Source organism: Pseudomonas sp. MF6755 (genome assembly GCF_016405635.1).
GTDB classification, from domain to species: Bacteria; Pseudomonadota; Gammaproteobacteria; order Pseudomonadales; family Pseudomonadaceae; genus Aquipseudomonas; species Aquipseudomonas haemolytica.
On record NZ_JAEKDA010000010.1, the window covers coordinates 1 to 111702 of the forward strand.

Annotated in this window: 118 protein-coding genes, 4 tRNA genes and 2 pseudogenes (1 of these 124 only partly in view); 84 read left to right on the forward strand and 40 right to left on the reverse strand. The window is 58.3% G+C overall.

The window, feature by feature from the left end:
• The first annotated feature begins 231 nt into the window (after positions 1-231).
• The 49 genes from birA (at position 232) to bfr (ending at position 35655) form a co-directional block, all read left to right on the forward strand.
• Positions 232-1191, forward strand: coding sequence for a bifunctional biotin--[acetyl-CoA-carboxylase] ligase/biotin operon repressor BirA (gene birA / locus JFT66_RS14505; RefSeq protein ID WP_198859518.1), 960 nt, complete (start codon positions 232-234; stop codon positions 1189-1191).
• A complete protein-coding gene (locus JFT66_RS14510; RefSeq protein WP_198859519.1) occupies positions 1181-1930 on the forward strand; it encodes a pantothenate kinase in 750 nt (249 codons plus the stop codon). Before birA ends, JFT66_RS14510 begins: the two co-directional genes overlap by 11 nt.
• A gap of 7 nt (positions 1931-1937) precedes the next feature.
• On the forward strand, positions 1938-2384 hold the full coding sequence (locus tag JFT66_RS14515) for a hypothetical protein (protein WP_198859520.1): 447 nt from the start codon (positions 1938-1940) through the stop codon (positions 2382-2384).
• A 141-nt stretch (positions 2385-2525) separates the two neighbouring features.
• Positions 2526-2610: transfer RNA gene (locus JFT66_RS14520), tRNA-Tyr, on the forward strand.
• A gap of 24 nt (positions 2611-2634) precedes the next feature.
• Positions 2635-2708: transfer RNA gene (locus tag JFT66_RS14525), tRNA-Gly, on the forward strand.
• A gap of 26 nt (positions 2709-2734) precedes the next feature.
• Positions 2735-2810, forward strand: a tRNA-Thr gene (locus JFT66_RS14530).
• A 163-nt stretch (positions 2811-2973) separates the two neighbouring features.
• Positions 2974-3049 (forward strand) — tRNA-Trp (locus JFT66_RS14535).
• A gap of 45 nt (positions 3050-3094) precedes the next feature.
• Entirely contained in the window at positions 3095-3463 is a 369-nt protein-coding gene (gene secE / locus JFT66_RS14540; protein WP_003194658.1) for a preprotein translocase subunit SecE, read from the forward strand.
• Positions 3464-3472: 9 nt separating this feature from the next.
• Positions 3473-4006: a transcription termination/antitermination protein NusG gene (nusG, locus tag JFT66_RS14545; RefSeq protein WP_003176436.1), complete on the forward strand. Its 534-nt coding sequence runs from the start codon at positions 3473-3475 to the stop codon at positions 4004-4006.
• 117 nt (positions 4007-4123) lie between these two features.
• Entirely contained in the window at positions 4124-4555 is a 432-nt protein-coding gene (gene rplK, locus JFT66_RS14550) for a 50S ribosomal protein L11 (protein ID WP_003176435.1), read from the forward strand.
• A complete protein-coding gene (gene rplA / locus JFT66_RS14555) occupies positions 4555-5250 on the forward strand; it encodes a 50S ribosomal protein L1 (protein ID WP_003232403.1) in 696 nt (231 codons plus the stop codon). The genes rplK and rplA overlap by 1 nt, the downstream gene beginning before the upstream one ends.
• 199 nt (positions 5251-5449) lie before the next feature.
• The gene (gene rplJ / locus JFT66_RS14560; protein WP_003176433.1) at positions 5450-5950 is read left to right on the forward strand and encodes a 50S ribosomal protein L10; all 501 of its coding nucleotides are present in this window, start codon (positions 5450-5452) and stop codon (positions 5948-5950) included.
• A gap of 78 nt (positions 5951-6028) precedes the next feature.
• Entirely contained in the window at positions 6029-6394 is a 366-nt protein-coding gene (gene rplL, locus JFT66_RS14565; protein WP_003210093.1) for a 50S ribosomal protein L7/L12, read from the forward strand.
• Positions 6395-6614: 220 nt separating this feature from the next.
• Positions 6615-10688 (forward strand): DNA-directed RNA polymerase subunit beta, encoded by a 4074-nt coding sequence (gene rpoB / locus JFT66_RS14570; RefSeq protein WP_034116051.1) that lies wholly within the window; start codon positions 6615-6617, stop codon positions 10686-10688.
• Between the two features lie 64 nt (positions 10689-10752).
• Positions 10753-14952 (forward strand): DNA-directed RNA polymerase subunit beta', encoded by a 4200-nt coding sequence (gene rpoC, locus JFT66_RS14575; RefSeq protein WP_034116050.1) that lies wholly within the window; start codon positions 10753-10755, stop codon positions 14950-14952.
• A 216-nt stretch (positions 14953-15168) separates the two neighbouring features.
• Complete coding sequence (rpsL, locus tag JFT66_RS14580; RefSeq protein ID WP_002555494.1) at positions 15169-15540, forward strand: 30S ribosomal protein S12; 372 nt, start codon at positions 15169-15171, stop codon at positions 15538-15540.
• A gap of 117 nt (positions 15541-15657) precedes the next feature.
• Entirely contained in the window at positions 15658-16128 is a 471-nt protein-coding gene (rpsG, locus tag JFT66_RS14585; RefSeq protein WP_002555493.1) for a 30S ribosomal protein S7, read from the forward strand.
• 30 nt (positions 16129-16158) lie between these two features.
• Complete coding sequence (fusA, locus tag JFT66_RS14590; protein ID WP_034116049.1) at positions 16159-18264, forward strand: elongation factor G; 2106 nt, start codon at positions 16159-16161, stop codon at positions 18262-18264.
• Between the two features lie 30 nt (positions 18265-18294).
• Positions 18295-19488, forward strand: a complete 1194-nt coding sequence (gene tuf, locus JFT66_RS14595) for an elongation factor Tu (RefSeq protein WP_003176426.1) — start codon at positions 18295-18297, stop codon at positions 19486-19488.
• Positions 19489-19646: 158 nt separating this feature from the next.
• Entirely contained in the window at positions 19647-19958 is a 312-nt protein-coding gene (gene rpsJ / locus JFT66_RS14600) for a 30S ribosomal protein S10 (protein WP_003186070.1), read from the forward strand.
• A gap of 81 nt (positions 19959-20039) precedes the next feature.
• The gene (gene rplC / locus JFT66_RS14605) at positions 20040-20675 is read left to right on the forward strand and encodes a 50S ribosomal protein L3 (protein WP_003194649.1); all 636 of its coding nucleotides are present in this window, start codon (positions 20040-20042) and stop codon (positions 20673-20675) included.
• 12 nt (positions 20676-20687) lie between these two features.
• Entirely contained in the window at positions 20688-21290 is a 603-nt protein-coding gene (gene rplD / locus JFT66_RS14610) for a 50S ribosomal protein L4 (protein WP_003176424.1), read from the forward strand.
• Positions 21287-21586, forward strand: coding sequence for a 50S ribosomal protein L23 (gene rplW, locus JFT66_RS14615; protein ID WP_002555488.1), 300 nt, complete (start codon positions 21287-21289; stop codon positions 21584-21586). The genes rplD and rplW overlap by 4 nt, the downstream gene beginning before the upstream one ends.
• A gap of 14 nt (positions 21587-21600) precedes the next feature.
• A complete protein-coding gene (rplB, locus tag JFT66_RS14620) occupies positions 21601-22425 on the forward strand; it encodes a 50S ribosomal protein L2 (protein WP_003210080.1) in 825 nt (274 codons plus the stop codon).
• A gap of 16 nt (positions 22426-22441) precedes the next feature.
• Entirely contained in the window at positions 22442-22717 is a 276-nt protein-coding gene (gene rpsS, locus JFT66_RS14625) for a 30S ribosomal protein S19 (RefSeq protein ID WP_003232420.1), read from the forward strand.
• 11 nt (positions 22718-22728) lie between these two features.
• Positions 22729-23061: a 50S ribosomal protein L22 gene (gene rplV / locus JFT66_RS14630; RefSeq protein WP_003103908.1), complete on the forward strand. Its 333-nt coding sequence runs from the start codon at positions 22729-22731 to the stop codon at positions 23059-23061.
• 13 nt (positions 23062-23074) lie between these two features.
• On the forward strand, positions 23075-23761 hold the full coding sequence (gene rpsC, locus JFT66_RS14635; protein ID WP_003176422.1) for a 30S ribosomal protein S3: 687 nt from the start codon (positions 23075-23077) through the stop codon (positions 23759-23761).
• A gap of 12 nt (positions 23762-23773) precedes the next feature.
• Complete coding sequence (gene rplP / locus JFT66_RS14640; protein WP_003232424.1) at positions 23774-24187, forward strand: 50S ribosomal protein L16; 414 nt, start codon at positions 23774-23776, stop codon at positions 24185-24187.
• Complete coding sequence (gene rpmC / locus JFT66_RS14645; protein ID WP_002555481.1) at positions 24187-24378, forward strand: 50S ribosomal protein L29; 192 nt, start codon at positions 24187-24189, stop codon at positions 24376-24378. The genes rplP and rpmC overlap by 1 nt, the downstream gene beginning before the upstream one ends.
• Before the next feature lie 2 nt (positions 24379-24380).
• The gene (rpsQ, locus tag JFT66_RS14650) at positions 24381-24647 is read left to right on the forward strand and encodes a 30S ribosomal protein S17 (RefSeq protein ID WP_003176419.1); all 267 of its coding nucleotides are present in this window, start codon (positions 24381-24383) and stop codon (positions 24645-24647) included.
• 23 nt (positions 24648-24670) lie between these two features.
• Positions 24671-25039, forward strand: a complete 369-nt coding sequence (gene rplN, locus JFT66_RS14655) for a 50S ribosomal protein L14 (protein ID WP_002555479.1) — start codon at positions 24671-24673, stop codon at positions 25037-25039.
• Between the two features lie 11 nt (positions 25040-25050).
• Positions 25051-25365 (forward strand): 50S ribosomal protein L24, encoded by a 315-nt coding sequence (gene rplX / locus JFT66_RS14660; protein WP_003176416.1) that lies wholly within the window; start codon positions 25051-25053, stop codon positions 25363-25365.
• A gap of 22 nt (positions 25366-25387) precedes the next feature.
• The gene (gene rplE / locus JFT66_RS14665) at positions 25388-25927 is read left to right on the forward strand and encodes a 50S ribosomal protein L5 (RefSeq protein ID WP_003194642.1); all 540 of its coding nucleotides are present in this window, start codon (positions 25388-25390) and stop codon (positions 25925-25927) included.
• 13 nt (positions 25928-25940) lie between these two features.
• Positions 25941-26246 (forward strand): 30S ribosomal protein S14, encoded by a 306-nt coding sequence (rpsN, locus tag JFT66_RS14670; protein ID WP_003176414.1) that lies wholly within the window; start codon positions 25941-25943, stop codon positions 26244-26246.
• 208 nt (positions 26247-26454) lie between these two features.
• The gene (gene rpsH, locus JFT66_RS14675) at positions 26455-26847 is read left to right on the forward strand and encodes a 30S ribosomal protein S8 (protein WP_003176413.1); all 393 of its coding nucleotides are present in this window, start codon (positions 26455-26457) and stop codon (positions 26845-26847) included.
• A gap of 12 nt (positions 26848-26859) precedes the next feature.
• Positions 26860-27393, forward strand: coding sequence for a 50S ribosomal protein L6 (gene rplF / locus JFT66_RS14680; protein WP_003176412.1), 534 nt, complete (start codon positions 26860-26862; stop codon positions 27391-27393).
• Between the two features lie 10 nt (positions 27394-27403).
• Positions 27404-27754, forward strand: coding sequence for a 50S ribosomal protein L18 (rplR, locus tag JFT66_RS14685; RefSeq protein ID WP_003186037.1), 351 nt, complete (start codon positions 27404-27406; stop codon positions 27752-27754).
• Positions 27755-27757: 3 nt separating this feature from the next.
• Positions 27758-28258 carry a 30S ribosomal protein S5 gene (rpsE, locus tag JFT66_RS14690; protein WP_003176409.1) on the forward strand — a complete coding sequence of 167 codons (501 nt, stop codon included), beginning with the start codon at positions 27758-27760 and terminating at the stop codon, positions 28256-28258.
• Positions 28259-28260: 2 nt separating this feature from the next.
• On the forward strand, positions 28261-28437 hold the full coding sequence (rpmD, locus tag JFT66_RS14695; protein ID WP_003176408.1) for a 50S ribosomal protein L30: 177 nt from the start codon (positions 28261-28263) through the stop codon (positions 28435-28437).
• Between the two features lie 3 nt (positions 28438-28440).
• Positions 28441-28878 (forward strand): 50S ribosomal protein L15, encoded by a 438-nt coding sequence (gene rplO, locus JFT66_RS14700; protein ID WP_003176407.1) that lies wholly within the window; start codon positions 28441-28443, stop codon positions 28876-28878.
• The gene (gene secY / locus JFT66_RS14705; RefSeq protein ID WP_003194637.1) at positions 28879-30207 is read left to right on the forward strand and encodes a preprotein translocase subunit SecY; all 1329 of its coding nucleotides are present in this window, start codon (positions 28879-28881) and stop codon (positions 30205-30207) included.
• 27 nt (positions 30208-30234) lie between these two features.
• On the forward strand, positions 30235-30351 hold the full coding sequence (rpmJ, locus tag JFT66_RS14710; protein ID WP_002555468.1) for a 50S ribosomal protein L36: 117 nt from the start codon (positions 30235-30237) through the stop codon (positions 30349-30351).
• A 129-nt stretch (positions 30352-30480) separates the two neighbouring features.
• Positions 30481-30837 (forward strand): 30S ribosomal protein S13, encoded by a 357-nt coding sequence (rpsM, locus tag JFT66_RS14715; RefSeq protein WP_003194635.1) that lies wholly within the window; start codon positions 30481-30483, stop codon positions 30835-30837.
• A gap of 30 nt (positions 30838-30867) precedes the next feature.
• Complete coding sequence (gene rpsK, locus JFT66_RS14720) at positions 30868-31257, forward strand: 30S ribosomal protein S11 (RefSeq protein ID WP_002555466.1); 390 nt, start codon at positions 30868-30870, stop codon at positions 31255-31257.
• An 18-nt stretch (positions 31258-31275) separates the two neighbouring features.
• On the forward strand, positions 31276-31896 hold the full coding sequence (gene rpsD / locus JFT66_RS14725) for a 30S ribosomal protein S4 (protein WP_003210056.1): 621 nt from the start codon (positions 31276-31278) through the stop codon (positions 31894-31896).
• A gap of 22 nt (positions 31897-31918) precedes the next feature.
• On the forward strand, positions 31919-32920 hold the full coding sequence (locus JFT66_RS14730; RefSeq protein ID WP_003176403.1) for a DNA-directed RNA polymerase subunit alpha: 1002 nt from the start codon (positions 31919-31921) through the stop codon (positions 32918-32920).
• Between the two features lie 41 nt (positions 32921-32961).
• A complete protein-coding gene (gene rplQ, locus JFT66_RS14735) occupies positions 32962-33348 on the forward strand; it encodes a 50S ribosomal protein L17 (RefSeq protein ID WP_003176402.1) in 387 nt (128 codons plus the stop codon).
• Positions 33349-33586: 238 nt separating this feature from the next.
• Positions 33587-35035 (forward strand): catalase, encoded by a 1449-nt coding sequence (locus JFT66_RS14740; RefSeq protein ID WP_034116048.1) that lies wholly within the window; start codon positions 33587-33589, stop codon positions 35033-35035.
• Between the two features lie 155 nt (positions 35036-35190).
• Entirely contained in the window at positions 35191-35655 is a 465-nt protein-coding gene (gene bfr, locus JFT66_RS14745) for a bacterioferritin (protein ID WP_003176400.1), read from the forward strand.
• A gap of 65 nt (positions 35656-35720) precedes the next feature.
• Here the strand turns inward: bfr and uvrA are convergent, their stop codons facing one another.
• Positions 35721-38555: an excinuclease ABC subunit UvrA gene (gene uvrA / locus JFT66_RS14750; RefSeq protein ID WP_034116047.1), complete on the reverse strand. Its 2835-nt coding sequence runs from the start codon at positions 38553-38555 to the stop codon at positions 35721-35723.
• A 178-nt stretch (positions 38556-38733) separates the two neighbouring features.
• Here uvrA and JFT66_RS14755 point away from each other — a divergent pair, with 178 nt between their 5' ends.
• The 3 genes from JFT66_RS14755 to tam all read left to right on the forward strand — a co-directional run bounded on the left by JFT66_RS14755 (position 38734) and on the right by tam (position 41609).
• A complete protein-coding gene (locus JFT66_RS14755; RefSeq protein ID WP_034116046.1) occupies positions 38734-40128 on the forward strand; it encodes an MFS transporter in 1395 nt (464 codons plus the stop codon).
• Between the two features lie 9 nt (positions 40129-40137).
• A complete protein-coding gene (locus JFT66_RS14760) occupies positions 40138-40665 on the forward strand; it encodes a single-stranded DNA-binding protein (protein WP_010467282.1) in 528 nt (175 codons plus the stop codon).
• Positions 40666-40847: 182 nt separating this feature from the next.
• Positions 40848-41609: a trans-aconitate 2-methyltransferase gene (gene tam, locus JFT66_RS14765; RefSeq protein WP_198859521.1), complete on the forward strand. Its 762-nt coding sequence runs from the start codon at positions 40848-40850 to the stop codon at positions 41607-41609.
• A gap of 21 nt (positions 41610-41630) precedes the next feature.
• Here tam and JFT66_RS14770 read toward each other — a convergent pair whose 3' ends face one another.
• Positions 41631-42194 carry a cysteine hydrolase family protein gene (locus JFT66_RS14770; protein ID WP_153872791.1) on the reverse strand — a complete coding sequence of 188 codons (564 nt, stop codon included), beginning with the start codon at positions 42192-42194 and terminating at the stop codon, positions 41631-41633.
• 96 nt (positions 42195-42290) lie between these two features.
• Between JFT66_RS14770 and JFT66_RS14775 the strand changes: the two genes are divergently transcribed.
• The 3 genes from JFT66_RS14775 to JFT66_RS14785 all read left to right on the forward strand — a co-directional run bounded on the left by JFT66_RS14775 (position 42291) and on the right by JFT66_RS14785 (position 45288).
• Positions 42291-43262 (forward strand): GlxA family transcriptional regulator, encoded by a 972-nt coding sequence (locus tag JFT66_RS14775; protein WP_198859522.1) that lies wholly within the window; start codon positions 42291-42293, stop codon positions 43260-43262.
• 171 nt (positions 43263-43433) lie between these two features.
• Entirely contained in the window at positions 43434-44543 is a 1110-nt protein-coding gene (locus tag JFT66_RS14780) for a DUF3182 family protein (protein ID WP_198859523.1), read from the forward strand.
• Positions 44533-45288 carry an alpha/beta hydrolase family protein gene (locus tag JFT66_RS14785; RefSeq protein ID WP_198859524.1) on the forward strand — a complete coding sequence of 252 codons (756 nt, stop codon included), beginning with the start codon at positions 44533-44535 and terminating at the stop codon, positions 45286-45288. The genes JFT66_RS14780 and JFT66_RS14785 overlap by 11 nt, the downstream gene beginning before the upstream one ends.
• A 4-nt stretch (positions 45289-45292) precedes the next feature.
• Here JFT66_RS14785 and JFT66_RS14790 read toward each other — a convergent pair whose 3' ends face one another.
• The 4 genes and pseudogenes from JFT66_RS14790 to JFT66_RS29780 form a co-directional block, all read right to left on the reverse strand.
• Entirely contained in the window at positions 45293-46249 is a 957-nt protein-coding gene (locus JFT66_RS14790; protein ID WP_198859525.1) for a lysylphosphatidylglycerol synthase domain-containing protein, read from the reverse strand.
• Positions 46239-47501 carry a cardiolipin synthase ClsB gene (gene clsB, locus JFT66_RS14795; RefSeq protein ID WP_153839503.1) on the reverse strand — a complete coding sequence of 421 codons (1263 nt, stop codon included), beginning with the start codon at positions 47499-47501 and terminating at the stop codon, positions 46239-46241. Before clsB ends, JFT66_RS14790 begins: the two co-directional genes overlap by 11 nt.
• The gene (locus JFT66_RS14800) at positions 47498-48274 is read right to left on the reverse strand and encodes an endonuclease/exonuclease/phosphatase family protein (protein WP_198859526.1); all 777 of its coding nucleotides are present in this window, start codon (positions 48272-48274) and stop codon (positions 47498-47500) included. Before JFT66_RS14800 ends, clsB begins: the two co-directional genes overlap by 4 nt.
• Positions 48275-48288: 14 nt before the next feature.
• Positions 48289-48378: pseudogene (locus JFT66_RS29780) on the reverse strand (hypothetical protein); the annotation flags it as partial.
• 211 nt (positions 48379-48589) lie between these two features.
• On the opposite strand from JFT66_RS29780, the gene JFT66_RS14805 reads away from it, so the two are divergent.
• Positions 48590-50680: a mechanosensitive ion channel family protein gene (locus tag JFT66_RS14805; RefSeq protein ID WP_198859527.1), complete on the forward strand. Its 2091-nt coding sequence runs from the start codon at positions 48590-48592 to the stop codon at positions 50678-50680.
• A 131-nt stretch (positions 50681-50811) separates the two neighbouring features.
• Here the strand turns inward: JFT66_RS14805 and JFT66_RS14810 are convergent, their stop codons facing one another.
• Positions 50812-55059: a DEAD/DEAH box helicase gene (locus JFT66_RS14810; RefSeq protein ID WP_198859528.1), complete on the reverse strand. Its 4248-nt coding sequence runs from the start codon at positions 55057-55059 to the stop codon at positions 50812-50814.
• 167 nt (positions 55060-55226) lie between these two features.
• Here JFT66_RS14810 and JFT66_RS14815 point away from each other — a divergent pair, with 167 nt between their 5' ends.
• The gene (locus tag JFT66_RS14815; protein ID WP_034116035.1) at positions 55227-56111 is read left to right on the forward strand and encodes a sugar nucleotide-binding protein; all 885 of its coding nucleotides are present in this window, start codon (positions 55227-55229) and stop codon (positions 56109-56111) included.
• Between the two features lie 135 nt (positions 56112-56246).
• Here JFT66_RS14815 and JFT66_RS14820 read toward each other — a convergent pair whose 3' ends face one another.
• The 5 genes from JFT66_RS14820 to JFT66_RS14840 all read right to left on the reverse strand — a co-directional run bounded on the left by JFT66_RS14820 (position 56247) and on the right by JFT66_RS14840 (position 60155).
• A complete protein-coding gene (locus JFT66_RS14820; RefSeq protein ID WP_034116034.1) occupies positions 56247-56945 on the reverse strand; it encodes an OmpW/AlkL family protein in 699 nt (232 codons plus the stop codon).
• Positions 56946-57038: 93 nt separating this feature from the next.
• On the reverse strand, positions 57039-57560 hold the full coding sequence (locus tag JFT66_RS14825; RefSeq protein WP_034116033.1) for a DUF3299 domain-containing protein: 522 nt from the start codon (positions 57558-57560) through the stop codon (positions 57039-57041).
• 11 nt (positions 57561-57571) lie between these two features.
• Positions 57572-58837 (reverse strand): ABC transporter permease, encoded by a 1266-nt coding sequence (locus JFT66_RS14830; protein WP_034116032.1) that lies wholly within the window; start codon positions 58835-58837, stop codon positions 57572-57574.
• Position 58838: 1 nt separating this feature from the next.
• The gene (locus JFT66_RS14835) at positions 58839-59549 is read right to left on the reverse strand and encodes an ABC transporter ATP-binding protein (RefSeq protein ID WP_198859529.1); all 711 of its coding nucleotides are present in this window, start codon (positions 59547-59549) and stop codon (positions 58839-58841) included.
• 6 nt (positions 59550-59555) lie between these two features.
• Positions 59556-60155, reverse strand: coding sequence for a DUF2796 domain-containing protein (locus JFT66_RS14840; RefSeq protein WP_153839497.1), 600 nt, complete (start codon positions 60153-60155; stop codon positions 59556-59558).
• A 129-nt stretch (positions 60156-60284) separates the two neighbouring features.
• Between JFT66_RS14840 and JFT66_RS14845 the strand changes: the two genes are divergently transcribed.
• Positions 60285-60626, forward strand: coding sequence for a hypothetical protein (locus tag JFT66_RS14845; RefSeq protein ID WP_034116029.1), 342 nt, complete (start codon positions 60285-60287; stop codon positions 60624-60626).
• On the opposite strand, the gene trxA is transcribed toward JFT66_RS14845, so the two are convergent.
• From trxA to JFT66_RS14860, 3 genes are read right to left on the reverse strand one after another with little or no spacing between them, the layout of a single operon-like run.
• Positions 60623-61495: a thioredoxin gene (gene trxA / locus JFT66_RS14850; RefSeq protein ID WP_153839496.1), complete on the reverse strand. Its 873-nt coding sequence runs from the start codon at positions 61493-61495 to the stop codon at positions 60623-60625. The two genes, JFT66_RS14845 and trxA, sit on opposite strands and share 4 nt — an antisense overlap.
• Before the next feature lie 33 nt (positions 61496-61528).
• Positions 61529-62191, reverse strand: coding sequence for a class I SAM-dependent methyltransferase (locus JFT66_RS14855; protein ID WP_034116027.1), 663 nt, complete (start codon positions 62189-62191; stop codon positions 61529-61531).
• A complete protein-coding gene (locus tag JFT66_RS14860) occupies positions 62188-62643 on the reverse strand; it encodes a YbaY family lipoprotein (RefSeq protein ID WP_034116026.1) in 456 nt (151 codons plus the stop codon). Before JFT66_RS14860 ends, JFT66_RS14855 begins: the two co-directional genes overlap by 4 nt.
• A 139-nt stretch (positions 62644-62782) precedes the next feature.
• Here JFT66_RS14860 and nrdR point away from each other — a divergent pair, with 139 nt between their 5' ends.
• The 11 genes from nrdR (at position 62783) to JFT66_RS14915 (ending at position 70967) form a co-directional block, all read left to right on the forward strand.
• Positions 62783-63247, forward strand: coding sequence for a transcriptional regulator NrdR (gene nrdR, locus JFT66_RS14865; RefSeq protein ID WP_034116025.1), 465 nt, complete (start codon positions 62783-62785; stop codon positions 63245-63247).
• Positions 63244-64380, forward strand: a complete 1137-nt coding sequence (gene ribD, locus JFT66_RS14870; protein ID WP_034116024.1) for a bifunctional diaminohydroxyphosphoribosylaminopyrimidine deaminase/5-amino-6-(5-phosphoribosylamino)uracil reductase RibD — start codon at positions 63244-63246, stop codon at positions 64378-64380. Before nrdR ends, ribD begins: the two co-directional genes overlap by 4 nt.
• A 48-nt stretch (positions 64381-64428) precedes the next feature.
• Positions 64429-65091 carry a riboflavin synthase gene (locus JFT66_RS14875; RefSeq protein WP_198859530.1) on the forward strand — a complete coding sequence of 221 codons (663 nt, stop codon included), beginning with the start codon at positions 64429-64431 and terminating at the stop codon, positions 65089-65091.
• A 15-nt stretch (positions 65092-65106) separates the two neighbouring features.
• On the forward strand, positions 65107-66198 hold the full coding sequence (gene ribBA, locus JFT66_RS14880; RefSeq protein ID WP_034116023.1) for a bifunctional 3,4-dihydroxy-2-butanone-4-phosphate synthase/GTP cyclohydrolase II: 1092 nt from the start codon (positions 65107-65109) through the stop codon (positions 66196-66198).
• A gap of 88 nt (positions 66199-66286) precedes the next feature.
• Positions 66287-66763: a 6,7-dimethyl-8-ribityllumazine synthase gene (ribH, locus tag JFT66_RS14885; protein ID WP_003176356.1), complete on the forward strand. Its 477-nt coding sequence runs from the start codon at positions 66287-66289 to the stop codon at positions 66761-66763.
• On the forward strand, positions 66760-67260 hold the full coding sequence (nusB, locus tag JFT66_RS14890) for a transcription antitermination factor NusB (protein WP_014720126.1): 501 nt from the start codon (positions 66760-66762) through the stop codon (positions 67258-67260). The genes ribH and nusB overlap by 4 nt, the downstream gene beginning before the upstream one ends.
• A gap of 18 nt (positions 67261-67278) precedes the next feature.
• Complete coding sequence (gene thiL / locus JFT66_RS14895; protein WP_198859531.1) at positions 67279-68244, forward strand: thiamine-phosphate kinase; 966 nt, start codon at positions 67279-67281, stop codon at positions 68242-68244.
• A gap of 55 nt (positions 68245-68299) precedes the next feature.
• Complete coding sequence (locus JFT66_RS14900; protein ID WP_153839492.1) at positions 68300-69025, forward strand: substrate-binding periplasmic protein; 726 nt, start codon at positions 68300-68302, stop codon at positions 69023-69025.
• A 129-nt stretch (positions 69026-69154) separates the two neighbouring features.
• Positions 69155-69772, forward strand: a complete 618-nt coding sequence (gene ribA, locus JFT66_RS14905) for a GTP cyclohydrolase II (protein ID WP_162524966.1) — start codon at positions 69155-69157, stop codon at positions 69770-69772.
• A complete protein-coding gene (locus JFT66_RS14910) occupies positions 69769-70188 on the forward strand; it encodes a nuclear fragile X mental retardation-interacting protein 1 (RefSeq protein ID WP_034116018.1) in 420 nt (139 codons plus the stop codon). The genes ribA and JFT66_RS14910 overlap by 4 nt, the downstream gene beginning before the upstream one ends.
• Positions 70185-70967, forward strand: a complete 783-nt coding sequence (locus JFT66_RS14915) for a cobalamin-binding protein (RefSeq protein ID WP_198859532.1) — start codon at positions 70185-70187, stop codon at positions 70965-70967. Before JFT66_RS14910 ends, JFT66_RS14915 begins: the two co-directional genes overlap by 4 nt.
• Here the strand turns inward: JFT66_RS14915 and JFT66_RS14920 are convergent.
• The 11 genes and pseudogenes from JFT66_RS14920 to JFT66_RS14970 all read right to left on the reverse strand — a co-directional run bounded on the left by JFT66_RS14920 (position 70964) and on the right by JFT66_RS14970 (position 83650).
• Positions 70964-72859, reverse strand: a complete 1896-nt coding sequence (locus JFT66_RS14920) for a TonB-dependent receptor domain-containing protein (RefSeq protein WP_198859533.1) — start codon at positions 72857-72859, stop codon at positions 70964-70966. The genes JFT66_RS14915 and JFT66_RS14920 overlap by 4 nt on opposite strands.
• A 157-nt stretch (positions 72860-73016) precedes the next feature.
• A complete protein-coding gene (gene dxs, locus JFT66_RS14925) occupies positions 73017-74915 on the reverse strand; it encodes a 1-deoxy-D-xylulose-5-phosphate synthase (protein ID WP_153872776.1) in 1899 nt (632 codons plus the stop codon).
• Positions 74916-75025: 110 nt separating this feature from the next.
• Positions 75026-75913, reverse strand: coding sequence for a (2E,6E)-farnesyl diphosphate synthase (gene ispA / locus JFT66_RS14930; RefSeq protein ID WP_198859534.1), 888 nt, complete (start codon positions 75911-75913; stop codon positions 75026-75028).
• Positions 75910-76152 (reverse strand): exodeoxyribonuclease VII small subunit, encoded by a 243-nt coding sequence (locus JFT66_RS14935; RefSeq protein WP_003176346.1) that lies wholly within the window; start codon positions 76150-76152, stop codon positions 75910-75912. Before JFT66_RS14935 ends, ispA begins: the two co-directional genes overlap by 4 nt.
• A gap of 75 nt (positions 76153-76227) precedes the next feature.
• On the reverse strand, positions 76228-77367 hold the full coding sequence (locus JFT66_RS14940; RefSeq protein ID WP_034116013.1) for a Fic family protein: 1140 nt from the start codon (positions 77365-77367) through the stop codon (positions 76228-76230).
• A gap of 195 nt (positions 77368-77562) precedes the next feature.
• On the reverse strand, positions 77563-77937 hold the full coding sequence (locus JFT66_RS14945) for a hypothetical protein (RefSeq protein WP_198859535.1): 375 nt from the start codon (positions 77935-77937) through the stop codon (positions 77563-77565).
• 9 nt (positions 77938-77946) lie between these two features.
• Positions 77947-78768: a hypothetical protein gene (locus JFT66_RS29785; RefSeq protein ID WP_233097104.1), complete on the reverse strand. Its 822-nt coding sequence runs from the start codon at positions 78766-78768 to the stop codon at positions 77947-77949.
• 138 nt (positions 78769-78906) lie between these two features.
• A complete protein-coding gene (locus JFT66_RS14955) occupies positions 78907-79542 on the reverse strand; it encodes a hypothetical protein (RefSeq protein ID WP_198859536.1) in 636 nt (211 codons plus the stop codon).
• A 90-nt stretch (positions 79543-79632) separates the two neighbouring features.
• Positions 79633-82551 (reverse strand): annotated as a pseudogene (locus JFT66_RS14960) (DUF6531 domain-containing protein); the annotation flags it as partial.
• 135 nt (positions 82552-82686) lie between these two features.
• Positions 82687-83067 carry a MerR family transcriptional regulator gene (locus JFT66_RS14965; RefSeq protein WP_080752917.1) on the reverse strand — a complete coding sequence of 127 codons (381 nt, stop codon included), beginning with the start codon at positions 83065-83067 and terminating at the stop codon, positions 82687-82689.
• A complete protein-coding gene (locus JFT66_RS14970; protein WP_198859537.1) occupies positions 83006-83650 on the reverse strand; it encodes an NAD(P)H-dependent oxidoreductase in 645 nt (214 codons plus the stop codon). The genes JFT66_RS14965 and JFT66_RS14970 overlap by 62 nt, the downstream gene beginning before the upstream one ends.
• A gap of 183 nt (positions 83651-83833) precedes the next feature.
• On the opposite strand from JFT66_RS14970, the gene JFT66_RS14975 reads away from it, so the two are divergent.
• Positions 83834-84865, forward strand: coding sequence for a PDDEXK nuclease domain-containing protein (locus tag JFT66_RS14975; RefSeq protein ID WP_034117702.1), 1032 nt, complete (start codon positions 83834-83836; stop codon positions 84863-84865).
• Between the two features lie 61 nt (positions 84866-84926).
• Here the strand turns inward: JFT66_RS14975 and ycaC are convergent, their stop codons facing one another.
• The gene (ycaC, locus tag JFT66_RS14980) at positions 84927-85559 is read right to left on the reverse strand and encodes an isochorismate family cysteine hydrolase YcaC (RefSeq protein ID WP_198859538.1); all 633 of its coding nucleotides are present in this window, start codon (positions 85557-85559) and stop codon (positions 84927-84929) included.
• 368 nt (positions 85560-85927) lie between these two features.
• Between ycaC and JFT66_RS14985 the strand changes: the two genes are divergently transcribed.
• The 9 genes from JFT66_RS14985 (at position 85928) to JFT66_RS15025 (ending at position 92528) form a co-directional block, all read left to right on the forward strand.
• Positions 85928-86509, forward strand: a complete 582-nt coding sequence (locus JFT66_RS14985; protein WP_153839485.1) for a YjfI family protein — start codon at positions 85928-85930, stop codon at positions 86507-86509.
• A gap of 17 nt (positions 86510-86526) precedes the next feature.
• Positions 86527-87225 carry a PspA/IM30 family protein gene (locus JFT66_RS14990; RefSeq protein WP_034117704.1) on the forward strand — a complete coding sequence of 233 codons (699 nt, stop codon included), beginning with the start codon at positions 86527-86529 and terminating at the stop codon, positions 87223-87225.
• Positions 87226-87280: 55 nt separating this feature from the next.
• Positions 87281-87841, forward strand: a complete 561-nt coding sequence (locus JFT66_RS14995; RefSeq protein WP_198859539.1) for a rhomboid family intramembrane serine protease — start codon at positions 87281-87283, stop codon at positions 87839-87841.
• A 72-nt stretch (positions 87842-87913) separates the two neighbouring features.
• Entirely contained in the window at positions 87914-88948 is a 1035-nt protein-coding gene (locus tag JFT66_RS15000) for an ion channel (RefSeq protein ID WP_034117706.1), read from the forward strand.
• Positions 88935-89609 (forward strand): DUF2491 family protein, encoded by a 675-nt coding sequence (locus JFT66_RS15005; protein WP_034117707.1) that lies wholly within the window; start codon positions 88935-88937, stop codon positions 89607-89609. Before JFT66_RS15000 ends, JFT66_RS15005 begins: the two co-directional genes overlap by 14 nt.
• Before the next feature lie 15 nt (positions 89610-89624).
• Positions 89625-90053, forward strand: coding sequence for a DUF350 domain-containing protein (locus JFT66_RS15010; RefSeq protein WP_034117708.1), 429 nt, complete (start codon positions 89625-89627; stop codon positions 90051-90053).
• Positions 90054-90071: 18 nt separating this feature from the next.
• Positions 90072-90785 (forward strand): DUF1190 domain-containing protein, encoded by a 714-nt coding sequence (locus JFT66_RS15015; protein ID WP_198859540.1) that lies wholly within the window; start codon positions 90072-90074, stop codon positions 90783-90785.
• Positions 90786-90796: 11 nt separating this feature from the next.
• Entirely contained in the window at positions 90797-91954 is a 1158-nt protein-coding gene (locus JFT66_RS15020) for a glutathionylspermidine synthase family protein (protein WP_198859541.1), read from the forward strand.
• Between the two features lie 337 nt (positions 91955-92291).
• The gene (locus tag JFT66_RS15025; RefSeq protein WP_153839483.1) at positions 92292-92528 is read left to right on the forward strand and encodes a DUF6124 family protein; all 237 of its coding nucleotides are present in this window, start codon (positions 92292-92294) and stop codon (positions 92526-92528) included.
• Positions 92529-92573: 45 nt separating this feature from the next.
• Here the strand turns inward: JFT66_RS15025 and JFT66_RS15030 are convergent, their stop codons facing one another.
• The 11 genes from JFT66_RS15030 to exaC all read right to left on the reverse strand — a co-directional run bounded on the left by JFT66_RS15030 (position 92574) and on the right by exaC (position 104589).
• Positions 92574-94448 (reverse strand): DNA/RNA helicase domain-containing protein, encoded by a 1875-nt coding sequence (locus JFT66_RS15030; protein ID WP_162524964.1) that lies wholly within the window; start codon positions 94446-94448, stop codon positions 92574-92576.
• A 24-nt stretch (positions 94449-94472) separates the two neighbouring features.
• Complete coding sequence (locus JFT66_RS15035) at positions 94473-94856, reverse strand: nucleotide pyrophosphohydrolase (RefSeq protein ID WP_162524963.1); 384 nt, start codon at positions 94854-94856, stop codon at positions 94473-94475.
• A gap of 387 nt (positions 94857-95243) precedes the next feature.
• Complete coding sequence (locus JFT66_RS15040; RefSeq protein WP_198859542.1) at positions 95244-96017, reverse strand: LexA family transcriptional regulator; 774 nt, start codon at positions 96015-96017, stop codon at positions 95244-95246.
• A gap of 214 nt (positions 96018-96231) precedes the next feature.
• Positions 96232-96759 carry an inorganic diphosphatase gene (gene ppa, locus JFT66_RS15045; protein ID WP_003176323.1) on the reverse strand — a complete coding sequence of 176 codons (528 nt, stop codon included), beginning with the start codon at positions 96757-96759 and terminating at the stop codon, positions 96232-96234.
• Positions 96760-96867: 108 nt separating this feature from the next.
• On the reverse strand, positions 96868-97683 hold the full coding sequence (locus JFT66_RS15050) for a zinc-dependent peptidase (RefSeq protein ID WP_153872561.1): 816 nt from the start codon (positions 97681-97683) through the stop codon (positions 96868-96870).
• Positions 97684-97689: 6 nt separating this feature from the next.
• Entirely contained in the window at positions 97690-98346 is a 657-nt protein-coding gene (locus tag JFT66_RS15055) for a DedA family protein (RefSeq protein WP_003194521.1), read from the reverse strand.
• A gap of 306 nt (positions 98347-98652) precedes the next feature.
• Positions 98653-99111: a GNAT family N-acetyltransferase gene (locus JFT66_RS15060; protein WP_034117713.1), complete on the reverse strand. Its 459-nt coding sequence runs from the start codon at positions 99109-99111 to the stop codon at positions 98653-98655.
• 89 nt (positions 99112-99200) lie between these two features.
• Entirely contained in the window at positions 99201-100037 is an 837-nt protein-coding gene (gene eutC / locus JFT66_RS15065; protein ID WP_153839468.1) for an ethanolamine ammonia-lyase subunit EutC, read from the reverse strand.
• Positions 100034-101428, reverse strand: a complete 1395-nt coding sequence (locus tag JFT66_RS15070) for an ethanolamine ammonia-lyase subunit EutB (RefSeq protein WP_034117715.1) — start codon at positions 101426-101428, stop codon at positions 100034-100036. The genes eutC and JFT66_RS15070 overlap by 4 nt, the downstream gene beginning before the upstream one ends.
• Before the next feature lie 64 nt (positions 101429-101492).
• On the reverse strand, positions 101493-102926 hold the full coding sequence (eat, locus tag JFT66_RS15075) for an ethanolamine permease (protein ID WP_034117716.1): 1434 nt from the start codon (positions 102924-102926) through the stop codon (positions 101493-101495).
• A 142-nt stretch (positions 102927-103068) separates the two neighbouring features.
• Positions 103069-104589 carry an acetaldehyde dehydrogenase ExaC gene (gene exaC, locus JFT66_RS15080; protein ID WP_198859543.1) on the reverse strand — a complete coding sequence of 507 codons (1521 nt, stop codon included), beginning with the start codon at positions 104587-104589 and terminating at the stop codon, positions 103069-103071.
• Between the two features lie 272 nt (positions 104590-104861).
• Here exaC and JFT66_RS15085 point away from each other — a divergent pair, with 272 nt between their 5' ends.
• From JFT66_RS15085 to JFT66_RS15105, 5 genes are all read left to right on the forward strand, one after another.
• Positions 104862-106775: a sigma-54-dependent Fis family transcriptional regulator gene (locus JFT66_RS15085; RefSeq protein ID WP_198859544.1), complete on the forward strand. Its 1914-nt coding sequence runs from the start codon at positions 104862-104864 to the stop codon at positions 106773-106775.
• A gap of 340 nt (positions 106776-107115) precedes the next feature.
• Complete coding sequence (locus JFT66_RS29790) at positions 107116-108210, forward strand: hypothetical protein (protein WP_233097105.1); 1095 nt, start codon at positions 107116-107118, stop codon at positions 108208-108210.
• A 246-nt stretch (positions 108211-108456) separates the two neighbouring features.
• Positions 108457-109806: a UDP-N-acetylmuramate:L-alanyl-gamma-D-glutamyl-meso-diaminopimelate ligase gene (mpl, locus tag JFT66_RS15095; protein ID WP_034117719.1), complete on the forward strand. Its 1350-nt coding sequence runs from the start codon at positions 108457-108459 to the stop codon at positions 109804-109806.
• Positions 109803-110432, forward strand: coding sequence for a flavin prenyltransferase UbiX (gene ubiX, locus JFT66_RS15100; RefSeq protein WP_198859545.1), 630 nt, complete (start codon positions 109803-109805; stop codon positions 110430-110432). The genes mpl and ubiX overlap by 4 nt, the downstream gene beginning before the upstream one ends.
• The gene (locus JFT66_RS15105; protein ID WP_034117721.1) at positions 110425-110709 is read left to right on the forward strand and encodes a YceK/YidQ family lipoprotein; all 285 of its coding nucleotides are present in this window, start codon (positions 110425-110427) and stop codon (positions 110707-110709) included. The genes ubiX and JFT66_RS15105 overlap by 8 nt, the downstream gene beginning before the upstream one ends.
• A 68-nt stretch (positions 110710-110777) precedes the next feature.
• Here the strand turns inward: JFT66_RS15105 and JFT66_RS15110 are convergent, their stop codons facing one another.
• Together JFT66_RS15110 and JFT66_RS15115 are read right to left on the reverse strand one after the other, a co-directional pair.
• Positions 110778-111419 carry an oxidoreductase gene (locus JFT66_RS15110; RefSeq protein ID WP_034117722.1) on the reverse strand — a complete coding sequence of 214 codons (642 nt, stop codon included), beginning with the start codon at positions 111417-111419 and terminating at the stop codon, positions 110778-110780.
• Positions 111420-111448: 29 nt separating this feature from the next.
• A protein-coding gene (locus tag JFT66_RS15115; protein WP_198859546.1) for a C13 family peptidase crosses the window boundary here: on the reverse strand, positions 111449-111702 show its 3' end. 1465 nt of this gene lie beyond the right edge of the window; the window shows 254 of its 1719 coding nt (coding positions 1466-1719); its start codon lies off the right edge, out of view; it ends in the stop codon at positions 111449-111451.

Sequence of the window (111702 nt, forward strand, 5' to 3'; positions counted from 1 at the left end):
GTAGTGAAACGATGCATCGCCGATGGTAGTGTGGGGTTTCCCCATGTGAGAGTAGGTCATCGTCAAGATTAAATTCCGAAACCCCAATTGCGAAAGCAGTTGGGGTTTTGTTTTGGGCGCTTGAAAATATTAAAAGGCATCGCTCATGCCCTGAGTGCTAACGAACGGCCTTTCTATGCAATGACTCTGCGCATGGCTATTATGCGTGCCTCATTGTGAGGCGATACCTGCATGCTGATGTTGTTGAAACTTCTGAAAGATGGTCGATTTCATTCTGGAGAGGCGCTTGGCGCCGCCCTCGGGGTCAGTCGCAGCGCTGTGTGGAAGCAGCTCCAGCATCTCGAGGCCGAGCTGAATCTGCCCATTCATAAGGTCCGGGGTCGTGGATATCAGTTGGCTACGCCGCTGGTGTTCTTGGATGCTGCGCAGATTTCTCTTGGGGCGGCTCCCTTAGCCTGGCCCGTTCAAATTTTCGACTCTATTGATTCCACCAATGCCGAAGCTTTACGCCTAGTCGCAGCGAACTGCGCGGCGCCCTTTGTAGTGGTGGCGGAGCAGCAAACAGCTGGCAGGGGCCGGCGGGGTCGCAAATGGATCAGCCCATTTGCGCAAAATGTTTATTACAGCCTCGTATTGCGTATTGAGGGTGGTCTGCGACAGTTGGAGGGCTTGAGTCTCGTCGTGGGGTTGGCAGTGATGCAGGTCTTGCGTGAGTTGGGTGTGCAGGGTGCTGCCTTGAAGTGGCCCAATGATGTCTTGGTTGGGCGCAAGAAAATTTCTGGCATCTTGCTTGAGTTGGTCGGGGATCCTGCAGATATCTGTCACGTTGTTCTTGGGATAGGTATCAACGTAAATATGCAGAAGGCTGATGAGGTCGATCAGCAATGGACCTCGATGCAGCTCGAGACTGGCTTTCCTGTTGACCGCAACCACTTAGTGGCGCGCCTGGGGTTGCAACTGCAAAGCTACCTGGATCGACATAAAATTGCTGGTTTTGCCGGGTTGCAAGAAGAGTGGGAGCTGCACCACTTGTGGCAGGGTAAGCCTGTGTCTCTCATTGCGGGCGCCAGCCAGATTGACGGGGTGGTGCTTGGTGTGGATCGTCAGGGCGCGTTGCGTTTGGATGTCGATGGTGTTGAGAAAATATACAGCGGTGGTGAGTTAAGCCTGAGGTTGCGTGATGATTCTTGAGCTCGACTGTGGAAATAGCTTCATTAAATGGCGTGTACTTGAATCGAGTGGAGCAAGTATTTCTGCGGAAGGCATCGCGGACTCGGATATTGCACTGATTGACAGTCTGACGGCTCTTTCTGGTCTTCTGCTCACGCGTTGTCGATTAGTGAGCGTTCGAGCGCTTGAGGAAACCGATAAGCTAGTCGTCGCGTTGGTGGAAGCATTTGGCGTTACCGTATCCTGTGCAGGCTCTGCGAGAGAGATGGCCGGAGTGCGCAACGGCTACGAAGACTTCGAACGACTTGGGCTTGATCGCTGGTTGGCGATGCTTGGTGCATTCAAATTGGCATCAGGCGCTTGTCTGGTGCTCGATTTTGGTACGGCGGCCACCGCAGATTTTATTGGCTCGGATGGTGAGCATGTGGGTGGGTTTATTTGTCCTGGAATGCCGCTTATGCGCAACCAACTGCGCACCCATACGCGCAAGATACGCTATGGCGATGTAGCGGCTGAGAGAGCTCTGGAGCGCCTTTCTCCTGGCCGGACGACTGTAGAGGCTGTTGAGCGCGGTTGTACGCTCATGCTTAGAGGGTTCGTGCTGACTCAGCTTGAGTTGGCTCGAAGCTACTGGGGTGAAGATTTCACTGTCTTTCTGACTGGAGGGGATGCTGACTTGGTCTCGGATGCTGCGCCACAGGCACGACTGGTGCCTGACCTGGTGTTCGTGGGTCTGGCGATGGCATGTCCTTTGTGTTGAGGTGATTATGCGCTGGCTGTTTTTGCTTTTACTTGTCCTCAATGCTTTCTATTACGTCTGGCATCAGCAAGAGGCGCCATTGCGCGCCAAGGATGTCACGCCTTTGAGCCTCTATCGGGGCGCGCAGCAAGACATTCGGCTCTTGAGTGAATCCGCAGATACGGTGGCTCGTCGCGACCGAGCAAAGGTGCCTGATACGCAAAACACCTGTCTGTACATCGGTGGTTTCTCCGATCAGCGCCAAGCCCTTTCTATCGAACAGCGGCTAACGAGCCTGGATATAAAGGTCAAGGTTCAATTGTTGAGCGCACCCGAAGCCACGGGTTATTGGTTGCGTGTCGCCCCTGAGAGTCGGCGATTGGCTGACGATCTGCCCTTTGAAAACCTTGCTAAGGAATTCAATGAGTTAAAACATAAAATAATGCAGTGCGAAGGCATTGCAACTCGCGAATAGTTTGCATAGAATGGCGCCCGCTTCGCAGTGAAGACCTTTAAGGGCTACAGCGCGAAGCGAGGTCAACGCAGCTAACCTCATATTTTTAATGAGAAAATGCTTGACAGAAGGCCGGCGTGATGTAGAATGCCGGCTCGCTTAGGAGGGGTTCCCGAGCGGCCAAAGGGATCAGACTGTAAATCTGACGTCTACGACTTCGAAGGTTCGAATCCTTCCCCCTCCACCATTTTTAGCGTGAGCTGCAAGCTCCGCGGGTATAGTTTAGTGGTAGAACCTCAGCCTTCCAAGCTGATGATGCGGGTTCGATTCCCGCTACCCGCTCCAAGTTTGCAGGTTGTGCAAGGTGTTTCGCTCTTGTAGCTCAGTTGGTAGAGCACACCCTTGGTAAGGGTGAGGTCAGCGGTTCAAATCCGCTCAAGAGCTCCATATGACAAGGCAGATATGAAAATATCTGCCTTTGTTTTAACAGCTGCCTCGGCTTGTATCGTGTTGTAACTGGCTTTAGTGGTCAGTCGATTGCAAGTCTGTTGGGGTTGGTTGTTGTAAAGTCTTTTTCAGGCCTGCATAATGGTCGGCCTGATTTTGTTTTAGGTCAGTAGCTCAATTGGCAGAGCGACGGTCTCCAAAACCGTAGGTTGGGGGTTCGATTCCCTCCTGACCTGCCAGATTCACGTGGTGTATCTGGCTTTCTTTTCACAGGATCTTCATAGATGACTCCTAAGGCTGAAGCTCAAAGCTCTCGTTTCGATCTCGTCAAGTGGCTCGCCGTAGTCGCATTGGTGGTCGTAGGCGTTGTTGGCAATCAGTATTATTCTGCTTCGCCGATCCTGTACCGTGTACTCGCTTTGCTGGCCCTTGCTGCTGTAGCTGCCTTTGTAGGCCTGCAGACTGCCAAAGGCAAGTCTTTCGCGGTCCTGGTAAAGGAAGCTCGCACCGAAATACGTAAAGTCGTTTGGCCGACTCGCCAAGAAACCACGCAGACCACATTGATTGTCGTGGCTGTTGTTCTGGTTATGGCGTTGCTGTTGTGGGGGCTTGATTCCCTGCTCGGCTGGCTTGTTTCCTTGATTGTTGGCTAAGGGTGTCCCGTGGCTAAGCGTTGGTACGTTGTGCATGCTTACTCGGGTTACGAGAAGCATGTTATGCGCTCTTTGCTAGAGCGCGTAAAGCTCGCAGGCATGGAAGATGGCTTCGGCGAGATTCTGGTTCCCACTGAAGAAGTGGTTGAAATGCGGAATGGCCAGAAGCGCAAGAGTGAACGCAAGTTCTTTCCTGGCTACGTGCTGGTTCAGATGGACATGAATGAAGGTACTTGGCACTTGGTCAAGGATACTCCTCGTGTCATGGGTTTCATCGGCGGTACTGCTGATAAGCCTGCTCCGATCACCGACAAAGAGGCAGAAGCAATTCTGCGTCGCGTTGCTGATGGTAGCGACAAGCCTAAGCCGAAGACGTTGTTCGAGCCGGGCGAGGTTGTTCGTGTTACGGATGGTCCGTTTGCTGATTTCAATGGCACCGTCGAAGAAGTTAACTACGAAAAGAGCCGGATCCAAGTGGCAGTGCTCATTTTCGGTCGCTCTACTCCGGTAGAGTTGGAGTTCAGTCAGGTCGAGAAGGTCTAGCTGGGCAAGCATCCCAACCCCGCAGCCTTAGGCTGTGGGGTTTTGTCGTCACTGGGATATACGCGCAAGTAACCGGGGAGCCTTTCGAGGCGCTTGAACCCGTAATTGGAGTGCCTCATGGCCAAGAAGATTACCGCTTACATCAAGCTGCAAGTGAAGGCCGCTCAGGCCAACCCAAGCCCACCCGTCGGCCCAGCTTTGGGTCAGCACGGTGTGAACATCATGGAATTCTGCAAGGCCTTCAACGCCCGTACTCAGGGTCTTGAGCCAGGTCTGCCGACTCCAGTGATCATCACTGTATACAGCGACCGTAGCTTCACTTTCGAAACCAAGTCGACCCCGGCTTCGGTTCTGCTGAAGAAGGCTGCTGGTCTGACTAGCGGTTCCGCTCGTCCTAACACCGTTAAGGTTGGCACTGTAACTCGTGCTCAGCTGGAAGAAATCGCGAAAACCAAAAACGCGGATCTGACTGCAGCTGATATGGATGCAGCCGTGCGTACCATCGCCGGTTCTGCTCGTAGCATGGGCCTTAACGTGGAGGGTGTGTAATGGCTAAGCTGACCAAGCGCCAAAAGGCTATCGCCGGCAAAATCGAAGCAGGCAAGGCCTACAACTTTGTAGATGCCGCTGCCCTGCTGACTGAGCTGTCGACTGTCAAGTTCAGCGAGTCCGTTGACGTTGCTGTAAACCTGGGTGTTGACCCGCGTAAATCCGACCAGGTCGTTCGTAGCGCAACTGTGCTGCCACACGGTACTGGCAAGACTGTACGTGTAGCTGTCTTCACCCAAGGCCCGGCAGCAGAAGCTGCTCTGGCCGCCGGCGCTGATCGCGTTGGCATGGACGACCTGGCTGCCGAAATGAAAGGCGGCGACCTGAACTATGACGTAGTTATTGCTTCCCCGGATGCAATGCGCGTTGTAGGTCAGCTGGGTCAGATCCTTGGTCCACGCGGTCTGATGCCTAACCCTAAGGTCGGCACCGTAACGCCAGACGTAGCTACCGCGGTTAAAAACGCCAAGGCTGGTCAGGTTCGTTATCGCACCGACAAAAACGGCATCATTCACACCTCCGTTGGCAAAGTCGGCTTCGACGCCGTCAAGCTGAAGGAAAACGTTGAAGCCCTGATCGCTGATCTGAAGCGTATCAAGCCTGCTTCTTCGAAAGGTATCTACGTCAAGCGCGTTACCCTGAGCACCACTATGGGCCCAGGTCTGGTCATCGACCAAGGCTCGCTGGACGTATAAGACACAAATTGGCGCAAGTGATTGCGCTAATTGAAAGATTGGGGTCCCTGCCTGGCGGGGGCTATCCAAGACCGTAGGCGACGCAAGTCTTAAACCAACAAGCCTACGCAGATGGTGCTCCCGGTTCCTTACCGAATCAGACACCAAAACGACATCCGGCCCCGGCCAGATGAAACGGTAACAAGCAGGAGTTAAACCCGTGGCAATTAATCTCGAAGACAAGAAGGCCATCGTCGCTGAAGTCAACGAGGCTGCCAAAGCTGCTCTGTCCGCTGTCGTGGCTGATGCCCGTGGTGTGACAGTAGGCGCTATGACCGGACTCCGTAAAGAGGCTCGTGAAGCTGGCGTATACGTACGTGTTGTACGTAACACCCTGCTCAAGCGCGCTGTTGCTGACACTGAATACAGTGTTCTCAACGACGTGTTCACCGGCCCGACTCTGATCGCGTTCTCCAAGGATCATCCAGGCGCTGCTGCCCGTTTGTTCAAAGAGTTCGCCAAGAGTCAGGATAAGTTCGAGATCAAGGCAGCTGCGTTCGAGGGCAAGTTCCTCGCAGCTAACCAAATCGACGTACTGGCAACACTGCCGACCCGTAACGAAGCTATTTCTCAGCTGATGAGCGTGATTCAAGGCGCTACCAGCAAGTTGGCTCGTACTCTGGCCGCAGTTCGCGAGCAAAAAGAAGCTGCCGCAGCCTAAGGCTCAGCAACCTCTCTCGCGTTTTTTTGTTTATTTCGATGGCCGCGTAGGCCGTCCCCCAATTCAGGAAATACAGCAATGTCTATCTCCCAAGACGATATCCTCAACGCCGTAGCTGAAATGTCGGTTCTGCAGGTTGTTGAGCTGATCAAAGCTTTCGAAGAAAAATTCGGCGTTTCCGCTGCCGCTGCTTCCGCTGGCCCAGCTGTTGCTGCTGTTGCTGCTGAAGAGCAAACCGAATTCAACGTCATGCTGCTGGAAGCTGGCGAGAAGAAAGTAAACGTGATTAAAGCAGTTCGTGAACTGACCGGCCTGGGCCTGAAAGAAGCCAAGGCTGTAGTTGACGGCGCTCCTGCCCAGGTTCTGGAAGCAGTGTCGAAAGACGCCGCTGACAAAGCTAAAGCAGTGCTGGAAGAAGCAGGCGCTAAAGTCGAGCTGAAGTAAGCATCGACCTTGCGTCTCCAGCCCAAGCGTTAAGCTGAAGGCTGATGGCTGGTGGCTCTTGCCACCGGCCTTTTTCCGTTCTTGGTTGTCGACTCGGTCGCCGCCATTAACGCGCTGTAGCCACCCGATGCGGTGGTGCAAACCATGGGGTTTGCGAGATTTTCTGGCTGCTCCCGTCGGGAGGGGCCAAACAAGCAGGTGACCAAGCTGGGGAACGCTGATGGCTTACTCATATACTGAGAAAAAACGTATCCGCAAGGACTTTAGCAAGTTGCCGGACGTCATGGATGTCCCGTACCTTCTGGCTATCCAGCTGGATTCGTATCGTGAATTCTTGCAGGCGGGAGCGACTAAAGATCAGTTCCGCGACGTGGGCCTGCATGCGGCCTTCAAATCCGTTTTCCCGATCATCAGCTACTCCGGCAATGCTGCGCTGGAGTACGTCGGTTATCGCCTGGGCGAACCGGCATTTGATGTCAAAGAATGCGTGTTGCGCGGTGTTACGTACGCCGTACCTTTGCGGGTAAAAGTCCGTCTGATCATTTTCGACAAAGAATCGTCGAACAAAGCGATCAAGGACATCAAAGAGCAAGAAGTTTACATGGGCGAAATCCCATTGATGACTGAAAACGGTACCTTCGTTATCAACGGTACCGAGCGCGTTATCGTTTCCCAACTGCACCGTTCCCCGGGCGTGTTCTTCGACCACGACCGCGGCAAGACGCACAGCTCCGGTAAGCTCCTGTACTCCGCGCGGATCATTCCGTACCGCGGTTCGTGGTTGGACTTCGAGTTTGATCCGAAGGACTGCGTATTCGTGCGTATCGACCGTCGTCGCAAGCTGCCGGCCTCGGTGCTGCTGCGCGCGCTCGGTTATACCACTGAGCAAGTGCTGGATGCTTTCTACACTACAAACGTATTCAGCCTGAAGGATGAAACCCTCAGCCTGGAACTGATTGCTTCGCGTCTGCGTGGTGAAATTGCTGTCCTGGACATCCAGGATGAGAAGGGCAAGGTCATCGTTGAAGCCGGTCGTCGTATTACTGCGCGCCACATCAACCAGATCGAAAAAGCCGGTATCAAGTCGCTGGACGTGCCTCTGGACTACGTCCTGGGTCGCACCACCGCCAAGGTCATCGTTCATCCAGCGACAGGCGAAATCCTGGCTGAGTGCAACACCGAACTGAACACCGAAATCCTAGCAAAAATCGCCAAGGCCCAGGTTGTTCGTATCGAGACCCTGTACACCAACGATATCGATTGCGGTCCGTTCGTCTCCGACACCTTGAAGATCGACTCCACCAGTAACCAATTGGAAGCGCTGGTCGAGATCTATCGCATGATGCGTCCTGGCGAGCCGCCAACCAAAGACGCTGCCGAGACCCTGTTCAACAACCTGTTCTTCAGTCCTGAGCGCTATGACCTGTCTGCGGTCGGCCGGATGAAGTTCAACCGTCGTATCGGTCGTACCGAGATCGAAGGTTCGGGCGTGCTGTGCAAGGAAGACATCGTCGCGGTATTGAAGACTCTGGTCGACATTCGTAACGGTAAAGGCATCGTCGATGACATCGACCACCTGGGTAACCGTCGTGTTCGCTGCGTAGGCGAAATGGCCGAGAACCAGTTCCGCGTTGGCCTGGTACGTGTTGAGCGTGCGGTCAAAGAACGTTTGTCGATGGCTGAAAGCGAAGGCCTGATGCCGCAAGACCTGATCAACGCCAAGCCAGTGGCTGCGGCGGTGAAAGAGTTCTTCGGCTCCAGCCAGCTCTCGCAGTTCATGGACCAGAACAACCCGCTCTCCGAGATCACCCACAAGCGCCGTGTTTCCGCACTGGGCCCAGGCGGTCTGACCCGTGAGCGTGCTGGCTTTGAAGTTCGTGACGTTCACCCGACGCACTACGGTCGTGTTTGCCCGATCGAAACGCCGGAAGGTCCGAACATCGGTCTGATCAACTCCCTGGCCGCTTATGCGCGCACTAACCAGTACGGTTTCCTCGAGAGCCCGTACCGCGTAGTGAAAGACGCTCTGGTCACCGACGAGATCGTGTTCCTGTCTGCCATCGAAGAAGCTGATCACGTGATCGCTCAGGCTTCGGCCACGATGAACGACAAGAAAGTCCTGATCGACGAGCTGGTAGCTGTTCGTCACTTGAACGAGTTCACCGTCAAGGCGCCGGAAGACGTCACCTTGATGGACGTATCGCCCAAGCAGGTAGTTTCGGTTGCAGCGTCGCTGATCCCGTTCCTGGAGCACGATGACGCCAACCGTGCGTTGATGGGCTCCAACATGCAGCGTCAAGCTGTACCGACCCTGCGTGCCGACAAGCCGCTGGTAGGTACCGGCATGGAGCGTAACGTAGCCCGTGACTCCGGCGTTTGCGTCGTGGCTCGTCGTGGCGGCGTGATCGACTCTGTTGATGCCAGCCGTATCGTGGTTCGTGTTGCCGATGACGAAGTTGAAACTGGCGAAGCCGGTGTCGACATCTACAACCTGACCAAATACACCCGCTCGAACCAGAACACCTGCATCAACCAGCGTCCGCTGGTGAGCAAGGGTGATCGCGTTCAGCGTAGCGACATCATGGCCGACGGCCCGTCCACCGACATGGGTGAGCTGGCTCTGGGTCAGAACATGCGCATCGCGTTCATGGCGTGGAACGGCTTCAACTTCGAAGACTCCATCTGCCTGTCCGAGCGTGTTGTTCAGGAAGACCGTTTCACCACGATCCACATTCAGGAACTGACCTGTGTGGCACGTGACACCAAGCTTGGGCCAGAGGAAATCACTGCAGACATCCCGAACGTGGGTGAAGCTGCACTGAACAAGCTGGACGAAGCCGGTATCGTTTACGTAGGTGCTGAAGTTGGCGCTGGCGACATCCTGGTAGGTAAGGTCACTCCGAAAGGCGAGACCCAACTGACTCCGGAAGAGAAGCTGTTGCGTGCCATCTTCGGTGAAAAAGCCAGCGACGTTAAAGACACTTCCCTGCGTGTACCTACCGGTACCAAGGGTACTGTCATCGACGTACAGGTCTTCACCCGTGACGGCGTTGAGCGTGATGCTCGTGCACTGTCCATCGAGAAGACCCAGCTCGACGAGATCCGCAAGGACCTGAACGAAGAGTTCCGTATCGTTGAAGGCGCGACCTTCGAACGTCTGCGTTCCGCTCTGGTAGGCCACAAGGCCGAAGGCGGCGCAGGCCTGAAGAAAGGTCAGGACATCACCGACGAAATCCTCGACGGTCTTGAGCACGGCCAGTGGTTCAAACTGCGCATGGCTGAAGATGCTCTGAACGAGCAGCTCGAGAAGGCCCAGGCCTACATCGTTGATCGTCGCCGTCTGCTGGACGACAAGTTCGAAGACAAGAAGCGCAAACTGCAGCAGGGCGATGACCTGGCTCCAGGTGTGCTGAAAATCGTCAAGGTTTACCTGGCAATCCGTCGCCGCATCCAGCCGGGCGACAAGATGGCCGGTCGTCACGGTAACAAGGGTGTGGTCTCCGTGATCATGCCGGTTGAAGACATGCCGCACGATGCCAATGGCACCCCGGTCGACGTTGTCCTCAACCCGTTGGGCGTACCTTCGCGTATGAACGTTGGTCAGATCCTCGAAACCCACCTGGGCCTCGCGGCCAAAGGTCTGGGCGAGAAGATCAACCGTATGATCGAAGAGCAGCGCAAGGTCGCAGACCTGCGTAAGTTCCTGCACGAGATCTACAACGAGATCGGCGGCCGCAACGAAGAGCTGGACACCTTCTCCGACCAGGAAATCCTGGATCTGGCGAAGAACCTGCGCGGCGGCGTTCCAATGGCTACTCCGGTGTTCGACGGTGCCAAGGAAAGCGAAATCAAGGCCATGCTGAAACTGGCAGACTTGCCAGAAAGCGGCCAGATGCAGCTGTTCGACGGCCGTACCGGCAACAAGTTCGAGCGCCCGGTTACTGTTGGCTACATGTACATGCTGAAGCTGAACCACTTGGTAGACGACAAGATGCACGCTCGTTCTACCGGTTCGTACAGCCTGGTTACCCAGCAGCCGCTGGGTGGTAAGGCTCAGTTCGGTGGTCAGCGTTTCGGGGAGATGGAGGTCTGGGCACTGGAAGCATACGGTGCTGCATACACTCTGCAAGAAATGCTCACAGTGAAGTCGGACGATGTGAACGGTCGTACCAAGATGTACAAAAACATCGTGGACGGCGATCACCGTATGGAGCCGGGCATGCCCGAGTCCTTCAACGTGTTGATCAAAGAAATTCGTTCCCTCGGCATCGATATCGATCTGGAAACCGAATAACACGTGACGCGAATCGAGAGCGGGGCTGTTTAGCCCGCTCTCTGCTCCGCCAGGAGGAAAGGCCTTGAAAGACCTACTGAATTTGCTGAAAAACCAGGGTCAAGTCGAAGAGTTCGACGCCATCCGTATTGGGTTGGCATCGCCTGAGATGATCCGTTCGTGGTCGTTCGGTGAAGTTAAAAAGCCGGAAACCATTAACTACCGTACGTTCAAACCAGAGCGTGACGGCCTGTTCTGCGCCAAGATCTTTGGCCCGGTAAAGGATTACGAGTGCCTGTGCGGTAAGTACAAGCGCTTGAAGCACCGTGGTGTGATCTGCGAGAAGTGCGGCGTTGAAGTTGCATTGGCCAAGGTTCGTCGTGAGCGCATGGCGCACATCGAACTGGCTTCGCCGGTTGCCCATATCTGGTTCCTGAAATCGCTGCCGTCCCGTATCGGCTTGCTGATGGACATGACCCTGCGTGATATCGAACGCGTTCTCTATTTCGAGAGCTATGTCGTTATCGATCCAGGCATGACCACCCTTGAAAAAGGTCAGCTGCTGAACGACGAGCAGTACTTCGAAGCGCTGGAAGAGTTCGGCGACGATTTCGATGCCCGCATGGGTGCCGAAGCTGTCCGCGAACTGCTGCACGCTATCGACCTGGAACACGAGATTGGCCGTCTGCGTGAAGAAATTCCGCAAACCAACTCCGAAACCAAGATCAAGAAGCTGTCCAAGCGTCTGAAGTTGATGGAAGCCTTCCAGGGTTCCGGCAACTTGCCAGAGTGGATGGTGCTGACCGTTCTGCCGGTTCTGCCGCCAGACCTGCGTCCGCTGGTACCGTTGGACGGTGGTCGCTTCGCGACGTCCGACCTCAACGACCTGTACCGCCGCGTGATCAACCGTAACAACCGCTTGAAGCGCCTGCTTGATCTGTCCGCTCCGGACATCATCGTGCGCAACGAAAAGCGTATGTTGCAAGAAGCTGTCGATGCCTTGCTCGACAACGGTCGTCGTGGCCGCGCTATCACCGGTTCGAACAAGCGTCCTCTGAAATCCCTGGCTGACATGATCAAGGGTAAGCAAGGTCGTTTCCGTCAGAACTTGCTCGGTAAGCGTGTTGACTACTCCGGTCGTTCGGTAATTACCGTAGGCCCGACCCTGCGTCTGCACCAGTGTGGTCTGCCTAAGAAGATGGCACTTGAGCTTTTCAAACCGTTCATCTTTGGCAAGCTGGAAATGCGCGGTCTCGCGACCACCATCAAAGCGGCCAAGAAAATGGTCGAGCGCGAACTGCCAGAGGTTTGGGACGTTCTCGCTGAAGTGATTCGCGAACACCCGGTTCTCCTCAACCGTGCACCGACCCTTCACCGTCTGGGTATCCAGGCGTTTGAACCGGTACTGATCGAAGGTAAGGCTATCCAGCTGCACCCTCTGGTCTGTGCTGCGTACAACGCCGACTTCGACGGCGACCAAATGGCCGTGCACGTACCGCTGACACTGGAAGCCCAGTTGGAAGCGCGTGCGTTGATGATGTCGACCAACAACATTCTGTCGCCAGCCAACGGTGAGCCAATCATCGTTCCGTCGCAGGACGTTGTATTGGGTCTGTACTACATGACGCGTGAAGCGATCAACGCCAAGGGCGAAGGTCGTGTGTTTGCTGACCTGCAAGAAGTTGACCGTGTGTTCCGTGCCGGCGAAGCCGCACTGCATGCCAAGGTCAAAGTGCGGATCAACGAAACCGTCAACGACCGTGACGGCGGCAGCGTGACCGGTACCCGTATCGTCGACACTACTGTCGGCCGTGCGCTGCTGTATCAAGTTGTGCCAAAAGGTCTGTCGTACGACGTCGTCAACCTGCCAATGAAGAAAAAGGCGATCTCCAAGCTGATCAACCAATGCTACCGCGTGGTTGGTTTGAAAGAGACCGTGATCTTCGCTGACCAGTTGATGTACACCGGTTTTGCTTACTCGACTATTTCCGGCGTTTCCATCGGTGTTAACGACTTCGTTATCCCGGATGAAAAAGCTCGCATCATCGGTGCTGCTACCGACGAAGTGAAAGAAATCGAAAGCCAGTACGCCTCCGGCCTGGTAACCCAGGGCGAGAAGTACAACAAGGTGATCGACCTTTGGTCCAAGGCCAACGACGAAGTTTCCAAGGCAATGATGGCCAACCTCTCGAAAGAGAAAGTCATCGACCGCCATGGCGTCGAAGTTGACCAGGAATCCTTCAACTCGATGTACATGATGGCCGACTCGGGCGCACGGGGTTCTGCTGCGCAGATCCGTCAGCTCGCCGGTATGCGTGGCCTGATGGCCAAGCCGGACGGTTCCATCATCGAAACGCCGATTACTGCGAACTTCCGTGAAGGTTTGAGCGTACTCCAGTACTTCATCTCCACTCACGGTGCTCGTAAAGGTCTGGCGGATACCGCGTTGAAAACCGCTAACTCCGGTTACCTGACTCGTCGTCTGGTAGACGTTGCACAAGATCTGGTTGTAACCGAGATCGATTGCGGCACCGAGCACGGCCTGCTGATGACTCCGCACATTGAAGGCGGTGACGTTGTAGAGCCGCTGGGTGAGCGCGTATTGGGCCGTGTTATTGCCCGTGACGTATTCAAGCCAGGTACCGAGGAAATTATCGTTCCTGCCGGCACCCTGGTCGATGAGAAGTGGGTCGAGTTCATCGAGCTCAACAGCATCGACGAAGTGATTGTTCGCTCGCCGATCAGCTGTGAAACCCGCTATGGCATTTGCGCCAAGTGCTACGGCCGTGACTTGGCTCGTGGTCACCAGGTGAACATCGGTGAAGCGGTCGGCGTTATCGCTGCCCAGTCCATCGGTGAGCCGGGTACCCAGCTGACCATGCGTACGTTCCACATCGGTGGTGCGGCAAGCCGGACCTCCGCAGCCGACAGCGTTCAGGTGAAGAATGGCGGTACTGTCCGCCTGCACAACCTGAAGCACGTTGAGCGAGTGGATGGTTGCCTGGTTGCTGTGTCCCGTTCCGGTGAGCTGGCAATCGCTGATGACTACGGTCGTGAGCGTGAGCGTTACAAGCTGCCGTACGGTGCCGTGATTTCGGTTAAAGAAGGTGACAAGGTCGACGCTGGCGCAATCGTGGCCAAGTGGGATCCGCACACTCACCCAATCGTTACCGAAATGAAAGGTACCGTGACCTACGTGGGCATGGAAGAAGGCATCACGATCAAGCGTCAGACTGACGAATTGACCGGTATGACCAACATTGAAGTACTCGACGCCAAAGATCGTCCAGCTGCCGGTAAAGACATCCGTCCTGCCGTGAAGATGGTCGATGACAACGGCAAGGATCTGTTGCTGCCAGGCACTGACGTAATCGCTCAGTACTTCCTGCCAGCCAACGCCCTGGTCGGTGTAGCGGATGGTGCGAAGATCGCGATCGGTGATGTTATCGCGCGTATCCCGCAAGAAACTTCGAAGACCCGCGACATCACCGGTGGTCTGCCGCGTGTTGCCGACTTGTTCGAAGCTCGTCGTCCGAAAGAAGCGTCGATTCTGGCTGAAGTCAGCGGCACCATCGCGTTCGGTAAAGAGACCAAGGGCAAGCGCCGCCTGGTCATTACCCCGAACGACGGTAGCGATCCGTATGAAGAGCTGATTCCGAAGTGGCGTCACCTGAACGTCTTCGAAGGCGAACAGGTAAACCGCGGCGAAGTTATATCCGACGGCCCGAGCGATCCACACGACATCCTGCGTCTGCTGGGTGTGAGTGCGCTGGCCAAGTACATCGTTAACGAGATCCAGGACGTTTACCGTCTGCAAGGCGTGAAGATCAACGATAAGCACATCGAGACCATCCTGCGTCAGATGCTGCGTAAAGTTGAAATCGCTGAATCCGGCGATTCCAGTTTCATCAAGGGCGACCAGATGGAATTGACTCACGTACTAGTAGAGAACGAGCGTCTGGCTGGCGACGAGAAATTCGTTTCCAAGTTCACTCGTGTGCTGCTGGGTATCACCAAGGCGTCGCTGTCCACTGAGTCGTTCATCTCGGCGGCCTCCTTCCAGGAGACCACTCGCGTACTGACCGAAGCAGCGGTAACCGGCAAGCGCGATTACCTGCGCGGCCTGAAAGAAAACGTAGTCGTGGGTCGTCTGATCCCGGCAGGTACCGGTTTGGCTTACCACAGCGAGCGTAAGCGCCGCCGTGAAGCTGACAAACCGCTGCGCGTAAGCGCCAGTGAAGTGGAAGCTGCACTGACCGAAGCGCTGAACTCTAGCGGTAACTGAGTTCTGCGATAGATAAGTCTGGGCCCTGGCAGCCCCATTCGTCGGATCGAGGCAATTTTGCCCCGGTTCGATGAGGGGGGAGGTCGGGGCCTTGCCTTGACTGGGGACAAGATCCTCTTTAGACTCTTGTACCCCTAAATTTGGCGGGAATTCGTTCCTGCCATTTTGCTTTTCTTGCAAGACAATAGCGTCGCAAGACAACAGTGGAGCTAGTAGATGGCAACTATCAACCAGCTGGTACGTCAGCCGCGTAAGCGTATCGTCGAGAAATCCGACGTACCTGCGCTGCAGAACTGCCCGCAACGTCGTGGCGTATGCACTCGCGTGTATACCACTACGCCGAAAAAACCTAACTCGGCACTGCGTAAAGTATGCCGTGTGCGTCTGACCAACGGTTTCGAGGTTTCCTCGTACATCGGCGGTGAAGGCCACAACCTGCAAGAGCACAGCGTGGTACTGATCCGCGGCGGTCGTGTAAAAGACTTGCCAGGTGTTCGTTACCACACCGTACGCGGCTCCTTGGATACTTCCGGCGTTAAAGGTCGTAACCAGGGTCGTTCGAAGTACGGTACCAAGAAGCCTAAGTAGTAGCGGCTTTTTGTAAACTGAATCATCTTATTTTCTGAGTCGATAAGAGTAAGGTCGGAGGCGTCCCGCAAGGGCACCGATTCCGAGCGAACCTGAAGACCGTTTGAGGGCTTATCCATGCCAAGAAGACGCGTAGCAGCCAAGCGCGAAGTGCTTGACGATCCAAAATACGGAAGCCAAATTCTGGCCAAGTTCATGAACCACGTGATGGAAAGCGGTAAGAAAGCCGTTGCCGAGCGTATCGTTTATGGCGCGCTGGAAAAGGTTAAAGAGCGCAAGAACAGCGATCCCCTGGAAATCTTCGAGAAAGCTCTCGACGCCATCGCTCCGCTGGTCGAAGTGAAGTCGCGCCGTGTAGGCGGTGCTACTTACCAGGTTCCGGTCGAAGTTCGCCCGTCCCGTCGTAACGCTCTGGCAATGCGCTGGTTGGTAGACTTCGCCCGTAAGCGCGGCGAGAAGTCTATGGCTCTGCGTTTGGCCGGCGAGCTGTTGGACGCTGCTGAAGGTAAAGGTGCTGCTGTTAAGAAGCGTGAAGACGTGCACCGTATGGCTGAAGCTAACAAAGCTTTCTCGCACTACCGCTTCTAATCTTAGCTTCACTAATTTTGCGAGGGCTTTATGGCTCGTACTACTCCGATTAGCCGCTACCGTAACATCGGTATCGTTGCTCACGTGGATGCTGGTAAAACCACCACCACCGAGCGCGTACTGTTTTACACCGGCAAAAGTCACAAGATGGGCGAGGTGCATGATGGCGCCGCGACCACAGACTGGATGGTTCAGGAGCAGGAGCGTGGTATTACCATTACTTCTGCTGCTATTACCGCCTTCTGGAAAGGTTCCGAGAAGCAGTACAAAGACGAGCACCGCTTCAACGTAATCGATACCCCGGGCCACGTAGACTTCACTATTGAAGTTGAGCGTTCCCTGCGCGTACTCGACGGCGCTGTCGTTGTGTTCTGCGGTACCTCGGGCGTTGAGCCTCAGTCGGAAACCGTATGGCGTCAAGCCAACAAATACGGCGTTCCACGTCTTGTTTACGTAAACAAGATGGACCGTGCTGGTGCGAACTTCCTGCGTGTGATCGGTCAGATCAAGCAGCGTCTGGGTCACACCCCGGTGCCAATCCAGTTGGCTATCGGTTCCGAAGACAACTTCCAAGGCCAGATCGATCTGCTGACCATGGAAGCTGTTTACTGGAACGATGCTGACAAGGGTATGGTTCCTGTTCGCAAGCCTATCCCTGCTGAACTGCAGGAACAGGCTGACGAATGGCGTAACAACATGGTTGAAGCTGCGGCCGAAGCCAGCGAAGAGCTGATGAACAAGTACCTCGAAGGTGAAGAACTCACCAACGCGGAAATCAAGGCTGCTCTGCGTCAGCGTACTATCGCTGGTGAGATCGTCTTGGCTGTTTGCGGTTCCTCGTTCAAGAACAAGGGCGTTCCCCTGGTTCTCGATGCTGTGATCGACTACCTGCCGGCACCAGTAGATATTCCTGCCATCAAGGGTACTGACCCGGATGACGAGACTATCGAGCTGGAGCGTCATGCAGACGACGCAGAGCCGTTCTCCGCTCTGGCATTTAAAATTGCCACTGACCCATTCGTGGGTACCTTGACCTTCGTCCGCGTTTACTCGGGCGTGTTGAACTCCGGCGACGGCGTAATCAACTCGGTCAAAGGCAAGAAAGAGCGCGTGGGTCGTATGGTGCAAATGCACGCAAACGCCCGCGAAGAGATCAAGGAAGTACGCGCTGGTGACATCGCGGCCTTGATCGGCATGAAGGACGTCACCACTGGTGAAACCTTGTGCAACGCTGACAAGCCAATCATCCTGGTTCGCATGGACTTCCCGGAGCCGGTTATTTCGGTTGCCGTAGAGCCTAAGACCAAGGATGACCAGGAAAAAATGGGTATCGCTCTGGGCAAACTTGCTCAGGAAGATCCATCTTTCCGCGTCAAGACTGATGAAGAGACTGGTCAAACGATCATCTCCGGCATGGGCGAGCTTCACCTGGACATCCTGGTTGACCGGATGCGCCGTGAGTTCAACGTCGAAGCCAACATCGGTAAGCCTCAGGTTTCCTATCGTGAGCGCATCACGAAGAACTGTGAAATCGAAGGCAAGTTCGTTCGTCAGTCCGGCGGTCGTGGTCAGTTCGGTCACTGCTGGATCCGTTTTGCTCCTGCTGACGAAGGTCAGGAAGGTCTGCAATTCGTGAACGAAGTAGTGGGTGGTGTTGTTCCTAAGGAATACATCCCTGCTATCCAGAAGGGTATCGAAGAGCAGATGAAGAACGGTGTTGTTGCCGGCTATCCGCTGATCGGCCTGAAAGCAACCGTTTTTGACGGTTCTTACCACGACGTCGACTCCAACGAGATGGCGTTTAAGGTGGCTGCTTCCATGGCAACCAAGCAACTGGCCCAGAAGGGCGGTGGTGAGTTGCTTGAGCCAATCATGGCGGTAGAAGTTGTTACACCTGAAGACTATATGGGTGATGTCATGGGCGACCTTAACCGTCGTCGCGGCATGATCTTGGGTATGGAAGACACGGTTTCCGGCAAAGTGATTCGCGCCGAGGTTCCGTTGGGTGAGATGTTCGGTTATGCGACCGACGTTCGCTCCATGTCCCAGGGTCGCGCAAGCTACTCTATGGAATTCAAAAAATACAACACAGCTCCGGCGCACATCGCTGAAACTGTATCCAAAAAACAAGGCTGATTCAGTCCTTTAGGCAAGGAGTTAATTGTCGTGGCTAAAGAAAAATTTGATCGTTCCCTACCGCACGTCAACGTTGGCACCATCGGTCACGTTGACCACGGTAAAACCACTCTGACTGCTGCTCTGACTCGCGTTTGCTCCGAAGTATTCGGTTCCGCAATCGTTGATTTCGATAAAATCGACAGCGCACCAGAAGAGAAAGCTCGTGGTATCACCATCAACACCGCGCACGTTGAATACAACTCGCTGATCCGTCACTACGCTCACGTTGACTGCCCAGGTCACGCTGACTATGTGAAGAACATGATCACCGGTGCTGCTCAGATGGACGGCGCAATCCTGGTTTGCTCGGCCGCTGATGGTCCGATGCCACAAACCCGTGAGCACATCCTGCTGTCCCGTCAGGTAGGCGTTCCGTACATCGTGGTTTACCTGAACAAGGCTGACCTGGTAGACGACGCTGAGCTGCTGGAACTGGTTGAGATGGAAGTGCGCGATCTGCTGAGCACTTACGACTTCCCAGGTGACGACACTCCGATCATCATCGGTTCTGCTCGTATGGCTCTGGAAGGCAAAGACGATAACGAAATGGGCACCACGTCCGTTCGTAAACTGGTTGAGACTCTGGACAGCTACATCCCAGATCCAGTCCGTGTTATCGACAAGCCGTTCCTGATGCCAATCGAAGACGTATTCTCGATCTCCGGTCGCGGTACTGTTGTAACTGGTCGTATCGAGCGCGGTATCGTTAAGGTTCAAGATCCACTGGAAATCGTTGGTCTGCGTGACACTACCGTCACCACCTGCACCGGTGTTGAAATGTTCCGTAAACTGCTCGACGAAGGTCGTGCTGGCGAGAACTGCGGCGTTCTGCTGCGTGGTACCAAGCGTGACGACGTTGAGCGTGGCCAGGTTCTGGTTAAGCCAGGTTCGGTTAAGCCGCACACCAAGTTCGAAGCTGAAGTGTACGTGCTGAGCAAAGAAGAAGGCGGCCGTCACACTCCGTTCTTCAAAGGCTACCGTCCACAGTTCTACTTCCGTACTACTGACGTGACTGGTAACTGCGAACTGCCGGAAGGCGTTGAAATGGTTATGCCAGGCGACAACATCAAAATGGTTGTTACCCTGATCAAAACCATCGCAATGGAAGACGGTCTGCGCTTCGCTATCCGTGAAGGCGGCCGTACCGTTGGTGCTGGCGTTGTAGCTAAAATCATCGAGTAATTATCTCTTCTGAGATAGCTCGATTTTTTGAGAAGGCCCCCGCTTAGCGGGGGCCTTTTTTATTGGGTTGACACCTATCTGGGGCGTCTATAGAATTGCGCCTCCTTTTAACGGGCGTATTGCGCTCGCTGGGAATAGCAGCCGGAGTCTGAAATCCAATGCAAAATCAGCAAATCCGTATCAGGTTGAAGGCTTTTGACCATCGCCTGATCGACCAATCCACCCAGGAAATCGTGGAAACCGCGAAACGTACTGGTGCTCAAGTGCGTGGTCCAATTCCACTGCCTACCCGTAAAGAGCGGTTCACCGTTCTGGTCTCCCCGCACGTCAACAAAGACGCGCGTGACCAGTACGAGATCCGTACTCATAAGCGCGTACTGGACATCGTCCAGCCAACGGATAAAACCGTTGATGCTCTTATGAAGCTTGATCTGGCGGCCGGTGTGGAAGTACAGATCAGCCTCGGCTAAGACTTGGGTCTTAGTCGTGTAACGCTCTGAAATGGGCGGCCATAGCGGGTGAAAGCCCCGTACACTCATGAGGTTTACAACATGACTATTGGTGTAGTCGGTCGTAAATGCGGTATGACCCGTATTTTCACCGAAGAAGGTGTCTCCATTCCGGTCACGGTCATTGAGATCGAACCGAATCGCGTCACCCAGTTCAAAACTGAAGAGACCGATGGCTATCGGGCAGTGCAAGTCACTGTCGGTGAGCGTCGTGCTTCGCGCGTGACTGCTGCTCAAGCAGGTCACTTCGCTAAAGCAAACGTTGCAGCTGGTCGTACTGTCATGGAGTTCCGTCTTGAAGATGGTGACTACCAGGCTGGCGATCTGATCAACGCTGAAATCTTCGCTGCTGGTCAACTGGTTGATGTAACCGGTCAGTCCAAAGGTAAAGGCTTCCAGGGTACGATCAAGCGTTGGAATTTCCGTGGCCAAGACAACACTCACGGTAACTCCGTCTCCCACCGCGTCCCGGGCTCTATTGGCCAGTGCCAGACTCCTGGTCGTGTATTCAAGGGCAAAAAAATGTCCGGTCATATGGGCGCTGAGCGCGTGACCGTGCAGTCCCTCGAAGTAGTGCGCGTCGACGCTGAACGCAATCTGTTGTTGGTCAAGGGTGCTGTTCCTGGCGCTACTGGCGGCAACCTGGTTGTACGTCCAGCGGCCAAGGCTCGCGGTTAAGGGGAAGCTGACATGCAATTAAATGTAAATGACGCTCAAGCGATCGAAGTTTCCGAACTGACATTTGGCGGCGAATTCAACGAGACGCTCGTTCACCAAGCAGTCGTGGCCTACATGGCCGGCGGCCGTCAAGGTAGCAAGCAGCAAAAGACCCGTTCCGACGTTCGTGGTGGCGGTAAGCGCCCTTGGCGTCAGAAAGGTACTGGCCGTGCTCGTGCCGGTACTATCCGTAGCCCAATCTGGCGTGGCGGTGGTACCACTTTCGCAGCTCGTCCACAGGATCACTCGCAGAAGCTCAACAAGAAGATGTACCGCGCAGCTCTGCGCTCCATCCTTGCTGAGCTCGTGCGTACTGATCGTCTGGTCGTGGTTCAGGATTTCGCTGTTGAAAGTCCAAAAACCAAAGATCTGCTGGGCAAACTGAACAACATGAGCCTGACCGACGTTTTGATCGTGTCTGAAGCTGTTGATCAGAACCTGTACCTGGCTGCTCGCAACCTGCCACACGTTGATGTACGTGACGTGCAAGGTTCCGATCCAGTTAGTCTGATCGCATACGACAAGGTGTTGATCACCGTGTCGGCCGTGAAGAAATTCGAGGAGCTGCTGGGATGAACCAGGAACGCGTATTTAAAGTTCTGCTTGGCCCGCACGTTTCCGAAAAGGCTACGGTTCTGGCTGACAAGAAAGGCCAGTTCGTTTTCAAGGTTGCAACTGACGCAACCAAGCTGGAAATCAAGAAGGCCGTCGAAAGCCTGTTCAGCGTGAAAGTAGAGCGTGTTACTACCCTGAATGTTCTGGGTAAGAGCAAGCGCACTGCTCGCGGTCTGGGCAAGCGTAATGACTGGAAGAAGGCAGTTATCTCCCTTCAGCCAGGCCAAGATCTCGATTTCAGCAGCAGTGCTGAGTAAGGAAGGGGTGCATCATGGCAATCGTTAAATGCAAACCGACTTCCCCTGGCCGCCGTTTTGTGGTCAAGGTGGTCAACCAGGAGCTGCATAAAGGCGCTCCTCACGCACCGCTGCTCGAGAAAAAATCGAAGACTGGTGGTCGTAACAACAATGGTCGTATTACCACTCGTCACATCGGTGGTGGCCATAAGCAGCATTATCGTCTGGTCGATTTCCGTCGCAACGACAAAGATGGCATCGCTGCCACTGTCGAGCGTATCGAATACGATCCAAACCGTACTGCTCACATCGCTCTGCTGCTGTACGCAGATGGCGAGCGTCGCTACATCATCGCCCCTAAAGGCGTGAGCGCTGGCGACCAGCTGATCGCAGGTGCCTTGGCACCGATCAAGCCGGGCAACGCTCTTCAACTGCGCAACATTCCAGTTGGTAGCACCGTACACGGCATCGAATTGAAGCCAGGTAAAGGCGCGCAAATCGCTCGTTCCGCTGGTGCTTCGGCTCAGCTGATCGCTCGTGAAGGTGTCTACGTGACCCTGCGTCTGCGTTCTGGTGAGATGCGTAAAGTGCTGGCTGAATGCCGCGCGACCCTGGGTGAAGTCTCGAACTCCGAGCACAGCCTGCGTTCGCTGGGTAAAGCTGGTGCCAAACGCTGGCGTGGCGTTCGCCCAACCGTTCGTGGTGTTGCCATGAACCCGGTTGACCACCCACACGGTGGTGGTGAAGGTCGTACCTCTGGTGGTCGTCATCCGGTATCGCCATGGGGCTTCCCGACTAAGGGCGCGAAGACTCGTGGTAATAAGCGTACCGACAAAATGATCGTCCGTCGTCGCAAGTAAATAGAGGGATACGACAGTGCCACGTTCTCTGAAAAAAGGTCCTTTTATTGATCTTCACCTACTGAAGAAGATCGAAGTGGCGGCGGAAAAGAACGATCGCAAGCCGGTGAAAACCTGGTCGCGTCGTTCGATGATCCTGCCACAAATGGTCGGTTTGACCATCGCTGTACACAACGGTCGCTTGCACGTCCCAGTTCTCGTGAACGAAGACATGGTCGGCCACAAACTAGGCGAGTTTGCCGGTACCCGCACTTATCGTGGGCACGTGGCAGACAAGAAAGCCAAGCGTTAAGGGGTTAGGAAATGGAAGTAGCCGCTAAGTTGTCGGGCGCTCGAATCTCCGCCCAGAAAGCCCGCTTGGTCGCCGACCAGATCCGCGGGAAGAAGGTGGGCGAAGCGCTCAACCTGTTGGCTTTCAGCAGTAAGAAAGCCGCCGAGATCATGAAGAAAGTGCTGGAGTCGGCCGTAGCCAACGCCGAGCATAACGAAGGCGCAGACGTTGATGACCTGAAGGTCAGCACCGTTTTCGTCAACGAAGGGCGTTCGCTGAAGCGCATCATGCCACGTGCCAAAGGCCGTGCTGATCGCATCGTCAAGCGGTCTTGCCATATCACTGTCAAGGTTGCTGACAAGTAACGGAGTCGAAGAGATGGGTCAGAAAGTACATCCCATTGGCATTCGCCTGGGAATCGTCAAGGAGCACACCTCCGTCTGGTACGCAGACGGTCGGACTTATGCGGACTACTTGTTCGCTGATCTGAAGGTGCGTGAGTATCTCCAAGACAAACTAAAAAGCGCGTCCGTAAGCCGTATCGATATCCATCGTCCGGCGCAGACTGCACGTATCACCATCCACACCGCTCGTCCAGGTATCGTTATCGGGAAGAAAGGTGAAGATGTTGAGAAACTGCGTCAGGACCTGACCAAGCAAATGGGTGTGCCTGTGCACATCAATATCGAAGAGATCCGCAAGCCGGAGCTCGACGGTATGCTGGTTGCGCAGAGCGTAGCTCAGCAGCTGGAGCGTCGCGTAATGTTCCGTCGCGCTATGAAGCGCGCCGTACAGAACGCCATGCGCATTGGTGCCAAAGGCATCAAAATCCAAGTGAGCGGTCGTCTCGGCGGTGCTGAAATCGCACGTACTGAATGGTATCGCGAAGGTCGTGTGCCACTGCACACCCTGCGTGCCGACATCGACTATGCCAACTACGAAGCTCACACCACTTACGGTGTGATCGGTGTAAAGGTTTGGATCTTCAAAGGCGAAGTAATTGGTGGTCGCCAAGAAGAACTGAAACCACAAGCACCAGCGCCTCGTAAAAAAGCTGCTAAGTAAGGGGTACGCCAAATGTTGCAACCTAAGCGTACGAAGTTCCGCAAGCAGATGACAGGCCACAACCGTGGTCTGGCACAGCGCGGTAGCAAAGTCAGCTTCGGCGAGTTCGCGCTGAAGTCTGTAGCTCGTGGTCGTCTCACCGCTCGTCAGATCGAGTCAGCGCGTCGTGCTCTGACCCGTCACGTTAAACGTGGCGGCAAGATCTGGATCCGTGTATTCCCGGACAAGCCAATCTCCAAAAAGCCCCTCGAAGTTCGGATGGGTAAAGGTAAGGGTAACGTGGAATACTGGGTAGCCCAGATTCAGCCAGGCAAAGTCCTGTATGAAATCGAGGGTGTAACTGAAGAGCTGGCGCGTGAGGCTTTTGCCCTGGCTGCTGCAAAGCTGCCGCTCGCCACCGCCTTTGTTAAACGGACGGTGATGTGATGAAAGCGAATGAACTTCGTGAAAAATCCGCACAGCAGCTGAACGAGCAACTGCTCGGCCTGCTGCGCGACCAGTTCAATCTGCGTATGCAGAAAGCAACTGGCCAGTTGGGGCAGTCTCATCTGCTCTCGCAAGTTAAGCGTGACATTGCTCGCGTGAAGACTGTGCTCAACCAGCAGGCAGGTAAGTGATCATGGCTGAAGCCGAAAAGACTGTCCGTACGCTGACTGGCCGTGTTGTCAGCGACAAGATGGACAAAACCATCACCGTTTTGATCGAGCGTCGCGTTAAGCACCCGATCTACGGTAAATATGTTAAGCGTTCGACTAAGCTGCACGCGCACGACGAAACCAATCAGTGCCACATCGGCGACAAAGTCACTATTCGTGAAACTCGTCCGCTGGCCAAGACCAAGTCTTGGGCACTGGTTGATGTTCTCGAACGCGCTGTGGAAGTCTAAGGACTAGGGGTCGGAGAAATTATATGATTCAGACTCAATCCATGCTCGATGTGGCCGATAACAGCGGCGCTCGCCGTGTTATGTGCATCAAGGTGCTGGGTGGCTCCCATCGTCGTTACGCTGGTATCGGTGACATCATCAAAGTTACCGTGAAGGAAGCAATTCCTCGCGGTAAGGTGAAAAAAGGCCAAGTGATGACTGCTGTTGTAGTCCGCACTCGTCACGGCGTACGCCGTGCAGATGGCTCCATTATCCGCTTTGATGGCAACGCTGCTGTTCTTCTGAACAACAAGCAAGAGCCGATCGGCACCCGTATCTTTGGGCCAGTGACCCGTGAACTTCGTACTGAGAAGTTCATGAAGATCGTCTCGCTCGCCCCAGAAGTGCTGTAAGGAGATCCGACATGCAAAAGATTCGTCGTGACGACGAGATCATCGTGATCGCCGGCAAAGACAAAGGTAAGCGCGGTAAGGTGCTTAAGGTTCTCGCTAATAACCGTCTGGTTATCGGTGGTCTGAACCTGGTCAAGCGTCATACCAAGCCTAACCCGATGTCGGGCGTGCAGGGCGGTATCGTCGAGAAAGAAGCTCCACTGGACGCTTCTAACGTCGCCATCTTCAACGGCGAAACCAACAAGGCTGACCGCGTTGGTTTCAAAGTAGAAGACGGTAAGAAAATTCGTGTCTTCAAGTCGACCCAAAAAGCGGTTGATGCTTGAACACTGCTAGGTAGATTAGACCATGGCACGACTACAAGAGATTTACCGGAAGGAAATCGCCCCTAAGCTTAAGGAAGAACTTAAGCTTGGGAACGTGATGGAAGTTCCGCGCGTTACCAAAATCACCCTGAACATGGGTCTGGGCGAAGCGATCGGTGACAAAAAAGTCATCGAGCACGCTGTTGCTGACCTGGAAAAGATCACCGGTCAAAAAGTCGTTGTGACTTACGCTCGGAAATCCATCGCTGGCTTTAAAGTCCGTGAAGGTTGGCCGATCGGCGTCAAAGTGACTCTGCGCCGTGAGCGTATGTACGAATTCCTGGATCGTCTGCTGTCGATCTCCCTGCCTCGGGTTCGCGACTTCCGCGGCCTGAATGCCAAGTCCTTCGATGGTCGTGGTAACTACAGCATGGGCGTGAAAGAGCAGATCATCTTCCCGGAAATCGACTACGACAAGATCGATGCTCTCCGCGGTCTGGACATCACCCTGACCACCACTGCCAAGAACGATGATGAAGGCCGCGCTCTGCTGCGTGCGTTCAAATTCCCGTTCCGCAACTGATTGGAGTAGGACCATGGCCAAGATGAGCATGAAAAACCGCGAGCTGAAGCGTCAGCTCACGGTTGCCAAGTACGCCAAGAAGCGTGCAGCACTGAAAGCAATCATCGTTGATCTGAACGCAAGTCCAGAAGCGCGTTGGGAAGCTACAGTAGCTCTGCAGAAGCAGCCACGTGACGCAAGCGCTTCGCGCATGCGTAACCGCTGCCGCCTGACCGGTCGTCCACACGGCGTTTACCGCAAGTTCGGCCTCGGCCGTAACAAACTGCGTGAAGCGGCTATGCGTGGTGACGTACCGGGTCTGGTTAAAGCCAGCTGGTAAGTACTTTCAACGTCCAGGTGGTCTGCATCGCAAGATACTGACCGCCGGTGACCTTGAATCTGGAACAAGCCCCTTTTGGGGCTTGTTTCATTTCCGGAGTATGTCTAAAATACGCGGCTCGCCTGAGCCCGTGTGTTTTACGCTCGGAGATTCTCGGTGACATATGTAGCCGCAAGGCTAATTTTTTTGTATTAGGAGCGTCTAGCCCATGAGTATGCAGGACCCGTTAGCGGACATGCTAACTCGTATCCGTAATGCCCAGATGGCTGAAAAGTCCGTCGTAAGCATGCCATCTTCCAAGTTGAAGGTAGCTGTTGCCAAAGTCCTGAAAGACGAAGGCTACATTGCGGGTTATCAGATCAGCAGCGAAATCAAACCACTGCTGTCCATCGAGCTGAAGTACTTCGAAGGCCGTTCGGTCATCGAGGAAGTGAAGCGCGTTAGCCGTCCAGGCCTGCGTCAGTACAAGTCCGCTGAAGATCTGCCGAAAGTTCGTGGCGGTCTGGGCGTGTCTATCGTCTCCACCAACAAAGGTGTGATGACGGATCGTGCTGCGCGCGCTGCCGGTGTCGGCGGCGAAGTTCTTTGCACTGTGTTCTAAGGGGGGATAAGCATGTCACGCGTCGCTAAGAACCCCGTTAAGCTGCCAGCCGGTGTCGAAGTCAAATTCGCAGGCCAACAGCTTTCGGTGAAGGGTGCCAAGGGTACTCTTGAACTGAACATCCATTCGTCCGTTGAGATCGTTGAAGAAGCTGGTGAGCTGCGTTTCGCTGCTCGCAATGGCGATCAACAAACTCGCGCAATGGCCGGTACCACGCGTGCGTTGGTAAACAACATGGTCCAGGGCGTAAGCCAAGGCTTCGAGCGTAAGCTCCAGCTGGTCGGTGTTGGTTACAAAGCGCAAGCAAAAGGCACGGTTCTGAACCTTGCCCTTGGCTTCTCGCACCCAGTGGATTACGAACTGCCGGAAGGCATCACCGCTGAGACCCCTAGCCAAACCGATATCCTGATCAAGGGTATTGATAAGCAACTGGTAGGTCAGGTGGCCGCTGAGATCCGCGACTTCCGTCCACCAGAGCCGTACAAAGGCAAAGGTGTGCGCTACGCGGACGAAGTCGTCCGTCGTAAAGAAGCCAAGAAGAAGTAGGGCATAGCAAATGACCGACAAAAAAGTTACTCGACTGCGTCGCGCTCGCAAAGCACGCCTGAAAATGCACGAACTCGAAGTCGTGCGTCTCTGCGTGTTCCGCTCGTCGCAGCACATCTACGCCCAGGTCATCTCGGCCGACGGCAACAAAGTCCTGGCAAGCGCCTCGACTTTGGATAAAGAACTGCGTGATGGTGCCACTGGCAACATCGACGCGGCCACTAAGGTTGGCCAGCTGGTCGCTACGCGTGCTAAGGCCGCCGGCGTCTCGCAAGTGGCTTTCGACCGCTCTGGCTTCAAGTACCACGGCCGCGTGAAAGCGCTGGCTGATGCTGCTCGTGAAGCTGGGCTGGAGTTCTAAGTTATGTCAAATAACGACCAAAAGCGCGACGAAGGCTACATTGAGAAGCTGGTTCAAGTTAACCGCGTAGCCAAAACCGTTAAAGGCGGCCGTATCTTCACTTTCACCGCGTTGACCGTGGTTGGTGATGGTAAAGGGCGCGTTGGCTTCGGCCGTGGCAAGTCACGTGAAGTGCCTGCTGCGATCCAGAAGGCAATGGAAGCTGCTCGTCGCAACATGATCCAAGTTGATCTGAACGGCACCACTCTGCAGTACGCAATGAAGTCCGCTCATGGCGCTTCGAAGGTGTACATGCAGCCTGCCTCTGAAGGTACCGGTATCATCGCTGGCGGCGCTATGCGTGCTGTTCTCGAAGTTGCTGGCGTTCAGAACGTTCTGGCCAAGTGCTACGGCTCGACTAACCCGGTAAACGTGGTTCACGCCACTTTCAAGGGTTTGAAGGCTATGCAATCTCCTGAGTCGATCGCTGCCAAGCGTGGCCTGACTGTCAAGGAGATCTTCTGATCATGGCTACCGTTAAAGTAACGCTGATCAAAAGCATGACCGGCCGCATCCCTAACCACAAACTGTGCGTTAAAGGTTTGGGTCTGCGTCGCATCGGTCACACTGTAGAAGTCCAGGATACTCCCGAGAATCGCGGGATGATCAACAAGGCTTACTACATGCTGCGTGTAGAGGGTTAATCGATGAAACTCAATGATCTGAGTCCAGCGCCGGGTTCCCGTCGCGAAAAGCATCGTCCGGGCCGTGGTATCGGTAGCGGTTTGGGTAAGACTGGTGGCCGTGGCCACAAAGGTCAAACCTCCCGCTCCGGTGGCACCATCGCTCCAGGCTTTGAAGGCGGTCAACAGCCGCTGCATCGTCGCCTGCCTAAGTTCGGTTTCGTATCCCTGAAAGCCATGGATCGCGCAGAAGTGCGTCTGTCCGAGCTGGCTAAAGTGGAAGGCGACATCGTTACTGTGCAGACCCTGAAAGATGCCAACGTGATCAACGTCAACGTACAGCGTGTGAAAATCATGCTGTCCGGTGAAGTGACTCGCGCTGTCACTATCGGCAAGGGAATCGGCGCCACCAAAGGTGCGCGTTCGGCTATCGAAGCAGCTGGCGGCAAGTTCGAGGAATAAATGGCTAAGCAAGGTGCTCTCTCAGCGCTCGGCAAAGGCGGTATGTCTGAACTTTGGGCTCGTCTGCGTTTTCTGTTCCTGGCGATTATCGTCTACCGAATAGGCGCACACATCCCGGTTCCAGGTATCAACCCGGACCGACTCGCAGACCTGTTTCGACAGAATGAGGGGACCATTCTTAGCTTGTTCAACATGTTTTCCGGCGGCGCGCTGGAACGGATGAGCATCTTTGCACTGGGGATCATGCCGTACATTTCGGCATCGATCATCATGCAGCTGATGACCGCCGTCAGCCCGCAGCTGGAGCAGTTGAAGAAGGAAGGTGAAGCTGGCCGTCGCAAGATTAGCCAGTACACCCGCTACGGCACTGTCGTCCTCGCCCTGGTTCAAGCTATCGGCATGTCCGTTGGTCTGGCAGGGCAGGGCGTTGCGTTCACTGGTGACTTTGGCTTCCATTTCGTCGCGGTATCCACATTTGTGGCTGGTGCGATGTTCATGATGTGGCTGGGTGAGCAGATTACTGAGCGCGGTGTTGGCAACGGTATCTCGATGTTGATTTTCGCAGGTATCGTTGCCGGTCTTCCGAGGGCAATCGGGCAGTCTTTCGAGTCTGCGCGTCAGGGTGATATCAATATCTTCGCCCTGGTTGCCATCGGATTGCTGGCAGTAGCGATTATCGGTTTTGTGGTGTTCATTGAGCGTGGCCAGCGTCGTATTGCTGTTCACTACGCCAAGCGTCAGCAGGGCCGTAAGGTATTTGCTGCGCAGACCAGCCACTTGCCGCTGAAAGTGAATATGGCCGGTGTTATTCCGGCAATTTTCGCGAGCAGCATCTTGCTGTTTCCGGCTTCGTTGGGTACCTGGTTTGGTCAGTCTGAAAATATGGGCTGGCTGCAGGACCTCTCTCAGTCGATCGCTCCTGGTCAGCCGTTGAATATTCTGCTGTTTAGTGCAGGGATTATTTTCTTCTGCTTCTTCTATACGGCGTTGATGTTCAATCCGAAAGACGTAGCGGAAAACCTGAAGAAGTCCGGTGCCTTTATTCCGGGCATCCGTCCAGGTGAGCAGTCGGCACGCTACATTGATGGCGTTCTGACTCGTTTGACCCTGTTCGGTGCTCTATATATGACGGCCGTGTGCTTGTTGCCCCAGTTCCTGGTGGTTGCAGCAAACGTTCCGTTCTACCTTGGCGGGACCTCGTTGCTGATCGTGGTCGTGGTTGTGATGGACTTCATGTCCCAAGTACAATCGCACCTCGTTTCGCACCAGTATGAATCCCTGATGAAGAAAGCCAACCTGAAGGGTTACGGCAGCGGCATGTTGCGCTGAGTACCCATAAGGTTCGAGGAGTTGGTGATGAAAGTTCGTGCATCGGTGAAAAAGCTGTGCCGTAACTGCAAGATTATTCGCCGCGAAGGTGTTGTTCGAGTAATTTGCAGCGCGGAACCGCGTCACAAACAGCGCCAAGGCTGAGTGTGATCCGCTTGAAGCCCGGCAGCTAGTGCGCTGCCGGGTTGATTATTTGTTATTACAGCGATATTATCTCGCGCCCTATTTCTTGGCTTCCGGGGCGTAGGTAGCTGTCAATTGGAGTCCCACTGAATGGCCCGTATTGCAGGCGTTAACATTCCAGATAACAAGCACACTGTTATCTCGCTGACCTACATCTATGGTGTTGGTCGCACTACTGCGCAGAAAATTTGCGCAGTTGCTGGGGTAAACCCAGCCGCTAAGATCAAGGATCTGAGCGACGAGCAGATTGAACAGCTGCGTGGCGAAGTGGCGAAGTTCACCACTGAAGGTGATCTGCGTCGCGAAATCAACATGAAAATCAAGCGTTTGATGGACCTCGGTTGCTATCGCGGTCTGCGTCATCGTCGTGGTCTTCCAGTACGCGGTCAGCGTACCAAGACTAACGCGCGTACCCGTAAAGGTCCGCGTAAGCCGATCCGCAAGTAATCGCCCCAGCGAATCGACAGGAAAATTATCATGGCAAAACCTGCTGCTCGTCCTCGTAAAAAAGTTAAAAAGACAGTGGTTGATGGCATCGCCCACATCCATGCATCTTTTAACAACACAATCGTGACCATCACCGACCGTCAAGGTAACGCGCTTTCTTGGGCTACCTCCGGTGGTTCGGGTTTCCGCGGTTCCCGCAAGTCCACCCCGTTTGCTGCTCAAGTAGCTGCTGAACGTGCTGGTCAAGCTGCGCTGGAATACGGCCTGAAAAACCTCGACGTTAACGTCAAAGGTCCAGGCCCAGGTCGTGAGTCTGCTGTCCGTGCTTTGAACGGCTGTGGCTATAAGATCGCCAGCATCACCGACGTGACGCCAATCCCGCACAACGGGTGCCGTCCGCCGAAGAAGCGCCGCGTGTAATCCAGGAGATTGTAAAGAATGGCTCGTTACATTGGTCCAAAATGCAAACTCGCTCGTCGCGAAGGCACCGATCTCTTCCTGAAGAGCGGCGTGCGCGCGATCGAATCGAAGTGCAACATTGAAGCAGCACCTGGTATCCACGGCCAACGCCGCGGTCGCCAGTCCGATTACGGCACCCAACTGCGTGAAAAGCAGAAGGTTCGTCGTATCTACGGCGTTCTCGAGCGTCAGTTCAGCGGCTACTACAAAGAAGCTGCTGGCAAGAAAGGTGCAACTGGTGAAAACCTGCTGCAACTGCTCGAATGCCGTCTGGACAACGTTGTATACCGTATGGGCTTTGGTTCGACTCGCGCCGAATCCCGTCAGCTGGTATCGCACAAATCCGTCAGCGTAAACGGCCAAACCGTTAACGTCCCGTCGTACCAGGTTCGTGCTGGTGACGTGGTCGCGATTCGCGAGAAAGCAAAAAACCAACTTCGCATTGTCCAAGCTCTCGATCTGTGTGCCCAACGTGGCCGCGTAGAATGGGTAGAAGTAGACACTGAGAAGAAGTCGGGCGTTTTCAAGAACGTTCCTGCTCGCAGTGATCTGTCCGCCGACATCAACGAAAGCCTGATTGTCGAGCTCTACTCCAAGTAAGGGCTAGAAAATAGGTGCATCCATGCAGATTTCGGTAAATGAGTTCCTGACACCCCGCCACATTGATGTGCAGGTTGTCAGTCCAACCCGCGCCAAAATTACTCTCGAGCCTCTCGAGCGTGGTTTTGGCCACACCCTGGGCAACGCGCTGCGCCGCATCCTGTTGTCCTCAATGCCCGGCTGTGCAGTAGTCGAGGCCGAGATTGACGGTGTGCTCCACGAGTACAGCGCCATCGAAGGTGTACAGGAAGACGTAATTGAAATCCTGTTGAACCTTAAAGGTCTGGCTATCAAGCTGCACGGCCGTGACGAAGTTACGCTGACCTTGTCGAAGAAGGGTTCGGGGGTGGTTACCGCTGCCGATATTCAGCTGGATCATGATGTCGAGATCGTTAACCCCGATCACGTAATCGCTAACCTGGCGTCTAACGGCGCCCTGAACATGAAGCTCACCGTAGCTCGTGGTCGTGGTTATGAACCGGCCGACTCGCGTCAGAGCGATGAAGACGAAAGCCGCAGCATTGGTCGCTTGCAGCTTGACTCTTCGTTCAGCCCGGTTCGCCGTATCGCATACGTGGTGGAAAACGCCCGTGTCGAGCAGCGTACTAACCTGGACAAGCTGGTTATTGATCTGGAAACCAACGGTACTCTGGATCCTGAAGAGGCTATCCGCCGCGCTGCAACCATTCTGCAACAGCAGTTGGCTGCGTTCGTCGACCTCAAGGGTGACAGCGAACCAGTGGTAATCGAGCAAGAAGACGAGATCGATCCGATCCTGCTTCGCCCGGTTGACGATCTGGAACTGACTGTACGTTCGGCTAACTGCCTTAAGGCGGAAAACATTTACTACATCGGCGACCTGATTCAGCGTACCGAAGTAGAACTGTTGAAGACTCCGAACCTGGGCAAGAAATCCTTGACTGAAATCAAGGACGTTCTGGCCTCCCGCGGTCTGTCCCTCGGCATGCGCCTCGACAACTGGCCGCCTGCAAGTCTTAAGAAGGACGACAAGGCGACTGCCTGATCGTCGTAATCACCGAACGTGAGTTTGGTAAGGAATGAACCATGCGTCATCGTAAAAGTGGTCGTCACCTGAGCCGTACCAGCTCGCACCGCAAGGCCATGTTCCAAAACATGGCGGTGTCGCTGTTCGAGCACGAGCTGATCAAAACTACACTGCCGAAAGCTAAAGAACTGCGTCGCGTTGCTGAGCCGCTGATCACTTTGGCCAAGACAGACAGCCTGGCTAACCGCCGTCTGGCTTTCGACCGTACTCGTTCGAAAGCTATCGTTGGTAAGCTCTTCAACGACCTGGGCAAGCGTTACGCTACCCGTGAGGGTGGCTACTTGCGCATCCTCAAGTGCGGTTTCCGCGCTGGCGACAACGCGCCTATGGCGTACGTCGAGTTGGTTGATCGTGCTACTGCTGGCGAAGCTGTATCCGCCGAGTAAGACGTCAGTCTGAATCAAAGAACCGGGCCTAGTGCCCGGTTTTTTGTGCGCGTTATAAAAGCAAGTGAGGTATTAGCTGCCATAACGGACGCTCGTGGTTATCGACACTGAAGTTTTTAGTAGTAATTTTCTATTGCCGCTTACGATTTAATGAATTTGTACACGTCATGTTGATGATCAATACTTCCCCCAGGCCGATTAGCCGGCAGTTCCAAGTCCGACCTGAGGAAGATTGCGCATGAGCCAGAATAAAGTCCTTACCACCGCCAGCGGCGCACCCGTTGCGGATAACCAGAATTCTCGTTCCGCCGGCCCGCGTGGCCCCTTGTTGCTCGATGATTTCCACTTGATCGAGAAGCTCGCTCATTTCAACCGTGAAAATATCCCGGAGCGCCGTGTGCACGCCAAAGGTTCGGGTGCATACGGTACGTTCACCGTCACAAAAGACATCACCCAATACACCAGCGCCAAGCTGTTCGAATCGGTTGGCAAGCAGACACCGACGTTCCTGCGTTTTTCCACTGTTGGTGGCGAGCGCGGTTCGGCTGACACCGAGCGCGATCCACGTGGCTTCGCCTTGAAGTTCTACACCGAAGAAGGCAACTGGGACATCGTCGGTAATAACACCCCTGTGTTCTTTATCCGTGACCCACTGAAGTTCCCGGACTTTATCCATACCCAGAAACGCCTGCCGCAAAGCAACCTGAAAAGCGCGCAGATGATGTGGGACTTCTGGTCGCACTCTCCAGAGGCGCTGCACCAGGTCACCATCCTGTTTTCGGACCGTGGTATTCCAGACGGCTACCGTCATATGCATGGCTTCGGTAGCCACACTTACAGCCTGATCAATGCCCAGGGCGAGCGTCATTGGGTGAAGTGGCACTACAAGACCAAGCAAGGTATCAAGAACCTGGCACCGGCCGAAGCTGCACGCCTGGCCGGTACCGATCCTGATTACGCCCAGCGTGATCTGTTCGGTGCGATTGAGCGCGGTGACTTCCCGAAATGGCGCGTGTGCATCCAGATCATGACCGAGGCTCAGGCAAATGCTCATTACGAAAACCCGTTTGATGTGACCAAAACGTGGTCGCAAAAAGAGTTTCCGTTGATCGAAGTGGGTGAGTTGGAACTCAACCGCAATCCGCAGAACTATTTCGCTGAAGTGGAGCAGGCCGCGTTCGGCCCAAGCAATATGGTCCCAGGTGTTGGCCTGTCGCCAGACCGTATGCTGCAAGGTCGGGTTTTCGCCTACGCAGATGCTCACCGCTATCGCGTCGGCACCAATCACCAACAGTTGCCTGTGAATGCGCCACGCAACCCGGTGAACAGCTATCAGCGCGACGGTTCGATGGCGTTCGGCAGTAACGGTGGTGCGGCTCCCAACTACGAGCCAAACAGTTATGCCGATGCGCCAAAGCAAGCCCCGCAGTACGCTGAGCCAGCACTGGCCCTGAGCGGCGCAGCGGATCGTTACGATCACCGTGAGGACACTGACTACTACAGCCACGCCGGCGCGCTGTTCCGTCTGATGAGCGACGAGCAGAAAGCGTTGCTTACCAGCAACATTGCCGGAGCAATGGGCGGCGTTTCCAGCGATGTGGTCCAGCGTCAATTGCAGCACTTCTACAAGGCCGACCCGGCTTACGGAGAAGCAATCGCAAATGCACTGGGTGTATCGCTTAACTGACTCTAAACGATAAGCAGAACCGCCCTCATTTGGGCGGTTTTTGCGTTATTTCAGCTACTTTTCTCGGAAAATCTTCACTTTTCTGCCGTTGATCCCGTGACCTTCAAGTCATCATGGTTCAAACTACAGACTTTCAAGCAGGGAGATGTAGGGCGATGCAAGGTCACCCCGACGTAATCGATTACCTCAACACGTTGCTGACGGGCGAACTGGCAGCTCGTGACCAATATTTCATCCATTCGCGCATGTACGAAGATTGGGGCTTTACCGAGCTCTACGAACGTATCAATCACGAGATGGAAGAAGAGGCACAGCACGCCGACGCACTGATGCGCCGTATCCTGATGCTCGAAGGCACGCCGCGTATGCGCCCTGATGATCTGGACGTGGGCACCACGGTACCTGACATGCTGGCTGCCGATCTTCGCCTCGAGTACAAGGTCCGTGCCGCACTCTGCAAAGGCATTGAGCTTTGCGAGCAGCACAACGACTACGTTACCCGGGAAATACTGCGGGTGCAGTTGAATGACACCGAAGAAGACCACACCTACTGGCTTGAAAAGCAGTTGGGCCTGATCAAGTTGATCGGCCTGGAGAATTACCTGCAATCGCAGTTCTGATTCCAGGCTACGAAAAAGCCCCTGTCACCGTGAAGTGACAGGGGCTTTTTAGTGAGCCCGAAAAATCAGGCTCGGTCGCGCGCCAACAGTGGCTTCAAGTAGTAACCCGTGTGGGACTGCGGCATCTCGGAAACTTGCTCCGGTGTGCCCACCGCGATGATCTGGCCACCCTTGGAGCCGCCTTCCGGCCCCAGGTCCACCAGCCAGTCAGCCGTCTTGATCACATCAAGATTGTGTTCGATCACCACCACGGTATTTCCGTGGTCCCGCAGGCGGTGGAGCACGTCCAAAAGCTGTTGGATATCCGCGAAGTGCAGGCCGGTGGTCGGCTCATCCAGGATGTAGAGGGTCTTGCCGGTATCACGCTTGGACAGCTCGCGAGACAGCTTGACCCGCTGCGCCTCACCACCTGACAGCGTGGTCGCCGATTGCCCCAGCTTGATATACGACAGACCTACATCCATCAGCGTCTGCAGTTTGCGCGCCAGCGCTGGCACCGCGTCGAAGAATACCCGCGCTTCCTCGATGGTCATCTCCAGGGTTTCGTGGATGCTCTTGCCCTTGTACTTGATCTCCAGCGTTTCACGGTTGTAGCGCTTGCTCTTGCACACGTCACACGGCACGTAGATGTCCGGCAGGAAGTGCATTTCAACCTTGATCAGGCCATCGCCCTGACAGGCCTCACAGCGCCCGCCCTTGACGTTGAACGAGAACCGACCAGGCCCATAGCCCCGCGAGCGGGACTCTGGAACACCGGCGAACAGCTCGCGAATCGGCGTAAACAGCCCGGTGTAGGTGGCCGGGTTGGAGCGCGGCGTACGCCCAATCGGGCTCTGGTCGATATCGACCACCTTGTCCAGGTGCTCAAGGCCCTTGATGCTGTCGTGGGCCGCCGCTTCCAGGGTGGTCGCGCCGTTCAGGGCGGTGGCACTCAGTGGGAACAGCGTGTTGTTGATCAGCGTCGACTTGCCCGAACCGGAAACACCGGTCACACAGGTCAGCAGGCCCAGCGGGATTTCCAGGTCGACATTACGCAGGTTGTTCCCGCGCGCGCCCTTGAGGTGCAGGGCCATCTTCTTGTTGCGCGGCGTACGCTTGGCGGGCACTTCGATCTTCACTCGACCAGACAGGTACTTGCCGGTCAACGAATCAGGATGTGCCATCACTTCGGCAGGCGTACCCTCGGCAACAATATGCCCACCATGCACACCCGCCCCCGGGCCGATATCGACCACGTAGTCGGCCAGGCGGATCGCGTCTTCGTCATGCTCGACCACAATGACCGTATTGCCGATATCCCGCAGGTGTTTCAATGTGCCCAGCAGGCGGTCGTTATCCCGTTGGTGCAAGCCAATCGACGGCTCGTCGAGGATATACAGAACGCCTACCAGGCCGGCACCAATCTGGCTGGCCAAACGGATCCGCTGCGCCTCACCACCAGACAAGGTATCGGCGCTACGGTCCAGGGAGAGATAGTCCAGGCCAACGTTAACCAGGAACTGCAACCGCTCGCGAATTTCCTTGAGGATCTTGTCGGCAATTTCCCCGCGACGCCCGGTCAGCTTGAGCACACCAAAGTATTCACAAGCATCGCCAATCGGCAGGTTGGTCACCGCCGGCAATGTCTTTTCGCCCACCCACACATGCCGAGCCTCACGGCGCAGGCGCGTGCCGCGGCAATCCGGGCAAGGCTGTGTGCTGAGGAATTTCGCCAACTCTTCGCGCACGCTCGCCGATTCGGTTTCGCGGTAGCGGCGTTCCAGATTCGGCACGATGCCTTCGAACGGGTGCGAGCGCTTGACGATATCGCCGCGGTCGTTCAGGTACTTGAAATCGACATTCTGCGAACCACTGCCGTGGAGGATGACCTTCTGCTGGTCTGCCGGCAGTTGGTTGAACGGCACTTCCAGGCTGAATTTATAGTGGGAAGCCAACGAACCCAGCATCTGGAAGTAGTAGACATTGCGCCTATCCCAACCACGGATCGCGCCCTCGGCCAGGGTCAGGTCGCCATTGACCAGGCGCTTGATATCGAAAAACTGCTTCACACCCAGGCCATCGCAGGTCGGGCAGGCGCCCGCCGGATTGTTGAAGGAAAACAGCTTGGGTTCCAGCTCGCTGATGGCATGGCCACAGATCGGGCAGGCGAAACGCGCGGAGAAGATAATCTCTTCGCCCGGCTCGTCGTCCATTGGCGCCACCAGGGCAATGCCATCGGCCAGCTTCAGCGCGGTTTCGAACGATTCCGCCAATCGCTGCTGCAGGTCGGCGCGCACCTTGAAGCGGTCGACTACCACATCAATGGAGTGCTTTTTCTGCTTGTCGAGCTTGGGCGCTTCATCCAGCTCATAGAGCTTGCCGTTGATGCGCGCACGCACGAAGCCTTGGGCACGCAGCTCTTCGAAGACTGAAAGGTGTTCACCCTTGCGCTCGCGAATTACCGGCGCCAGCAGCATCAGCTTGGCGCCTTCCGGCTGGGCCAGCACCAGGTCGACCATCTGGCTGACGGTCTGGGCTTCGAGCGGAATGTCGTGGTCCGGGCAGCGGGGGATACCGACGCGGGCGTACAGCAGGCGCAGGTAGTCGTAGATCTCGGTAATGGTGCCCACGGTGGAGCGAGGGTTGTGGGAGGTCGACTTCTGTTCGATGGAGATCGCCGGCGACAGGCCTTCGATGGTGTCGACGTCGGGCTTTTCCATCATCGACAGGAACTGCCGGGCATAGGCCGACAGGGATTCGACATAGCGACGCTGACCTTCGGCATACAGCGTGTCGAACGCCAGGGACGACTTGCCGGAGCCGGACAAACCGGTGATGACGATCAGTTTGTCCCGGGGCAGGGTCAGGTCGATGTTCTTCAGGTTGTGGGTTCTAGCCCCACGAATCAGGATCTTGTCCAAGATGGCCTCGCACGGCGGGCGTAAATAATGCCGGAGTATACGGCTAAAGACTGGATGAATATACACTGTCAAAAGGCCGCTTGCAGCCTTACATGAAAGCTGCGCGGCAAAGCGCCGCATATACCCTCTCAATCGATGGGACTGGTAGAATCGCCGCCGGTTCACACGAGGTTTTTCCATGCACGATCCCCACAGCGAACGCATGAGTAGCGGCGAGACCCGAGCGGCTAGCGGTCTGGCCCTGGTGTTCGCCTTCCGTATGCTGGGCATGTTTATGGTGTTGCCAGTGCTGGCGACCTATGGAATGGATCTCGCAGGCGCGACCCCCGCTTTGATCGGCCTTGCGATTGGCGCCTATGGCCTGACCCAGGCGATCTTCCAGATACCGTTCGGGATCATTTCCGACCGTATTGGCCGCCGCCCGGTGATTTACCTGGGGCTGATCGTGTTCGCCCTGGGCAGTGTGCTCGCGGCCCAGTCCGATTCGATCTGGGGCGTGATCGCCGGTCGTATCCTGCAGGGCGCCGGTGCGATTTCCGCCGCGGTCATGGCATTGCTGTCCGACCTGACCCGCGAACAACACCGCACCAAGGCCATGGCCATGATCGGCATGACCATCGGCCTGTCGTTTGCCGTGGCCATGGTGGTCGGCCCCTTGCTGACCCGCGCGTTCGGCTTGCACGGTCTGTTCCTGGCCACTGGCGGCATGGCGCTGTTCGGTATCGTGATCGTGGCCTTTATGGTGCCGCGCTCCACTGGCACGTTGCAGCACCGTGAGTCGGGCGTCGCCCGCCAGGCATTGCTGCCGACGCTCAAGCACCCGGACCTGCTTCGCCTGGATTTGGGTATCTTCGTGTTGCACGCCATGCTGATGTGCAGCTTCGTTGCCTTGCCCCTGGCCCTGGTGGAAAAAGCCGGGTTGCCCAAGGAACAGCACTGGTGGGTGTATCTCACCGCACTGCTGATTTCGTTCTTCGCCATGATCCCGTTCATCATCTATGGCGAGAAGAAACGCAAAATGAAACGAGTTCTGCTCGGTGCCGTCGCGACGCTGATGCTGACTGAGCTATTCTTCTGGAAGTTCGGCGATAGCCTGCGAGCACTGGTGATCGGCACGGTGGTGTTTTTCACCGCATTCAACCTGCTGGAAGCATCGCTGCCGTCGCTGATCAGTAAGGTTTCACCGGCCGGAGGCAAGGGCACGGCCATGGGGGTGTATTCCACCAGCCAGTTCCTCGGCTCTGCATTGGGCGGCATCATGGGCGGCTGGATGTTCCAGCATGGCGGTTTGTCGGTTGTGTTCCTCGGATGCGCCGGGCTGGCTGCACTTTGGCTGGTCTTTGCTGTTACCATGCGCGAACCTCCCTACGTCACAAGCCTGCGTTTGCCGCTATCGCCCGAGGCGATCCGCGAAGCCGGTCTGGTAGAGCGCCTGAAGGCCGTCGTAGGGGTAACGGATGCAGTTGTGGTCGCTGAAGAGGCGGCCATTTACATCAAATTGGACACCGAATTATTGGATCGCGCGACGCTCGAGCAACTGGTCAACCCAGTGCCGACAGCGCGCCCAGCCTAGGAGAACGTTATGGCCCGTGGGGTTAACAAAGTCATATTGGTCGGTACTTGCGGCCAGGATCCCGAAGTTCGCTACTTGCCTAACGGTAACGCCGTGACCAACCTGAGTCTGGCGACCAGCGAACAGTGGACCGACAAGCAGACCGGCCAAAAGGTCGAGAAAACCGAATGGCACCGCGTGTCGATGTTCGGCAAGGTCGCAGAGATCGCCGGTGAGTACCTGCGCAAAGGTTCGCAGGTCTACATCGAAGGCAAACTGCAAACCCGCGAGTGGGAAAAAGACGGTATCAAGCGTTACACCACCGAAATCGTGGTCGACATGCAAGGCACCATGCAACTGCTGGGCGGCCGTCCACAGCAGGGCGACCAACAAGGCGGGGGCAACAACTACCAGCAGTCCGCTCCGGCCCCACGCCAGCAGGCTCCGCGCCCGCAGCAGTCGGCACCGCAACAGTCGCGCCAGGCACCGCCTCCACAGCAGGCTGCTCCTCAACCGGCCCCGGATTTCGACAGCTTTGATGACGATATCCCGTTCTAAGGTCTAAGCCCCCGGAACAAACAAAACCCCCGATAGCGAAAGCTTCGGGGGTTTTTTGTGGCCTATACGCAGGTGCCGCGCACGGGTTCTCCGTGCACAGACGGCACTCCAAACCTGGCATTTGTTCTCTTGAGTCACAAGATTTAGGCTGTAGCCAACCTCTAAAACGAAGGAAAGCCGTGATGACCTGGTCCGCCAAGCAATACACGATGTTCGAACAGCAGCGCACTCGCCCCGTTCGTGACCTGGTGGCGGCTATTCCCTCTACTGACGTACGCACAGCCATTGACTTGGGTTGTGGGCCGGGTAACTCCACTGAAGTGCTGGCCGAGCGTTTCCCCCAAGCGCACGTCACCGGCATCGACAGCTCCGATGACATGCTGGTCGATGCCCGTAAACGTCGACCGGCGTTGAACTTCGAGCTGGCCGATATCGGTGCCTGGAGTCCAGCCCAAACCTTCGATGTGATCCTGGCCAATGCCTCACTGCAATGGCTGCCCGACCACGCCACGCTCTACCCGCACTTGGTCAACCAACTGAACCAGGGCGGTACGCTGGCGGTGCAAACGCCAGACAACCTTGACGAGCCCGCCCACCGCCTGGCCCGCGAAATCGCGGCCGATGGCCCATGGTCCGCGAAGATCGGCGCGATCAGACACAACGAACGGCACACTGCGAGCTACTACTACGAACTGCTGAGCAAGCATTGCAGCACCGTGGATATATGGCGCACCACTTATCAGCACCCGCTGGTAGGTCACGCGGCGGTGGTGGAGTGGTTCAAGGCGTCGGCATTGCGGCCCTTTCTAGCGCCGTTGACCGACGATGAAAAAGCCGCGTTCCTACAGGAATACCAGGCGCGAATCATCCAGGCTTATCCAGCCCTGGCCGATGGCACCGTACTGCTGCCATTCCCGCGCCTGTTCATCATCGCTACACGCTAAAACCTCCGACCCGTGTGGCGGTCACGCGGCCGCCACCTGTACCTTCAAGAATTCATCCGCCGACACCACGCTCGCATAGCCGAATGCCAGGGCCGCCATATACGCGCCTTGTACCTGAGCCGCCGGAATCACCTGCCCGTTGAACGCCTGATCGCGGGTGGCGCACGCGTCATGGATCACCGTAACCTTGTAGCCCAGATCCGCTGCCGCCCGCACCACCGCATCAACGCACATATGGCTCATGCTGCCGACTACCACCACATCGGTGATGCTGCGCTGTTCCAGCAATGTGCGCAGGTTGGTTTGGCGAAACGCATTCACAAAGTGTTTGAGCACTACGGGTTCTTCGCCCTCGTTCAACACCTTGGCGTGCAAGTGCGCGCCTTCGGAGCCCGGGGTAAAGAACGGTGCGTCGTCGCCTTCAAATTCATGCCGCACATGAATCACTGCATCGCCGGCCTGGCGAAACGCCTGTAGCACTTGCGCCGCCTTGTCCGCCGCGGCTTCCACGCCGTCGAGCGGCCACTTGCCCTGCGGGAAGTAGTCGTTCTGGATATCGATTAGGATAAGCGCCTGCTTGGCCATGTGTGTTACCTCGTGATGGGTTGATGGGCCTAGTATCTTAGCTGGCGATCAGGCCGAGGATTGGCTGCACCGACAATAACAGGGGGAGAACTGACAATGGCCGTGGAACGCGGGACTGTGGAACTGGGTGTGTTGATCTACCAAGGCGCACAACTGGCTGCGGTGCATGGCCTGACCGACCTGTTCGAGGTCGCTAATCGCATCGCCGCCGAGCATCGCACTGTTCAACTGCCACTGTTGCGGGTCAGTCACTGGCAGGTAGATGCTCACGGCACGCCCGCACGCGCGTTCGACAGCCACCCAGGCCCGGACCAACCGATGATGGCTTTGCTGGTGCCACCTTCGATCGGCGAGTTCACCGAGGATCAGGCGCCGCCTGCGCTGCTGGAGTGGATCCGCCAGCAGCATGCGGTCGGCACGGTAATCGGAGGCGTGTGCATCGGCTCGATCATGCTGGCGCGCAGCGGGCTGTTGGACGGGCGCAGCGCCACCACCCACTGGTCGTCCTCGAAGTCTTTCGCGGCCTATTACCCGGCGGTACGCCTGGAAGCGGATAAGCCCATCGTCGATGACGGTGACCTGATCACCACCGCCGGGCTGATGGCCTGGTCCGAACTGGGCCTGCGCCTGGTCGACCGTCTGATGGGGCCAAGCGTCGCGGCCGATACGGCGCGGTTTCTGGTGATCGAACACAGTGACAGCGCCAGCCAGTGCGGCAGTAACTTTGCGCCGATTCTCAGGCATGGTGACAGTGCGATCCTCAAGGTCCAGCATTGGCTGCAAGCCAGTGGCGCGGTGGATGTCGGCGTGGCGGCGATGGCGCGGGAGGCGAACCTGGAAGAGCGCACCTTCCTGCGGCGCTTTCGCAATGCGACCGGTTTGAAACCCACCGAATACTGCCAGCATCTGCGGGTGGGCAAAGCACGGCAGATGCTGGAGTTCACCAACGGTACCATCGACCACATCGCCTGGACCGTGGGCTATCAGGATCCCAGCGCCTTTCGCGCGACCTTCAAGAAGATCACTGGCCTGGCACCCAGCGATTACCGCAACCGGTTTGGTGTTTGAATCGTGCAGAACGCCGTGTGGTAAAGCGCGTGTCGTGCAGAATAGAACAGGCTAACGGCCATCACTTTTTCCGCAACTGGTTGATTTAAAAACCATCCGTCCAAACGCCGCGTTGGCCTGATCCATGCAGCTTTCCTGCTACATACCCGGCTGAATGGCCAAGGGGGACGCATGACCCCAACGAATCGCAAAAAGCTGGTCGTCGCGCACTCCACGCGCGCGAGCGCGCCGCAGCATGAAATCGAAACCAACCGCGCTTTGGCCCGCTGGCTGGCGCAGATCCTCGGGCTCAAATTCGGTGGCAGCTACGATGCCGACGTGCACGCCGGCCGTGAGCTGTACTTGCTGCCCACGCAGACCCTGGTCGGGCCCGCCCAAGCGCACGAACTTAATATCAAGGGGCCGGAAGATCTGTGGGGCGGGTATGTCGATCACGATTTCATCTGCACCAAGGCCATCAGCCATGGCCTGCTGAGCCCTGAGGCAAAGGCGCCTGAAGGCTGGTCATCGAAGTTCTGCGAGCGCGTGCGCGAAGTCGTGTTGGACGGCTTGAGTGTGTTCTCCCTGGAAGACGCCAGGCCCGCCGCCGCCCGCTTGCTCTACAGCGGCCCGATTCGCATGAAGCCCGTGCACGCCTGCGCCGGACGGGGTCAGGAAGTTATCCACAGCCTCGATGAACTCGACACGATCCTGGCGCGCCCCGAGGCAGCCAGCGTGTTCGAAGAAGGCGTGGTGCTGGAACAAGACCTGCACGACGTGGTCACCCACAGTGTGGGCCAGAGCTTTATCGGCGATCACATTTTCAGCTACTGCGGCGAGCAGTACCTGACGCAAGACGGGCACGGCGAAGAGGTTTACGGCGGCTCCAACCTGCTGGTCGTTCCCGGCTACTACGAAGACCTGCTCAAGCTCGCCCTGCCTGCGGATGTGCGTGAAGCCATCGAGCAGGCCCAGGTATTCGACAACGCTGCCGACGAAGCCTACCCAGGCTTCTACGCCTCGCGGCGCAACTACGATATCGCCCAAGGCTTGGACAGTAACGGCCAGCGCCGCAGTGGCGTGCTCGAGCAATCCTGGCGCATGGGTGGGGCCAGTAGCGCGGAAGTCGCGGCCTTGCAGAGCTTCATCAATAACCCGGGTCTGAAGGCCATCCGTGTGTCCTCGGTGGAAACCTACGTGGACCAAGCGCTACCGGCGGATGCCATCGAGGTGTACCGAGGCCCGGCCGAAAACAGCGACTTTCTTCTCAAGTATGTGACGGTTAAAACTTATGACGGCTAGAAGCGAGAGCATCACCATCGATATAGACGACGAACAGATGAGCGGGACATTCCTTAGCCCCAAATCCAAAGTGCCCGGCGTGTTGTTCGTGCACGGTTGGGGCGGCAGTCAGGAACGTGACCTGGAGCGAGCCAAAGGCATCGCCGGCCTTGGGTGTGTATGCCTGACCTTCGACCTGCGCGGCCACGCCGGCACGGGTATCCCGTTATCCCGCGTTACCCGCGAAGACAACCTGCGCGACCTGTTGGCCGCCTACGACCGCCTGCTCTCCCACCCGGCTATCGATACGTCGGCGGTGGCGGTGGTGGGCACCAGCTATGGCGGCTACCTGGCGGCGATCCTCACCTCATTGCGCCCAGTGCGTTGGCTGGCGCTGCGGGTGCCCGCACTGTACCGCGACCAGCAATGGCTCAAGCCCAAGCGTGAGTTGGATAAAGCCGATTTGATGGATTACCGCGGCACCCTCGTGCATGCCGAAACCAACCGTGCCCTGCATGCCTGTGCACAATTTACCGGCGATGTGCTGATCGTCGAATCAGAAACCGACGACCATGTGCCGCACGCCACCATCATGAGCTATCGCGCTGCATGCCAGCAGACCCATTCATTGACCCACCGCATCATCGATGGCGCCGACCATTCCTTGAGCGACCCGGTATCGCAACAGGCCTACACATCGATTCTGGTCGACTGGATTACCGAGATGGTGGTGGGCGAGCGTTTAAGCATCATTCAATCCCGTTAAAGCATTAAGCGGGTGTCTTCTTCACCCGCAACGCCTTGGCTTTGGCCTCTACCCCCAAGTACATCACCAGCGCAATCAACAGCGGGCAAATAAAATAGATCGCCCGATACGCGATCAACCCTGCCAGTAAACTCCCGCGTGACGCCTCATGCTGCAACAACCCGATGAACACCGCCTCCAGCACCCCAAGCCCGGCAGGTATATGGGTAACCGCCCCGGCAATCGCACTGATCAGCAACACCCCCAACACCAGCGGGTAATCCAGTTTGGCCGGCAGCAAGGTAAAAATCACCGCCGCCATCAGCGACCAGTTCAAGGCGCCCAGGGCCAGTTGCAAACAGGCCATGCGCAGCGACGGCAAGTTGATCTCGATGCCACGGACCGACCACGCGCGTTTTTTCGAAAACCGGCACGCTGCCAGATACCCCAGGCTCGCGATCACCAACAACACACCCACACCTTGCAAGGCGCCGCTGCTGAGCTTCCAACCCGGCGGCATGGTGACCAGCCCGCTGCTGAATACCACGCCGGCCAACGCCATGTAGCCAAACCAATTGGTGGCCAGGCTCAGGCCGAGGATCTTGGCGATATTGCTGGTGCTCACGCCCAGTCGTGAATACAGCCGATAACGCATGGCAATACCGCCGACCCAGGCGCTGAGGTTGAGATTGAATGCGTAGCTGATGATCCCCACCGGCAGGATCTGCTTCCAGCGCAGCGGCTGGCGAATGTAGGTGCGCCCGATCAGGTCGAAACAGGCGTAGACGATAAAACTGCACAACGTCAGCGCGCCGGCGATGAGCAGCGTGCGCAGCTTGAAGTCGCCCAGGGTCTGGAACACCTCGCTCCAGTCGATGCGGCGGGCGAGCAGGGTGAACAGCACGATCAGCAGCAGGAAGAACGCAATGGTCAGCGGTTTCTTCCAGCGCTTGAACCGCGAGCTGCTGGTTTCAGACGTCATGGGCCGTACTCTCAAAAGGCTTCAAGCGCGGCTTGTGAGCCGGCAACCAGCCGGTCAGCACGGGGAAGTGGCGCATCACATGAAACACCAAAAAACCCACGGTCAGGCGCCAGAGCCACAGGCGCGGCTTGCGCTTTTCAGGCATGGTCTGGCAATGATTCTTCGCGAGTGTTTCCAAGCGTTCGTACAACTGCTGATTGAAGGCCCGGTCACGAATCAGCACGTTGGCTTCCAGGTTCAACGCCAGGCTCAGCGGGTCGAGATTGCTTGAGCCCACCGTGCTCCATTCGTCATCCACCAAGGCGACCTTGCCGTGCAACGGGCGCTGGCAGTATTCGTGAATCACCACGCCATCCTTGAGCAGATAGTCGTAGAGCATGCGCGCGGCCAGCTTGGCCAGCAGCACGTCGGGCTGGCCCTGCATGATCAATTGCACCTGCACGCCACGGCGCGCTGCGTTACGGATCTCCCGCAGCAGGCGATAGCCAGGGAAGAAGTAAGCGTTGGCGATCACCACCCGCTGCCGGGCTTGGCTCAAGGCGTAGATGTACGCTTCTTCGATGTCGTCGCGATGCTGGATATTGTCGCGATAAACCAGACGTACCAGGCCGTCGCCTTTCTCGCTCGTCCAGGGCGATGGCCGCTGCTGGCGCCGCCGCCAGCCCCTTCGGCTGCGTATCTGGCGGCCGTTCTGGGCGAGAGCAAAATGGTGCAGGTCAGCCACTGCCGGGCCGATCACCTGCACCGCGTAATCCTGCTTGGCTTCGGGACCGAAATCGGCCAAGTGGTCAGCGGAAAAATTGATCCCGCCGATAAACGCCACACTGGCGTCCACCACTACGATCTTGCGGTGCAGGCGGCGGAACCAATTAGTGCGAATGCCTAGGATCTTGGAGGCTGGGTCGAACATCTGCACCGTCACTCCGGCTTCTGCCAGCTCGCCGAGAAAGGCCGGGCTCAGCTCGCCGCAACCAAAGCCGTCGAGGCTGACCACCACCTTCACCCCGCGTTGCGCCGCTTCGATGAGGATGCCTTGCAGTTCGTGGCCGACCTTGTCTTCAAAGAGGATGAAGGTTTCCAGCAGGATCTCGCGCTGGGCACCGCGCAAGGCGTCGAACACGGCGGGAAAGTACGCCTCGCCATTTTCCAGCAACTCCACGTGGTTGCCGCTCTGCCAACCGTAATCCACGTCGCGCGCCTTGTTGTTATCCGGCGGCTGATCGGTGGCGATATGTTCTACCGCGACGTTCATAGCTCAATCTCCACCGACAGCGGTACATGATCCGAGAGATGAGACCAAGGCCGGGTGGTGAGTACCCGCGGGTTATGGATCGTCAGGTTGCGCACATAAATCCGATCCAGGGGCAGCAGCGGCAGGCGTGCCGGGAACGTGCGCGCCGGCTTGCCGTGGGCGTGGATGAACACTTCCTGAAGGCCGCTTTGGCTCAGGTCGGCCTTTTGCCGCCAGTCGTTGAAGTCGCCGGCAACCACCAACGGCACATCGGCGGGAATCTCGCTGATACGTTGCTCCAGCAAGCGCAATTGCTGCTGGCGATGCACCTCGCGCAACCCCAGATGGATACAGATCGCATGCACCTCTTGCCCGCTGCCCGGCAGGCGCAATACGCAATGCAGCAGGCCACGGTTTTCATGACCACTTTGAGAGATATCGAGGTTGTCGTAACGCACGATCTGGAATTTCGACAGCAACGCATTGCCATGGTCGCCATGGGGGTAGACCGCATTCCGACCATAGGCAAATTGCGGCCAGATGCTGTCAGCGAGAAATTCATATTGCGGCATTTTCGGCCAGTCGCTGTAGCGCTGAGGGTGGTGTTCATGGGTGCCGTGGATTTCCTGCAGGAACACCATGTCGGCGCCCACGCTACGCACCGCCTCGCGCAGTTCGGGCAAAATGAAACGCCGATTCAGCGCAGTGAAGCCCTTGTGGATATTGACCGTCAACACGGTGAAACGCGTGATGGCAGCGGTCGGCGTGACGGGGATCAGTTCGGGATGGGTCATGGCAATACTCCTGGTTCCGGCAACTGAGTCAGCCCCTCGGGGTAGAAGTCCCCGCGCCAGGGCGTGTAGCGCCAGCCGGAAATGCCGATGTGAATCGCCGCCATGGTTGCTCCCGTGGATGATGGGTCGATTGACCTCCGTTCTGGGATGACTGCGATATTTGGCTGAAAGTTTCCACGTTCCTACAGGCGGTACAGGGTGCAAATGTGAGAGGACCTGTTCACCTATTGAAAGTCAGTACCCGGCAACGCAGGGGAACGATCAAGGCTTAATCCCGTCAGTTCCTTACAGACCCTGCTGAAGGAGCCCGCTGTTTTGCTGAATCTAAAGACTGCATTACTGCTCGGCGCGCTGCTGCTGTGCGGCAATGGCGCATTGCAAGCCGCGGCCACTGCGCCCGCCGCCGAAACACCGGCCAAGCCGGAGCTGCTGGTGGAGGGCGGGCTACTCGGGGCCATCAGTTCCAGCATCGATGACGTACAGGACAAGCTCGACCTCGACCAGAACCTCATCGACGCCTGGCGCCTGCGCGCCGACCGGGCGGCGGATGAAGTGGGGCGCCTGGTCGACCAGACCGCTGCCCGTTCGCCGTGGAGCGTGGCCGGCGACTTTCTGCTGTTGTCTGGCGTGTGGATCGGTGCCTTTGCCGTGTTGACGCTGCTGGGACGCTTGATCGTGCAGCGTTCGAGCCGGCGCCCGTTCGTCGCACGACGCCAGCGCCTGCAAGGTTTACTCGGTTATGTAGTGCCCTACACGATTCCAGCGTTGATCTGCCTGCCGCTGACCCTCTACGTCAGCCACTTCTTGCCGGCTTCGGTTGGCCGTGCGCTGGCGTTGTGTTTTGCCTATGCCACCAGCAGCGGCATCTTTTCCACGTCGATGCTGTTGTGCGTCATTGTCATGTTCAACGTCGGGCACAAGCGGCCTGCCGTGCAGATTATTCGTGATTACTGCCCCAGACCGCTGTTCCTGATCGGCTTTCTTGCTGCCCTCAGTGACGCGCTGACCAGCCCGCAGATCGCCCGTCAGTTGGGCGGCAATATCACCAGCAGCATCGCGGTATTCACGGGCCTGTTTGCGGCGGTGATTTTTGGGGTATTGGTGGTGCGCCTGCGTCGGCCGGTGGCCCATTTGATCCGTAACCGGCCATTGGCCCAGCGTCTCAAACACCCAGCCTTGCAGCAGTCGTTGCGGGTGTTTTCCGGGCTCTGGTATTGGCCGATCCTGTTAATGGTGCTGGTTTCGGCGGTTAACCTGATCGGTGCCGGCGACGACAATCAGAAGGCCCTGCGTTGCGCGTTGTTCACCACGCTGCTGCTGATCGGCACGGTGTTTCTCAGCACCGTATTGCAACACCTGTTCAAGTCCCGCAGCCAGGTGTCGATCCAGCGCAGCAGTGCCTACAAGGAACGCTTTCTCAGTTTGTTGCACGCGATCCTGCGCATCGTCATGGCGATCGCGTTTATCGAGATACTCGGGCGCATCTGGGGTGTTTCGCTGTTCGAATTTGCCCAGCGCAACTCGGTGGGCCGGGCCATCAGTGACTCCCTCAGCAGCATCGGCCTGATCCTGTTGGTGACCTGGCTGTTCTGGGTGGTGCTGGATACAGCGATCCAGGAAGCCCTCAAGCCCCCGGTGAATAAACGCTCCAGCCGCCAGCCCAGCACGCGGGTCAAGACCATCCTGCCGCTGCTGCGCAATGCGGTGAAGATCATCCTGGTGGTGATTTGCGCGATCACGACCATGGCTAACCTTGGCATCAACGTCGCGCCATTGCTGGCAGGTGCCGGGGTGGTGGGCCTGGCCATCGGTTTTGGCTCCCAACAATTGGTACAGGACGTGATCACCGGCCTGTTCATCATCATCGAAGACACCCTGTCCATCGGCGACTGGGTGGTGCTCGACTCCGGCCACGCCGGCACCGTCGAGGGCCTGACTATCCGCACCTTGCGCCTGCGCGACGGCAAGGGTTTTGTGCATTCGGTGCCGTTCGGGCAGATCAAGGCGGTCACCAACCAGTCGCGGCAATTCGCCTATGCGTTCTTCTCGGTGCAGTTCACCTACGACACCGACGTGGACAAGGCCGTGGAGCTGATCCGTGAAGCAGGCCAGTCGATCCGTGACGATGTGTTCCTCAAGTACAACCTGCAAGGGCCATTGGAGGTGTTCGGCGTGGACAAGATGGACCTCAATGGCGTGGTGCTCACTGCACAGTTCCGCACGGTATCGGGTGGGCAGTATGCGGTCAGCCGGGCGTTTAACCAGCGCTTGAAAAAGCTTGTGGATAACTGCGATGAGGTGCACTTCGCGCAGACTTATCCACAGCAGGTGTTGCTGCCTAAGCGCGTGGCGCAGGTGGATGAGCCGGACGCGCTGGTGTTGACGGAGCAGGCGCGTCCTCAATAATTACAGGGTGACTGGGCCGACGCCTTCGCGAGCAAGCCCGCTCCCACATTCTGACCGTATTCCAAGGATGTACCCGGTCCAAATGTGGGAGCGGGCTTGCTCGCGAAGAGGCCCTCAAAGTCAACCTAGATTCAATGTCTGATCAATTTCTCCTGCACCGCCTGCTGATCCAACTCGAGCAATATCTGTTGTTTACCCGCCACCATCACCGCCGCCGGCACCCCATCGCGATACACAACCCGATTACCGCTTACCGCGGGCACCTTGGCCCCCGGCAGCAGCGTACCGACCAGGTTCAACGGGTCGGCCCCACACACCGCGACCAAACTCCCATCATGGGGCCGTCTCCGGACCTCACGCAGCAACGGGATCGCCTCCGGCAACGCAAACTGCTCACCCGCCAACCCACTGACAAACCGCCCGCCACGAATCTCACCTCGCGCCTCCAGCCGGTGGAAGGTACGCAGTAACTCGCGCCAACTCGGCAGCCAATCCGCCTCGCGCTCCAGCAAACGCCAGAACACCACGCCATAACGGCGTAGCAGGGTCATTGCCACATGCTCCAGGGTTTCAGCCGAATGCGGGCCAGCGGCGGTCGACGAGCGGCGAATCAACGCCCAACGCCCGGCATCATCCATACCGCCGATAAACGCCCCGCGCCCACGCCGACTGCTGCGCGCCTGGCGCTTGCTGGCGGGCGTGGTCAGGGCGCGCAGCCCGGCGAAGCTGTCAGCATTCACCAAGCCGGCGCCTACCAGTTCCTGCAAGGCCGTTTCCAGTTCGCTGCGCAGCAAATGGGCTTCGTGTACCAGCTCATCGAAAAACAGTGCGCCCTGCTCGCGCAGGGCCAGGTGAACCTTCTGCGCCTTGGGCGACAACGAGGTGCTGTCGGTGGGCTCGGTCAGCCCGCTCCACAGCGCGACCTGGCTACGGGGTAGCAACACCACTGGTGTACTGCGCAACGCCATGGCGCTGGCCTTGTTGCTCAAACGCGTCCATACCAGCTTGCCGCTGCGGCACAGGTCATCGAGCCACGTGGGTGAGTAATCCTTGATGCGTGCGCTGAGCAGGTCAGTGTCCCAGGCCGACGTGGCGGCGGCATAGCCTTCGAACTGGCTGACTATCTGCACCAGCACAGCGCTGCCCTGGCCGCGGGTGCTCTCAGACAGGTGCTGCCAATCGAACAGAAAGCGCATGAAGTCCTGCAACGCCACCGGCTCGATTTCCCGGCGCAGGCGCTTGACCGTGTAGCGATGAATGCGCGCCAGCAAATGGCGTTCGCACCATTGCTCCTCACCCGCGCCGGGGGTGAAGTGGCCGCGCAGCACGTAGCCTTTCTGCTCCAGGCGTGCCAACGCCTGAGTGATCGCCGCCACCGGTAATGCCAAGGGCGCGGCGATCTCGATCAGGGTCAGCGGGCCAAACCCACTGAGACGCGCACGCAGCACTTCCACCAATGCCTCATCAAGGGTCCAAGGCTCATCGAAACCTGGGAGCAGCGGCAGGTCGTTAGGATAAATCGCCTGCAAACAACTCAAGCGCTCCACGGCGACCCAGATTCCATTGTGCAACTGATAGGCCCGCCCGGCCTTGGCCAAAGCCTGTAGCCATGCGGCCCATTGCGGCGTGACTTCGTTCACTGCGATGCACGCCAGGCTCATCAGCGCCTCATGCATTTCATCCAGGCCATTGGGCGCCGGCCAGGCTTCTTCGCGTACACCGGCGATGGCGTCGGCATCCAGTGCGCCCAGGTCGTCGGTGCTCTGTGGGTCGCTCCAACGGCGGTTGAGCACCGCCTGGGTGCGGCGTTCTTCCAGGGGCGCATCGTCGAGGAAGGTGTAGGGTTTAGCGCTGAGGATTTCTGCAGCCATGGGCGAGGGCGCGGGCAGGTCGCGGCTGATCAACCGCACGTCACCGCGCTCCATGCGCCGCAGCAACGCCAGCCAGGCGTCGCTGTCCATGGCTTCGTGCAGGCAGTCGTCGAGGGTCTGTTCCACCAGCGGGTGGTTGGGGATTTCGCGTTCGCCAGCGAGGTTTTCCAGGCAGGCGATCTGGTCGGGGAACACGCTGGCGATCAGGTCTTCGCTCTTCATGCGCTGGATCTGCGGCGCCACCTTGCGCCCGCCGGTATAACGCGGCAACGCCAGGGCCACGCCGGCATTCCAGCGCCAGCGCACGCCGAACAACGGCGCATCCAGCACAGCCTGGATCAGGATGTGTTCAGCACTGTTGCTGTTGAGGTAACGCCACACCTCATCCAGCGCGAAGCTGTGGCTGGTGGACAACGACAGTACGATGGCATTTTCACTGGCCGCCGCTTGCAGCTCGAAGTTGAACGTGCGGCAAAAACGCTTGCGCAGGGCCAAGCCCCAGGCTCTGTTGAGGCGGCTGCCAAACGGCGTGTGGATGATCAGTTGAGTGCCGCCGGACGCGTCGAAAAAACGCTCCATGATCAACGTGTCCTGGGACGGCAGGGCGCTCAGGGCCTGGCGCGTGCGGGCCAGGTAATCCAGTAGTTGCTCGGCGCTGGCACGATTGAGGCCCAAGGTGCCGGTGAGCCAGTCGAGGGCTGGTTGCAGGTTGCCGGGTGTGGCGCCGAGCAAGCTGTCCAACTGCCCTTGCAAGCGCGCCACGGCTATCGACAGCTCGTTGCTGCGCCCGGGCGCTTCACCCAGCCAGAACGGAATGGTTGGCGGCTGGCCCTGGGCGTCCTCGACCCGCACCTTACCGGCTTCCACCCGCAGGATGCGGTAGGAGGTGTTGCCGAGCTGGAAGATATCCCCTGCAATGCTTTCCACGGCGAAGTCTTCGTTGACGCTACCGATATTCAGGCTTTGCGGCTCCAGCAACACGCTGTAGTCGGCGTTGTCGGGGATGGTGCCGCCGCTGGTCACCGCCGTGAGCCTGGCGCCACGGCGGCCGCGCAGGGTATGGGTCACGGCGTCGCGGTGCAGGTAGGCGCTGCGCATGCCTTGGCGGCCGTTATAGCCTTCGCTGAGCATCTGCAACAGGGCCTGGTAGTGGCGCTCATCCAGTTCGGCGTAGGGCGCGGCGCGGTGGATAAGCTCCAGCAGCGCCTGTTCTGGCCACTCCCTGGCGCTGACCTCGGCGATGATCTGCTGGGCCAGCACGTCCAGCGGCGCCACGGGGATGTGCAAGGTGTCCAGCTCGCCACGGCGCACGCAATCGAGCAGGGCGGCGCATTCGATCAGGTCGTCGCGGGTAGTGGCGAACAGGCGCCCTTTGGGCGTGCCGCCGACCTGGTGCCCGGAGCGACCGACCCGTTGCAGAAAACCATTGATCGAACCGGGCGAGCCGATCTGGCAGACCAGATCCACCTCGCCGATATCTATCCCCAACTCCAGGGACGCGGTGGCGATCAACACCTGCAGTTCGCCAGCCTTGAGGCGTTGCTCGGCGTCCAGGCGCAGCTCCTTGGCCAGGCTGCCATGGTGGGCCGCCACGGCGGTCTTGCCCAGGCGCTCGCTCAAGTGGCGGGCCAGGCGTTCGGCCAGGCGTCGGGTGTTGACGAACACCAGCGTGGTGCGGTGCTCGCGGGCCAGTAGCGCGAGGCGGTCGTAAATCAGTTCCCACACATCGTTGGCCATCACCGCCGAAAGCGGCACCGGTGGTACTTCGATCGCCAGGTCGCGGGGGCGAGCGTGGCCGATATCGACGATGGCGCAATCACACCCGGTGCCGACCAAAAAGCGTGCGACGGCTTCGATGGGTTTTTGCGTGGCCGACAAACCGATGCGCGTCAACGGCTCGTCACACAGTGCTTGCAGGCGCTCCAGGCTTAGCGCCAGGTGACTGCCGCGCTTGCCGGCGGCGATGGCGTGGATTTCATCGACGATCACCGTGCGCGTGCTGGCGAGCATACGCCGGCCGGAATCCGAACCCAGCAGCACGTAGAGCGATTCCGGGGTAGTCACCAGGATATGCGGCGCGCGCTTGCGCATCTGCGTGCGGTCTTTTTGCGGGGTGTCGCCGGTGCGCACGGCGGTGCGGATGACCAGCGGTGGCAGGCCCAGCTTTTCAAGGTGCTCGGTTATGCCAGCCAACGGGGTTTGCAGGTTGATCTGGATGTCATTGGTAAGTGCCTTGAGCGGCGATACGTAGACCACCCGTGTTTCATCCGGCAGGTGCCCACCGTTGGCCAAGCCTTGATGCACCAGTTCGTCCAGCACCGCGAGAAAGGCGGTAAGGGTCTTGCCGGAACCGGTGGGCGCGGCGATCAGCGTTGAGCGGCGCTGGCGAATCAGGGGCCACGCCTGGGCCTGTGCGCCGGTCACCGAAGGGAAAGTGTTACGGAACCAGGTGCTGACGGCGGGGTGGAATCCGTCCAGTGCGCTGTTGGTTGATTCGGGACTGTTCATGTAGTGATTGATGCCACCTGCTCCAACAAGTTGCAAACACGTACTTTATCCGTGACGGTTGCGCTACAAACCCGCAAAATGCAACGATTCTGGAATAAACCTACGGCAAGGCTCACGCGCCTGCCGACAACAACCATCGTTCCAAACAGACCGGGCCTGCTCAATCTATGCGAATGCGCCTTATGTTACTGGGCGGCGGGAATGCCCTCGGGCAGGCGCTGATTCGCCTCGGTGCAGAGGAAGACATCGGTTTCCTCGCACCCAAACCGCCCCAAGACGGCTGGGATGCCGCGAGCCTCACCCAATTGCTCGACGACACCCGTCCCGATGCGTTGATCAACCTCGCCTACTATTTCGACTGGTTCCAGGCCGAAGCCGTGAGCGAAACCCGCCTGGCCAGCCAGGAATTCGCTATCGAGCGCTTGGCTGAACTGTGCCAACACCACAGCATCACCCTGTTGCAACCGTCCAGCTACCGCGTGTTCGATGGCTCCCGCGCCACCGCCTACAGCGAAAAAGACGAGCCGGTGCCCCTGGGCCTGCGCGGCCAGGCGTTATGGCGTATCGAACAAAGCGTGCGCGCCACCTGCCCGCAACATGTGCTGCTGCGGTTTGGCTGGTTGCTGGATGACAGTATCGACGGCACCCTCGGGCGTTTCCTGGCCCGGGCCGAGAAACCCGATGAGTTACTGATGGCGGACGACCGGCGCGGCAACCCGACCCCGGTAGACGATGCCGCACGGGTGATCATCTCGGTGCTCAAGCAGCTCGATTGCGCGGCGCCGCTGTGGGGCACCTACCACTACGCCGGGCATGAGGCGACTACGCCGCTGGCCCTGGGCCAGGCGATCCTCACCGAAGCGCGTAACTTCCACGCGCTGGCCATCGAGTCACCGACCGCCCAGGCCCACGCTGCCCGGCCGGATGCGGCGGACGAACCGCAGCACGCGGTGCTGGCCTGCAAGAAAATCCTCCACACCTTTGGTATCAAGCCCAGGGCGTGGCGGGCAGGGCTTCCGGCGCTATTGGATCGGTTCTACCGCCACAGCTGAAACACCACAAACCAAATGTGGGAGGGGGCTTGCTCCCGATAGCAGAGTGTCAGTCAACAGATTTATCGACTGGTCCACCGCTATCGGGAGCAAGCCCCCTCCCACATTGGTTTTGTAGTGGTCGTGAAATGTTGCTTAGAACTTGTAACCGATACCCACCATGTAAACCATCGGATCCACGTCCACATTGACCTTGGCCCGAGTGCCCTGGCCCAGTGCATTGTTATCCACAGTCGCCTTGGTGCTGATGTCGATATAGCGCGCCTGGGCGTTGATCATCCACTTGTCGTTGATCATGTAGTCGGCGCCGATCTGCGCGGCCCAGCCCCAGGAGTTCTCGGCCTTGAAGTTGCTGAAACCGGCTTGTTCGGCCCGACCGCCAACGTGTTCGTCGTAGATCCAGGTGTAGTTGATACCGGCGCCGACATACGGCTGGAAGGCCGACTTGTTGTCCAGCGGGTAGTACACGACGCTCAGGGTCGGCGGCAGGTGTTTGAGCGAGCCGAGCTTGCCGTTGGCGGCGCCGAGTGCGGTGTTCTTGATCTTCACGTCATGCTCGAAGGGCGTGGCCGCCAGCAATTCGATACCGACGTGGTCGGTAATCATGTAGGCGAAGTTCAAGCCCAGTTGCGTGTCGCTGCTCATGGTCGCCTTGCCGCCCAGGTTGGTGCCGGCCAGCGGGCCCTGGTCAACCTTGACTTTGCCGCTGTCGGCCTCTGGGTTGACGGTGATTGCACCGGCACGCACCAGAATATCGCCCGCTTGGTGAGCGTGTGCGACCGGGGCGACGAGGGCGAGCGCGAAGAGGGACGCGCCGAGCAGAGACTTGTTCATGGGAGCTCCAAAGGACGTTAAAAGTTGTACGTCCAATGGTAAAGATCGTTCCGTTCGGTCTGTTGACTCAGCTCAATGAAAGGGTGATCAGCGCTACTCCTGCAGCTCGTACATGTAAATCTTCTCGGCATCCATCTGGTAACCGGCGTCGGCCAGTTCACTCGACGACGGCTTGACCTGCATCGCGCCTTCGATCCAGTAAGGCTGATACAGCTCATCGAGTTTCACCCCGACCTCGCTTTTCACATGCACGATCTGGTTCGACGGCGGTGGCGGCACATGGATGCACGCGCCGAAATACGGTACCAGCAGAAATTCGGTGGTGCGGCCTTCCTCGTTGACTTCCAGCGGCACAATATACCCCGGCAGGCGGATGTGCTTTGCGTCGAGGCTCTGCACCACCGGCGCGTTGGGCAGGTCCTGCTTGGCCGCAGGCGCCGCTTCGACGGACAAGGCATCGGCCATGTTCGACAGGTCGTGCAGCGGTTTCATATTGGGGATTTCCGGCGGCGCATCCGGTGGGATCATCTCTTGCCAGGACAAGTCCCTGGGCTGCTCATCCGCCCACACGGGCACGCTGACCAGCAGCAATAGGGCAAACAGGGCACGACGCATCGAAGGCTTCCTCATAAACGAATGGACAGGCCGTCGGCCAAAGATTGTCGATAGGCGCGCCATGCAGGCACGCTGCCCATCAACAGCGCTGCGGCGAGGATACCGGCGAGCAGGGTCCATTCATATTCACTCGGCCACGACATCGGCAAGTCCAGGCCATAGTTGGCCTGCAAGTAACCCCGTGAGGCAGCGATGCACACGTACAGCAGACCCACGCCCGCCACCACGCCGGACAACGCCAGGGCGAAGGCTTCGAAGATCAGCAGCGTCGCGATATGCCACGGGCGTGCACCCACCGAACGCAGGATCGCCATTTCGCGGCGGCGTTCGTTGAGGCTGGTAAGGATCGCCGTGAGCATGCCGATCAAGCCGGTCAGCACCACGAACAGCGAGATCACGAACAGGGCTTTTTCGGCGGTGCCCATCATGCTCCACAGCTCTTGCAACGCCACGCCCGGCAGGATCGCCAGCATCGGCTCACCGCGGAACTCATTGATCTGCCGTTGCAGGGCAAAGGTGGAAATCTTGTTGTTCAGGCCAAGCATGAACGCGGTAATGGCTTGCGGGGTCAGGTCCATATTGCGCGCCTGGTCGGCGCTGATGCGGCCTTTGCCCTGGGCCGGCACACCGTTGTGCCAGTCGATATGGATCGCTTCCATGCCGCCCAGGCTGATATGCAGCGTGCGGTCTATCGGGGTGCCGGTGCGCTTGAGGATGCCGACCACGGTGAAGGGTTTGTCGTCGTGCTTGACCAGGCTGACCACCGCCACGCCGTGGGCAAGTACCAGCTTGTCGCCGAGCTTGTAATGCAGGGCGTCGGCGACTTCGGCGCCGAGCACCACTTCAAAAGGGTCGGTGGCGAAGGCGCGGCCGCTGGCCAGTTCGAGGTTTTGCTTGCGCCCGTACTGGTAGTGCTCGAAATAGGATTCGTTGGTGCCCATCACCCGGTAGCCGCGATGGGAGTCGCCGAGGGAAATCGGAATCGCCCATTTCACCTGGGGGCTGGCGGCGAAGTGCTCGTAGCTGTCCCAACGGATATTGTTGGTGGCGTTGCCAATGCGGAACACCGAGTACAGCAGCAGGTTCACCGAGCCGGAGCGGGCACCGACGATCAGGTCGGTACCGCTGATGGTGCTGGCGAAACTGTTGCGCGCCTCAACGCGCACGCGCTCCACCGCGAGCAACAAGCAAACGGACAGCGCGATAGCGAAGGCCGTGAGGATCGCGGTAAAGCGGCGGTTAGCCAGGCTGGCCATGGCTAGACGGAACAGATACATCTCAAACCTCTGCGGGCGTGGCGGCGCGATTGAGTTCGGCCAGCGACAGGTTGCGGTCGAACAGCGACGCCAGGCTCTGGTCATGGCTGACAAACAACAGGCTGGCGCCAGCGTCGCGGCATTCAGCGAACAGTAGCTGGATGAACGCTTCGCGGGCGTCGTAGTCCAGGGCTGACGTGGGTTCGTCAGCGATTACCAGCTCCGGTTGGCCGATCAACGCACGGGCAGCGGCCACCCGTTGTTGCTGGCCGATGGACAGCGAGTCGGCGCGGCGCTCCAGCAAGTTCTTGTCCTGCAAGCCCAGGTGCGCGAGCAAGGTCGCGGCTGCCTGGTCGACACTGCCATGGCGATGCTTGGCCCGCTGTGCGCGCAGCTTGGAAAAGTGGCAGGGCAACTCGACGTTTTCGCGCACCGACAGGAACGGCAGCAGGTTGAACTGCTGGAAGATGTAGCCCGTGTGGTCGACACGGAAACGATCACGGGCGCCGGCCGAGAGTTCGGTCAACTCCTGGCCGAGCAGGCGGATGCTGCCTTGGCTGGGTTTCTGCACACCCCCCAACAGCCCCAGCAGCGTGGTCTTGCCACTGCCGCTCGGGCCCTTGAGGAACAGGGTTTCCCCGGGCTCCAGACGGAACGTGGGGATGTCCAGCAACTGCGGGTGGCCTGGCCAGTTGAAGCCCAGGTCGGACAGTTCGATCAATGCGTGGGTCATGTGAACTCAGAACTTCAGGGTGGCTGCGGTGGCCGTTGCGTCAACACCTTGCTGGCCGCTTGGGCCGATCAGTTGTACCTGAATTTTCTGGGTAGCTGGGAAGGTCTTGAACACTTGGCTCAGATCGAGGTTGCCCAGGGCTGTCGGCGTGGCGCAAGTGAACTGGTAGTGGGCGTGGATCTCGCTATGGTCGTGATGGTGTTCGTGGGCGGCAGCGCCTTTGCCATCGGTGGCGTGGTCGTCTTCGTCATGATCGGCCTGCGGTTTGTCGCCAAACAGCGGGCTGTTGAGCGCCTGGCTGCTGACCACGCAACCGGCGGCCTTGGGCAGGTTGAACAGGGCCAGTGGGTTTTCAAGCTGTTTGCGCGCGGCGGCGACCTTGGCTTTGTCCGCAGCGCTGGTGGCCACATGCTCGAAACCCACCAGGTTCATGGCCGGGCTTTCCAGCTCCAGCTCCAGGGCTTGGCCGTCCAGTACGGCATTGACGCGGCCGACACCGTGTTCATGGGCGCCGAGGCTGCCGTGCTCGTGGTCATGGTCTTCGTGAGCATGAGCGACAGCCAGTGGCAGCAGGGCAAACGGCAAAGCGAGCAGCAAACGGCGCATGAGAGAGCTCCAGGATGAAAGTTTTGTTATGTGATCTTATAACAATAATCTCGAGAGTTTGACCGCCCGCTTGGTGTTGCGCAAGCTGCATGGGAGCATGCCCGTCAGAAAAATGCAGGAGTAAGGACGATGTTGCGAATTCGTGGAACCATCGGCGACCTGCCGGTGGACTTGACCCTGGAGCTGGACGACGGCGATTGGGCACGGCTGGGCGCACAACTACAAGCAGCCCCAACGCCAAGCGCGCCAACCGTGGCGCCGGTGAAACAGAGCGAGGACCTGTGGCAGAACGCCCAGGATTTGCTGCGCAAGGCCGGGCAACTCAATGGCCTGGAATTGCTCGATCAACTGGAAGGGTTGGCCGGCGATGCCGGGGCGGGCAAGCGCCTGTTGGTGCGCTTGCGTCATAGCGCCAAGGTGAAGGTGAGCAGCGGCGGGGATACGCCGCTGTACAGTTGGATCGGTGATTAGTACAGCGCAGCAAACAACTTGCGGCGGTACACCGTAACCAGCGGGTGATCATTGCCCAGCAGTTCGAATACCTGTAGCAAGGTCTTGTGGGGCAAGCCCTCGTTGTAGCTGCGGTTGCGGATAAACAACTTGAGCAAACCTTCCAATGCCGCGTCGTATTGCTGGCGCGCCAGTTGCTGGATCGCCAACTGATAGGCCGCTTCGTCGTCCTGCGGGTTTTGCGCCAGGCGACTTTTCAGCTCAGCGGCGTCCGGCAAATCCGCAGCCTGGCGCAGGAAGGTGATTTGCGCCTTGGCCCCGGCCAGGGCGGCCTTGTGGTCGTCGCCCTTCACCGCGTCGAGCACGGCCTGGGCTTCACCCAACTCACCGCGCTCAGCCAGGCAGCGTGCGTACAGGATCAGGGCTGCGGCGTTGGTATTGTCCTCGCCCAATAGCGCCACCAACAGCGCTTCGGCTTCGCTGATACGCCCTTCGCTGAACAACGCCTGGGCCTGTTCCAGCGGGTCTGCCGCAGCCGGTGGCGGCATCTGCACATGGGGCTCGAGCATCGCCCGCACCGCCGACTCCGGTTGTGCCCCGGCAAACCCGTCCACTGGCTGGCCATCCTTGAACAGCACCACCGTCGGCAGGCTCTGAATGCCAAAACGCGCCACGATGTCCTGTTCGGCCTCGCAATCGACCTTGGCCAACAGCAACTCGCCCTGATAACTCTCGGCAATCTGCGCCAGCATCGGCATCAGCGCCTTGCACGGCGCGCACCACTCGGCCCAGAAATCGACCAGTACAGGCTTTTCGAAGGAGTTCTGGATGACTGCCTGGTCGAAGTTGGCGGTGGTGACATCGAAGATGTACGGCGTGGGCTCACTCATGGGGCGTCTCGAATAAAGCGGGAATGGGGGCAACTATAAGGTCTGGCGCCGCGAATGGTACAGGCTCACCTTGCGAAACTCCCAAGGCTCGGCCAAGTCCGGCAGGGTCAGTGCGTCCAGTATCTCCAGGCGTTGATAATGCGGGTGCTGGAAATCCCGCACTCGCGAATCCGCCACCAGTGCTTCGCGGCCACGGGTGAGGAATTGATCCAGCAGTGGCAGGTTGGCGCGGTCGTAGAGCACGTCGGCCACCAGGATCAGGTCGAAGCGGTCGGCTTCGGCGAAGAAGTCCTCTGAGTAGCCAAGCTCCACCGCGTTGAGTTCGGCGTTCGCACGGCAAGACTCCAGGGCCAGCGGGTCCAGGTCACAGGCCACCACTTCCAGGGCGCCCGCTTTTACCGCGGCAATCCCGGCCACGCCGGAACCGGCGCCGAAATCCAGTACGCGTTTGCCGGCGACCCACTCGGGATGCGCCGCCAGGTAGCGCGCCAACGCCAGGCCGCTGGCCCAGCAAAAACTCCAGTAGGGCGGCTCATGCAGGATGCGCCGGGTTTCTTCCTGGCTGAAGGCACGGTCCATATTATCGGCGTCGAGCAGCCACAGGGACAATTCGGTGCCCGGCAGCGGGCTGGGCACCAATTGCGCGTCGCCGATCAGCTCGCTCAGGGCACGTTGCAGGCCCAGCGGTGGCGTCATGGCGCCTTGACGAGTTGCAGGGGGCCAGTGCTCTGGGTGATCGCTTGGGTAACGCGCACGGCGGGCAGGTGCAGGATCAACTGGCCGGACTGGCTGGCGCGACCGCGCAGTTCAACCCGTGCACCGGCCGGGAAGGCTTCAGGGTTGAAACGCAGGCGGAAGGCCAGGGGCTTGCCGTTGCCGCTCAGCACACTGCTGGCGAGCAGTTGTTGCGGGCGCGAGCGGTCGTCGATCACCAGCAGCGCCATTTCGACTTCGGCGCCAGCGGGCACGTTGGTCAGGCTGCCGCTGATTTCCCGTTGAAAGGCGGGCAGGGGGCCGAGGTCTTCAATGCCTGGGACTTTTTTCTCTTGCGCGGGTGTCGGTTGAGGCGCGGCCGGCTTGGGGGCCTCGCTGCTGCAGGCGACCAGAAAACTGAACAGGGTGAGCACAACGAGTGGTCGTAACTGCATGTACGGCTCCAGAAAGGACAAAATCCGTGGCTTAAAAATATGAAACATATAAGCCTGCCTATATACCGTAAAGGCTATGGCTTGTCTTGCCACGGGGATGCGCTACCATGGCCCTCCCATTTTTTGTTGCCTGCCAACCATGCACTGTCCCTTCTGCGGTGCCAACGACACCAAGGTCATTGACTCGCGTCTGGTCGCCGAGGGCGATCAAGTGCGTCGCCGGCGCGAATGCCTGGCCTGTGGTGAACGTTTCACCACCTTCGAAACCGCCGAACTGGTACTGCCCCGTCTGATCAAGTCCGACGGCAGCCGCCAGCCTTTCGACGAAGAAAAACTGCGCGCCGGTATGCAGCGCGCCCTGGAAAAACGCCCGGTGAGTGTCGAGCGCCTGGAAGCGGCGCTGGCGCATATCAAGCACCAGCTGCGGGCGACCGGCGAGCGCGAGGTCAAGAGCCTGGTCGTCGGTGAGCTGGTGATGGGCGAGCTGCAAAAGCTCGACGAAGTCGCCTATATCCGTTTTGCCTCGGTGTATCGACGCTTCCAGGACCTCAATGAGTTCCGCGAAGAGATCGACCGCCTGGCCCGTGAGCCGGTGAAAAAATGAACCCACCTAGCGCTGAACAGGCGGTCCTCGACGCCCATTACATGGCCCGCGCCCTCGAATTGGCGCGCAAGGGTCTGTACACCACCCACCCCAACCCGCGGGTTGGCTGCGTGATTGTGCGTGACGGGCAGATTGTCGGCGAAGGCTGGCATGAGCGCACCGGCGAGCCCCATGCCGAGCCGAACGCCTTGCGCGCCGCTGGCGACAAGGCCCGGGGCGCGACGGTGTACGTCACTCTTGAACCGTGCAGCCATCATGGCCGTACGCCGCCTTGCGCCGATGCACTGGTGACGGCCGGCGTGGCGCGGGTTGTCGCAGGCATGCAGGACCCCAACCCGGAAGTGGCCGGGCGCGGCATGCAGCGCCTGGCCCAGGCCGGTATCGAGGTGCGCAGCGGTGTGCTGGAAGCTGAGGCGCGGGCGCTTAACCCCGGTTTCCTCAAGCGCATGGAACACGGCCTGCCGTTTGTGCGGGTCAAGTTGGCGATGAGCCTGGACGGCCGCACGGCGATGGCCAGTGGCGAAAGCCAATGGATCACCGGCCCCGCTGCCCGCGCTGCGGTACAACGCCTGCGCGCCCAGGCCAGTGTGGTGCTGACCGGTGCCGACACGGTATTGGCCGATGGTGCCCGCCTGACCGTACGCGCCGCCGAACTGGGCCTGGATGAAGCAACCACTGCCCTGGCCATGTCACGCCCACCGCTGCGTGTGCTGATCGACGGTCGTTTGCGGGTGCCGCTCAATGCTCCGTTTTTCAAGGCTGGCCCGGCATTGGTCATCACCTGCGTCACCGCGCAAAACCAGTACCCCCGTGGCCCCGAGTGCCTGGTGGTACCGGGCGTGGAAGGCCAGGTTGACTTGCGCTCGGCGCTGGTCGCCCTCGCGGCCCGTGGCGTCAACGACGTATTGGTGGAGGCCGGCCCAAGCCTGGCGGGTGCATTTGCCCAACAAGGCCTGGTGGATGAGTACGTGATATTCATCGCCGGCAAGTTCCTCGGCTCTGCCGCCCGGCCTTTACTGGACTGGCCGCTCGAGAAGCTCGCCGATGCCCCCCAACTCAAGATCACTGAAATGCGCGCTGTAGGCGACGACTGGCGAGTCACTGCCATTCCCGTCCCGGCAGCGAGCGTATAATTCCCGGCCTGCGCTTGAGCGTCAGCCCCTCGTTTTCAGGAGAACGAAATGTTCACCGGCATTATCGAATCCATCGGCAGCATCCGTGCAATGACCCCCAAAGGCGGCGATGTCCGCCTGCTGGTTGAAACCGGCAAGCTGGACCTCGGCGACGTCAAGCTGGGCGACAGCATCGCCGTCAGCGGCGTGTGCCTGACCGTCATCGAGTTGCCGGGAAACGGCTTTGCCGCCGATGTCAGCCGAGAAACCCTGGACTGCACCGCGATGAACGACCTCAAAGCCGGCAGCCCGGTCAACCTGGAAAAAGCCCTGACGCCTACCATCCGTCTGGGTGGTCACTTGGTCAGCGGCCATGTCGACGGTGTCGGCGAAGTGGTGGCCCGCAGCGAAAATGCCCGCGCTGTTGAGTTTCGCATCCGCGCGCCGAAAGAGCTGGCCAAGTACATCGCCCACAAAGGCTCGATCACCGTCGATGGCACCAGCCTGACCGTGAACGCCGTGAATGGCGCCGAATTTGAACTGACCATCATTCCCCACACCCTCAGCGAAACCATCATGGCCTTGTACCAGCCGGGTCGCCGGGTGAACCTGGAAGTGGACTTGCTTGCCCGTTACCTGGAGCGCCTGCTTATGGGCGACAAGGCCGCAGAGCCTGCATCTGGGAACATCACCGAAAGTTTTCTGGCCGCTAACGGCTACCTGAAATCCTGACCAAGGGGGTGCCGCGTGGCGCTCAATAGCATCGAAGAACTGGTTGAAGACATCCGCCAAGGCAAGATGGTCATCCTTATGGATGACGAAGATCGCGAGAACGAAGGCGATATCATCATGGCCGCCGAGGCGTGCAAGCCTGAGCACATCAACTTCATGGCCAAGCACGCTCGCGGGCTGATCTGCATGCCCATGAGTCGCGAACGCTGCGAATTGCTCAAGCTGCCGTTGATGGCGCCGCGCAATGGCTCGGGGTTTGGCACCAAGTTCACCGTTTCGATTGAAGCCACTACGGGCGTCACCACCGGCATCTCCGCCGCTGATCGCGCCCGCACCGTGCAAGCCGCTGCTGCGAAAGACGCCAAGGCTGAAGACATCGTCAGCCCAGGCCACATCTTTCCGCTGATGGCCCAACCGGGCGGCACCCTGGCCCGCGCTGGCCACACCGAAGCCGCCTGCGACCTGGCGCGCATGGCCGGTTTCGAGCCAAGCGGGGTGATCTGCGAAGTGATGAACGACGACGGCACCATGGCCCGTCGTACTGAACTTGAAGCCTTTGCCGCCGAGCACAACCTCAAGATCGGCACCATTGCCGACCTGATTCACTACCGCATGATCCACGAACGTACCGTTCAGCGGATTGCCGAGCAGCCGCTGGACAGCGAACTGGGCCAATTCAATTTGGTGACCTACCGTGATTCAGTGGAGGGCGACGTGCACATGGCCCTGACCCTGGGCAACATTTGCGCGGAAGAACCGACCCTGGTGCGGGTGCACAACATGGACCCATTGCGCGACCTGTTGATGGTCAAACAGCCGGGCCGCTGGAGCCTGCGCGCCGCTATGGCTGCGGTCTCCGAGGCCGGCAGCGGTGTGGTGCTGTTGCTCGGTCACCCTTTGGACGGCGATGTATTGTTGGCGCATATCCGCGAAACCGCTGACGCCGTGCCGGCGAAAAAACCGACTACCTACAGCATCGTCGGTGCCGGTTCGCAGATCCTGCGTGACCTCGGTGTACGCAAAATGCGCCTGATGAGCGCACCGATGAAATTTAATGCGATATCCGGTTTCGACCTGGAAGTTGTAGAATACGTGCCCTCCGAATAAAGGCTGGCGATTTTTGCCCCTTGTTCGCGGTTAAATCATCACTGAGGGACGCACTTTTCGCGTCCCGGCTCTTTAAGAGATTTGTCGAATGACCCTGAAGACCATCGAAGGTACCTTCATCGCCCCCAAAGGCCGCTATGCCCTGGTAGTTGGCCGCTTCAACAGCTTCGTGGTTGAAAGCCTGGTAAGCGGTGCCGTTGACGCCCTGGTTCGCCACGGTGTGAGCGAGAGCGACATCACCATTATCCGTGCCCCTGGCGCCTTCGAAATTCCACTGGTTGCGCAAAAAGTTGCTCAGCAGGGTGAATACGCGGCGATCATCGCCCTGGGCGCGGTCATTCGTGGCGGTACTCCGCACTTCGAATACGTGGCTGGCGAATGCACCAAGGGCCTGGCCCAGGTGTCCATGGAGTTCGGCGTGCCGGTTGCTTTCGGCGTACTGACCGTTGATTCCATCGAGCAAGCCATCGAGCGTTCCGGCACCAAGGCCGGTAACAAAGGCGCTGAAGCTGCCTTGTCCGCCCTGGAAATGGTCAGCCTGCTGTCGCAGTTGGAGGCCAAGTGATTTCCGACGAGAGCGATCAGTTCAACCCTCAGGATCCGCGTCCTGCTGATGCCGGCAAGCCATCCAAAAGCGAGAAGCGTCGTAAAGCGCGTCAGCTCGCGACCCAGGCGCTGTACCAGCGTCACCTGGCGGGCGCTTCGCTGAACGAAATCGAGGCACAGTTCCGCGTCGATAACGACTTCACCTTCGCCGACCAGAGCTACTTCCACGACATCCTGCACGGTGTGCATGCCAACCTGACCGAGATCGACACGGCACTGGCACCATGCCTGGACCTGACCATCGAAGAGCTGGACCCGGTTGAGCTGTGCGTGATGCGCCTGTCCACCTGGGAGCTGCTCAAGCGCGTTGACGTGCCGTACCGTGTGGTGATCAACGAAGGTATCGAGCTGGCGAAAGTCTACGGTTCGACCGACGGCCACAAGTTCGTCAACGGCGTGCTCGACAAGCTGGCCCCGCGCCTGCGTGAAGCCGAAGTGAAGGAACACAAGCGCTAACCTGCGCTTGAGTCCCGCATGGGCGAGTTCGAGCTGATCCGCAAGTTCTTCGCCGCCGCGCCCTGTGCGCAGGGCGGCGAAGGCATTGCCCTGGGGATCGGCGACGACTGCGCCTTGCTGGCGCTGCCCGCCGGGGAGCAGCTGGCTGTATCTACCGATACGTTAGTGGCCGGCGTGCACTTTGCCGATCCGTGTGACCCGTTCCTGCTCGGCCAGCGCTCGCTGGCTGTGGCGGTGAGCGACCTGGCTGCCATGGGCGCCCACCCTCTCGCTTTTACCCTCGCCTTGACCACACCGACCGTCGATGCCGATTGGCTGCAACGCTATGCCCAGGGTTTGAACGCCATGGCGCAAAGCTGCGGCGTGAGCTTGGTGGGCGGCGATACCACCCGTGGGCCGCTGAGCCTGACCCTGACCGTGTTTGGCCGGGTGCCGGCCGGGCTGGCATTGACGCGCAGCGGTGCCCGGCCGGGTGACCTGCTGTGTGTCGGCGGTGAGCTGGGCAATGCGGCCGGCGCTTTGCCCTTGGTATTGGGCCAACGCACGGCGGACGCGGCAATCGCCGAGCCGCTGCTCGCCCATTACTGGTCGCCGCAACCGCAGTTGGCCCTGGGGCTGGCGCTGCGGGGCAAGGCGACTGCGGCGATGGATATCTCCGACGGCCTCTTGGCCGATTGTGGGCATATCGCCAAGGCATCGGCGGTCAGCCTGGTGGTCGAACGTCACAGGTTGCCGTTGTCCACAGCCTTGCTGGCGTTTGTCGGTGAAGACCAGGCCCGTGTGGCGGCGTTGAGCGGTGGCGATGACTACGTGCTGGTGTTCACCTTGCCGGCGTCCCAGCTGGCGACGTTGCAGGCGGATGGCTGGCCGGTGCATGTGATCGGCCGGGTCGAGGCCGGGCAGGGCGTGACGCTGCTCGACAGCAGCGGCCAGGACATCACTCCGGCCGTGCGCGGCTATCAGCATTTTCGCCAGGCGCCGTAAGCCGGCGGCCTGCGCTACCCTTTATACGTTTATTCCCGAGTAGGAGGCCGTCACCATGGCTTTACGCCGCTGGCTGCTGATCGTGCTGTGTGCCTTCGCCCCCTTGGTCCAGGCGGGCGAGGTGCCCGTACCGGGCAAGATCGTGCTGGCCAGTGAGCAGTGGAACGACTACACCAACAAGGATGGCAGCGGCCTGGCGTGGGACCTGTTGCGCCAGATCTTCGAGCCGGCGGGCATCACCGTGCAAACCCGCAGCGTGCCCTATACCCGCTCGGTCGGCCTGGCCCAGCGTGGCGAGGTGGATGGTTGGGTCGGTTCCTATCGCGACGAGGCCAGTGGCGTGTTGTACCCGCACTGGAACTTCGACTCCGATCATATCTACGCCCTCGGGCTGGCAACTGCGCCCACGCCGACGCTGGCGACGCTGGGCAACTACCGTCTGGCCTGGGTACGCGGCTACAAGTACGAGGAATACCTGCCCAGCGTGCGCCGCTTCAACCCGATCGAGCGGCGCAACGGTATCCTGCCGATGTTGGAACACGGTCGCGCCGATTTCTATATCGACGCCCTCACCGAGGCCAAGTACGTGCTCAGTCAGTCTCAAGACCCGGCGCTATTCAAACTTACGCATATCGCCGAACTGCCGCTCTACATCGGCTTTGCCGACACCGAGCGTGGGCGGGCATTGATGGGGGTGTATGACCAGCGTTTGACCCTTCTGGTAAAGACTGGCGAACTCAAGCCGATTTTCGAGCACTGGAAACAGCCGTATCCGTTCTGACGCCCATAGAACTGTCTCGAAGGCCAATCGAACCTATTGATCTTTATCAGCGATAATTCAGCTTAAGCGTCTGTAGGAACCTGCTGTTACAATGGCCGCCTCTGTGAAATCTGAAATCAGGAGCACACGGTGCCCGTCGTTTTCGTCGCCGCTTCCAAGCTGCCTACCCCTTTTGCCACGTTCACCATGAATGGCTTTCTCGAAGAAGCCACCGGGCGCGAGCACGTTGTGCTCAGCCTGGGCGACATCACGGATGGCGCGCCGGTACTGGGGCGTGTGCATTCCGAATGCCTGACCGGCGATGCGCTGTTCAGCCAGCGCTGCGACTGCGGCTCGCAACTGGAAGCCGCCATGCGCGCCATCGCCCGTGAAGGCCGTGGCGTGTTGTTGTACTTGCGTCAGGAAGGCCGTGGCATTGGCCTGCTGAACAAGATCCGCGCCTACGAACTACAAGATGGCGGCGCCGACACCGTGGAAGCCAACGAGCGCCTGGGTTTTGCCGCCGACCAGCGCGACTACGCCATCTGCCTGCCGATGCTCGAGCACCTGGGCGTGAAATCCCTGCGGCTGATGACCAACAACCCGCGCAAGGTCAAAGCCTTGACCGAGATGGGCATCACCGTGGCCGAGCGCGTGCCGCTGCACACCGGGCACAACCCGCACAACAAACTCTACCTGGCCACCAAAGCCAGCAAGCTCGACCACATGATGGGCAACGAGCACCAGGGCGAGGTCGACCGCGCGTGACCCGAGGCCAGGTGAAACGGCGACTGTCCTTCAACTGGTGGCAGTACCTGGCCCTGGCATTGCTGCCCCTGTTCGTGATCAACCTGCTGTTTGGTCGCGCTGATTCCTTGCTGCCGGTACTGGCCATGCCGTTCTTCATCGCCGGCGTGGCCTCGATGTTTCTCAGCCTGCGTTATTTCCATGGCTATAAACACGCGCTGATCGCCACCTCCAAAGCCCTTGATACCGCAGAAGAACCGGCTGCCTGGATCACCCTTGCGGCGCGTCGGCGCACAGCCTTGCTGGTGGCCGCGCTGCCGGCCTGGATCGGCGCACTGGCGGTGTTCGTCGGCCTGGAGGCAGTGCCGTTGTTTCTGCTGGCACTGTCGACGCTAGTGCTGTTCTACCTCTATCGCATTCCGCGTCAGTTGGGATGAGCCGCTACTGGCTGGCGCTGCTGCTGGTATTCAGCACCCAGGTGTTGGCGGTCGAGCGCGTCGTCAGCCTGGCGCCGTCGCTGTCTGAAATCGTCGCTGAGCTGGGCGCCGCCGACCTGCTGGTGGGCGTGCTCGATGGCGGCGAACGGCCGCCAGCACTGGCAAAGCTGCCGTCGGTCGGACATTACGGCCAATTGGACATGGAGCGCCTGCTCAGCCTCAAGCCCGATTTGATCCTGCTGTGGCCCGGCAGCGTTGGCCCAGCCCAGCGCGAGCAGCTGCAGCGCCTGAATATCCCGGTGTACGTCGCCGAGCCCCATAGCCTTGAACAACTGACCACCCAAGTCCAGGCCATTGCCGAGCAACTGGGCCGCGCTGACGCAGGCCGTCAGCTCGCCGCACAGCTACGCGAGCGTCTGGCCGAGTTGCGCCAACGCTATCAGCGTGGCGAGCCGTTGCGGGTGTTTTACCAGGTGTGGAACCAGCCGCTGTACACGGTGGGTGGTGGGCAGATCATCAGCGATGCGCTAAGTGTTTGCGGCGCGCGTAATGTATTCGATGACCTCAAGCTGCCAGCGCCGCAGGTGAGCATCGAGTCGGTGTTGCAGCGTGATCCCGAGATGATTCTAGTGGGCGATCAGGTGCAGAAGGAGGCCTGGAAGGTCTGGCCGACGATGGCTGAGCGGGTGCGACTGGTGCCGGATAAAGGCCTGGAGCGGCCCAGCGGGCAGATGCTGGAAGCCGTAGCCCGATTGTGTGAGGTGATCGCGCCCCGCTAGAGGTCCGGCGTCCAGGTCACGCCAAGCATCAGCGCCCGGCCTTCTTCCCGATAGCCATATTGCTGGCCTTGGTACTGATACAGCGCCCGGCTGTAGGCTTTGTCCAGCAGGTTATCGAGCTTCATGTTCAGCGTGACTTCACGGTTCAGCGTCCAACTGGCGCGCAGCCCGAGCAATCCATAGCCAGCCAACGGTTGCTGGTTCTTCGCGTCGTCGTAGCTGCTGCTGACCGCTTGCCAGCTGGCGCCGACGCCGAATTGGTCGAATTGGCGATCCAGGTCCAGGCTCACGGTGCGCCTGGCGCGACGCGCCAACGTACGTCCGGAGTCGCGGTCTCGTGGATCAATTATTGCCAGCCCCAGGTTGCCTTGCCAGCCGAACAGCTCTTGCTTGAGCGCGGCTTCGAAGCCGTTGATGTGCGCTGAGCTGACGTTTTGCGGGCCGTCGCTGCCGAACACGATCGCATCCTGGATGTCGGTGCGGTATAGCGAAGCTTCCAGACGGCTGGTGTCGCTGAGTTGGCTACGCCATTGCACTTCGTAGCTTTTCGAGGTTTCGGGCTTCAGGTTTGGGTTGCTGTTCTTGAAGCCATATTCGTCCGGGTAATACAGGTCATTGAACGTCGGGGCGCGGAAGCCCTCGCTGTAACTCAGCAGCAGGTCATTGTCCGGGTTGACCGGCAGCGTCAGGGTGCCGCTCCAGCTGTTCTGTCCGCCAAACTGCTGGTTCTGGTCACGCCGCAGGCCCAGCTCGGTGGAAAACCATTCGCCGTGGAAGCGATGCTGCACAAAGGCCGCGCGGTTCCAGCGACTGTTCTCGGTAAAGGTGGTGGAACCATGGAAGCGGTCTTCATACCAGTCGCCACCGACGATCAGGCTGTTCTGCTCATTCAGGGTCAGGTCGTTTTGCCAGTTGACCGAATCGCGGTAGGTATTGAACGCACTGAAGTCATCACTAAGGGTATCGCGCTTGGTGTCGCGGTTTTCGCTGTGACCCAGTTCCAGACGCGACTGCCAGACTTCATTGAACTTGGCATCGACATAACCGCTGGCGCTGCTCACGGTGTAGTCGGTGTAGGGTTTCTGGCCGACGCTTTTCCCGGTGGCGTCGTCGTAGCGGCCAAAACTGTTGTCGTATTCCGACTTACCGCGGTTATCCAGCAGGTTGAAACCCACTTCCAGTTCATCGCTGAAGGAATGGCTGAGGTTCAGGCTGATGGACTGGTTGCGATAGGCATCATGATCGCCGTCGCTTGGGAACGACGCGTGGCTCGAGTTGATACCGGCGGTCTCATCCAGGCTTGCCCCCAGGTTGAAGCGCGTGTGTTCGTCACCGCCCGACAGGCCCAGACTGCGCTCCCACGTCTGGTTGCTGCCAAACCCCAGCCTCAGGCGTGGCTGCAAGCCTTGCTCGGCGTTGCGTCGGGTAAACACCTGGATCACACCGCCAATGGCATCGCTGCCGTAAATCACCGAGCGTGAGCCGCGTAACACCTCTACCCGTTCAATCTGATCGACGTTGAGGTACTGCAGGCCGCTGTCGCCGGAAGTGGTATTGGCGATGCGTTGCCCGTCCACCAGCACCAGGCTTTGCGCCGACTTTGTGCCGCGAATGAAGATCCCCGGCAAACTGCCACGCCCACCCGTTGGCGCGACTTGCACACCGGGCACGCGGCTGAGCAGGTCGGTGACGCTGCTGGGCTGCAGGCGGTCGATGTCGGCGCGGGTGAAGACGGTGTTGGCGGCGCTGCTGTCGTTACGCGCCTGCACTTGGCGGTTGGCGCTGATGACCACGTCGGAGAGCTTCAGCGCGTCGTCCCGCTCGAAGCTGTCGGCCAGCAGATCAGCGGCGGGGAGCAGCAGGAAGGGCAAGGCGAAGCGAAGGCGATTCATGGGCTGTCCATAGAATTTGAAGATGGCATAAAACCAATGTGGGAGCGGGCTTGCTCGCGAATGCGGTGGCACATTCAACATCTCGGTTGACTGATACTCCGCATTCGCGAGCAAGCCCGCTCCCACATTTTAGTTCCGGTTCACCCGGGCGATTGGGTTACAGGTTGAGCATCGCCATGCGCCTGCGCACGGAAGCTTCAATGCCAGCCTCATCCAGCCCGCATTCGGCCAGCATCTGCGCCGGCTTGGCATGCTCGACATACAGATCCGGCAAGCCCAGGTGCAGTACCGACTTGAGAATGTTCTCCCGCGCCAGGAATTCGCTGACCGCCGCACCGGCGCCGCCCATGATCGCGTTCTCTTCGACAGTCACCAGCAACTCATGGCCAGCGGCAATCTCGCGCACCAGCGCTTCATCCAGCGGTTTGACGAAGCGCATATCGACCACGGTGGCATCGATCTTCTCGGCGACTTTCAGCGCTTCGGCCAGTTGCACACCAAATACCAGGAGTGCGGTCTTGCTGCCTTGGCGACGCACGATGCCTTTACCGATTTCAATCGGCTCCAGGTCTTTCTCGATCACAGCGTTGGGGCCATTGCCCCGCGGGTAACGCACGGCGGCCGGGCCGTTGTACAGATGGCCGGTGCTGAGCATCTTGCGCAGTTCGTTCTCGTCGCTCGGCGTCATCACCAGCATGCCGGGGATGCAGCGCAGGTAGGACAGGTCGAAACTGCCGGCGTGGGTCGGGCCGTCTTCGCCCACCAGGCCGGCGCGGTCGATGGCGAACAGTACGTCGAGGTTCTGCACCGCCACATCGTGAACGAGCTGGTCATAACCGCGTTGCAGGAAGGTGGAGTAGATCGCCACCACCGGCTTGGCGCCTTCGCAGGCCATGCCGGCAGCGAAGGTGACGGCGTGCTGCTCGGCAATCGCCACGTCGAAGTAGCGCAGCGGGAAACGCTCGCTGAACGCCACGAGGTCGGAGCCTTCCTTCATCGCTGGGGTAACGCCCACCAAGCGCGGGTCGGCGGCGGCCATGTCGCACAGCCATTCGCCAAACACACCGGAATACTTCGGCCCGCTGGCCTTCTTCGGCGCGGCGGCGGGCGCATCCAGGGGTTCAAGCTTGGTAATTGCGTGGTAACCAATCGGGTCGACTTCCGCGGGAGCGAAGCCTTTGCCTTTCTTGGTGACGATATGCAGGAACTGCGGGCCCTTGAGGTCGCGCATGTTACGCAGGGTGGCGATCAGGGTTGGCAGGTCGTGGCCGTCGATAGGGCCGATGTAGTTCCAGCCCAGCTCTTCGAACAGGGTGCCAGGCACCAGCATGCCCTTGGCATATTCTTCGGTGCGACGGGCGATTTCCCACGCGCCAGGCAGGCGCGAGAGCACTTTCTTGCTGCCTTCTCGCATGCTGGCGTAGGTGCGGCTGGAAAGGATCTTCGCCAGGTAATTGGACAGGCCACCGACATTGCGCGAGATCGACATGTCGTTATCGTTGAGGATCACCAACATGTTGGCGTCCACTTCCGGCGCGTGGTTGAGCGCTTCGAAGGCCATGCCGGCGGTCAGCGCGCCATCCCCGATCACGGCAATCGCCTTGCGGTCGCTGCCTTGCAGGCGAGCGGCAATCGCCATGCCCAGCGCTGCACTGATGGAGGTGCTGGAGTGGCCGACGCCGAAGGTGTCGTACTCGCTCTCCGAACGACGCGGGAAGGCGGCCAGGCCGTCCTTCTGGCGCAGGCTGCCCATGCGCTCGCGGCGGCCGGTGAGGATTTTATGCGGATACGCTTGATGGCCCACGTCCCACACCAGCCGGTCGTCCGGGGTGTCGAACACGTAATGTAGGGCGATGGTCAGCTCGATCACGCCCAACCCGGCGCCGAAATGCCCACCGGTCTGGCCGACCGTGTAGAGCAATTCCAGGCGCAACTCATCGGCCAGGGTTTCCAGCTCGGCTTCACCCAGTCGACGCAGGCCGTCCGGCGTGGCAGCGCGGTCGAGCAGTGGCGTGGACGGGCGTTTGCGGGGAATCTCTTGAAACGTCGTGGGCATCAGGCGAATCGTTATAGGTATAGAAGAGGCGGCAGTTTACCTCAAGCGGTGCAAACTGCCCACGCAGAGCGCCGAACTTGGCCGATATGCGGCGCGAATGGCCGCGGCAGTCAGTGGCGGCGTTCGACGATATACCGCGCCAGGTCACGCAGTGGCTCGGCCGCCGCGTCGAAAGGTCGCAGGGCATCCAGGGCCTGGTCACGCAGCTCAATGGCATACGCCTTGGCGGCTTCCAGCCCAAGCAGTGCAGGATACGTCGGCTTGTCCCGTGCGATATCGGCACCTTGGCGCTTGCCGAGGGTGGCGGTGTCGCTTTCCACGTCGAGAATATCGTCCTGCACCTGGAACGCCAGGCCGATAGCCCGGGAATAGGTGTGCAGGGCCGCCAATTGCGCGGTTTCGGCACGGCCACTGGCGAGTGCGCCCAACTGCACGGCGGCTTCGATCAAAGCGCCGGTCTTGTGGCGATGCATATGTTCGAGGGCTTTTTGATCCAGCTTGAGGCTGACCGAACCCATGTCGATGGCTTGCCCGCCGACCATGCCGGCCGGGCCTGCGGCGTGGGCCAAGGCGGTGACCATGCGCAGGCGGATCTCGGCGTTGACGCTGCTCAAGCGCGGGTCCAGCAATGCGCCGAACGCCAGGCTCTGCAAGCCATCGCCGGCCAGGATCGCATAGGCTTCATCAAAGGCTTTATGGGTCGTGGGCTGGCCGCGACGTAAATCGTCGTCGTCCATCGCTGGCAAATCGTCATGCACCAGGGAATACGCGTGGATCAACTCGACCGCACAGGCCGCGCCATTGGCCTCGGCTGCCGGAGCCCCCAGGGCTTCACAGGCCGCATACGCCAGCAACGGGCGCACACGCTTGCCGCCATTCATCACGCTGTAGCGCATGGCTTCATAGAGGCGCGTCATTTCCGGGCTTGGCGCAACAAACAAGGGCTCCAGCGCCGCATTCACCCGGGCTTGGCTACTGGCCTGATACGCGTCGATCATTCCGGCTGTTCCGCATCGAAAGGTTCTTCGGCCAACTCCCCGTCACGCTCAAGCAGCACCTGGACCTTCTGCTCCGCCTGCGCCAGCGCGCTCTGACAGTCGCGGGTCAGGCCGATGCCTTGCTCAAACGCCGTCAACGAGTCCTCCAGCGACAACTCGCCGTTCTCCAGACGCTCGACCAGGGTTTGCAGGTCGGCGAGGGATTGTTCGAAATCGAGTGCAACTTTTTTGCGGGCCATGGCGGCAATTCCGGTAGACGGTAAACCGGCGCGACACTAGCAGACATGGGGGATGGGGGCAAATGAGTGGGGCTGTTACTCGTAGGTAGGATTGATCTGATAACGCGTGCTGCGGCCGCCTGCGGGGAGGCGTATCAGGCAGTTTTTTTTCAGTAGGTCGGCAAGGTGGCGGGTTGCTGTCGCCTTGGACACTTTCGCCACCGCTTGGTACTGCGCGGCGCTGATGCCGTGTTCGAAGCCCCTCTCACCACCATCGAGCAGGCGGTTGAGTACCTTGACCTGTTCGGCGGACAAAGGGACGCCACGGTACTGTTGCCAGAACCGGCTCTTGCCCAGCACTCTGCCAATCCGCGCCATCGCTTGCTGCAGGCTGCGCAGCAGGGTTTTCAGGAACCATTCCAGCCAGTCGGTGATATCCAGCGTGGCCTTTTGACTGGCTTCCAACGCGTTGTAGTAACCGGCACGGTCTTCGAGGATGCTGGCCGACATCGCATAAAAGCGAATGGCTTGGTGCTCACCCTGGGCCAGGGCCAAGTCAGTGATAGCGCGAGTCAGGCGACCATTGCCGTCGTCGAACGGATGCAAGGTGATAAACCAGAAGTGCGCGACACCGGCGCGAACCATTGGATCCAGCTCAGGTTGATCGCGGCTGGTTTCGAACCACTCAAGGAACTCATCCAGCGCCTGCTCCAGGCCTTTACGTGGTGGTGCTTCGAAATGCACGGTCGGCCGATCAAGTCGCCCTGACACGACCTGCATAGGCTCATCGCCTCGCAATCCTGCGACATTGATTGCACGCGCGGCGTAGCCTGCTTCGGGAGCCGGGAACAACAAATGATGCCAGTTCAATAGCCGAGCGCGGGTGAACGGTTGGTCGAATTGCAGGGTGGCATCCATCATCAAATCGGCCAGCCCTTCACTGCGGCGGCTTACCTGACCGTCTTTCGTGGCTTCCAAGCCCATCCGCCGCGCCAGGGAGGACCGCACCGAGCCCACGTTCAACTGCTCACCCTCGATGGCCGTAGAGGTCAGGATGTTTTGCAGCAATGCATCCAATTCATTCTGCGCGCTGACCGCTTCGGTGACAGAACCGAGCATACCCAGCAGCTTGCCTTGGGCCTGCCCGCAATCGCGCAACAAGGCTGCCAGCCGCCCGGGCTGCCAGTGGAAGTGGGGCCAGTCGGTGTGTTGCCAGATCCAGTGCGGGTGATTCATTGGGAATGCCTGGGTGCGTGAGCCGAATAGAGGGGGTATTCGGCTCATCTTATGAGCCGATTGTGCGAGCTATTTGGCTCATCGTCTAGGGGGGCTGTTTATGCTTTTTCTTAATGTTGCAGTGGGTGTGGGCGGAGCGATAGAGCTATCAGGAGTTGTCCAATGCTAGGACGCCCGTAACGGGGTATTAGTATTTCAGTGAAAACTGGCGTCGATTCTTTCAACTTTTAGCTTGATAAAGTGGTCGTTGCATTCCGGATGGTCGTAATGTATGCCCTCGACATCAATAGAGGTGAAAGTCATGAGAATATCGTTGCGCAGGTCACCGTAGAGGATATAGGAGTAACCACGATTTGTATGTTCTGCCAGCGTTTGAATTGTCTTAGCCCGCTCAATCTCGTAATTGTCGGAAAGATTTAATGTCAGTTCTACGTCATAGGTCTTTCCCACCTCTAGCTCATAGGGGCAATAGCTGATGAAGCATTTTACAGTGGTTCCTTCGATGAGCAGTGTTACGTCTTCTTCTATGTGGTTGTTAGTGGCTACTACCTGTGCTTTATGTAAACTCATATGCGTTCCCTAGAAATAGAAAAAAACACCCGTTTTTCTATCAATAGCTAATTTGGTTAGGTGGATCGGTTTTTCTAATAGTTCGGGGTTTTCAGGTGGTGAATTATTTTCCAGTATTCTCAACGTTTCGATGAGTTCTTCGGTTTTGTCAACATGTTCGTCCTCGTAGTCGTCAATGATTTTTCTTAAAGAGTCGTTAATTGCATCGAATATACCTGATTTTAAAAGCTGTTGGTGTTCTATGGGTGTGAGAGGTAATCGTACCATTTGGTCGTCTGGGCAAGCATTAAGATCAAGTAGGGACATGGCTTCGCCAGTCAAGGGGGCGCATATCAATTTCATTGTGCGTGCTTTTAGTGTTGTATGTTGTATTTGTCTGCTTGATATATATTGAATGTCAAGTGGTAGGGGCGATTCTGGGGGCAGTTCTGCAAAGTCAATATCCCCTTCAAGTGAAATGCAAGCAATCCAATTTAGTTGTCTTTGAAGGATGTACGTATGCTGGGGGATTCTCGAAAAAATTTGCAGTGATTGTAGAAGGTTGCTGACTTTAATTGAATATGCTCGGTCGGTGGAGTCACCGATGAAAGTTATATTGCACTGAGTGGCAGCTTTTATTTTATGCTCTAGTGTTGCTAGCGCAGCCTGCGAAGAGGATAAGCCGATATAAGTGTTGTTGTTGAATGAACTCCAAGCTATTTGACTTCCTGAGAAAGGTACGGCTTCATTTATAATTTTAACAATTAAGTCGTGCTCGGCTTGGGGCGCAATATTGAATTTGATATTGAGTTTCTTGAAGTCTTTGACTATTTCTCCGTCGAGATAACTCATTTTTTCGATCCTGTTGGTGAACTGGAAACACGCTTCTAGGCGTGTCTTAAAAAGTATAATTGGCGCCGTTCCTCTATGAGGTTATCCCTTAATCCAAGCGCCATGTAATTATAGGTGGAATAAATAATATCGAGAGCGCTATTTGTCGTGAATATATCCGTAAACTCCTGTTTCAGATATCTCTTTGATATTTAAGGTGTTGATTGCGTGCGCTAATTTAACTTTGTGCATGGAATGGGATGTCAGTTGAGCAACGCCGTGCGTCTCGGTGTCATAAAATCTGAATGCTAGGCTTTCTTTGTCTGAAAGTATCAATTTTAAGTCGTCTGTTGTGGATATGTTGTTTAAGTGACTTAGTCGCTGCCATAATTGCTCTGGCTGGCTATCTTGCCTTAACATTAAAGTTGCCGAGCTACGGTATCCCTTCAATTTCGCTGGGTCTATGTATTCAGGATTAGAATTTAAATATTCTATTCCTGAGTAGATCAAGGTTTTTTCATGTTTCTTGAATATGTCTTTGGGGCCCGAATTTTTTGAGAAGTCTTTTAAGGTTAAGTATTCGTGTGTCTTACTATATTGTGGAGTCGTTGTGGTATACCACGTCAATATCATTGGCCACTCTTGTGTCAGCAGTGATGCGAAGATGCGCCAGGTTTTCCATACGTTTTCAAAGTTTTGGTTGAGTAGGGAGATCGTGATGTATTCGCGCTCTTCAGTTGGGTGTTGCTGCTCCCAAAGCCATATGCCTGTTTTGAGTATGAAGACTGTGTCCATTAGTCACCTCTTGAAGTAAGTGTGGGAATCGTCGCCTATAGTTAAAGGGACTTTAACTCAGTTGATATTTACCTCGGTATTAAAATGTGGGGCATGATTGCGCTCGTAGCGGGTGACCAACGTAGAGCCATCGTCACCGTATTCGGTCTTTTCCTGCAGATTGCCGTTGAGGTCGTAGGCATACGCGGTGCGCTGACCGTCAAAGCCGGTTTCCTGCTGGATCAGGCCGTTGGGTTGGTAGTCGAGTTGGTAGGTTTCGCCGACTTCGTTTTCGATTTCGGTCAGCAGTAAGCGAACATTGTCGTAGCGATATTTGACCTGGGTGCCGTCGGCGTTGATGCGACGGCTGATCAGGTGCAGGCCGTCGGCGTATTCGTAGCGGGTGACGTGGCCGAGTTCGTCGCGTTCGGCGATGATTTTTCCGTAGGGGTTGTAGCTGAATTCGCGTGTAGCGCCGCCTGGCAATACGAGGCGAATCAACCGACCGACGCAGTCCCATTGATACTGAGTCAGCGCGCCATGTTCATCCTCACGACCAATCTGCCGTCCAAGGTCGTCATAGCGATAGCGCTTAACCCCGCCATTGGGCAGTTGTTCTTCAACGAGCTGGCCACGCTCATTCCACACCAACCGATGACAGCTGTGATCGGGGTACCAAACCCCGGTCAGTTGCCCATGTTTGTTGTAGCTGTAGTCGGTCGCGTTGCCATCCGGATCAATCTTGCGGATGACGTCGCCCTGATCATTACGCTCATATTTCCAGACCGCCTCGCCACGCCTTACAACCCGTACGAAGCCGTTGTCATGCTCGTAGGAGGTCGGCTCATCATCCCCCGGAAACAACGCCACCAAGCGCCCAGCTTCGTCGTACTGATACGCCGTAACCGCGCCCATCGGGTCCTGCTCGACGGTCAGCCGGCCTTTGTCATCGTAGGATTTGAAATGCTCGGCACCGTCCGGATCAATCCGCTGCACCAATCGCGCCCGGTCGTCATGGACATACACTTCCTGGCTGCCGTCGGCGTTATGCACGGTGACGCGCCCGTCATCACCCCAGGCATAGCGCGTGTCCATCTGCGAAAAGCTCGCCCAATGCCGGACACAGCGTGCCGCCTTGCCGGAACCTTCCCATTCCCAAAAGAAACTCGCCCCACCGGCCAACTGTCGCTCAACAATGACGTGCTGATCGTCGTACCGATAACCCTCGCTTTCACCGACGGCATTGGTCGCGCAAACCAGTCGTCCGTCTTCGTCATAGGCGTAGGAAACAACGTTTTGCTCGGTCACCCAGACGTAGGGGGCGCGGCCTGTGGCGCGATGAACCTGGTAGTCCACCGCGACGATGCGATCCAGTTCATAGCGCAACAAAAGCGAGCGACCGACGCCGTTATCCAGCCGCTCAATCCGCCCTGAATAATCACGGCAAATGCGCAGGCGGTTGTCATACGCATCGCTGATCGAAACCAGCACACCGTCGCGAAAGTGATAAAACCGCGACGCCTGGGCCAGCACCAGTTCATCAGGAGCCGAGCCCAAGTAGATCGCCGCTTCCGCCAGGCTATTGGTGATCGCGGGCCGGGCAAATGTGGGCAAGGGCAGGGTGGTCGAGCGGTTCTCATGATCGGTCCATACCACCGAATCACCCGACACACAGAGCCTATGCGCCAGCGAATGACTCCAGCCAAACCCCAACCCACAATCCACTTCTACCGCACTGGTGCGATACAACCGCGTCCACTCAAACGGCAAGATCCCGTCCAGCGCACCGTCGGTAAGGGTCAGTAATTCCTCCCCGGTAACCATCGATACCGGGCAGCCATTAGTGACCGTCTTATCTGCTGGGGCCGCCGCATCCCCCTTCGGATTCGAAGCCACGACAGGCACATCATCCACACGCTCTTTCTGCTTCAGCACCGCGTTCTGCCGCGCCCGCCAGCGCATCTGCATCGTGCCTTGCTTCAGCCCGCCGACCACACCGCGAACCGCCACCGCCTTGTAGCGGTCCACCGCCTGCATGAACCTGGTGAGAATCGCCAGCACACCCTTCACGAAGCCCACGGCAGCCTGAAGAATGTGTGCACCGTACTTGGCCAGGCGCACGCTCAAATACGCCACACCCGCCGCCGGCAATGCGATGGTCAACACTGCGCCAATCACCAGATCAATCAGCAGCGACACCATAAAACCGGCGGCTACCTGCGCGACTTCACCGGGTGGTAACGCGTCCAGCCAGATCATGGCGGTGCGCAGTAACAGGTACAGCGCCGCTTCATCACTGGCGAGCAACATCGCCTGTTCCATGACCTTGGGCGCATCGATGGCGATCTGCGCCAACTTGGCCGCCTCGCTACCCAGCTGCTCGACGTACTTCAGCGGGTCTTCAAGAATTGCCTGTACCCGCTTGATGCTGTCCCACACGTCATGAATTGCCGCCCAACTGCCCGCCAGCACGCCGTTGCCAATCGCGCTGGCAGTAGAGCGTTCCCAGTGCGGTTTGAAGCCATTCCACTGCGACCGAAGCCACTGTTCCAAGTCCGCCGTCAGCCCGGAATAGGAGGCAAACAAGGCGTCAACTTGTTGCGCTGAAACACCCCCCTGAACCCGCACCTGATAGCGCCCGCCAGCGGAACAGTAGTGCGAACCCTTGCCGTGCTCATCGAGCATCACCAGCGTGGAGCTGCCGTCATCCAGGCCGATCACCTCAACCGGGATATCGCCAATCGGCACGTCATACACCGACTCGAACTTGCTCTCGATCTTCAGCACGCCACCCACTGGGCAGCGGGCCACGGTGGAAAAATCCGCGTCGCTAAGGCTTACCGAACGCTGCGAATCCCCAACCCGCAACACCCGGTCCATGCCCAGCAACGACGGCATATCCGCCGCATGACTGACCGAATCCAGCGCCTGCGAATACCAGGCGCCCATCTGCTGGCGGTAGTCCACCAGGCTCTGATGGAAGCCATCCAGCTCATGTTCGATAGAGGCGATGTGGGCAGCGTGGGTCATCCATGACGTCTCGGCAGAAGGCAAGGCGTCGGAGTCTGCCGCAGCGAAAAGCGGCTGGATGAACGGTTTGGAAAATCAGATTGCCCTTACAAAGGGCTAGCAAAAGTCGGCGCTAACTCATGCGCAAGGGCTACTTCAAATGGCGAGGTTACTGATTGACGAACAGTGCCCTTGAGCGTCTTTCAGTTGGGTTTCAAACTCAATCAGCCCCGCCTGCATCCGTTGCAACACGGCGATTTGCGCGGCTAACGCGCGCTTCTTGTTGGCGATGGCTTGGTCCGCCCGGTCCCAAGGAAGGGCATCGCCGTTGTACCCCAGCAAAATCTCCTGCAACTCCTTGAGTTTGAATCCCAACTGCTGGGCACACTTGATAAACGTCAGCCGCTCGACGCTCTGGGCCGTATAAACCCGATAACCGCCCTGACGCTGAGGCTCGGGCATCAGTCCAATCGCCTCATAGTGACGAATCGCCTTGATGGTCGTGCCGGACAACTGCGCGGCTTTGCCGATGTACATGAAAACTCCCTTTTTCAAATAGTGCGCCGGCTTGTTTCAGCCACCGGGCCCGCTGCGTCAGCGTAGAGCCCAGCACCGGCCCGAACAGCAGCGTCTTGCTCAGCGTGATGCCGCATAGCGCCAGCGTGGTGCGACGCATCTGGTGGATGGCCGGCATGCGGTAGACCCAGCGGTAATACCACGCCGGCGTGTCCAGGGTCACTAGCAAGTGCGCGGTTCGGCCCTTAAGCAGTTTGTCGGGAAATGCCTTGCCTGCTCGGTATTTGAAGGCGAAGCCGGGTAGGAAAACTCGGTCGATAAAGCCTTTCATCAGTGCCGGGATACCGCCCCACCAAACAGGGAAAACCCATGTCAGGTGCTCGGCCCAAAGGATGTCGGCTTGTGCACTGAGCAAGTCGGGTTCCAGTGTTTGGACCTGGGTATAACCGTGATGAAGAATGGGGTCGAACCTGAGGTCACCCAGGCGCAGGACGCGTACGTCGTGGCCTGCCGTTTTCGCGGCGTGGATATAGGTCTGCGCGAGGGCTGAACAAAAACTATCGGTGGACGGGTGGCCGAGAATGACCAGGATGCGCTGACTCATGCTGAAGGCTCCTGAAATGGGCGTTCAGGGTAGGGTGTGCCGTATAGGGGAGAGTCAAGGGCCACAGCCAGTGCCAGCAGGACCGTTCCGTAAGGTGCGCAGGACCCTTCCTGGAGTATTCATGAGCCCTTGTGACGGCACGATGGCCTGACTAGCCTGCTGAAAACACAAGAGTAAAAAGGCATGAGCGAAACCGCTATCGGGCTGACCGCGCCTCCTGAGGGCTACAGCGATTGGCTGACAGACCTCAAAGGCCGTATCCATAACGCACAGCAGCGCGCCTCAATCGCGGTCAATCGTGAACTGGTGCTGCTCTACTGGCAGATCGGTTGCGATATTTTGACCCGTCAGAACGATCAAGGCTGGGGTAGTAAAGTGATCGACCGCCTTGCGCAAGATCTGCGCGCGGCCTTTCCCGACATGAAGGGTTTTTCGCCGCGCAATCTCAAGTACATGCGCGCTTTTGCCGAGGCGTGGCCGGATTCGGAATTTGTGCAACAGGCTGCTGCACAATTGCCCTGGGGTCACAACGTGGTGTTGCTCGATAAGCTTCCCGGCCCCGAAACACGTCGTTGGTACATCACCCAAACGATCAAACACAACTGGTCGCGCAACACGCTGGTGATGCACATTGAAAACCGCCTGTTGGAACGCAGTGGCAAGGCCGTCAGCAACTTTGAAAACCACCTGCCCAAGGCTCAATCCGATCTGGCCCGCGAATCCCTCAAGGACCCTTATCGTTTTGATTTCCTCAGCCTGGGCCTGAATGCGCAAGAGCGCGATATCGAAAACGCCTTGATCAAGCATGTCACTGACTTCTTGTTGGAGTTGGGCGCAGGCTTTGCCTTCGTTGGTCGGCAAGTGCTGCTGAATGTAGGCGGCGACGAGTTCTTTGTTGACCTGTTGTTCTATCACTTGAAGCTGCGTTGCTACGTGGTGATCGAGCTCAAGGCGGGCAAGTTCAAACCCGAGCATCTGGGCAAGTTGAGCTTTTACCTCGCGGCTGTGGATGCCGAGTTGAAGCATCCACAGGATGGCCCGACGATTGGCCTGTTGTTGTGCAAGGGTAAAAATGAAGTGGTGGCTGAATATGCACTGCGTGATAACAACCGTCCTATCGGCGTGGCGGAATATCAACTGGTGGAGTCTTTGCCGGCAGAGCTGCAATCCAGTTTGCCCAGCATTGAACAAATTGAGAGAGAGTTGGCGGGGTAGAACCGGCTCAAACACCGCAAGCCTGCTTTTCAGGGCAGGCTTATCGTCACACTCGGCTGACTTACTTCTGCTGTGCAGTCAGCGCCGCATAGCCATTCATCAAGTTGCGATAGTTAGGGATACGCTGGGACAACAGATTCCCCAGGCCTTCAATGTCGTTGCGCCAGTCGCGGTGCAGCTCGCACGCCACCGAGAACCAGTTCATCAACTGTGCACCGGCCTGAGTCATCCGGCTCCACGCTGCTTGCTGCACCGTAGTGTTGAACGTGCCCGAAGCATCCGTCACCACAAACACTTCAAACCCCTCCGCCAGCGCCGACAAGGTCGGGAACGCCACGCACACATCCGTCACCACACCGGCAATGATGATCTGCTTACGCCCGGTAGCCTTGATCGCCTTGACGAAATCCTCGTTGTCCCATGCGTTGATCTGACCAGGGCGAGCGATGTACGGCGCGTCCGGGAACATTTCTTTCAATTCCGGTACCAGCGGGCCATTGGGGCCTTGCTCGAAGCTGGTGGTGAGGATGGTTGGCAAGTTGAAGAACTTGGCCAGGTCCGCCAGGGCCAGCACATTGTTCTTGAACTCATTGGGAGAGAAGTCCTGTACCAGTGAGATCAAGCCGGTCTGGTGGTCGACCATCAGAACGATGGCGTCGTCTTTGTTCAAACGGTTGTAGGTTGCAGTGCTCATGGTTGAATCCTTTTTTATTTAGGTGGGTTAGGCGTTGCGTTCAACATGGGCACAGATTAATGAGTGGCTGCTGGAGGATAAATCGGCTGGGATAGGTAATACCGTCAACTCAAAGGAGACAATGCCGGAGCGGTCACGATGCCTGGGCTTTTTCATGGCCGGAGAAGCATCCGAAAAATCTCACGCGTGAGCTATTGAGTACGACGAACATTGCCTGTAGATTTTCTCACGCGTGAGTTTTTCACAGCGAGGTCAGTACGATGAAAAGCAGCTCTCCATCGAGCCCTGCTGCAGGGCCCGATACCGATTCAGCCAGCCTTCAGGGAGAGCGCTTGAAACAGTCCGCGAAAAAGCCATCGAGCTTTTACATGAAGCAGATGCGCGCGGGCCTGTCGGCCGCCGGGTATGTGAAACACGAGACTTGGGTGCTTCCCGAAAACCGAAGCTTGCTCAAGCAAATGGAGAAACAGCTTCGCCAACCGATCCTGGCTGGCTCATTCATGTCGGAGAATTTCATGAGCGCAGGTACCAACTGGAACATCGATCGCCTCTTCAGCGCGCTTCAGGCCCTGGATGAAGTGACCTCCAACGACATTACGCTTTCTCTCGTCCAAGGTTCCGATTCCAGCATCAAGCTGGAAATGAACGATTTCGGTGGCTTGCCGATTTACATCGCGGTGGTGGGCGAGCAGATCATCGTGGACACCGTGCTGGTCGACGTCGAATCCATCAACGACGTTGCCAAGTTCAATGACGCGGTGCTGCGCAGCCGGGAGATGTTCCCGTTGTCTTCGATCGGTATCGAGTCCATGCCGAACGGGCAGGTGGTCTACAACATGTTCGGCGCGCTCAGCTCCGACTCCAGCCTGACCAACATCGTGACCGAGGTGAAAACCCTGGTCGATAACGTGCAGCGCGCCAGCGAAGCCTTCGAACGTTTCTTCAACTAATTATTCGGGAATATCCAATGACTCAGTCCATCTGGAGCAAATTGTTCACCGCGCTGCGTGGCGGTGCCAATGAAGTCGGCGAATCGATCGTCGACCAACAGGCCCTGCGCATCCTTGACCAGGAAATTCGCGATGCTGACACCGCGCTGGCCAACGCCAAGCGTGAGCTGGTCAGCATCATGGCCAAGCACAAACTGGCGGCTGATCGTGTCGGCGAGTACGACGCCAAGATCAAAGACCTGGAGTCCAAGGCGATGGCTGCTATCCAAGCCAATCGTGAAGACCTCGCCCTGGAAGTCGCCGAAGCCATTTCGACCCTGACCAACGAGCGGGACGTCGAGCAAAAGCAGACCACCGAGTTTGGTGGCTACGCCGAGAGCATGCGCAAAGACATCACCAAGGCTGAGAGCCGGATTAAAAGCCTGCGCCAGCAAGTGGACATGGCCAAGGCTCGCGACAGCGTGCAGAAGGCTCAGGTCAGCGCCTCCATTGCCAGCGGCGGTGCCAACGGCAAGCTGGAAACTGCCGTCGGTACGCTGAATCGCTTGCAGGCCAAACAGCAGCAACGCTCCGCTGAACTGCAAGCCCAGGATGAGTTGGCTGAGGCATCGACGGGGACCGACCTGGAACGCAAGCTCCGCGAAGCCGGCATCACGCCGAACGAAGGCAGTGCCAACGCGATTCTGGAACGTCTGAAGCAAAAGTCGGCCGAGTAAGCGACGCCGTCGAAGGAAGGGCATTTCTGCCCTTCTTTTTTATGTCGAGGTCAGGATGGACGCCTTGAAGGGTTTCAAGACAATCGCAGGCCTGGCCCTCTTCATGGTCGCGCTGCAACTGCTCAATGTAGCGACCGGTTACAGCCTCTTGGCATTCGGGCTGGTCCCGAGAACGCTGCACGGGCTGTTCGGTATCCTCACCTCACCGTTTTTGCACGCCTCCTTTGCTCACCTGAGCGCGAACCTGATTGCCTTTCTGGTCCTGGGCACCCTGGTCATTATCGACGGGCTCAACCGGTTCATTGCCGTCAGCGCAATCGTGATTCTGCTGGGGGGCGCGCTGGTCTGGCTGTTCGGTTTTTCTGGGGTACATGTCGGTGCCAGTGGCTGGGTATTCGGGCTATGGGCCTACCTGCTATCGCGCGCCTGGTTCCACAGAAGCTGGAGCAACCTGATAACGGCCGGTGTGGTGGCGGTACTGTATGGTGGCTTGATCTTTGGCTTCCTTCCTCGGCAGGGCGTTTCCTTCGAAGGTCATCTCTTCGGCGCGTTCGCTGGATTTATTGCCGCCAAGGTACTTCTCTCTGCACCGCGCAGCAGGTTTAATGCCGGATGAGCACACGTGAGCAGCCAGAAGCCGAGGCGATCACGTCGCCAGGAATCCAGTACCCACGGAAGCAGGGATGAAATGTCGATCTTTCTTTTATTGCGCCTGTACGCTTCCTCCCTCTTTCACCGTTTCGGCTGGGCAGGCCTGATCATTGCCTTGGGGGTACACCTGAGCGTGGCTTATCTGGGCCTGGTATTTCTGGGCGAGCAGCACCTCACCGCCCCCGCGACGTTTGTTTACTTCTATCTCACCACCACACTGACCGTCGGCTATGGCGATCTCGCACCGCAGACCGCGGCGGGGCGAATCTTCGTGGCTGCCTGGGTCATGCTCGGGGGCATTGCGCTGCTGACCGCAGCCATCGGCAAAACCACCAGCAGTGTCATTGATGCATGGAGAAAAGGCATGAAGGGCAAAGGCGATTTCACCGGCAAAGTCGGCCATACCGTGCTCATCGGCTGGGAGGGCGCGTCCAGCGAGCGGGTCATAGAGTTGCTGCTTCAAGACGAAACCTCGAACGACAACCTGATCGTGATTTGCGATTGCACCCTCGAAGAAAACCCGATGCCGGGCAAAGCCGCGTTCATCCGCGGTGAAAGCCTGTCGTCCACCGCGTTGTTGCAGCGAGCAGGCGTTCCCGGCGCCGAGCGTGTGCTGGTGCGAACCCCGTCTGACGATCTGACGCTGGCCACCGTGCTGGCGGTGAATCAATTAAGCCCCGTCGGGCATGTGGTCGCCCACTTCAATGAAAGTGAAATCGCCGCACTCGCTAGCTCCTACGCACCCCGCCTGGAATGCACTTCCAGCATGGCGATTGAAATGCTGGTGCGCGCCTCCCAGGATCCGGGCTCGTCCGTGGTCATCAATGAGCTGCTGTGCGTAGGGCAGGGCGCCACCCAATACCTGATGAAATTGCCCGAAGCCTTTGAGGCAACCTTCGGTGAGCTGTACACCCGGATGAAAGAACACCACAACGCCACCCTCATCGGCTATCGCGCCAAAGGTGCTCAGCAACCAGCGATCAATCCGCCCAGCACCACGCGTGTCGAGGGCGGTGAACTCTTCTACATCGCCTCCACCCGGCTCAAGGAAATCTCCCATGGGATGGCTTAAACAATTGATGGGGCTCGAGGCTCCGAAATCCACTACCGACTCGAAAGCGGCTGCCGGCCAAGCACTGCCGGCTACAGGGCCATTGGGCCTGGCACCCGGCAAAGGCCTGATGTTCGACACGAGCCTGAAATTACTACTCGATGAGAAAACCACCGTGGTCATCCCCGGTTCCCAGGAAATCTGGGCCAATGGCACCGTTGACCTCGGGCAGTCGACCTGGCTGTCGCGCTATTACATGAACGACGAAGACTATTGGCTGCAGGTGCACACCACGGGCGACATCGCCGGGCAGGTCGAGTCGGTGATCCTGTTCAACTACCTCAGTTACGTCACCATCAGCAGCGAGGCGGAACTGCGCCGGCTGGCCGGCCCACAGAGCCTGATCGGGCTGCCGACTTACACCCACGACGGCGTCGAGTTTTTCCGCGAGTGGGGCAGCGAAGACGGCCAGACCGAATTGGTGGCGATGAGCGAACAAATAGTCAGCCCGGAGGCCGCCTACAGCATTGAGCACCGTTCGATGCTATACGCACGCGACACCGGCCTGACCGACCGCCGCGAGTTTTTGCTGTTTTCCGTCGAAGAAGACGCTGAAGGCACCATCAGCCTGAGCACTTCGCTGGGCATTTCGCTGTACACAACCGACCTGACTGCGCTCTAAAAAAGGAAGAAGTCCATGCTAGAAGCTCTCTCCATCTCCCTGAACAAAGCTGCCGTGTTCGGCTTTGTCATCTACATCCTGGGGGCTGCGGTACTGTTCGCGCTGTTCCAATTCATCTACACCCGCATCACCCCGCACAAGGAATTCGAGCTGATCCGTGCGGGCAACGTTTCGGCGGCAGTTGCCCTGGGCGGCGCCATCGTCGGTTTCGCCATTCCGGCCAGCAACGTGATTGCCTACTCCATCAACCTCCTCGACTTCGTAGTCTGGTCGGTGATCGCAGCCGTCGTCCAACTGTTGGCATTCCTGCTGACCAGCCTGGTGCTCAAAGGCACGTCCGAGCGCATCAAGAACGGCGAGCTCGCGGCCGGCATCTACGTGGCCGCCGTAGCCATCAGCGTCGGCATGTTGAATGCCGCGTGCATGACGCCTACCCAGAACTGATTGCGCACGGAGCTCCCGATGAAACGAAGCAAGTACGTCCAGCTTTCGCTGGCAGCGTCGGTCGCCATGGCGATATCCGGCTGCGGGCCAACAGAAAAAACCTACGATTTGCAGAAGAAGTACAACTTCCAGTCGGTTCAACAATGCGCCGATGAAAAACTTCCGGTGGACGTCTGCTCGGACGCCTACATGACCGCCATGGCCGAGCATCGCCGCATTGCACCGGTGTACGACAGCCAGGCCGATTGCGATGCCGACTTTGTCGCCGACTGGTGCCAGCAAGACTCCAGCGGCAAGTTCATCCCCAAGCTCGGCGGGTTTGAACTGACTGCCGAAGGCCAGGTGACCCAATCCCAGGTCGACGCCGCCAATGCTCAAGCCAACAACGCTCAGGCGAGCGGCGGCGGCTCAGGCTTCTCCACCACCAGCCTGCTGACCGGCTTGCTGATCGGCAACATGCTGAGCAACAACCGCAACAGCTACCGCTCCGAGCCGGTGTACCGCTACCGCGATGATCGCGGCAACTACGGCAACTCCACGCTCAACCAGCGCGCCTCCAATGGCGCGACCTTCGGCCGCTCCAACCAGGCCCGGTACGGCAGCAGCAATTACACCAACACGCTGCGCTCCGCCAACAAGTCCAGCTCCGTGTCTTCGGCCACCTCCCGTGGCGGCTTCGGCAGCAAAGCCAGCGCCCGCAGCGGCTGGGGCGGCGGCGGGTCGAGCAGTTAAGGAAGGCAGCCATGAAGAAGATCCACTGCGCAGAGCGTCATGACTGGAAACAGACCGCCGACAGCCTCGGCTTTCTGTTCCACACCATCGACGGCGAGCCCTACTGGGACGAAAGCGCGTATTACCAGTTCACGCTCAAGCAAATCGAGCGCGACCTCGAAGACCCGACCACCGAGGTCCATGACATGTGCATGGACCTCGTGGCCAGCGTGGTCCAGAGCGAAGAACTGCTCGAACGCCTGAGCATCCCCGCACCCTTCTACGACATGATCCGCACCTCATGGCTAGAAGGCCACCCGCACCTGTACGGGCGCATGGACTTCTCCTACAACGGCACCGGCCCCGCCAAACTGCTCGAGCTCAACTACGACACCCCCACCAGCCTCTACGAGGCCGCGGCATTCCAGTGGGGCTGGCTCGAGCAATGCATCGAACGCGGCCTGCTGCCCAAACACGCCGACCAGTTCAACAGCATCGACACCAAACTGCACCAGGCCTTCGCCCAACTGCAGATCAACCAGCCGTTCTACTTCGCCTCGATGAAAGACTCGATCGAAGACAAAGGCACCACCGACTACCTGCGGCTGGTCGCGGAAAAAGTCGGCATCGAATCCCGCCACATCGACATCGAAGACATCGGCCTGACCAGCGAAGGCCGCTTCGTCGACCTTCAAGATCGCTGGATTCCCCACCTGTTCAAACTGCATGCCTGGGAGTTCATCTTCCACGAACCCTTTGGTGCCGCCATTGCCGAGAGCGATACGCAGTTTTTTGAGCCGGCGTGGAAATCCATCCTTTCCAACAAAGGCGTTCTGCCGCTGTTATGGGAGTTCAATAAAGGCCACCCGAATTTGCTTGCGTCACACCTGGATACCGACCCCGGTAAAGTCGTGCCGAAGGGCTGGGTGCGCAAGCCGTTCTTCTCGCGCGAAGGCGCCAATATTGAACTGCAAACGGCTGATGGGTTGATCGTGAAAGAGGACGGGCCCTACACGGATGCGCCGTTTATTCTTCAGGAGTTCGCGCCGCTGCCGCGGTTTGGGGACAGTTACACGTTGATCGGGTCTTGGGTGATCGGGGATCAAGCGGCGGGGATTGGGGTGCGGGAAGACGATAGTTTGATTACCAAGGATTCGAGCCGGTTTTTGCCGCATTTGATATTGGATTGAGGCTGGAGCTTAAACGGCCAGCAGGGTTGATCGCTTTCATTTGCAGGACGTTTCCGAGAGAATCCAAACCGCATTGCGCCAGCGGGAATGCGTGACTAGGCTGCGAGCTGTCACTGCCTATTCAGTGATCGGGTTTAGTCGCCCGGACCTCGCTAGGCGCACGCGCCATCCCAAAGACAGGTGTCTTCTCGCCTGCACTTTATGGTGGCTGTGCGCAGGGCACCCTCGGGTGCGCCGGTGCCTAGCGGCCGGTCGACTAACCTGCGTACAGCCGCCACCTCTGATTGTTTAGTCGCGAAAGGACGGTGGTATTCACTTACTGCTAGGAGTTTTTGCTATGGATAACGTTGTTTCGGATTCGCCGTCATCGGGTGCGACTAACCCATTTACTGTTAATGAAGAGCTGAGCTTTGAGGATGCTTGGGTGCGGGTGTCTGAGTTGCTGCAATGTGCGGTGGCAACGTCGCAAATGCTAGGGGAGCCACTGGCTGCTCCGCAAAGAGCGGTGATGCATTTGGTGGAGCTGGCGAAGATGGTGGCGGACCGGGCTGTGGACTGTTTGCAGTCCAAGTAATGTGAGGGTGCTTGCCTCAACTTTATTGAGGCAAGCACCAGCAGGTCATTTAGCGTTCGCGTGATCGTCAAGCCGGCTCGCAAAGTACTGCGCGGTTTCTGGGTCGGTGCAGTAGAGGTAGCAACCCTTCATTCCCCTGGTCATCAGCGTTCGATAGGTGTTTTTGATGATCAAGTCCGTTTCCTGCTTTGCCAGATCGGGTTGCTCCTTCATCATTTTCTTCCAGCCGCGAATGGACTTGTCGTTTTTATCTCGCTCAAGGGCAGAGGTAAGAACGCGCCCATTCCGCACGATGAGGTCGGGCCCGATGATGACGCCGATATAATCGACTTCCAGGCCTTGGCATGTATGAATACACCCGACCTGATCAACTGAATTTTCCGCGATAATCCACAAACTGCCGTCCTGATCGAGGTTCCATTGGCGTTCGTAGTCGCTGCCAATGACGATGTCGGATTCTCGAGCATCTTTCTTACTGCGCCACGGCCAACAGTAACCGGCGACAACTCGGGCTTTGTTACCTTGGTTTTTTTGTTCGATAGCCATATGCATGGCTTGAGGACTGTCAAAGATTTTGAACTCGTATTCGCTGTTGTCGAGCAGCGGATTGGCGGTTGCGCGTATCTCCAGCACGTCATCGAGCCAAGCCAGATAACCGTCAGACCCACTGCAACGGAACTGCGAGGACAACGTATATTCCTCTACCTCCGCGCCTTTGGCTTTTGCAAAAGCACGTATGGCTTGCTTGCTGCCAATGTCATTTAACGTGACGCGCTGATCCTCGTCGATGAAGAAGATTGAGCACTTGGCCGACTCGATCAGCTCCTTGATTTGGTTCTCACCCAAATTGCCGTAAAGCCCGCTTTTTTCGTTAAGGCGGTGAGCTTCGTCTACGATGAGTGCATCAAAAATGTTGGGCTCGGTATCAATGAAAGCGCCTGAGCCAGAAAATAGATTGGAGAAGTGGCTGCGCTTGACCGTGCCGACCAATTTGCTCTCATACACCTTTCGCGGCGCGGCATTTTTTGAGACGTACTTGCTCAATAATCCCTGGCTCGTAAGCCTCACGAGCAAGTTGATCGCCAGCACGGTTTTACCCGTACCAGGGCCGCCCTCGATGATAATCACCTTCGGCGCCGCTTCCGAGGCAGTGCTCGCCGCCGCCAGTGCGGATTCAAACGTCGCCTTTTGATCGTCGATCAGTATGAATTCCGGCTGGCCCTTCAGAAGTCCTTTAAGTGCATCAGCTAGTGCTTTCGACGGGCGAATTTTTCCATTGGAAAGCTCGTAGAGAATTTCCTTGTTATCGCCATGAAGAATGTGCGTCTTGAGAAACGTACGCAGCTTTTCAAGCTCATCCGGCCCTTTGAGGAACAGTGGAGCTTTGCTGATATATGCCCGGTAATGCGCAGAATTTATAACCCCATCGCTGACATAGTTGTGAAGATAAGCGCAGGGTCGAACCTCGATGCTTTTGTCATAGACGGCTTCGTTAAAGCCTTCGAGCAATGCGGCGTATGACCAGACTTGGTAGGACGGATGGATAGTTTCCACTAGCCCGCCGCCTAGCGCAGTTTTGACTATCGCGTCCTTGGACGTTGCAGTTGATTTGCTCCATTGCTTCAACTCGATCAGGACAGCATTTTTACCCTGATTCGCATCCCTCCCAGTCAGCAGGAAATCAATACGCTTCGAAGACTGTGGGATATGCAACTCGATAGCCAAACCGGCGTCATTCGGCAGCCCTTCATCTCGGAGCACCTTCGCCATGTACGTCAGAGAGCCCTGCCAGGATTTGATCTCCGATGCCCCAACTCTTTTCCCCGTGGCTTCCTTGTAGTGCCTGAGAATGACCTCTTCGATATCGTCGTTATCGTTGTCTTTGAGGAATTGCTGTTTGGTCGCAGCGTAAACGATCACGAGAAGTCCTTAGCGCGTGGGGTATCAGAGTTGGTCGTATTTTTTGCTGGTGTTTCTGGCCTTATCGACGGGGTACTTCGAAGCGTTAAGGGCAAGCTTGTCCCGGGCAGCTTCGTTGAGGTCCACGCCTAACACGCTGGCTAAACGGACCAGGTACATCAGGACATCGGCCAGTTCATCTTTCACCGCTTGGGCAGTTTCTGGACGCTTCGCTGCGGCAACCGAGTCGGTTTCGCTCATCCATTGAAAGATTTCGCAAAGCTCGCCAACCTCGCCGGTAAGGGCCAAAAGTAGATTTCTGGGTGAATGGAACTGTTGCCAGTCGCGCTCATCAGCAAAGCGTTGCAGGCGAATGGACAGGTTGTCGACGTTCACCAGTTGTTCGGGTGTGCTGTCTGTTTTGATCACAGGCTCGCCTCTCGATTGGTGGTTAACGGATCTGACGCATGTTGGGAAATTGAGAGAGGGATTGTAAGAGGTTTCTTTGCGAGGGGTGGGCTTTTTGCGCTTAAGGCTGGAGGTGGTGCGTAGGAAGGAAAGGGCCAATGAGCTTGAGGGGGAGTGGGCCAGCAGGGGATTTATTGACAGATATTAAAAAGCCGGCTTGTGGCCGGCTTCTCGGGGACTGCCTCAGCTTGTTTTTGACAAACCTCAGCAGCCTTCAAATCGCTCAGCCCACATTGCGTCAGGCTGAATAGTAGGGGCATCCGCGGGAACTCCTCCGCATCGCCTGACAGGGCAAATAGCTAAGCCATCCCCCTGCCAAATGTGCGGCGCATTCTACCCACATTCACCTCAATTGCCCACCTCCGGTTCCGATTTAGAGCCTTCCCAGCCCAACAGGTGTTCATCCAGCGGCACGGGCGGGCGGCGGTTGTTGAGGGTGGACCACCAGAATACCCAGCCGACGATCTTGAAGCTTTGTTCGAAGCGTTCTTCGTGGTTGAGGTATTCGTCCGGGTGTTCGGCGGCGTTGTGGCTGCGCATGCGCAGGCCGCCGCCGGGGCGGTTGTAGAGGTACTTGATGCGTAGCATGCCGTCGTGTTCGACGGCGTAGATTTCGCCGTCGATGATTTGGGTGCGGCCGCGGTCGATGGCGAGGGTGGCGCCTTGTTGGATGATGTCGGTCATGCTGTTGTCGACCATGTAGGCGCCTACGGCGCGGTCGGGGTTTACTTTGAGGGTTTCGAGGGTGTGCAGCGAGAGGCGGATGCGTTCGGTTGAGGTGAAGGTGGGGTGGAGGGGGATCTCCACGTCGGTTTTTTCCGGGCGGCAGGCGGGGCCTGTGAGGTATTTGCCAGTGTCTTCGCGGGTGGCGAGTGCTTTCCTTGCATCGGGGCCTTCCAACAGGTAGTTGGCGGGCGGGTGTTTGGGGCCTCGGCCGTCGCTTAGCCAGCGACTGGAGACGCACAGCAGTTCTGCGATCTCGTTGAGTCGGCCCATGGGGACGCCGCGTTTGAACCAGTTGTTCACGTGTTGAGGCGTGACGCCGCGGTTCTTGGCGAAGTCGGAGGCGGAAAGATGAACTTCCCGAAGTAGCGCTTTTAAACGATCACCTGATGTATTCATAAACGCAGAGTTTACTGGCCGGAAAGTCTAATCAAATAAACCATGCGTTGAATTGCATATGTAGGATTTGGCTTAGTTGTGGCCTGATCTTTCAGGTGTACGCCTTAGTTAAACGTTTTCAAATAAACATTGAACTTGATGTTTAATCTTGCGCATAAAAAAGCCCCGAATGATCGGGGCTTTTTTTGTTTGCCGTGGCAATGAGGCGCGGGTATCAGCCTTTGTAGGCGGCAACCGACTTCATGATCTCGGCGCGGGCGGCGTCTGCGTTGCCCCAACCGTCGATCTTCACCCATTTGCCTTTTTCGAGGTCTTTGTAGTTCTCGAAGAAGTGCTTGATCTGTTCCAGCAGCAGTGGCGGCAGGTCGGTGTATTCCTTCACGTCCACGTACAGCTGGGACAGCTTGTCGTGTGGCACTGCGATGACCTTGGCATCGCCGCCGCCGTCGTCGGTCATGTTCAGGATGCCGACTGGGCGTGCGCGGATAACCGAGCCTGGAGTAACCGGGTAAGGGGTCACGACCAGCACGTCGAGGGGGTCACCGTCGTCAGCCAGGGTGTTAGGGATAAAACCGTAGTTGGCCGGGTAGAACATCGGGGTGGCCATGAAACGGTCAACGAACAGGCAGTCGCTGTCTTTGTCGATTTCGTATTTGATCGGCGCGTGGTTGGCCGGAATTTCGATCGCGACGTAGATGTCGTTCGGCAGGTCTTTGCCCGCCGGAATCTTGCTGTAGCTCATTGGGCGTTGCCCCCGTAGTTGACCATATGACATGGCCGGATTGGCCTAAAAGTGGCGGCGATTATAGGCATATTCTGACGCCGATGCCATGCGCCAAGCGTCGTACGGTCATTCGCCGTGTGGCTGATAACGTGGGTCGCTGGCTTGTAGTTGATTCAGGCGCGCCAACGGATCCTGGCGGTAGAAGCGGCTGAGTTGGGCGTACACCTGTGGATAGCTGTCGACCAGCAGATCCGGGGCACTGAAGAAATACTCGCTGGTGACGGCAAAGAATTCCGCCGGGTTTTCCGCAGCGTAGGGGTCTATCGCTGTCTCGGCGTCCGGGTTGGCGTCGAGCTGGCGGTTGAGGTCATCGAAGGCGCCTTGCATCACGCTGGCCCATTCCTGCACGCGCATGTCGTGGTGCAGCGGCGGCAGGCCGTTGGCGTCGCCGTTGAGCATGTCCAGCTTGTGCGCCAGCTCGTGGATGACCAGGTTGTAGCCTTCCCACTGGCCGCTGCCGAGCACGCCCGGCCAGGCGAGGATCACCGGGCCTTGTTGCCAGGCTTCGCCGCTGTGTTCACCGTCCCACTCGTGTTCGACGCCGCTGGCATCGCGATGGCGTTGCGGGCTGAGAAAGTCGTCGGGGTACAGCACGATTTCATGGAAACCCTGGTACCAGTCGAGGTCGCCGAGGTTCATCAATGGCAATTGCGCTTGAGCGGCGAGCAGCAGGCGTTGTTCCTGGTGCAATTCGACGCCGGGCAGGGCGGTGAGGTGTTTTTCGGCGAGGAACACCACGCAGGCTTCGCGCAGCCACTGGTCTTGCTCGGCGCTGATGCCGTCGAGGAAGGTCAGGTGCTGGCGCACCCGCTGCCAGGTGTCATCGGCAATCGGGTGCTTGGCCAGCAGGCGCCGGCGACGCCAGGCGCTGAGGGACCACATTGGCGGTCAGTGCGGGTTGGCTTCGGAGGAGGTGCGGCCAAAGCGGCTGCGCACCACGCCAATGATCATCGGCACCAGCGACAGCAGGATGATGAACACCACCAGCAGCGACAGGTTTTTCTTGATAAAGGGCACGTTGCCGAAGAAGTAACCCAGGGTCACCAGGCCGCCAACCCAGAGGATGGTGCCCAGCACGCTGAAACCGAAGAAGCGCGGATACGGCATTTTGGCCACGCCGGCGACGAACGGCGCGAAGGTGCGCAGGATCGGCAGGAAGCGCGCCAGGGTCACAGTCTTGCCGCCGTGCTTGTCGTAGAAGTCGTGGGTTTTTTGCAGGTAATCGCGACGGAAGATCTTCGAGTTCGGGTTGCTGAACAAGCGCTCGCCGGCCGTTCGTCCTATGACGTAGTTGGTGCTGTCACCGAGGATCGCTGCCAGCATCAGCAGGCCTGCCAGTAATACCGGGTCCATACCGCCACCGGCCGCTACGGCACCGGCGATGAACAGCAGGGAATCACCCGGCAGGAAGGGCATGACCACCAGGCCGGTTTCGCAAAAAATAACCAGGAACAGAATGGCGTAGATCCACGGACCGTAATTGGTTACCAGCATGTCGAGGTAGACATCGAGATGCAGGATAAGGTCTAGCGGGTTGAAATCCATGGATGGCACCTGTGTGAATGGCCCGGCTCAGCAGGCCTGTGCGGAAGCTCGGGCAATAAGGCTACAAGTAATTGTCGCGGTTCTTACAACCCTGAAAGGTCGGCATTATACGGATTGAACGGTGAAAAGCGTGTTGCTTTTGTAGCGGGGAGTGTCGCGAAAGTGTGAAGCGGTCGGGATTGGTTTTTTGTGGGAAGGGGCTTGCTCCCGATTGCGGTGGGTCAGGGACAAATTCGTTAACTGACACCCCGCAATCGGGAGCAAGCCCCCTCCCACAGGGGATCTGAGGTGTTTGGGGGGATTGGGTCACTCTTCGTTGATCGGCAACACATAGTTCTTGAACTCGGTGTCTTCACGAAAGCCTATGGACTCATAGGTCTTCTGCGCCACGTCATTGTCGCTGCTGGTGGACACGCGCAATCGCACCGCATGGGTTTCCTTGGCCATCTTCTTCGCCGTGCGCATCAGGTTGTCGGCCACCAATTGCCGGCGCGCATCCTCGGCCACATAGATGTCGTTGAGGATCCACACCCGTTTAAGCGACAACGAAGAAAAGCTCGGATACAGCTGGCAAAACCCCAGCAGCCGCTTGTCATCATCGTCGGCCAGGGCCAGGTAGATCACCGACTCCTTGCGCCGCAGGCGCTTTTCCAGGAAGGCTCGGGATGAGTCCGGGAACGGCAGGGCCCCATAGAACTCGCGGTATTTGACGAACAACGGGGTCAGCAGGTCCAGGTGTTCCAGGGTCGCTTGAGTAATCCGCATGCCAGGCCTCAACTTCCAAATGGGGTATGACCACACGAGCGGCCGTGACTTGATGCTGCCTAATGACGCCAAAAAGCGCAATCGTGCCGCTATTGGTCATCCGGTGGGCTGAGCAGGAAATTGCCCTTCATCAGGTCCGGATCGTCGGATTCGAGGGTCTGAACCTGCGCCTCATCCTTAAGGTTGACCCCCGACAACTGCCGCCGACACGCCTCTCGCATCAAGTACAGCAGGCGATGAGCCGCCATGCCGTAACTCAAGCCTTCCAGCCGCACATTGGAGATACAGTTGCGATAGGCGTCGGTGAGGCCGACCTTGGGGTTATAGGTGAAATACAGGCCCAGGCTGTCCGGCGAGCTGAGCCCCGGCCGCTCGCCGATCAGGATCACCACCATCTTGGCTCCCAGCAGTTGGCCGATCTCATCGGCCACCGCCACGCGGCCCTGTTCCACCAGAATTACTGGCGATAAGGACCAGCCTTCGGCGTGGGTCTGTTCCTCCAGGCGCGCCAGAAATGGCGCGGTATGTTTATGCACGGCCAGCGCCGACAGGCCATCGGCGACCACGATGGCCAAGTCCACGCCACCGGGGTGTGCCAACGCGTAGTCGCGCAAAGTCTGGGCCGACTCATCACTCAGGCGCCGCCCAAGGTCCGGGCGCTGCAGGTACATATGCCGGTCTACGGCGGCGCTGTGCAGCAACAGGCTGTCGCGGCCGCGTTCGGCGAACTGGCTGCTGAGCCCGGCGTGATCGAAGGGCAGGTGCACCGCGTCCCGCGCCTGGGCGTGGGCAAACTGGAAGTCCAACTGGGCGTTGGTGGGAATGCTGGTGCCAGTGCGGCCCAGGGCAATGCGCGCCGGGGTCAGGCGGCGCAATTCCAGCCAGGGGTTGTCAGGCAGTTCTGGTTGCACAGTCGGCTCCTTCATCCCAATTGCGCCAAGGCATGGCGAAACGCTGGCGGCAGGCTGTTGCCAAAATGCACCTTGCCGTCGGCTTGCGTAAAGATGCCCATTTTCGCCAGCCACTGTTCAAACTCCGGTGCCGGTTTTAAACCCAATGTTTGCCGGGCGTACAAGGCGTCGTGGAACGAGGTGGTCTGGTAGTTGAGCATGATGTCGTCAGAGCCGGGGATGCCCATGATGAAGTTGATGCCGGCCACGCCCAGCAGGGTCAGCAGGGTGTCCATGTCGTCCTGGTCGGCTTCGGCGTGGTTGGTGTAGCAGATGTCGCAACCCATGGGCACGCCAAGCAACTTGCCGCAGAAGTGGTCTTCGAGGCCGGCGCGGATGATCTGCTTGCCGTTGTACAGGTACTCCGGGCCGATAAAACCGACCACGGTGTTCACCAGGAATGGCTTGAAGTGCCGGGCCACCGCATACGCACGGGTTTCACAGGTTTGCTGGTCGACGCCAAAATGCGCATTGGCCGACAAGGCGCTGCCCTGGCCGGTTTCGAAATACATCAGGTTCTGGCCCAGGGTGCCGCGCTTGAGGCTCAAGCCGGCGTCGTACCCCTCTTGCAGCACGCTCAGGCTGATACCGAAACTGGCGTTGGCCGCCTCGGTGCCGGCAATCGACTGGAACACCAGGTCCAGCGGGACGCCACGGTTGATCGCCTCGATGGAGGTGGTGACGTGGGTCAGCACACACGCTTGGGTGGGGATTTCGTAGCGCTGGATGATCGCGTCGAGCATCTCCAGCATGGCGCAGATCGAGGCAATGCTGTCGGTGGCCGGGTTGATGCCGATCATGGCGTCGCCGTTGCCGTAGAGCAGGCCGTCGAGAATGCTTGCGGCGATGCCCGCCGGTTCGTCGGTGGGGTGGTTGGGCTGCAAGCGTGTGGACAAACGCCCGCGCAGGCCCAGGGTGCCGCGAAACTGGGTGACCACGCGGATCTTCTGCGCCACCAGCACCAGGTCTTGCACGCGCATGATCTTGGACACTGCAGCAGCCATTTCCGGTGTCAGCCCTGGCGCCAATGCGCGTAGGGAGTGTTCATCGGCCGCATCACTGAGCAGCCAGTCACGCAGGCCGCCGACGGTGAGGTGGCTGACCGGCGCAAACGCCTGTTTATCGTGGGTGTCGATGATCAGCCGGGTGACTTCATCGCTTTCATAAGGGATCAGCACTTCCTGCAGGAAGTGCTTGAGCGGGATATTCGCCAGCGCCATCTGCGCCGCCACCCGTTCGCCGTCGTTCTGCGCGGCGACACCGGCGAGGAAGTCCCCGGAGCGTGCGGGGCTGGCCTTGGCCATCACGTCCTTGAGGTCGTCGAAGCGGTAGGTGTGTGCACCCACCGCGTGGGAAAAGCTTGCCATACAGTGTCTCCTTGATGACGCGGGCAAAACGTCGGGAGGTCGCCCGCGTCGAGGTTTTCGGCAATCAGTGCAAGGCGGCCTCTGCGGCCTGGATCGCCGCGAACTCTTCTTCCGGCGTGCCTGCTACCAAGTGATGCCGGCTGTAGAAAGCAAAGTAAGCAATTAATACTCCATAGATGATCGCCGCGCCAATCACCACGCGCGGATCCACCAGGAAGCCCGCCACCACGGCCACGCAGGCCAGCACCAGGGCCACGCCCGAGGTGAAGATGCCGCCCGGCGTGCGGTACGGACGGTCCATTTTGGGGCGGCGGATGCGCAGGGTGATGTGCGCAGCCATCATCAGTACGTAGGAAATCGTCGCGCCAAACACCGCCACCAGGATCAGCAAGTCACCCTGGCCGGTCAGCGACAGGCCGAAACCGATAATCCCAGGGATGACCAAGGCCAGCACAGGCGCCTTGCTTTTGTTGGTCTGGGACAGTTTGCGCGGCAGGTAGCCAGCGCGAGATAAGGCAAAGATCTGCCGTGAATAGGCGTAGATAATCGAGAAAAAGCTCGCGATCAAACCGGCCAGGCCCACGAGGTTGACGAAGCTGCCCATCCAGGTCGAACCGCCGTAGGACAACGCCAGCGCCTCAACCAATGGGTTGCCTGATTTGATCAGCGCGTAAGTGCCCGCACCGCCCGGCGCGATCACCAGGATCAACAGGGCGAAGCTGGTCAGCACCACAATGGCGCCGATCAGGCCGCGGGGCAGGTCGCGTTTCGGGTTCTTGGTTTCTTCGGCGGCCAGGGGCACGCCTTCAACCGCGAGGAAAAACCAGATGGCATAGGGGATCGCGGCCCACACACCGACGTAGCCGAACGGCAGGAAGCTGCTGGCGCCCTTGGCTTCGGTCACCGGAATATCCAGCAGGTTGGCGACGTTGAAGTGCGGCACCATCGACACCAGGAACACGCCCAGGGCAATCGCGGCGATGGCGGTAATCACGAACATCAGCTTCAGGGCTTCACCGACGCCAAAGATGTGGATGCCGATGAAGATGATGTAGAACGCCAGGTAGATCATCCAGCCGCCGATGCCGAACAGCGACTCGCAGTAGGCGCCGATAAACACTGCGATGGCGGCGGGAGCGATGGCATATTCGATCAGGATCGCAGTGCCCGTGAGGAACCCGCCCCAAGGGCCAAAGGCACTGCGGGCAAAACCGTAGCCACCGCCAGCGGTCGGGATCATGGACGACAGTTCGGCAAGCGAAAAGCACATGCACAGGTACATCGTCGCCATCAGCAATGTGGCGAGGAACATACCGCCCCAGCCACCTTGGGCCAGGCCGAAGTTCCAGCCGGCGTAGTCGCCGGAGATCACGTAGGCAACGCCAAGGCCAACCAGCAGCACCCAGCCGGCGGCACCTTTTTTCAGTTCGCGTTGTTGGAAGTAGTCGGTGCCGACTTTTTCGAAGTCGACAGATGAACTTGTGGGTTCGCTAGGCATGGGAAAGTACCTTTCATTCTTATTGTTTTAACTCGGCCTCTGTGTGCCGAATGCGCATCGCAAATACTGATGAAGATCCAAATGTGGGAGGGGGCTTGCTCCCACATTTGATTGCATTTCAAATGTGGGAGCGGCTCGTTAGTTAGAAGAAACCCAACGGATTAATGTCGTAGCTCACCAGCAAGTTCTTGGTCTGCTGGTAGTGATCCAACATCATCTTGTGAGTCTCACGCCCCACCCCCGACTTTTTGTAACCGCCAAACGCGGCATGCGCCGGGTACAGGTGGTAGCAGTTGGTCCACACGCGGCCGGCCTTGATCGCCCGGCCCATGCGGTAGGCGCGGTTGATGTCGCGGGTCCACAGGCCGGCGCCCAGGCCGAACTCGGTGTCGTTGGCAATCGCCAGGGCTTCGGCTTCGTCCTTGAAGGTGGTGATGCTCACCACCGGGCCGAAGATTTCTTCCTGGAACACACGCATTTCGTTGGTGCCCTTGAGCAGGGTCGGCTGGATGTAATAGCCGGTGGCGAGGTTACCCGTGAGCTTCTCGACCTTGCCACCGGTCAGCAGCTGCGCGCCTTCGCCCTTGGCGATTTCCAGGTAGGACAGGATCTTGTCGAACTGCTGCTCGGACGCCTGGGCGCCGACCATGGTGTCGGTGTCCAGCGGGTCGCCACGTTTGATTGACTCGACCTTCTTCATCACCACTTTCATGAAGTCGTCGTAGATCGACTCTTCCACCAGCGCACGGGATGGGCAGGTGCACACTTCACCCTGGTTGAAGAACGCCAGCACCAAGCCTTCGGCGGCCTTTTCGATGAATTGCGGTTCGGCTTTCATGATGTCGGCGAAGAAGATGTTCGGCGACTTGCCGCCCAACTCGACCGTGGACGGAATGATGTTCTCGGCCGCCGCATGCATGATGTGCGAGCCCACAGGTGTGGAGCCGGTGAAGGCGATCTTGGCGATGCGCTTGCTGGTGGCCAAGGCTTCACCGGCTTCTTTACCGAAACCGTGTACCACGTTGAGTACGCCCGGCGGCAGCAGGTCGCCGATCAGTTCCATCAGTACGTTGATGCCCAGCGGCGTTTGCTCGGCGGGCTTGAGCACCACGCAGTTGCCGGCGGCCAGGGCCGGCGCGAGTTTCCACGCGGCCATCAGCAGCGGGAAGTTCCACGGGATGATCTGGCCGACCACGCCCAGCGGCTCGTGGAAGTGGTACGCGGCGGTGAGCTCGTTGATTTCGGCGCTGCTGCCTTCCTGGGCACGGATGCAGCCGGCGAAGTAGCGGAAGTGGTCGGCGGCCAAGGGGATATCGGCGTTGAGGGTTTCGCGTACGGCCTTGCCGTTGTCCCAGGTTTCGGTGACCGCCAGCAGCTCAAGGTTCTGTTCGATACGGTCGGCGATTTTCAGCAGTACCAGCGAGCGATCCTGGGCCGAGGTCTTGCCCCAGGCGTCAGCCGCGGCGTGGGCGGCGTCCAGCGCCTTGTCGATGTCTTTGGCGGTGGAGCGCGGGAATTCTGCGATGGGTTTGCCGTTGACCGGCGAGGTGTTGGTGAAATAGTTGCCATCGACCGGCGCGACGAATTCGCCGCCAATATAGTTGCCGTATTTGGCCTTGAACGAAACGATGGCGCCTTCAGTACCGGGGTGTGCATAACGCATGGTGGGCATCTCCTGCTTTTATGTTTATTGGAGTACAGCGCGGCAAGCGCGTTATAAAGCGTAGAGCAAGGGCCGGGCCACTGCTGTGCAGGCCAGGTAAATCAAGGGGTTGGGCTTTGTTGCAAGGCGTTGCTGTCACCCTTGCGATACAGTCGGTGTGACAGTTTGTGCCATAAACGCTACGGCCTGTGACCGGCGGGTCGGCCCGGGATTGCAATGGTGGGATGGCTGGGGGATGCTGGGCGTTCTCACGCAGAGAGAATAATAAGAACATGCATAACGATCATTTCAGTCGCCATGCCCAGCAGGTCTTGACCGTCACCCGCGGGCAAGAGCTTTCCCAAGGGCCTGGCAGCGATCCGTCCATCGCCCGTTCCTGGCTGCGCTGCCTGGAGGACTACCACCTCGACCCTGCTCAGACCATCGCTCCCACTGTGCTCGAACATGGTCGGCTGTTGGAAAGCCGCGAACGCCTGCGGCAAGTACTGCAGATCGCCGGCAGCGAGATGAACAGCCTGCATCAACAGCTCTCGGGCGCCGGCCATGCGGTACTGCTCACCGATGCGCGGGGCGTGATACTCAACTGTGTCACCGCGCCCTCCGAGCGCAAAATCTTCGAGCGTGCCGGGCTGTGGCTGGGCGCGGACTGGAGTGAGGCCTGCGAAGGCACCAATGGTATCGGCACGTGCCTGGTGGAACGCCAATCCTTGACCATTCACCGTGATGAGCATTTTCGCGGCCGCCATACCGGGCTGACCTGCTCGGCGAGCCCGGTGTTCGACCCGCACGGTGAACTGCTGGCTGTGCTGGACGTATCGTCGGCGCGCGAAGCGGTATCGCGCCAAAGCCAGTTCCACACCATGGCGCTGGTGAACCTGTCGGCGAAGATGATCGAGAGTTGCTACTTCCTGCGCCATTTTGAGCATCATTGGATGCTGCGTTTTCACCTGCAGGCCGAGTCGGTGGGCCTGTTCAGTGAGGGGCTGCTGGCGTTTGATGGTGAAGGGCGCATCTGCGCGGTCAACCAGAGTGCACTGAACTTGTTGGGGCAGCTGCGTGGTGGTTTGCTGGGGCAACCGGTGGAGGCGTTTTTCGATTGCTCCCTGGACCAACTGCTCGGTCGTGCCAGTGCCAATGCTACGGCCAGTTGGCCGTTGCGTACGCGCGATGGTCGGCATTTGTTCGCTGCGCTGCGCGGTCAGCCACGCAGCGTGTCGCCAGTCGTGACCCCGTTGCCCGAAGCATCACCCTTGCCAGGAATCTGCCTGGGTGACCCCGCCTTGCAAAATGAGTTTCGCAAGGCGTTGCGGGTGTTCGAGCGTGACGTTCCGCTGCTGGTCAACGGTGAAACCGGTTCTGGCAAAGAAGCCTTCGCCAAGGCCGTGCACCAGGCCAGCCAACGTGCCGATAAGCCCTTTGTCGCGCTCAACTGCGCCGCCATTGCGGAAAGCCTGATCGAGAGTGAGTTGTTTGGCTACCGTGGGGGCAGTTTCACCGGCGCTCTCAAAGAAGGCATGCGTGGCAAGTTGCAGCAGGCTGACGGCGGCACCTTGTTCCTCGATGAAATTGGCGATATGCCCCTGGCTTTGCAGACTCGCTTGTTAAGGGTGTTGGAAGACCGGATGGTGGTGCCCATCGGCGGCGAACCGCAAGCGGTGAACGTGCGCATCATCAGCGCGACCCACCGTGATTTGCTGGCGCGAGTTGCCAGCGGCGCCTTCCGTGAAGACTTGTACTACCGTCTCAACGGCCTGGAAGTTACCTTGCCGGCGCTGCGTGAGCGCAGTGACAAACCTCAGTTGTTGGATTTTCTACTGGCACAAGAAGCACAAGGGCAGGCGGTCGTGCTGGAGGCCGATGCACGTCAGGCCCTGCTTGATTTTTCCTGGCCGGGTAATGTCCGACAATTGCGTACGGTGTTGCGCACCTTGGCTGCACTGTGTGAGGGGGGGCGGGTAGGATTGATCGATTTACCCGCGATGATTCGCCACGCTTTCCACCAGGCGCCCATTTCCCTGCAACGGGGCAAGCAACCGTTGGAAGATGCCGAGCGTTTGGCACTGCTTGCCACATTGGAGCAGCAACGTTGGCATATGACCCTCGCAGCGGAGCAGTTAGGCGTCAGCCGCAACACCCTGTACCGCAAGCTGCGTAAGCATGGAATCGCTTTGCGCTCAGCCGGCTGAGTAGTCTCATGGGCACTGCCCTCTCTTTTACGGCTTTACCAAATCATTCGCTTGTTCCGCTCTTTTCGTATGAGAGGGCGGGGCGAATCGCGGCGCATTGAACAGATGTCATACTGTTTAATATCCTTATTCTGTTTTTATAAATTTGGCAGTTGTGTCATCGTTGGAAATTGTTTGGTTTTCAGGGGTGTAGTGGCTGGTTGTTTGTGTTTGTGTGCCGAGTGGAACTGGATTAGGGTTATTTAATACTTAGAAGGGAAGGAGGCTCGGTAACTCAAGGAGTTTGATGCTAGTGGTGAGTTAATGCGTTCGTGATGTTTCTATAATAAAAGGTGACGATATGAGTGTTTCAGGTTTTCCTGTTTCAGCCACTTTGCATGTAACTAATCCAATAGTCGGCGCACACAACCCGCCGGCACCCAAAAGTACGGAAAGTACGTCAGACCTGAATAATCCGACTGCCCAGACGCCCAGCGATGCACACACGGCTGGCGAAAATTCGCCTGAGGGTTCTGCGCGTGTTAAGCGGGGGATAAAACTTCCGGGCTTTCCACGGATTTTCCCACGGCCAAAGCCACCGAAGATCGATGTTCCAAACGGCACCACTGGTATATTCAGGCCCAAGCCAACGATTCCCACGCGCCCGGTCGATGGCAGCCAGAACAGCAATGCGATCAGTAATTTCAGGAACCTTGTATTCAGGACGCAGCATCCGGGCTCACCACTCAGTGGGCCAGTCAAACCTGTGGTGACCAAACCCTCGACGTTCGGTGATGTGGCAACCAACCTGGTGGCGGCTGATCGCTTGGTCAAGGCCGGTGTGTTTAAAACTGACTCCTCGTTGAAAACCGTTACGCGTGATGCGTTTGTGAACGCTTCTGTAAACGGGCTGGTCAGCACGCCGCTGAGTATCGGTACGTACGCGGGCTCGGTTTGGTCTGGCGAGCACATCAAAGGCAGCTTCAGTGCCAATACCCCCTTGCTACCCCCGGCCCACCAACCGGCCCCGAGCCAGCAAACCAATGGTGTTACGGCAGGGCAAGATCGGACGGGCGAGCAGGATGCAGAAATCATTAACTTACGTTTGGATAATGCTGAGCTGAAAATGGTGTTTGCGGTGAATACGATTCAGGCGCTGGTTGAGGGAGGAGAGGGCAATGCTCTTGGTAAACATCCGAACTGGCCAACTGAAATCAATGCACGCCTGGACACTATTGAAAAACAATACATGGCTGCCGAGAAAAACCTGGCAGCGTTTGCCGAGGAAAATGATTTTGTTTTCAAACCCTATAAAGATGAGTCTGCGGCTACGCTCAAAAGTGTCACTGAGCGTTTGAGTGCGCTTGATAAAAGGAACGACACAATCAATAAAGGTATTGGCAGAATAACGGCTATTCGGATGTTAGAGGTGCAGGACAATCAATCGATAGCTTGAAAGATGCCTGTCGGGTGTTATTGGGTCGTCTGAGTGCAAAGTACCAAGCCCGGTGTTGTACCGAAACGGCCTGACACCGGGCTTGGTTGCCGTTGATTGATTGGCAGAAAAAGAGTTGGGGGGAATCCCCGATCGGGGGTGCACGATAGCCGCGACCGCGGCGGTAAAGATACCTCGCTAATCGCTAAAAGAGTGCGATTTCCCCCTCCCTGCGCTAACCTGCCTCGATGTTTTACGAGGTCGACTATGCACATTCATATTCTAGGTATTTGCGGCACATTCATGGGCTCGATGGCGGTCCTGGCCAAAGAGCTGGGCCATCATGTCACCGGCTCCGACGCCAACGTTTACCCACCCATGAGCACGCAACTCGAGGCCCAGGGCATTGAGCTGACCCAGGGCTACGACCCGGCGCAATTCGACCCGGCCCCCGATCTGGTGGTGATTGGCAATGCCATGTCCCGCGGCAATCCGGCGGTCGAGTATGTACTGAATAAGGGCTTGCCTTATGTCTCCGGCCCACAGTGGCTGGCGGACCATGTGCTGCAAGGTCGCTGGGTACTCGCGGTGGCCGGCACCCACGGCAAGACCACCACCAGCAGCATGCTGGCCTGGGTGCTGGAACATGCGGGTATGAGCCCGGGCTTCCTGATTGGCGGCGTGCCGCAGAACTTCTCGGTCTCGGCGCGCCTGGGCGATACGCCCTTTTTCGTGATTGAAGCGGATGAATACGACAGTGCCTTTTTTGATAAGCGCTCCAAGTTCGTCCACTACCGCCCGCGCACGGCGATCCTGAATAATCTCGAGTTCGATCACGCCGACATCTTCCCCGATCTGCCCGCCATCGAGCGGCAGTTTCACCACTTGGTGCGTACCATCCCAAGCGAAGGCCTGGTCATTTATCCGACCACCGAGCCAGCCTTGCAGCGGGTGATCGATATGGGCTGCTGGACTCCGGTGCAGACCACCGGCACGGGCGGCCAGTGGCAAGTCAAATTGCTCAGCGACGACGGTTCTCGATTTGAAGTGCTGTTCGAAGGCGAGGCCCAAGGCATCGTCGATTGGGGCATGACTGGCCAGCACAATGTCGCCAATGCGCTGGTGACCCTGGCGGCCGCCCGGCATGTCGGTGTGGTGCCTGCCATGGGCATTGCGGCATTGAGCGCATTCAAAAGCGTGAAACGGCGCATGGAGAAAGTTGCTGACGTGAATGGGATTACCATCTACGACGACTTTGCCCACCACCCAACGGCGATTGCCACCACCCTGGATGGCCTGCGCAAGCGCGTTGGCGATGCCCAGATCATTGCGATCATCGAGCCGCGCTCCAACTCCATGAAGCTGGGTGCGCACCGTGACGGTTTGCCCGAAAGCGTCAACGATGCCGACCAAGTGGTGTGGTATGCACCGGCCAACCTCGGCTGGGACCTGCCGGCGATTGCGGCGTTGTGCACGGTACCGTCGATAGTGTGTGATTCCCTGGAAGCCATCATTGAGCACGTCAAGCATCAGGCCAAGCCGGGCACCCATGTGGTGATCATGAGCAACGGTGGCTTCGGCGGTTTGCATGGCAAGTTGGCCGAGGCGTTGAAATGAGCGGGCCGGAACGCGTCACCCTGGCGATGACCGGCGCATCCGGCGCGCCCTATGGCCTGCGTCTGCTCGATTGCCTGGTGCGTGAAGACCGGGAGGTGCACTTCCTGATTTCCAAGGCAGCGCAGTTGGTGCTGGCGACTGAAACCGATGTGGCGTTGCCGCCGAAAGTGCAGACGATGCAAGCGTTCCTCACCGAGTACACCGGCGCAGCGGCGGGCCAGATCAAGGTCTACGGCAAGGAAGACTGGATGTCGCCAGTGGCTTCCGGTTCCGGTGCGCCGGCTGCGATGGTGGTGGTGCCGTGTTCCACCGGCACCCTGTCGGCGATTGCCACGGGGGCTTGCAACAACCTGATCGAACGGGCGGCGGACGTGACGTTGAAGGAGCGTCGCCAGTTGATCCTGGTGCCGCGTGAAGCGCCGTATTCAAGTATTCACCTGGAGCACATGCTCAAGTTATCGAACATGGGCGTGACCATTTTGCCGGCGTCGCCGGGCTTTTATCACCGGCCGCAAACCATCGATGACCTGGTGGATTTTGTGGTGGCGCGCATTCTCAACCTGCTGAACATTCCCCAGGACATGCTGCCGCGTTGGGGCGAACATCATTTGGGCGGCGATGAATAAAGCGCTGCTGGTATTACTGGTGTTGCAACTGACGGGCTGCGCCACGGCGCGTACGCTGGATGCCGCGCAACCGGGCGCGCCGGTGGTGTATGCCGGCACACGCCTGGATCTGTACGCGATTAATGGGGGGTGTTGCGCCAAGGACAGGTTTGGCGCCGAGGCGCCGAGTTATCCCCATATTGACCTGCCGGCCAGTGCGTTGCTCGACACGCTGTTGTTGCCATTGTCGTTATTGACCGTGCTGGGCGTCGGCTTCAACGCCACGGGTGGGCTCTGATCCCCGATCTTTTCGGCGACTAGAGCCCGCTCCCACATTTTTGATCTGTGTCAGGACTCTGAGCCGGGTTATTTACCGAGCTTGCGCAACTCATCCGACTCCACCACCCGCACCCCATCCTGCTCTTCCAGCGCCAGGCGCCACATGGCGCGGGCCAGTTCGCAGACTTCGATACCGTGGTACTTGCCTGGAATCAAGCGCGACAACGGCCCGGCCAGTTGTTCTGCCAGGCGCGGTTCCAGCCGTTCCCCCAGCAGCAACGAGGGCCGCACGATGGTCAGTTGCGGCCAATCCTGGGCCTTGAGTGCCTGTTCCATTTCCCCTTTGACCCGGTTGTAGAACATCGAGGATTTCGGGTCGGCGCCAATAGCGCTGATAGCGATCAGGTGCCGCGCTCCCAGTTCCCGTGCGCGCTTGGCGAACGCCACGACCATGTCCAGGTCGACGGCGCGGAAGGCCGCTTCGGAACCCGCCTGCTTGATGGTGGTGCCCAGGCAGCAGAAGGCAATATCCACTTGGCCGCTCAGTTGCGGCAGGAACACTGCCGGGTCGCCCACGGGGTTCTCCAGGCGTGGATGTTCAGCCAGCGGCTTGCGGCTGGGTGCCAGTACGCGGGTCACCGTGGGTTCGTTGAGCAGGCGGTCGAGCAGGTGCTCGCCGGTGAGGCCAGAGGCCCCGGCCAGCAAGATGTGCTGAGGTGTCAGGTACATGGTGTTTCCCCCTTGGTACAGGTTACAGCTTAGTTGCCTATGGCTTCCTTGCTATTCATTGAGACGCTTTCGAGCGCCTTTCGTGCCTGCTGTTTGCGTAATAGTTGCCAATGGGCGATCACGCCTTTAGGGGCCCAGATCTGCGGTTCGGAGGCTTCGAAGTTGTCCGCCTGTTCGCGCTCCGCCACCTGCAGTTGTGCCAGTTTAAAGGCGTGCTGCAAATCGTCCGTCTGATTAAAGGCTTGTGCGAAAAGGGCATCGCCGAAGTAGGTGAAGTCGGCTT

Excerpts from the sequence above, each read along its gene's own strand:
- JFT66_RS15060 (WP_034117713.1), bottom strand. The coding sequence starts at position 99,111 with ATGCGGATTACTCAAGCGACCCTGGAACACCTGGACCTGCTGACCCCG.
- JFT66_RS15085 (WP_198859544.1), top strand. The coding sequence starts at position 104,862 with ATGCATAACGATCATTTCAGTCGCCATGCCCAGCAGGTCTTGACCGTC.
- rplK (WP_003176435.1), top strand. The coding sequence starts at position 4,124 with ATGGCCAAGAAGATTACCGCTTACATCAAGCTGCAAGTGAAGGCCGCT.
- JFT66_RS15005 (WP_034117707.1), top strand. The coding sequence starts at position 88,935 with ATGGGATGGCTTAAACAATTGATGGGGCTCGAGGCTCCGAAATCCACT.
- rplA (WP_003232403.1), top strand. The coding sequence starts at position 4,555 with ATGGCTAAGCTGACCAAGCGCCAAAAGGCTATCGCCGGCAAAATCGAA.
- JFT66_RS15040 (WP_198859542.1), bottom strand. The coding sequence starts at position 96,017 with ATGAATACATCAGGTGATCGTTTAAAAGCGCTACTTCGGGAAGTTCAT.
- JFT66_RS14785 (WP_198859524.1), top strand. The coding sequence starts at position 44,533 with ATGACGGCTAGAAGCGAGAGCATCACCATCGATATAGACGACGAACAG.
- JFT66_RS15050 (WP_153872561.1), bottom strand. The coding sequence starts at position 97,683 with ATGTGGTCCCTCAGCGCCTGGCGTCGCCGGCGCCTGCTGGCCAAGCAC.
- JFT66_RS14840 (WP_153839497.1), bottom strand. The coding sequence starts at position 60,155 with ATGCGCCGTTTGCTGCTCGCTTTGCCGTTTGCCCTGCTGCCACTGGCT.
- JFT66_RS14800 (WP_198859526.1), bottom strand. The coding sequence starts at position 48,274 with ATGACCCATCCCGAACTGATCCCCGTCACGCCGACCGCTGCCATCACG.
- rplO (WP_003176407.1), top strand. The coding sequence starts at position 28,441 with ATGAAACTCAATGATCTGAGTCCAGCGCCGGGTTCCCGTCGCGAAAAG.
- rpoB (WP_034116051.1), top strand. The coding sequence starts at position 6,615 with ATGGCTTACTCATATACTGAGAAAAAACGTATCCGCAAGGACTTTAGC.
- JFT66_RS15000 (WP_034117706.1), top strand. The coding sequence starts at position 87,914 with ATGTCGATCTTTCTTTTATTGCGCCTGTACGCTTCCTCCCTCTTTCAC.
- JFT66_RS14730 (WP_003176403.1), top strand. The coding sequence starts at position 31,919 with ATGCAGATTTCGGTAAATGAGTTCCTGACACCCCGCCACATTGATGTG.
- JFT66_RS14515 (WP_198859520.1), top strand. The coding sequence starts at position 1,938 with ATGCGCTGGCTGTTTTTGCTTTTACTTGTCCTCAATGCTTTCTATTAC.
- rpmD (WP_003176408.1), top strand. The coding sequence starts at position 28,261 with ATGGCTACCGTTAAAGTAACGCTGATCAAAAGCATGACCGGCCGCATC.
- rplN (WP_002555479.1), top strand. The coding sequence starts at position 24,671 with ATGATTCAGACTCAATCCATGCTCGATGTGGCCGATAACAGCGGCGCT.
- rplB (WP_003210080.1), top strand. The coding sequence starts at position 21,601 with ATGGCAATCGTTAAATGCAAACCGACTTCCCCTGGCCGCCGTTTTGTG.
- JFT66_RS29785 (WP_233097104.1), bottom strand. The coding sequence starts at position 78,768 with ATGAGTTATCTCGACGGAGAAATAGTCAAAGACTTCAAGAAACTCAAT.
- rplP (WP_003232424.1), top strand. The coding sequence starts at position 23,774 with ATGTTGCAACCTAAGCGTACGAAGTTCCGCAAGCAGATGACAGGCCAC.
- JFT66_RS14780 (WP_198859523.1), top strand. The coding sequence starts at position 43,434 with ATGACCCCAACGAATCGCAAAAAGCTGGTCGTCGCGCACTCCACGCGC.
- trxA (WP_153839496.1), bottom strand. The coding sequence starts at position 61,495 with ATGAGTGAGCCCACGCCGTACATCTTCGATGTCACCACCGCCAACTTC.
- JFT66_RS14815 (WP_034116035.1), top strand. The coding sequence starts at position 55,227 with ATGCGAATGCGCCTTATGTTACTGGGCGGCGGGAATGCCCTCGGGCAG.
- JFT66_RS15020 (WP_198859541.1), top strand. The coding sequence starts at position 90,797 with ATGAAGAAGATCCACTGCGCAGAGCGTCATGACTGGAAACAGACCGCC.
- JFT66_RS14900 (WP_153839492.1), top strand. The coding sequence starts at position 68,300 with ATGGCTTTACGCCGCTGGCTGCTGATCGTGCTGTGTGCCTTCGCCCCC.
- rpsQ (WP_003176419.1), top strand. The coding sequence starts at position 24,381 with ATGGCTGAAGCCGAAAAGACTGTCCGTACGCTGACTGGCCGTGTTGTC.
- rplQ (WP_003176402.1), top strand. The coding sequence starts at position 32,962 with ATGCGTCATCGTAAAAGTGGTCGTCACCTGAGCCGTACCAGCTCGCAC.
- rpsH (WP_003176413.1), top strand. The coding sequence starts at position 26,455 with ATGAGTATGCAGGACCCGTTAGCGGACATGCTAACTCGTATCCGTAAT.
- ppa (WP_003176323.1), bottom strand. The coding sequence starts at position 96,759 with ATGAGCTACAGCAAGATTCCGGCGGGCAAAGACCTGCCGAACGACATC.
- JFT66_RS15025 (WP_153839483.1), top strand. The coding sequence starts at position 92,292 with ATGGATAACGTTGTTTCGGATTCGCCGTCATCGGGTGCGACTAACCCA.
- JFT66_RS14860 (WP_034116026.1), bottom strand. The coding sequence starts at position 62,643 with ATGCAGTTACGACCACTCGTTGTGCTCACCCTGTTCAGTTTTCTGGTC.
- rpsJ (WP_003186070.1), top strand. The coding sequence starts at position 19,647 with ATGCAAAATCAGCAAATCCGTATCAGGTTGAAGGCTTTTGACCATCGC.
- rplF (WP_003176412.1), top strand. The coding sequence starts at position 26,860 with ATGTCACGCGTCGCTAAGAACCCCGTTAAGCTGCCAGCCGGTGTCGAA.
- JFT66_RS14820 (WP_034116034.1), bottom strand. The coding sequence starts at position 56,945 with ATGAACAAGTCTCTGCTCGGCGCGTCCCTCTTCGCGCTCGCCCTCGTC.
- secE (WP_003194658.1), top strand. The coding sequence starts at position 3,095 with ATGACTCCTAAGGCTGAAGCTCAAAGCTCTCGTTTCGATCTCGTCAAG.
- rplR (WP_003186037.1), top strand. The coding sequence starts at position 27,404 with ATGACCGACAAAAAAGTTACTCGACTGCGTCGCGCTCGCAAAGCACGC.
- ribH (WP_003176356.1), top strand. The coding sequence starts at position 66,287 with ATGACCCTGAAGACCATCGAAGGTACCTTCATCGCCCCCAAAGGCCGC.
- rplE (WP_003194642.1), top strand. The coding sequence starts at position 25,388 with ATGGCACGACTACAAGAGATTTACCGGAAGGAAATCGCCCCTAAGCTT.
- JFT66_RS14755 (WP_034116046.1), top strand. The coding sequence starts at position 38,734 with ATGCACGATCCCCACAGCGAACGCATGAGTAGCGGCGAGACCCGAGCG.
- rpsM (WP_003194635.1), top strand. The coding sequence starts at position 30,481 with ATGGCCCGTATTGCAGGCGTTAACATTCCAGATAACAAGCACACTGTT.
- exaC (WP_198859543.1), bottom strand. The coding sequence starts at position 104,589 with ATGCGTTATGCACACCCCGGTACTGAAGGCGCCATCGTTTCGTTCAAG.
- JFT66_RS15010 (WP_034117708.1), top strand. The coding sequence starts at position 89,625 with ATGCTAGAAGCTCTCTCCATCTCCCTGAACAAAGCTGCCGTGTTCGGC.
- JFT66_RS14975 (WP_034117702.1), top strand. The coding sequence starts at position 83,834 with ATGAGCGAAACCGCTATCGGGCTGACCGCGCCTCCTGAGGGCTACAGC.
- rplL (WP_003210093.1), top strand. The coding sequence starts at position 6,029 with ATGTCTATCTCCCAAGACGATATCCTCAACGCCGTAGCTGAAATGTCG.
- ispA (WP_198859534.1), bottom strand. The coding sequence starts at position 75,913 with ATGATCGACGCGTATCAGGCCAGTAGCCAAGCCCGGGTGAATGCGGCG.
- JFT66_RS14965 (WP_080752917.1), bottom strand. The coding sequence starts at position 83,067 with ATGTACATCGGCAAAGCCGCGCAGTTGTCCGGCACGACCATCAAGGCG.
- eat (WP_034117716.1), bottom strand. The coding sequence starts at position 102,926 with ATGCCTAGCGAACCCACAAGTTCATCTGTCGACTTCGAAAAAGTCGGC.
- thiL (WP_198859531.1), top strand. The coding sequence starts at position 67,279 with ATGGGCGAGTTCGAGCTGATCCGCAAGTTCTTCGCCGCCGCGCCCTGT.
- rpsC (WP_003176422.1), top strand. The coding sequence starts at position 23,075 with ATGGGTCAGAAAGTACATCCCATTGGCATTCGCCTGGGAATCGTCAAG.
- JFT66_RS14920 (WP_198859533.1), bottom strand. The coding sequence starts at position 72,859 with ATGAATCGCCTTCGCTTCGCCTTGCCCTTCCTGCTGCTCCCCGCCGCT.
- JFT66_RS29790 (WP_233097105.1), top strand. The coding sequence starts at position 107,116 with ATGAGTGTTTCAGGTTTTCCTGTTTCAGCCACTTTGCATGTAACTAAT.
- JFT66_RS14985 (WP_153839485.1), top strand. The coding sequence starts at position 85,928 with ATGAAGCAGATGCGCGCGGGCCTGTCGGCCGCCGGGTATGTGAAACAC.
- JFT66_RS14740 (WP_034116048.1), top strand. The coding sequence starts at position 33,587 with ATGAGCCAGAATAAAGTCCTTACCACCGCCAGCGGCGCACCCGTTGCG.
- JFT66_RS14825 (WP_034116033.1), bottom strand. The coding sequence starts at position 57,560 with ATGCGTCGTGCCCTGTTTGCCCTATTGCTGCTGGTCAGCGTGCCCGTG.
- JFT66_RS14775 (WP_198859522.1), top strand. The coding sequence starts at position 42,291 with ATGGCCGTGGAACGCGGGACTGTGGAACTGGGTGTGTTGATCTACCAA.
- JFT66_RS15015 (WP_198859540.1), top strand. The coding sequence starts at position 90,072 with ATGAAACGAAGCAAGTACGTCCAGCTTTCGCTGGCAGCGTCGGTCGCC.
- JFT66_RS15105 (WP_034117721.1), top strand. The coding sequence starts at position 110,425 with ATGAATAAAGCGCTGCTGGTATTACTGGTGTTGCAACTGACGGGCTGC.
- JFT66_RS14510 (WP_198859519.1), top strand. The coding sequence starts at position 1,181 with ATGATTCTTGAGCTCGACTGTGGAAATAGCTTCATTAAATGGCGTGTA.
- rpsN (WP_003176414.1), top strand. The coding sequence starts at position 25,941 with ATGGCCAAGATGAGCATGAAAAACCGCGAGCTGAAGCGTCAGCTCACG.
- JFT66_RS14845 (WP_034116029.1), top strand. The coding sequence starts at position 60,285 with ATGTTGCGAATTCGTGGAACCATCGGCGACCTGCCGGTGGACTTGACC.
- JFT66_RS14995 (WP_198859539.1), top strand. The coding sequence starts at position 87,281 with ATGGACGCCTTGAAGGGTTTCAAGACAATCGCAGGCCTGGCCCTCTTC.
- ubiX (WP_198859545.1), top strand. The coding sequence starts at position 109,803 with ATGAGCGGGCCGGAACGCGTCACCCTGGCGATGACCGGCGCATCCGGC.
- rpsG (WP_002555493.1), top strand. The coding sequence starts at position 15,658 with ATGCCAAGAAGACGCGTAGCAGCCAAGCGCGAAGTGCTTGACGATCCA.
- JFT66_RS14915 (WP_198859532.1), top strand. The coding sequence starts at position 70,185 with ATGAGCCGCTACTGGCTGGCGCTGCTGCTGGTATTCAGCACCCAGGTG.
- clsB (WP_153839503.1), bottom strand. The coding sequence starts at position 47,501 with ATGAACGTCGCGGTAGAACATATCGCCACCGATCAGCCGCCGGATAAC.
- dxs (WP_153872776.1), bottom strand. The coding sequence starts at position 74,915 with ATGCCCACGACGTTTCAAGAGATTCCCCGCAAACGCCCGTCCACGCCA.
- JFT66_RS14835 (WP_198859529.1), bottom strand. The coding sequence starts at position 59,549 with ATGACCCACGCATTGATCGAACTGTCCGACCTGGGCTTCAACTGGCCA.
- birA (WP_198859518.1), top strand. The coding sequence starts at position 232 with ATGCTGATGTTGTTGAAACTTCTGAAAGATGGTCGATTTCATTCTGGA.
- rpmC (WP_002555481.1), top strand. The coding sequence starts at position 24,187 with ATGAAAGCGAATGAACTTCGTGAAAAATCCGCACAGCAGCTGAACGAG.
- JFT66_RS14935 (WP_003176346.1), bottom strand. The coding sequence starts at position 76,152 with ATGGCCCGCAAAAAAGTTGCACTCGATTTCGAACAATCCCTCGCCGAC.
- bfr (WP_003176400.1), top strand. The coding sequence starts at position 35,191 with ATGCAAGGTCACCCCGACGTAATCGATTACCTCAACACGTTGCTGACG.
- JFT66_RS14875 (WP_198859530.1), top strand. The coding sequence starts at position 64,429 with ATGTTCACCGGCATTATCGAATCCATCGGCAGCATCCGTGCAATGACC.
- eutC (WP_153839468.1), bottom strand. The coding sequence starts at position 100,037 with ATGAAGGAGCCGACTGTGCAACCAGAACTGCCTGACAACCCCTGGCTG.
- ycaC (WP_198859538.1), bottom strand. The coding sequence starts at position 85,559 with ATGAGCACTGCAACCTACAACCGTTTGAACAAAGACGACGCCATCGTT.
- rplC (WP_003194649.1), top strand. The coding sequence starts at position 20,040 with ATGACTATTGGTGTAGTCGGTCGTAAATGCGGTATGACCCGTATTTTC.
- nrdR (WP_034116025.1), top strand. The coding sequence starts at position 62,783 with ATGCACTGTCCCTTCTGCGGTGCCAACGACACCAAGGTCATTGACTCG.
- rpmJ (WP_002555468.1), top strand. The coding sequence starts at position 30,235 with ATGAAAGTTCGTGCATCGGTGAAAAAGCTGTGCCGTAACTGCAAGATT.
- JFT66_RS15070 (WP_034117715.1), bottom strand. The coding sequence starts at position 101,428 with ATGGCAAGCTTTTCCCACGCGGTGGGTGCACACACCTACCGCTTCGAC.
- JFT66_RS15055 (WP_003194521.1), bottom strand. The coding sequence starts at position 98,346 with ATGGATTTCAACCCGCTAGACCTTATCCTGCATCTCGATGTCTACCTC.
- JFT66_RS14945 (WP_198859535.1), bottom strand. The coding sequence starts at position 77,937 with ATGAGTTTACATAAAGCACAGGTAGTAGCCACTAACAACCACATAGAA.
- JFT66_RS15110 (WP_034117722.1), bottom strand. The coding sequence starts at position 111,419 with ATGTACCTGACACCTCAGCACATCTTGCTGGCCGGGGCCTCTGGCCTC.
- rplD (WP_003176424.1), top strand. The coding sequence starts at position 20,688 with ATGCAATTAAATGTAAATGACGCTCAAGCGATCGAAGTTTCCGAACTG.
- JFT66_RS14790 (WP_198859525.1), bottom strand. The coding sequence starts at position 46,249 with ATGACGTCTGAAACCAGCAGCTCGCGGTTCAAGCGCTGGAAGAAACCG.
- rplV (WP_003103908.1), top strand. The coding sequence starts at position 22,729 with ATGGAAGTAGCCGCTAAGTTGTCGGGCGCTCGAATCTCCGCCCAGAAA.
- fusA (WP_034116049.1), top strand. The coding sequence starts at position 16,159 with ATGGCTCGTACTACTCCGATTAGCCGCTACCGTAACATCGGTATCGTT.
- rpsD (WP_003210056.1), top strand. The coding sequence starts at position 31,276 with ATGGCTCGTTACATTGGTCCAAAATGCAAACTCGCTCGTCGCGAAGGC.
- rpsL (WP_002555494.1), top strand. The coding sequence starts at position 15,169 with ATGGCAACTATCAACCAGCTGGTACGTCAGCCGCGTAAGCGTATCGTC.
- mpl (WP_034117719.1), top strand. The coding sequence starts at position 108,457 with ATGCACATTCATATTCTAGGTATTTGCGGCACATTCATGGGCTCGATG.
- JFT66_RS14990 (WP_034117704.1), top strand. The coding sequence starts at position 86,527 with ATGACTCAGTCCATCTGGAGCAAATTGTTCACCGCGCTGCGTGGCGGT.
- JFT66_RS14770 (WP_153872791.1), bottom strand. The coding sequence starts at position 42,194 with ATGGCCAAGCAGGCGCTTATCCTAATCGATATCCAGAACGACTACTTC.
- tam (WP_198859521.1), top strand. The coding sequence starts at position 40,848 with ATGACCTGGTCCGCCAAGCAATACACGATGTTCGAACAGCAGCGCACT.
- JFT66_RS14955 (WP_198859536.1), bottom strand. The coding sequence starts at position 79,542 with ATGGACACAGTCTTCATACTCAAAACAGGCATATGGCTTTGGGAGCAG.
- rplW (WP_002555488.1), top strand. The coding sequence starts at position 21,287 with ATGAACCAGGAACGCGTATTTAAAGTTCTGCTTGGCCCGCACGTTTCC.
- JFT66_RS14760 (WP_010467282.1), top strand. The coding sequence starts at position 40,138 with ATGGCCCGTGGGGTTAACAAAGTCATATTGGTCGGTACTTGCGGCCAG.
- JFT66_RS14855 (WP_034116027.1), bottom strand. The coding sequence starts at position 62,191 with ATGACGCCACCGCTGGGCCTGCAACGTGCCCTGAGCGAGCTGATCGGC.
- JFT66_RS14970 (WP_198859537.1), bottom strand. The coding sequence starts at position 83,650 with ATGAGTCAGCGCATCCTGGTCATTCTCGGCCACCCGTCCACCGATAGT.
- JFT66_RS14810 (WP_198859528.1), bottom strand. The coding sequence starts at position 55,059 with ATGAACAGTCCCGAATCAACCAACAGCGCACTGGACGGATTCCACCCC.
- rplX (WP_003176416.1), top strand. The coding sequence starts at position 25,051 with ATGCAAAAGATTCGTCGTGACGACGAGATCATCGTGATCGCCGGCAAA.
- rpsE (WP_003176409.1), top strand. The coding sequence starts at position 27,758 with ATGTCAAATAACGACCAAAAGCGCGACGAAGGCTACATTGAGAAGCTG.
- JFT66_RS14830 (WP_034116032.1), bottom strand. The coding sequence starts at position 58,837 with ATGTATCTGTTCCGTCTAGCCATGGCCAGCCTGGCTAACCGCCGCTTT.
- rpsK (WP_002555466.1), top strand. The coding sequence starts at position 30,868 with ATGGCAAAACCTGCTGCTCGTCCTCGTAAAAAAGTTAAAAAGACAGTG.
- ribD (WP_034116024.1), top strand. The coding sequence starts at position 63,244 with ATGAACCCACCTAGCGCTGAACAGGCGGTCCTCGACGCCCATTACATG.
- JFT66_RS14940 (WP_034116013.1), bottom strand. The coding sequence starts at position 77,367 with ATGAATCACCCGCACTGGATCTGGCAACACACCGACTGGCCCCACTTC.
- secY (WP_003194637.1), top strand. The coding sequence starts at position 28,879 with ATGGCTAAGCAAGGTGCTCTCTCAGCGCTCGGCAAAGGCGGTATGTCT.